The organism is Nonomuraea sp. NPDC049309 (genome assembly GCF_043196965.1).
GTDB classification, from domain to species: Bacteria; Actinomycetota; Actinomycetes; order Streptosporangiales; family Streptosporangiaceae; genus Nonomuraea; species Nonomuraea fastidiosa.
On sequence record NZ_JBICSH010000004.1, the window covers coordinates 638979 to 754321 of the forward strand.

A 115343-nucleotide genomic window follows, 5' to 3' on the forward strand; every position below is an offset into this window, starting at 1 on the left:
AACACCTTCGCCCGCTCACGGACCATCACGACGTGGTCGCTCATGCCCGGCACGTACGCGCCGCCCGCCGTCGAGTTGCCGAACACCAGCGCCACCGTCGGCACCCCCGCCGCCGACAGCCGCGTCAGGTCGCGGAAGACCTGGCCGCCGGGGATGAAGATGTCCTTCTGCGACGGCAGGTCCGCGCCGCCGCTCTCCACCAGGTTCACGTACGGCAGGCGGTTGCGCAGCGCGATGTCGGCGGCGCGCAGGGTCTTGCGCAGCGTCCACGGGTTCGACGCCCCGCCGCGCACGGTCGGGTCGTTCGCGGTGATCACGCACTCGACGCCCTCGATGACGCCGATGCCCGACACCAGGCTCGCGCCCACGGGGAACTCGGTGCCCCAGCCGGCGAGCGGCGACAGCTCGAGGAACGGCGAGTCGGGGTCGATCAGCAGCTCGACCCGTTCCCGTGCGGTCAGCTTGCCGCGGGCGCGGTGGCGCTCGACGTAGCGCTCGCCGCCGCCCGCCACCGCCTTGGCCTGCTCGGCCTCCAGCTCGGCCAGCTTGGCGAGCATCGCCTCCCTGCGGGCGCGGTAATCGGCCGAGCCGGTGTCGAGCCTGCTGACGATCACGGGCGCCCTCCTCGTACGGAGCCGACGATCATGCCCACGCTAACGCGAGGCCCGCGCTCCGTCACTCGCCGATCCGGCGGCCGCCGGGGCGCGGGGCGCCGGGGCCGGTCAGCCGCGGGCCGGCGGGGAGGTCAGTTGCAGTGGCTCCACTCCGACTTCCAGACGTACGAGTTCCAGGCGCCGCCCCAGATCACGCACTTCTTCTTGGCCGCCAGCTTCACCGGGCCCGCGTGCGAGGTGAACTTGCCGGGGTCGTTCGCGCTGGCGCCGCCCTTGACCTGGAGGATGGCGCTCATGTTCACTGTGCTCGGGTGGACCAGGCGGGAGATGGTGACCACGCAGTTCGTCCCGGAGCTCGCGTTGTAGAGCAGGTAGATCGTGGCGTGGTTGGCCAGCGCGTGCGAGTCGATGATCTGGAAGCCGCCGCCGCACAGCGCCCCGGGCGAGGCCGTGTTCTGCTTCAGCTCCTTGCTCGGGCCGACCTGCTTGTCGTCGCGGGACTTGGTGGGTTTCGGCGTGCTGGACGGCGAGACCGTCGCCCGGCGCGTCGACGTGGGCGGCGGCACGGTCATCGTCACCGTCGGGACCTGCGCGATCGGCTTTCTCGTCGGCTTCGGCGCCTTGGTCTTGTCCGGCTCGATGTCCAGCGTCGGCACCGGGCCGGGGGTGGTCGGCGGCGCCGGTGTCGGCGAGTCGTCCGAGGTGGGCGCCTCGCCCTGGCCGGAGCCTCCGTCCGGGCTGGTGGAGGACTGCCCCACGACCACCACGGGGACCTCTTTCGCGGAGTTCGCCTGGACGACGACCGCGCCCACGACGACCAGCAGCGCCGCCGCGGCGGCGCCGGACAGCGCGAGCGTGAGATTACGGCGCTGCCCGGACTGCGGCTTGCTCGCGCCAGGCCCTCCTTGACCGGGCGCACCGGGTCCCTGACCGAGCGCACCGGGTCCGCCGTGCGGGCCACCGGGACCGGCCGGGCCGCCATGGAAGGGGCCGCCGGCGCCGTGCGGCATGCCGCCGGGCCCTGCTTGGCCGGGAACGGCCTGACCGGGCCCTGCTTGACCGGGCCCTGCTTGCCCGGGGGCGATCTGACCAGGAACGCCCTGTCCCGGGCCGCCCTGGCCGGGCGCGCCCTGGTTGAAGGCGTGCGGACCCTGAGCGTGCGGGCCCGCGCCCATGGGGCCGGGACCGCTCTGCTGGGGAGCGCCCTGCTGCGGCCCGAACGGCATCGCGCCGGGCCCCTGGCCGGGCGCGCCCTGCGGTCCGGCCTGTCCGGGAACGCCCTGAGCGCCCGCGGCCTGCCCGGGGCCGCCGGTGGGATGGCCGGGCGGCAGGGGACCGGTGGTCTGCGGCATGCCCGCGTGCGGAGCGCCGGGCACGCCTCCCTGGCCCGGCACGCCGCCAGGACCGGCGACGACGGTCTGCCCCGCGCCACCCGGGCCGGCCCCGCCCGCAACGGCTGTCTGGTCCTCGCCGCCCGGCACGGGGGCACCGGTTTGGCCTGCGGCGCCGGGGACACCGCCGGGAACGGGGACGCCGGGCCCGGTGAGGCCGGTCGGGCCGGTCAGGCCGCTGGGGCCGGTGATGCCCGGGTTCTGCGCGCCGGGCAGGCCACCGGCGGCCGGGTGGCCGGAGCCGCCGGTCTGGGGCGGGGCCGCGCCCTGCGGGCCGCCCACGACGTACGGACCGGTCCAGGGGCCGGGGTACTGGTCCTGCTCTGAGCCGTCACCGCCCGCCTGAGCGTCGGAGGCGCCGCTCTCGGCGCCGGGCTGCGGACCGGGGAGGGCAGGCGGCGCGCCCCCGGCGAGGCCGGTGGCCGGGGTGGCGCCGGTGACCGGTTCGATGGCCGCCTTCGGCGCGGGCTGCCCGGTGAGGCGGACGATCAGCTCGTCCGCGGTGGGCCGCTGGGACGGGTCCTTGGACAGGCAGGCGGCCACCAGCTCGCCGAGCACTCCGTCCATCGCCCCCAGGTCCGGCTCCTCGTTGAGGATCCGGTGCATGACGACGGGGATGGAGTCGGCGCCGAAGGCGGGCTTGCCGGTGGCGGCGAACACCATGGTGACGCCCCAGGCGAACACGTCGGCCGCCTCCGACACGGGCGCACCGGTGAGCTGCTCGGGCGCCAGGTACGACGGCGTGCCCATCGCCATGCCGGTGGCGGTGGCGCCGGGAGAGTCGAGCGCGCGGGCGATGCCGAAGTCGATCACGACGGGGCCTTCGGGCCCCATGAGCACGTTCGCGGGCTTGAAGTCGCGGTGCAGGATCCCGGCCCTGTGGATGGCGGCCAGGGCGGTCGCGGTGCTGATGGCCAGGCGTTCGAGCGCCGCCCCCCGTCGCGGCCCCTCGTTGATGACCAGCTCGCGCAGCGACGGGCCCGGCACGTACTCGCTGACGATGTACGGTCGGCTGCCGTCGAGGTCGGCGTGCAGGACCGGCGCGGTGCAGAACCGCGCCACCCGCTGGGCGACGGCCACCTCGCGCAGGAACCTGGTCCTGGCGTCGGCGTCGGCTACGAGGGCGTTGTGCAGCAGCTTGACGGCGACCTGTTCCCCGGAGTCGCTCTTGCCGAGGTAGACAACCCCCTGGCCGCCCTCGCCGAGCCGGGCGACGATGTCAAACGCCCCCAGCCGCCGCGGATCGTCCGCCGCCAACGGCTGGAACTGATTCACGTCGGACCCCCATGACAACCCAATAGATGAGGCAAAACGCTACCAGCGCGACGCTTGGGGCGTCTGCCGTACGTATCAGTAGTTTCGCGTTTTGACCCGTTAAGTCAGCCTTCCTGCGCAGGTCGTGTGTGCCACGAACCCCAAGGTCACGGCTTGGTCAACCGAAGATCAGATCGCCTTGCCGGGGTTGAGGATGCCGAGCGGGTCGAAGAGGGCCTTGATCCCCCGCTGGAGCTCGGCCGCCACCGGCCCCGACTCCAGCTCCAGCCAGCGCCGCTTGAGCAGGCCCACGCCGTGCTCGCCGGTGAGCGTGCCGCCGAACTCCAGCGCGCGCCGGAACACCTCGTCCGCCGCCGCCCACACCTCCGGCGGCGGTTCGAGCATGCCGCGGTCGAAGATGAAGACCGGGTGCAGGTTGCCGTCGCCGGCGTGCGCGACGGTCGCGATCATCACGTCGTGACGCGCCGCCGCCTCCTCGATCGCGGTGATCATGTCGGGCAGCACGGAGCGCGGCACGCACACGTCCTCGACCAGGCAGGCGCCCAGCCGCTCCTTGGCCCCGTACGCCAGCCGCCGCAGCCCCACCAGCTCGTCGGCCTCGGCAGGGCTGGAGGAGACGGCCACGAACGTGGCGCCGTTCTCGGTGCAGATGCGCTGCATGCGCTCGACCACCGCCTGACCGTCGGGCGCGTCGGACTGCCCGATGAGCATGGCCTGCGTCGTGGGCTCCAGGCCGATGTTGCGCCAGTCGTCGATGGCCTTGAGCGTGGCCCGGTCGAGCAGCTCCATCAGCGACGGCTGGCAGCCCGCCGCCATGATCGCCGAGACCGCCGCGCCCGCGTCGCGCAGCGAGCCGAACTCGGCGGCGAACGTCGCGGGCGGCGCGGCCGGCGCGCGGCGCAGCCGCACCGTGGCGGCGGTGATCACACCGAGCGTGCCCTCCGAGCCGACGAACAGGCCGGTGAGGTCGTAGCCGGTGACGCCCTTCATCGTGCGCCGTCCGGTGTTCAGCACCCGCCCGTCGGCCAGCACCACCTCGAGGCCGAGCGCGGAGTCCCTGGTCACGCCGTACTTGACGCAGCGCAGGCCGCCCGCGTTGGTGGCCAGGTTCCCGCCGATGGTGGAGATCTCGTACGACGACGGGTCGGGCGCGTACATGAGGCCGTGCTCCCTGGCGGCCTTGTCGAGGTCGGCGGTGATGACGCCGGGCTCGACCACCGCGATCTCGTCGGCGGGCGACAGCTCCTTGATCGCGGTCATCTTGGCCAGCGACAGGATGATCGAGCCGTCGCCGGCGACGGACGCGCCCGCGAGACCCGTGCCGCCGCCGCGCGGCACCACCGGCACCCGGTGCTCGCTCGCCCACTTCAGGGTCGTCACGACGTCGTCGCGCGAGGTGGCCAGGACGACGCCGAGCGGCTTGCCGGGGGCGAGGAACGTGCGGTCACGGGCGTAGGAGTCGATCACGTCGGGGTCGGTCACGACACGCGCTTCGGGCAGGGCGCTCACCAAGGCATCAATCGGTCTCACACTTCGCAGCCTATGGTTTGCGCAGTGCGTTCCTTAACGCCAAACTGCCCGGGTGAACGTCGAGTGCCCGGTCTGCTCCAAAGACGACCAGGTCGTCGCGGTCCCCGGGGCGGTCGCCGCCGGGACCACGTACAAGATCGGCCGGGTGCGCCTGCCGGGGGCGCGCGAGGTCGCCGACCTGCCCACGGCGGCGGCGCTCGGCGCGTCCCGCCACATGATGAGCCGCACCCAGCTCGCGGTCTGGCTGTCGTTCCCCAGCCGCCACTACACGCCGTGGACCAGGAACCAGGGCTACGTGCTGCTCTTGCTCGCGGCCCTGCTGCACCTGGTCATGTCGCTGATCATCGCGATGGGGCAGGACCCGTCCTGGAGCGAGGTGCTGCTCGCGCCGTTCTGCCTGACCGGCCTGTTCTGGGGGTTCGGGCTGCTGAACGTGCTCGGCTCGTACGGCGCGCGCAGACGCGACCGCGCGGAGGCCCCGGCCAGGGAGAAGGCCCTGGCCGTGTGGGAGAGCCTCTACTACTGCGCCCGCGACAACGTCGCCTTCGAACCGGGTGTCGGCGTCCCGTTCCACCCGAGCGAGACGCGCGAGTACATCTTCGGCTTCAGGCCCGGCGCCCGCTGACGGGCGCCGGGAGGTGGGACGGGCTCAGCCGCGCTCCTCGGCCACCAGGCGGACGCACACGGCCAGGCCCTCGATGGCCTGCTCCAGCTCGTCCAGCTCGGGGTAGGTGGGCGCGATCCTGATCGTGCGGTCCTCGGGGTCCTTGCCGTACGGGTGCGTCGCGCCCGCCGGGGTGAGCGCGATGCCGGCCGCCTTGGCCTTGCCCACCACCTCGGCCGCGTGCGGCACCTCCAGGCTGATGAAGTAGCCCCCCTTGGGGCTGGTCCAGGTGGCCAGGCCGCTCAGCCGCTCGGTGAGGATCTTGTCGACCAGCTCGAACTTCGGCCCGATCAGCGCGGCGTGCTTGCGCATGTGGGCCTCGACCCCGGCCGGGTCGCGCAGGAACTCGACATGGCGGAGCTGGTTGATCTTGTCAGGGCCGATGGACTGCTTCGAGGTGTTGTACAGGAACCACTCGACGTTGGCCGGCGAGGAGCCGAAGAACGACACGCCGGAGCCCGCGAGCGTCACCTTCGAGGTGGAGGCGTAGACGAACACGCGGTCGGGGTTGCCGTGCTCGGCGGCCAGCGTGAGGATGTCGGCCAGCTCGTCGGGGGTGTCGGTGAGGTGGTGGACGGCGTAGGCGTTGTCCCAGAAGATGCGGAAGTCGGGCGCGGCGGCCGGCATGGCGGCGAGCCTGCGCACGGTCTCGTCGCTGTAGGTGATGCCGGACGGGTTGCTGTACTTCGGCACGCACCACATGCCCTTGACGCTCGCGTCGGTGGCGACCAGCCGCTCGACGACGTCCATGTCGGGGCCCTCGGCGTTCATCGGCACCGCGACCATGGTGATGCCGAGCCGCTCGCAGACCGTGAAGTGCCGGTCGTAGCCGGGCACCGGGCACAGGAACGTGACCTTCGGCTCCTCGATCCACCGGCGGGCCGCGCCGGGGACCTTGCTGAGCAGCGCGTGCACGACCGTGTCGTGCATCAGCGCGAGGCTCGCGTTGCCGCCGACGACGAGCTGCTCCGCCGGGACCTGCAGCAGCGGCGAGAACAGCTCGCGCAGCTCGGCCAGGCCCTGCAGGTTGCCGTAGTTGCGCCCGTCGGTGCCGTCGGCCGCCCGGTAGGAGGTGGGCAGTTTCAGCAGATCGTTGGAGAGGTCGAGCTGGCGCGGCGACGGCTTGCCCCTGGTGAGGTCGAGCGAGAGTCCTCGCTGGACGAGGTCGGCGTAGTCACGCTGGGCGGTCACGAGCATCTCCTCCGATTCTGGTTGGCCTACGCAGGATAGAAGATGCGGCCCGCTGAACCGGCGGGCTTCCGCCATGTGGACAGCGCGTCTGCCCCGCCGTGCACGGGCGTTCTCCCCGGCGGGCGCGCGGCGCAAAGGTTTCGGCGCGCAAAGCCAAAGAACGCCTTCACGAGCGGCGCTCGTTGGCGTGCAATGGGTAGATCGGGGCAGGCACGACTCCGCGCCGGAGGGAGCAGCCGTGACGACCGTCCGGGAGACCTCGATCGAGCAGGTACGGCGCCGTCGCACCGGGACGGTGATCGCCGCGTGGCTGTCGACGACCGACCACAAGGTCATCGGATACCTGTATCTGATCACCTCGTTCGGGTTCTTCCTGATCGGCGGCGTCATGGCCCTGATCATCAGGGCCGAGCTGGCCGCGCCCGGCATGCAGTTCGTCAACCAGCACCAGTACAACCAGCTCTTCACCATCCACGGCACGATCATGCTGCTGCTGTTCGCCACCCCGCTGTTCGCCGGGTTCGCGAACGTGGTCATGCCGCTGCAGATCGGCGCGCCCGACGTCGCCTTCCCCCGGCTGAACGCGGTGGCGTACTGGCTGTTCCTGTTCGGCGGGCTGATGGTGCTGGCCGGGTTCGTCACGCCCGGGGGCGCGGCCGACTTCGGGTGGTTCGCGTACACGCCGCTGGCGTCGGCGACGTTCTCGCCGCAGGTCGGCGGCGACCTGTGGATCATGGGGCTGGCGCTGTCCGGCCTGGGCACGATCCTCGGCGCGGTCAACTTCATCACCACGATCATCGGCATGCGCGCGCCCGGCATGACGATGTTCCGCATGCCGCTGTTCACCTGGAACGTGCTGCTGACCAGCATGCTCGTGCTGATGGCGTTCCCGGTGCTGGCCGCCGCGCTGCTGGTGCTCGAATCGGACCGCAAGCTCGGGACGCAGGTGTTCCTGGCCGGCAACGGCGGGCCGCTGCTGTGGCAGCACCTGTTCTGGTTCTTCGGCCATCCCGAGGTGTACATCATCGCGCTGCCGTTCTTCGGCATCATCACCGAGGTCATCCCGGTCTTCAGCCGCAAGCCGATCTTCGGCTACGGGGGGCTGGTCGGGGCCACCATCGCGATCGCCGGGCTGTCGATGACGGTGTGGGCGCACCACATGTTCCCGACCGGGCAGGTGCTGCTGCCGTTCTTCTCGTTCATGACGTTCCTCATCGCGGTGCCGACCGGGGTGAAGTTCTTCAACTGGATCGGCACGATGTGGCGGGGCCATCTGACGTTCGAGTCGCCGATGCTCTTCGCCGTGGGCTTCCTGGTGACGTTCCTGCTCGGCGGGCTGACCGGGATCATCCTGGCCTCGCCGCCGCTGGACTTCCACATCACCGACACCTACTTCGTGGTCGCCCACTTCCACTACGTGGTGTTCGGCACGGTGGTGTTCGCGATGTTCTCGGGCTTTTACTTCTGGTGGCCCAAGATGACCGGCAGGATGCTCGACGACCGGCTCGGCAAGGTGCACTTCTGGGCGCTGTTCATCGGTTTCCACACCACGTTCCTCGTCCAGCACCTGATCGGGCAGCTCGGCTTCCCGCGCCGCTACGCCGACTACAGCGCGGCCGACGGTTTCACGCTGCTCAACCAGATCTCGTCCGTCGGCGCGTTCCTGCTCGGCGCCTCGACGCTGCCGTTCCTCTACAACGTGTGGAAGACGGCGCGGCGCGCGCCCAGGGTCACCGTCGACGACCCGTGGGGCTACGGCAACTCGCTGGAGTGGGCCACGAGCTGCCCGCCGCCGCGCCACAACTTCACCCGCATCCCGCCCATCCGCTCCGAGCGGCCCGCCTTCGACCTGCACTACCCGCACGAGGTGGCGACCGGGTCCGCCTCCGGCGAAGTCACCGGCGACGAGACCCCCGGCGAGGTCACCGGAACCCCTGGCCGGACTCCCGGCGAGGTCCCCGGAGGGGCACGCGAGACGCCGCCGCGCACCGATGCGCCCGGCTGACGGGATCACGACGGAAATCACGACGCCCGTGGTGCGCATTGTGCGCCTGATGGTGTGATTGTCGTGTTTTGATCACGTTTCGACAACGCGCTTTACGCCGGTTGACGCAGGCTCTAGCGTCCGGCATTGCATACCCCATGGCCATGCGCCCGGCGAACCCGGGCAGAGAGGGTACCTGGTGCCAAGCACAAAGCGCCTGTTAGCAACAGTCCCGGCGGCCGCCCTCCTGTGCGCCGCCCTCGCCGTGCCCCCGGCTCAGGCGATCTCCGTCGCCACGTACGAGCCCACGGCCGCGGACTTCTACATCAACTACGCACCCCCGCAGGTCCCGAACGACGTCAAGGATCCGTCGCTCGGCAACCAGAAGGCCCGCTCGCTCACTCCGGCCGAGAAGTTCGACCGGAAGTTCAGCAGCGGCAACCCGATGGCCGGCCGCGTGCTCGCCGCCCGCGAACGCGAAGCCATCAGGACCGGTCTCAACCCGGCCGACTGGATCTTCAAGAAGTCGAAGCAGGCCCGCACGGCCAAGCTCCTGACCATCCTCGTCGAGTTCGACGATCAGGCCAACGACGACTTCTCCGGCTTCAACCGCCTGCGCACGGTGGACAGCGCCCCCGACGACTGTGTGGTCGAGCCGCCCGGCACCCTGCTGAACGGCCCGCTGCACAACAACATCCCCGACCCGGCGACGCTGCCGTACAAGGACAACAACACGTTCTGGGTCAAGGACTTCAGCCCCGAGCACTTCAACAAGATGCTCTACACCGACAAGGGCATCACCGAGCGCGTGCGCAAGGACCTGAAGGACCCCCGCGACGGCAAGCCCGGCATCGACATCTCCGGCTACACGCTGAAGAAGATGTACGAGGAGATGTCCAAGGGCGCCTACTCCGTCACCGGCGCCGCCGTCGGCTGGGTCAAGGTCCCGCACTCCGAGGCCTGGTACGGCGCCGCGGCCTGCGGCGGCGCTCCGCAGGACATGTCCGGCCACCCGGACAACCCGCTCGGCGCGCAGCAGCTGCCCATCGACGCGGTCAACGCCCTGGCCGCCGCGCAGCCCGACTTCCCGTGGGAGGACTACGACGTCGAGGACGTCTCCGACGCCGACGGCGACGGGAACTTTGCCGAGCCCGACGGCGTGATCGACCACCTGGTGCTGGTGCACGCCGGCAAGGACAAGAGCTCCGACGGCGGCGCCGAGGGCACGTACGCGATCTGGGCGCACTCCAGCGCGGTCGCCGGCGGCCACCAGATCCCGGGCAGCGACAAGAAGATCGCCAACTACATCGTGCAGCCCGAGGACGCCGGCGTCGGCGTCTTCGCCCACGAGTACGGCCACGACCTCGGCCTGCCCGACCTGTACGACACCACGGGCGCGGCCAGCTCCGCCGTGGACTTCTGGGATCTGATGTCCAGCGGCTCCCACTCAGGCCCCATCTACCAGTCGATGCCCAGCCACATGAGCCTGTGGGGCAAGTGGGTGCTCGGCTGGGCCAACCCGAAGGTGTTCGACCCGGGCGACAAGGCCAAGATCGTCACCGTCGGCCAGTCGTCGCGCACGCCCAAGCTCACCGAGGACGGCATCCGGGTCAACCTGACCTCCGCCCCGGTGAAGATGGTCGAGCCGCACAGCGGATCGAACGCCTGGTGGAGCGGCCCCGAGCAGGACTGGGCCAACCTCACGCTGAACCGCGACCTTGAGGTCCCCGCCGGCTCCGACGTCAAGCTGTGGATGTGGAACAACTACGAGATCGAGTCCGACTGGGACTTCGGTTTCGTCGAGGTCTCCGCCGACGACGGCCAGACGTGGACCCAGCTCAAAATGTTCGACGAGGCGGGCAACGAGGTCACCACGCCCGACGACTACGCCGACCCGCACGGGAACCTCGTCACGTTCGGCAACAAGAAGCACGGCATCACCGGCGGCACCGGCGGGGTCTGGCGGCACGACTACGTGGACCTGACGCCGTACGCGGGCCAGACGGTCAAGTTCCGCCTGACGTTCAACAGCGACGCCGCCTACCAGGAGCGCGGCTGGCACGTCGACGACTTCGAGCTCGTCAGCGACGGCGCCACCGTCTGGAGCGACGACGTCGAGAGCGACACCGGCTGGAAGCCCATCGGCGGCACCTGGACCAACACCAGCGGCGGCGGCTGGGTCCGCAACAACGGCGAGCGCGAGATCTCCCGCTTCTACCTCGCCGAGTGGCGGAACTTCGACGGCTTCGACAAGGGGCTCGCCTACACCTACGACACCGACTACCTCCGCGAAGGGGCGTGGAAGGTGCAGAAGGTGAAGTACAACGCCCCCGGCCTGGTCGTCTGGTACCGCGACTCGACGTACCCGAACAACAACCTCGCGAGCAGCCTGCAGCAGCCGCCGAGCATCGGCCCCAAGGGCAGCCTGCTGGTCGTGGACTCCCACTACGAGCCGCTGCGGCGCACCGGCAAGGCGGCCGAGCTGGACCCGTCGCTCAACAAGAACCTCCAGGGCCGCGTCCAGACCTCCAACGCCGCGTTCGGGTTCGTCAAGACCTACCCGTTCAAGGAGTGCGTGGAGGCGCCGGACGAGCCGGGCAGCGCGTACTGCACGGACTTCCCCGCGCAGAAGCCGGTGAAGAACTTCACCGACGCCAAGACCTGGTACCCGGGCATCGAGGTGATCGACGGCGACCTGTACTACCGGGACGTCGACGCCTCCGTGGTCGTGCCGTCGAAGGGCGACCAGCCCTACAGCACGCGCATCGTGCACCAGGACGGCACCCCGGCCACCGAGCTGTACGGCCAGGTGGTCGCCGGGTCCACCCTCGGCACCGGCAACCCCGGTGACGAGGGCAAGGCGCTCGGCGTGCAGTTCAACCTGGTGAGCCCGCTGCCGGGCAACCTCGGCGCGATCGTCCGCGTGGTCCCGCCGAAGAAGTGATCTGATCCATGGGGGCCGCCGGGTGTCCGGCGGCCCCCTACCATTGATGACCATGGCCGAATTGCGCAGCAAAGACGAGCACACCGCGGCGATCCGCAGGGATCGCCGGGTGGCGGTGGTGGTGAACACCCGCTCGCGCCGTGGCCGACGCCACTACTTCGAGGTGATCGAGCATATCCACAACCTCGGCTTCGAACCGCTGGCGGAGCTGTCGGTCTACAACCCCAAGCGGCTGCGCGAACTCCTCGACACCGCCCTCGCCACCGAGCCCGACCTGCTGATCGTCGGCGGCGGCGACGGCACCCTGTCATCCGCCGTGCGCCACGTCGCCCACCGCGACGTGGCGCTCGGCGTGCTGCCGCTCGGCACCACCAACAACTTCGCGCGCAGCCTCGGCCTGCCGCTCGACCTCGCCGGCGCGATCAAGGTGTTCGAGACCGGCAAGGTCGCCGACATCGACCTCGGCCTGGCCGACGACCGGCCGTTCGCCAACCTCGCAAGCTTCGGGGTGTCGGTCGAGGTGGCGGGCAGGGTCAAGCCGTGGCTCAAGCGCATACTCGGCCGTCCCGCCTACCCGCTCACCGCGCTGACCATCCTGCCGGGGCACAAGCCGTTCCGGGCGTACATCACGGTCGAGGGGCAGCGCCACGAGCTGCTGACCCACCAGCTCAACATCGCCAACGGCCGCTTCCACGGCGGCTGGCAGGTGGCCAAGGACATCAGCATCGACAACGGCATGCTGGTGGCCTACCAGCTCGGCTCGGGCAAGAAGCTGCGACTGCTGGGCGAGACCCTGATCAGGGCGACCACCGGCCGCTGGCGCAGCCTGGCGGGCGGCCCCTTCGTCACCGGCAGGGAGATGCTGCTGGAGACCGATCCGCCGATGGCCGCCGACGTCGACGGCGAGGTGCGGCTGCGCACTCCGATCAGGCTGCGCGTGGTCCCGAACGGAGTGCGCGTCATGGTGCCGGCAGAATTCGAGGACCGCTGAGTCAGCGGCTCACGCCCACGAGAAACCCATAGCCTCCGCCCTTTCCTCGTCACGGCCTGCTATACCCACGGTAAACGAGAGATCGCGTTCCGTCACGAGGGCGTGTCCGCTTCCCCGAGCCTCCGGTACGCCTCCATGAGCGGGCCCGCCACCTCGGCGGGCGGCGGGAAGATCCGCGGCAGCAGGTCGGTCGCGGCCGTCACCGGGCGGCGCTCCGGCCGGTGCGCCGTCGCGCCGGGGGCGTAGAAGTCGGCAAGCCGCTCGGCGAACGGCACGTCCGCCACCCCGGGCACCCCGCCCGCCGCCGGCTCGGCCGCCAGCGAGCCGAGCAGCTGCTCGCGCGTCCGGCCCCGCCAGGCCAGCACCAGGAACGGATCGTCGTCGAACGACTCGGCGAGCAGGTAGAGCACCGCCGACAGGTGCTTGCACGGGAACCCCCAGTCGGGACACGAGCACTCCATGTCGAGATCGCGCGGGAACAGATCGATGCCCATCGAGGCGAACAGCTCCTCGATCTCCGGCGGCATCTCGCCGGCCAGCAGCCGCGCCCGGTGCACGGCCTGCGCGGCGATGCCCTCCTCGATGGCGCTCCAGCGCTCCTCGTCGTACGCCTCGATCCTGATCGCGACCTCGTACGGACGCGGCCGCGAGCCCTGCACCGACGCCCGCACCTCGCCCGCCGCCAGGTCGATCGCGAGCACCTGGCCCTTGCGGGCGTAGGCCCGGCCGCGCGAGAGCCGGCCCTTGTCGCAGATGCGCTCCAGGATGTCGATGAACCGGCGCGACCACCAGGTGGAGCCGATGCTGCCGCGCTTGGAGCGGGCCTTGATGCCGCCCTCCACCTCGATCGGGCCCGTGCCGCCGGACCAGTCGTACCAGTCGCGCCGGTGACGGCGTCCGTTCCCGGGTCCGTTCCCGGGTTCGTTCCCGAGTCCGTCCATGCGTCCGGCCATGGCCTCAGCCCACCCCCTCGGCGCTCAGCCGGAACACCTCGCGCAGCTCCTCCGTGGACAGGTCGGTCAGCCAGTCCTCGCCGGTGCCGACCACCCGCTCGGCCAGCGCCTTCTTGCGCTCGATCAGCTCGTCCACGCGCTCCTCCAGGGTGCCCGCGCAGATGAGCTTGCGCACCTGGACGTTCTTGCGCTGGCCGATGCGGAACGCGCGGTCGGTCGCCTGGTCCTCGACCGCCGGGTTCCACCAGCGGTCCACGTGGATGACGTGGTTCGCGGCGGTCAGGTTGAGCCCGACGCCGGCGGCCTTGAGCGACAGCACGAACAGCGCGGGCTCCGGGTCGTTCTGGAACCTGTCCACCATGCGGTCGCGGGTCTTCTTCGGCAGGCCGCCGTGCAGGAACAGCACCGGGCGGCCGAGGCGCCGGGCGAGGTAGGGCTGGAGGAGGGTGCCGAACTCGGCGTACTGGGTGAACAGCAGCGCCTTTTCGCCCTCTTCCAGGATTTCTTCCGACAGCTGCTCCAATCGGGTGAGTTTTCCGGATCTGCCGGACAGGTGGGAGCCGTCCTTGAGCAGATGCGCCGGATGGTTGCAGACCTGCTTCAGCTTCGCCATCGCCGACAGCACCAGGCCGCGCCGCTCGATGCCCTCACTGTCGTCGATCTTGCCCAGCATGTCGTCCACGACCGCCTGGTAGAGCGTGGCCTGCTCGGTGGTGAGCGTGCACCACTCCTTGACCTCCAGCTTCTCCGGCAGGTCCGTGATGATCGACTTGTCGGTCTTGAGCCTGCGCAGGATGAACGGCCCCGTCGCCCTCCTGAGCGCCCGCGCCGCCTGCTCGTCCTGGCGGGCCTCGATCGGCTCCTGGAAGCGCGCCCTGAACCGGGCGCGCGGCCCCAGCAGGCCCGGGTTCGCGAACTCCATGATCGACCAGAGCTCCGCCAGGTGGTTCTCCACCGGCGTGCCGGTCAGCGCGATCCTGGACGCCGCCGGGATCGAACGCACGGCTCTGGCCTGCAGGGTGCCGCTGTTCTTGATCGCCTGTGCCTCGTCGCACACCACCCGCCGCCACCGATGCTCCTTGAGCGTCGCCAGGTCGCGGTAGGCGGTGCCGTACGTGGTGATCACCAGATCGGCCCGGTCGATCTCGGCGGCGTCGCGGCCGCTGCCGTGGTGCACGTACACGCGAAGATCCGGTGCGAACCTCGCCGCCTCCCGCTGCCAGTTGCCGATCAGGGACATCGGGCAGACGAGCAGCGTCGGCGCCACGCCCGCGCCCGCGGCGGCGGTCCGCTCGTGGACCAGGAGCGCCAGCGTGGTGATCGTCTTGCCCAGCCCCATGTCGTCGGCCAGCACCCCGCCGAGGCCCAGCTCCGACAGGAAGTTCAGCCAGGCCAGCCCGCGCTCCTGGTACGGCCGCAGCGTCGCGTCCAGCCCCGCCGGCGTGGCCAGCGGGGCCAGCCGCCGCTCCGCCTGCCCCGACAGCAGATCACCGAGCACCCCGTCGGCGTCCACCTCGAGCAGCGGCAGCTCCTCGCCGTCGCCCTGCACGATCCGGTGCAGCAGGTCGGCGGCGCTCGCCTCGCCCGTACGGCCGCGCTCCAGCGCGCGCAGCGCCGCCTTGAGCTGCCGGTCGTCCAGCTCCACCCACTGGCCGCGCACCCGCACCAGCGGCACCTTCAGCCGGGCCAGCTCGGCCAGCTCCTCCTCGCTGATCGTCTGGTCGCCTACCGCCAGGTCCACCCGGAAGTCCACCAGGTCCGCCATCCCGAAGCCCTGGCTCGTCGCCGCCGACTGCTTCTTCGTCCGGGTCGTCAGCTTCAGGCCCAGCCGCGTACGGCCCGCCCAGCGCGGCAGCCGCACCCCGAACCCGGCCGCCTGCAACAGCGGCGCCGCCTGCCGCAGGAACGCCAACGCGCCCGCCGTGTCCAGCGCCAGCTCGCTCGGCTTCGGCACCCGCAGCGCCCGCTCCAGCTCCGGATAGAGCCGCACCGCACGCCCGAGCCCGGCCAGCAGGTCGCGCTCAGGATGGCCGGGCAGCCCCGTCACGCCGCTCCAGACGGTGGCGGCCGGGACGTAGAGGCTGGGGTCGTCGGCCGCCTGCAGGGCCAGCTCCACCCGCCACCGGTCGTGCACCCCGGCCGTCGTTACCGCTGCGGGCCCGGTTGCGGGCTCAGGTGTGGGCCCGGTTGTTGGCTCAGGCGTGGGCCCGGTTGCGGGCTCAGGTGCGGGCGCGGTTGTTGGCTCGGGTGCGGGCTCGATGAGGCGGAAGCACACGCGGGTGGCCCCCTCGGCCGCCGTGACCGCCGCGTACCACCGCTCCAGCTCAGCCCGCAGCTCAGGGGCGTCAGGACAGGCCGGGTCGGGCCCGGTCAGCGCGGCCAGCCAGCGATCGGACGCGGTGTCCTTCCCGCTCGTGCGGAGAGGAGCGGCGAGCGTGCGCCGGACGATCGCATCGGTGACCGCCTCCAGCGCCTCCGCCTGCACCTGCGCCGACGGACGCTCGGCGCCGGAGGCGCGGCACGCGGGCGGCATCGCCAGAGCCAGCTCGCGGAAGTACGCGGCGTCGGCCCCGGTGAGCACCGGCCGCCACGGCGCCTGCGGGGACTCCGGGCCTTCCGGGGAAGTGGTGCGCACCAGCTGCGGGATGACGCGCCCCCTGCGTACGAGGTCGCGGGCGAACGCGGCGACGGCGGCCCAGTGGCGCAGGGTGGCGGTCTCCGTCCGCGCCTCCAGCACCCGCAGGGCGTCGGCGGGGGAGGGCACGACGGCGGGTACGCGCCAGGGCCGCAGCTTGGGGCGTGAGACCTCCACCAGCCGCCCGGTCTCCGGCGACGGCAGCGGCTCCCTCGCCGACCCCGGCAGCAACAGGATCAGCTCGCGGGCCTCGCCCGGCGCGCCGTCCTGGCCGGCCGCCTCGCGCGGTGCGCTGTTCTGGCCGGCCGCCTCGGCCAGGAACGCGGCGAGTGCGGAAGCCGGGACAGCGTGCGGATGGGGGCGAGGAGCGGCGGAGGTCCGCGACGGCGGCGCACCGGTCGTATCGGTGCTCTCCGCCCAGAACGCGAGCCCGTCACCTGCCCAGACCCCGTGTACCAGCACCCCGGCAGGCTACCTCCCCACCACCCCCACCCAAGCCCACTCGCGCCCGTAGGTGCCCCGCGCCCGTCTGCGCCCGCACACGACATCGCGGCCACCGACGCGACCCGCGCCCGCCCATCATCGGGACGGGCGTTGTGGCGGGAAGGATGTCGGGTCCGGTCGCCTCCCTCTCGCGGGCCGGGACGGCTCCCTCCCGCACGTGTCGGTGGTGGGAGAGTGGTGGGCCCGGTCGGTTTCCTTCCGTGTGTTCCGGTGGGGAGGGGGTCGGGTCCGGTCGGCTCCCTTCCGTGTGTTCCGATGGGGGAGGGGGTCGGGTCCGGTCGGTTTCCTCCGCGCGTTCCGGCGGTGCGGGCCTGGGGGCCGGCTGCCTTCCGTGCGTGTCGGCGGTGGGACCTGGTCGGCTCTCTGCCGCGTGTGTCGGTGGTGGGGCCGGTCGGCTTCCTCTGTGCGTTCCGGTGGTGGGGGCTGGGGTCGGCTGTCTTTCTTTCTTCTGTGCGTGCCGGTGGTGGGGAAGGGCTCGGGGGCGGCGGGTTCTGTGTTCGCGTGTGTCGGCGGTGGAGGGTGCCGGGGTGGTCGCCTTCCTCCCCCCCAGCGTCCCGGTGGGGGAGGGTTTCGGCGTTGACCGCCTTTCCTCCCGAAAGCCGGCGGAAGAGGCGGGCCGGGGTAGGGGCGGTTTATTCGGAGTCGGGGCATAGGAGGGGGTGTGGCGATGAGGACGAGGAGTGCGGGGATGGGGTTCGCGGGTGCAGAGAGCGCGTGGCGTAAGCGGCTGGGCTCGCTGCGGGACGTCGTACGCCAGGAGCTCGTGACCCGGCAGCTCGCCGCGCACCTGCCCGAACGGCCCCGCCGCGTGCTCGACGTGGGCGCGGGCCAGGGGACGCAGGCGCTGAGGCTGGCCGCGCGGGGCCATCTGGTGACGGCGCTCGACGCGTCGGGCGAGCTGCTCGGCGTGCTGGAGGCGGGGATCCAGCCGGGCATGCACGTCAGGACCGTGCACGACCGGGCGGAGCGGCTGGACGCGCTGTTCGAGCCGGGGAGCTTCGACGTGGTGCTCTGCCACGGCGTGCTCATGTACCTGGACGACCCGGACCCGCTGCTCGCCTCGCTGGCCCGCGTGGCCGCACCGGGCGGGCTGCTGTCGCTGCTCGTACGCAATGGCGATGCGCTCGCCATGCGGCCGGGCCTGCTGGGGGACTGGCCGGAGGCGCTGCGCGCGTTCGAGGAGACCGGCTACGTCAACCGGCTCGGCGTCCCCGCCAGGGCCGACCGGCGGGAGGAGCTGACGCGGCGGCTCGCCCGCGTGGGGCTGGAGGTGCGGCAGTGGTACGGCGTGCGCGTCTTCACCGACGTCGCCGCCGACACGGCTCCCGTGCCCGACGACCTCGACGACCTGCTCGCGGCCGAGGAGCGGGCGGGCAGGACGGACCCGTACCGGAGCGTCGCCCCGCTGATCCACTACATCTGCGGCCGAGGCGGCGGATTCTCCGGAACCGCGGCGAATGCGAGGGAGTAGGGTGAAGTCATGCACACTCCCGGATCGTGGTGTGAGCGGCCCAAGCCGCAGGCTCCCTCGTGCGAGCTGCCCTCCCCGTGGAGCAGGCCGAAGCAGCCCGGCAACTGGTGCGAGACCGACAAGGCCGGCGGGCCGGGTAAGGACCCGGTGGTGTCCGTCCTGGGCTTCCTGCTGAAGGCCGCCACCAAGCGATAGATCCGCCGCCCGAGCCATAGGGCCGCGATATAAGACGATTTGTCTGGGTAGTCGCCTTCCTCAGCGGAGGAGGCGAACGCCGTGAACGACACCCACAGACTGGTCACCGACCTCTCCGAGCAGGTCTCCAGGCTCGTGAGGGATGAGCTCCGCCTCGCCAAGATGGAGCTGACCGCCAAGGGCAAGCGCGCGGGCCTCGGCGCCGGAATGTTCGGCGCGGCGGGGATCACCGCGTTCTTCGGCGGTGGCGCCCTTGTGGCCGCCGTCATCATGCTGCTCGCTCTCGTGCTGCCCGGCTGGGCCGCCGCCGCCATCGTGGCGGTGGTGCTGTTCATCGTCGCGGCGGTGCTCGGGCTCGCGGGCAAGAAGGAGGTCAAGCGGGCTCAGCCGCCCGTCCCGAGGCAGACCATCGCCAGCGTCAAGGCCGACATCGACATGGTCAAGGAGAGTGCACGGCGATGAGCGAGACCGACCCCGGATTCAGCCGTCAGCACGCCGGTTACGTCGGCTCCCGCAGAGCGACCGTGGGCGAGCCGACCGACCCCGAGTCGATGAACGTCCCCCAGACGCGGCCCGGCGCGGCCGAGAACGCGCACATGGCCGAGCTGGCACGTGAGGGCCACGAGACGTTCATCCCGGAGACTCCCGTGCGGGACGAGCGCGAGGACGCCGCCGAACACTCGCGCACCGAGGAGAAGTCGCTGCGGGGATCCCGCGGCGGAAAGGAGCGGCGTACGTCCAGCCGGATGAGCACCCAGGGCGAGGCGGTCCCGGCACGCGGGGACGGCCACGGAACAGCGCACGCAGGCACATCCGAACGCGAGGCGTCCGGGCGGCGCTCGCCTCCGGCGACGGAGGACGACCTGCGCCGCGAGATCGAGGAGACCCGGCGCGAGCTGGGCGCCACGGTCGGGGCGCTGATGGCCAAGGCCAACGTCAAGAGCTGGGCCGGGCACGCGGCCGGCAGGGCCAGGGCCCGCGCCAGGGACCGGGCGGGGCATGCCAGAGAGGTGGCCAGGGAGCACGCCGGGCACGCCGCCGAGGTCGCCAGGGAGCGCGCCGCCGTCGTCAAGGGCCGGGCCTCGCACCTGGCCGACGTGGCGGGCAAGGCCCGCGACGGCGTGCCCGAGCACGTCAGGGACGCGGCGGCCGGGGCCGGGAGGCGGCCCGCGCTGCTGGTGGTGATGGTGGCGGCGGGCGCGGTCAGCGCGTTCGCGCTGCGCCGGATGATGCGCGAACGGTCGATGGCCTCGCACCGGACGACGCTGGGCCGGACGCTGGTCCACCTGTCCATGACCGGCCGCATGCCGCCGCGCCGGACCCTCATGGGGCGGACCCTGTCTGATCGGATGCTGTCAGGTCGGATGCTGTCAGGTCGGATGCTGTCAGGTCGGACGCTGTCGGGCCGGATGCCGTCGCGCCGGACCGGGTTGCGCTGGACCGGAGGGACCCGCGCCGCCTCGCGGATGACCCTGCCGGGCGGAGCGGAGCTGCGCCGGTCGGTGGAGCGCCGGATCGGGCAGTGCCGGACCGCGCTGCGCCAGGGGATGGCGGCGCGGTCGATGCCGGGCCGGACGCTGTCGCAGCGTACGGCGCTGAGCGAGGCGGTGGCGCGGCGGATGATGCCGGCCAGGACGACGCGCGGCCGGTCGATGGCGTTCCGGACGATGACGAGGACGACGGCGAGGCGGCCCATGGCCCTGCGCCGCCTGGTCGAGGTCGGACGGCACCGGGACCGGATCAGGATCGTCATCAGGCTCCCATGAAGCAGGGGCATACGGCGGGACGCGGGGGATCGGTGGGTAGCCTTCCAGGGTGATGCGTGGAACGGTGGCCGCCGTCCTCCTCGTCCCGCTGCTCGCCGTGTCCGGATGCGGCGGCACCGGGGACTGGGTGAGCGACTACGGGAAGGTCGCCAAGGGCGGCAAGGGCACGAGCGTCCAGGTGGAGGTGACGCCGGGGCAGCGCTTCTCGCTGGCCGTGCCGGAGAACCGCTCGGTGGGCGACGACTGGGACCTGGTGGCGCTGCCCGACACGAAGGTGGCCTCGTTCATCAGCGAGGAGCACGAGAGCGAGGGCGACGAGCCCGGATCGGGCGGCATCGCGTACTTCGTCTTCAACGGCAAGCAGCCCGGCACGACCGAGATCAGACTGCACGACTGCTGGCGCTGCGGGCAGGACAGGACGCCCGCCACCGAGGAGAGCAGGCGGCAGTCCGGTGAGGCGGTCTTCACGGTGACCGTGCGCGAGCGGCCGTCCACCGGCGTTCCCCGCTGAGCGGGCCGCCCGTAGGCTGCGCGGCATGGACTTCATCCGGGTCCGCGCGTCATCCGACGGCGCGGAGACGATCTCGTACTGGATTGGCGACGTCTACGGCTGGCAGGACGACGACGGCCCGCACCACCTGTTCGGCTTCGAGGGCGTGAACGTCGCCAGGGCCGTCGAGACCGGCGACGGGTGGCGGCTGCTCGCCCGCGAGGCGGCACTCTACCTCGATCCCCGCGACCGGCGCGTCCTCGACACCTGGCACAACCCGCTCACCGGCCGCGACGTCGAGGTCCAGCACGTCTTCAACGACCCGGTCAACCAGCGGCTCGGCGGCCATCCGGTGCCGCGGACGCGGCTCGGCGGGCAGGTCGTCTACAACGTGGACGTCCGGCTCGCCTACCCCTCGCCGCTCAAGGTGGCCGAATTCCCGCAGAACTCGGCGAGCGACACCTACCGGGCGCTGGAGCTGTTCCAGTTCTTCGTCTCGGCGGCCGACCTGGACTCGGGCGCGCCGGACGTGCCGTGCGCGTTCTCGTGGTGCCGGGTCTCGCCGTGGCTGCCGTGGATGGCGATGGGGCAGCGCGGGGGCGGGCTGGTCTACCACTGCAGGGGCGCGAAGGTGCCGGAGGTTCCCGTACGGCTGCGCGAACGCATCGGCGAGCACTACCTGCACGCGCCGGAGCGCTGGTCGGAGCCCAACATGACGAGCTGGACGGCCTTCGCGCGCCGCGCGCGGGAGGGCGGCGGCGCGGGGCAGCGGTAGGGTCGGCGCGTGAGCACTGACCTGTTCTGCGAGATCATCGCCGGTGAGCGGAGCGCCCACGTGGTGAGCTCCGACGACGTGGCGCTGGCCTTCCTCGACATCCGGCCGGTCTTCAAGGGACACGTGCTGGTCGTGCCGCGCGTGCACGTCGAGACGCTCACCGACCTCGGCGACGTCGGGCCGTTCTTCGAGCGGGTCAAGGCCGTGGCGCGGGCCGTCGAGGAGGGGCTGGAGGCCGGCGGCACGTTCGTGGCGATGAACAACCGGATCAGCCAGAGCGTCCCCCACCTGCACGTGCACGTGGTGCCGCGCCACAAGAAGGACGGGCTGCGCGGCTTCTTCTGGCCGCGCACCACGTACGAGTCCGCCGACGAGGCCGCCTCCTACGCCGCCCGCATCGCCAAGGCCCTCTGAGGGTCTCAGGGGGCTTGCGCGCACTCGGCTGGGCGGGCGCTGTGAGCTAGGCTCAGGCCGCGTGGAGTACCTCGTCGGCTCGGCCGTCGTCGCGGTGCTCGTCGGCGTGCCCGGCGTCGTGCTGTGGCGGGTCATGCGCGGGCGCAGGGAGCTGGGCACCAGCCCGGCCGAGCGGGCGACGTTCGAGACCCTGCACACCGCCTCCATGGCGGGGCCGCCGCTGCGGGCCGGGCTGACCGCCGACGGCGCCGAGCGCGCCTCCCGCCACCTGCGCAAGCTGCTCGGCTGCGCCGCCCTGGCCATCACCGACGGCGAACGCCTGCTCGTCTACGACGGCGAGGGCGACGACCACCACGCCGGCCAGGCGTTCGAGCACGCGGCGGCCACTCTCAAGGACGGCCGCACCCAGGTGCTCACCATCGACTGCGACCTGCTCGAATGCCCCATCAGGCACGCCGTGGTGGTGCCGCTGACCACCGACGACCGGGTGGTGGGCACGCTCGCCGCCTACGGGCAGAACGCCTCGGCCGGGCTCGTCAGGGCCGCCCAGGAGGTGGCCGGCTGGGTGGACTCGCAGCTCGAGCTGGCCGAGCTGGACCGCTCGCGCACGCTGCTCATGGAGGCCGAGGTGCGGGCGCTGCGCGCGCAGATCTCGCCCCACTTCATCTACAACTCGCTCACCACGATCGCCTCGTTCGTGCGCACCGACCCCGAGCGGGCCAGGGAGCTGCTGCTGGAGTTCGCCGACTTCACCCGCTACTCCTTCCGCAGGCACGGCGAGTTCACCACGCTGGCCGAGGAGCTGCGCTCGATCGACCGCTACCTGATCCTGGAGCGGGCCAGGTTCGGCGACCAGCTCCAGGTGACGCTGCGCATCGCCCCGGAGGTGCTGCCGGTCGCGGTGCCGTTCCTGTGCCTGCAGCCGCTGGTCGAGAACGCCGTCCGCCACGGCCTGGAGAGCAAGAACGGCGTCGGCCGCATCACGATCATCGCCGAGGACGCCGGGGCGGAGTGCCGCATCAGCGTCGAGGACGACGGGCTCGGCATGGACCCCGAGCGGCTGCGCCGCATCCTCGCAGGTGAGACCGTCCCCGCGGGCGGCGTCGGGCTGGCGAACGTGGACGAGCGGCTGCGCCAGGTCTACGGCGACGAGTACGGGCTCGTGGTCGAGACCGCCAAGGGCGCCGGGACCAAAGTCAACATCAGGTTGCCGAAATATCACCCAGGCGTCTCCGCCCGTTGACCTCGATCTTCGATGTCGGTTTCATCACTGTCTATGGCACAACTCCGGGTACTCGCGGTCGACGACGAGTTGCCCGCTCTGGAAGACCTGTCGTATCTGCTGCGCGCAGACCCCAGGATCGGGGAGGTGGTCACCGCGAGGGACGGCGCGGCCGCGCTGCGCCTGCTCGACCGTGCCATCGCCGAAGGACGGCCGATCGACGCCGTGTTCCTCGACATCAGGATGCGCGGGCTCGACGGCGTGGTGCTCGGACGGCTGCTGTCGCAGTTCGCGAACCCGCCCAGGGTGGTGTTCGTGACCGCGTACGAGGAGCACGCGGTGGACGCGTTCGAGATCAAAGCCGAGGATTACCTGCTCAAACCGGTGCGGCCCGAACGGCTGGCCGAGGCGATCAGACGGGTCGCGGTCTCGGCCGACGTGCCCGCCGAGGGCGGCGAGAGCGACACGATCCCGGTCGAGCTGGGCGGAGTCACCCGGTTCGTCTCCAGCGCCGACGTCATCTACGTGGAGGCGCACGGCGACTACGCCCGCCTGCACACCGCGTCCGGCAGCCACCTGGTGCGCATCCCGCTCGCCACGCTGGAGGAGCGCTGGTCGTCGGCCGGGTTCGTCCGGGTGCACCGCAGCCACCTGGTCGCCGTCAAGCACATCAAGGAGCTGCACATCGACTCGGGCAAGTGCACGGTGCGCGTCGGCGACACCGAGCTCCCGGTCAGCCGCCGGCACACGCGGGAGCTGCGCGACCTGCTCGTGCGGCGGGCGAGGAAAGGCAGGCACGAATGAGCCACGAGCCGCGCCAGGGCCGCCGCTCGCCGCTGCCCCGCACCGACGGGACGCGCCGCTCCGCGGACGGCTTCCGGCGCACGCCGGACGGCCGCAGGGGCGCCGACGTGCCGCGCCGCGTCGCCGTCACCAGCCCCCGTACGGCCGCCGCCCGCCGCCCCCGCTACCCCGCCACCCGCGAGATCGACGAGCAGACCCGGCTCGGCGAGGTCTACATGCACTCGCTGCTGCGCACCCAGTTCCGGCTGGCCATGTTCGTCTGCACGGTGCTGGCCTGTGTCGTCGGCGGGCTGCCGCTGCTGTTCCTGCTCATCCCCGAGCTGCGCGAGGTGCGCCTGCTGGGCGTGCCGCTTCCGTGGGCGGTGCTGGCCGGGCTGATCTATCCGGCCTTCGTCATCGGGGCCTGGCTCTACGTCCGCCAGGCCGAGCGCAACGAACGCCACTTCGCCGAACTGGTCGAACGCCGGTGACGGCGCGGGCGGGCGGGCGGATCGCATGAGCATGACAGCGGTGCTGGTCGTCATGGTGGCGGCCGTGCTCATCGGAGCCTTCGGCATCAGGTTCTCCCGTACGACGTCCGACTTCTACGTCGCCTCCCGCACGGTCAGCCCCCTGTGGAACGCCTCCGCCATCGGCGGCGAGTACCTGTCGGGGGCCTCCTTCCTGGGCGTCGCCGGGCTCATCCTGTCCTTCGGCGTGGACATGCTGTGGCTGCCGGTCGGCTGGACCGGCGGCTACCTCGTGCTGCTGGTGCTGGTGTCGGCGCCGCTGCGGCGGTCGGGTGCGTACACGCTGCCCGACTTCGCCGAGGCGCGCCTTGAGTCGATGACCGTGCGCCGCACGGCGAGCGTGCTCGTCGTGCTGATCGGCTGGTTCTACCTCATGCCGCAGTTCCAGAGCGCCGGGCTGGTGCTGCGCACGATCACCGGCACGCCGGTCTGGGTGGGCGGGCTGCTCGTCGCCGTGGTCGTCGCGGTCAACGTGCTGTCGGGCGGCATGCGGTCGATCACGTTCGTGCAGGCGTTCCAGTACTGGCTCAAGCTGACCGCGCTGGCCGTGCCGCTGGTGTTCCTGCTGATCGCCTGGCAGCGCGACGGCGCTCCCGGGCTCAGCCCCGCCGACCAGGCCACCTGGCAGGTGCCGCTGGTCGGCGGCAAGGAGTACGGGCTGTACTCGACGTACTCGCTGATCCTCGCGACCTTCCTGGGCACCATGGGACTGCCGCACGTGCTCGTGCGCTTCTACACCAACCCCGACGGCCGGGCCGCCCGCCGCACGACGCTGGTCGTGCTCTCCCTGCTCGGCACGTTCTACCTGCTGCCCGCCGTGTACGGCTGGCTCGGCCGCCTGTACGCGCCCGACCTCGTGCGCACCGACACGGTCGTGCTCACCCTGCCCAGCCGGATGATCGGCGGCACTCTGGGCGACCTGCTGACCGCGCTGGTCACCGCCGGGGCGTTCGCCGCGTTCCTGTCCACCTCGTCGGGGCTGACCGTGTCCGTTGCGGGCGTCATCGCCCAGGACCTGCTCAAGGGCGGCGTGCGCTCGTTCAGGTGGGCCACGCTGATGGCGGTCGCGGTGCCGCTGGCCCTGGCGCTGTGGGCGCGGGCGCTGCCGGTGGCGGACGTGGTGGGGCTCGCCTTCGCGGTGGCGGCATCCTCGTTCTGCCCGCTGCTCGTGCTCGGCATCTGGTGGCGGCGGCTGTCCACGGTCGGCGCGCTGGCGGGGCTGCTGGTGGGCGGCGGGCTGGCCTGCGGCGCGGTCCTGATCACGATCGTCGGCGGGCCGCAGAGCGGGCTTGCGGGTGCGCTGCTCGCCCAGCCGGCGGCCTGGACGGTGCCCATCGCGTTCACCGTGATGATCGCGGTGTCGTTCCTCACGCCGCACCGCGTGCCCGCCGGGGTGGCGCGGACGATGGTCCGGCTGCACACGCCGGAGGACCTCGACCTCCACCGCGGCGACTGGCGGCCCCGCTCGTCCTAGCCCTGCTCGTCGCGTGCGGCGCGGCCAGCCCGGCGGGTCTCGCCCGGCTCGTCCCGGCAGGGCCGCCGCTCGCCGTCCTGCGGGTCGGCGAGGGCGGCGGCCACGCGGAAGTCGATGCGCACGTCGCGGTACGTGACGCCGGGCTCGACCTCGTCGGGGAGGTTCGTCCGGTCGCTACCCGAAAAGCACTCGCCATCCGGCTCGATCCTCGCGCGGACCACCACCGTGGGCTTGCGGTGGTGGCGCATCTCCTTCACCTTCGCCTTCGCGCTGATCTCCACGTCGGGGTTCGTCGGGTGTTCCGGCTTCGGCATCCTGCCTCTCCTTCTCGTCGCGGGGGATCGCGGGCGGTGCGACCTCGCGTACGGCGCCCGTCGCATCGCGCACGGTGTCGCCGGCGCTCGCCCCCACCTCGCGTACGGCCCCGCCGGCTCCCGTGCCGACGTCGCGGACCGCGCCTCCTGCCCCGGTGCCGACGTCGTGTACGGCCTCGCCGGCTCCCGTGCCGACGTCGCGTACGGCGCCACCGGCTCCCGTGCCGACGTCGCGGACCGCGCCTCCTGCCCCGGTGCCCACCTCGCGTACGGCGCCCCCTGCGCCGGCGCCCACGTCGCGCACCGCGTGGCCCGCGCCCGCGCCCACGTCCCGTACGGCCCCGCCCGCGCCCGCGCCGAGATCCCGCACCGCCCCGCCCGCGCCCGCGCCGACGTCGCGCACTGCGCCGCCGGCCCCCGCGCCCACGTCGCGCACCGCGTGGCCCGCGCCCACGCCGAGGTCCTCCACCGCGCGGCCGACGCCTCTGGTGAGGTGTTCGAGCAGCTGCGGGTTGGTGTCGATGGTCTGCAGCACCCGGTCGATGATGCGGGCCACGTTGTCCAGCCGGACCTTCAGCAGCGCCTGCGCCTCCACCCCCTTGATGGTGAGGTTGACGCTGCCGAGGAAGACGTCCGCGCCGACGTTCAGCTTCAGCAGGTCGAGCACCTCGGCCTGGAGCGATACCCGGGCCCGCAGATCCTGCACGTCGAGCGTGATCTCGTCCACCTTGACCTCGGGCACGTCGAGGTAGACGTCCGGGTCGGTGTTCACCCGGGCCGCCTCGGCGCCTTCGGACGCGGGTCCGTTCCCTTGAGCCGTCATCCCGCTTGAGCTACCCGCTCAGGCGGGCGGCGCTCGCGGGCTTGCGGAGATGTGACCGGGTTTTGGGCTCAGCGGGGCGGCAGCTCGCCCGAGCCGCGTGCCACCAGCTCGACGGGCACCTTCACCCTGCGCGCCGCGCGCGACGGGTTCAGCAGCAGGTCCACGGCGGCCCTGGCCAGGCGCGCGGTGTCGTAGCGCACGACGGTGACGCCGGGGTTGAACACACCGGCCAGCGCGAAGTCGTCGAACCCCACGTACGCGGGCCGCTCGGGACGCTCGCGCAGCGCCTGGAGGATGCCGATCGCGGCGCGGTTGTTGGTGGCGAAGAACGCGGTGGGCGGGTCGTCGAGGTCGAGCAGCCTGGACACCTCGCACGCCACCCGGGCCGGGTCGTACACCGCGTGCACGACCAGCCGCTCGTCGGCGGGGACCCCGGCGGCGGACAGCGCCGCACGGTAGCCGGCCGCCCGGTCGCGCACGGAGCTGATGCCCTCGTCGTCGGAGATCAGCGCGATCCTGCGGTGGCCGTGGGCCAGCAAGTGCTCGGTGGCGACCCGGCCGCCCCGCACGTCATCGAGCAGCACCGCGTCGGCGGTGACCAGGCCGGGCGGCACCCGGTCGACGAACACCGTGGTGAGCCCCGCGTGCCGGGCCAGCCAGCCGTGGTCGGCGGGGGAGGGCACGACGATGAGCGAGTCGACGCCGCGGGCGTACATCGACTCGATGAGCATGCGCTCCTTGTCGGCGCTCTCCTCGTACGAGCCGAACACGACGAGCGCCTCGTGCTCGGCCGCCGCGGCCTCCACGGCGGCGGCCAGGCGGCCGTAGAACTCGTTGGAGATGTTCTCCATGACGAGCCCCAGCGTGAGCATGGACGCGCCCCTGGCGAGCCGGGCGGCGGCCTCGTTGCGGCGGTAGCCGAGCGCGTCGATCGCGGCCTGCACCCGCTGCTGCAGCGAGGCCCGCACGTGCGGCTCCTGGTTGACGACCCGGGAGACGGTCTTGAGGCTCACACCCGCGTGCCTGGCGACGTCGGCCATGGTGGGCTTGCGGGTGACCGCCGCGCGAGCCTCGCCGGACGGAGCCGCCAGGTCGTCCTGCTCGCGCGCTGTCATAGTGTGCCCCCATGGATGACGAATGGATCTGTGGCCGGTTGGGTGAGGACGAGCCTTGGGTGCTGGGCGCGGTCAACCCGCCGGTCTTCGAGAACTCGCTGTTCACGTTCGAGACGGCCGAAGAGCTCGGCGAGGCCGTCAGGAACGAGGACGAGCGCTACGTCTACTGGCGGGGGACCAACCCGACGGTGGACCTCGCCCAGCGTAAGCTGGCGGCGCTGGAACGGGGAGAGCGCGCGAAGTGCTTCGGCTCCGGCATGGGCGCGATCTCGGCGACCATCTCCTCGCTGGTGTCGGCGGGCGATCACGTGCTGGTGCTCGGCGCGGTCTATGGGCCCACCACCCAGTTTCTGCGCTACCTCGAGAAGTTCGGCGTGTCGCATACGCACGTCGACGACCTCGAGGCAGGTGATAGCGCTATCAGAGCCGGGAGCACCCGCCTACTTTACTTCGAGTCGCCGTCCTACATGGCCTACCGCGTCGTGGACATCGCGGAGGTGACGGCCTGGGCGCGCGAGCGCGGGCTGGTGACCGTGATGGACAACACCTGGTCCACCCCGCTGTTCCAGAAGCCGCTCACGATGGGCGTGGACCTCGTCGTGCACTCGCTGTCGAAGTACATCGGCGGGCACAGCGACCTCGTGGGCGGCGTCGTGGTCGGGCCGGCACGGCTGATCAGGCCGCTGGCGCTGCAGGAGTACCAGCTCTACGGCGCCGCCATGTCGCCGCACGACGCGGCCAAGGTGATCAAGGGGCTGCGCACGCTGCCGGTGCGGATGGCGGCACACCAGGAGCGCGGGCTCGCGGTGGCGTCGTTTCTGGAGGGCCACCCCGCGGTGCGCGAGGTGAACCATCCCGGCCTGCCGTCGCATCCCGGGCACGCGATCGCGCTGCGGCAGATGTCGGGTTTCTCCAGCGTGTTCAGCATCGTGCTCGACACGGAGTCGCGCGCGGAGGTCGGGGCGTTCCTCAACAAGCTGCGGCATTTCCGGATCGGGGTGTCGTGGGGTGGTTTCGAGAGCCTGGTGAACGCGCCCGCGCTGACCACCGAGGAGAGCGTCCGCCGGACCATGGGCATCCCCGTCGGCCTCGTCCGCCTCTCCGTCGGTCTCGAACCTGCCGACACCCTCATCAAGGATCTCGGTCTGGCGCTGGAGGGCATGTCCGCCTGACGTTCTGGACGGCATGTGATTGACAGCGCTGTCCGTGCCCCGCGGCGGTCAGGTGGGCGGCAAGGCGCACCTCATCCCGTACGGCTTCTCCCGGTGCACGCGCGCGACCGCGGCCTGACCCGCCCGCCACCTGGCAGGACCTGCTGTTCCCGGCGGGGATCATCATGCGCGGCTTCCACGAGCGGGTGCCGGTGGCGCCGGAGGAGGCCGCGCAGGTGGGCGGCGCCTCCCCGCCCGGCGGCGATGGTGCGGGTGGCGATCCCGGCTGCCGGCGCTCGTGCCGTTCGCCGCTCCCTCGCCGAGGGACTGACCGCCGGCGCGGTCAAGGGTGGCCCAGGGCGGGTGAGATAGCGCGATGAACGGTAAGACCGACCGCTCATCGCACGAGAAAGACCTTTCACCGCAAGCCATCCCCAACTAAGCGCGGTGAGGCGGCGGCTCGCCGAACAACCCACCGGCGGCCCTCCACGGCGGGTAGGTTGCGCTCTTACGTTGGGCGTGATCCGCATCACAGTGGAGGTCTCGTGACGACACAAGAACATGACGCATCGGTCTATGAACAAGTGCAGGAGAGCAGTGAGTTCCAGGACCTGAAGCGGCGTTTCCGCCGCTGGACGTTCCCCATGACCGTGGCGTTCCTCGTCTGGTACCTGCTCTATGTGGTGCTGTCGGGCTGGGCGCGCGGCTTCATGGGCATCAAGGTGCTCGGAGAGATCAACGTCGGGCTGATCTTCGGGTTGCTCCAGTTCGTCTCGACCTTCCTCATCGCCTGGGCCTACTCCAGGCACGCGGAGAAGAAGCTCGACCCGATCGCCGACAAGCTGCGTCACGAGGTGGAGGAGAAGGCCAAGTGAGCTCGACCACCCTGGGGATGATCCTCTTCCTCACCTTCGTGGCCATCACCCTGGCGATCACCGTCTGGGCGAGCCGCCAGACCAAGACGGCCGCCGACTACTACGCGGGCGGCCGGTCGTTCAGCGGCGTGCAGAACGGCCTGGCGATCGGCGGCGACTACATGTCGGCCGCCTCGTTCCTCGGCATCGCCGGCATCATCGCCCTGTCCGGCTACGACGGCTTCCTCTACTCGATCGGCTTCCTCGTCGCCTGGCTGGTGGCGCTGCTGCTGGTGGCCGAGCTGATGCGGAACTCCGGCAAGTTCACCATGGCCGACGTCCTGGCGTTCAGGATGAGCCCACGGCCGGTCCGCACGGCGGCGGGCGTCTCGACCATCGTCGTCAGCATCTTCTACCTGCTGGCCCAGATGGTCGGCGCGGGCGCGCTGGTCGGCCTGCTGCTCGGCATCACCGGCGAGGCCGGCAAGGCGTGGACGATCGTCGGCGTCGGCGCCCTGATGATCGTGTACGTCGTGTTCGGCGGCATGAAGGGCACCACCTGGGTGCAGATCGTCAAGGCCGTACTGCTCATGGGCGGCGCCGCGCTGGTGACGGTGCTGGTGCTCGGCAAGTTCGGCTTCAACCTCTCGGCACTGCTCGGCCAGGCCGCCGCCACCAGCGGGCCGGAGACCGACCCGGAGAGCTTCCTGATCCCCGGCCTGAAGTACGGCACCGAGGAGCAGGGCCTGGCCGGCAAGATCGACCTGATCAGCCTGGGTCTCGCGCTCGTGCTCGGCACGGCGGGCCTGCCGCACATCCTCATCCGCTTCTACACCGTGCCCACCGCCAGGGAGGCCCGCAAGTCGGTGCTCTGGGGCATCGCCATCATCGGCGTCTTCTACCTGCTCACCCTGGTCCTCGGCTTCGGCGCGGCGGCCCTGGTCGGCAAGGAGGACATCACAGCGGGCGACGCGGCGGGCAACACGGCGGCGCCCATGCTGGCGCAACGCATCGGCGAGGAGATCTTCGGCACCGTCGGCGGCACGATCCTGCTGGCGCTGATCGGCGCCGTCGCCTTCGCGACGATCCTCGCCGTGGTGGCCGGCCTGACGCTCGCCTCCTCCTCCAGCTTCTCCCACGACCTGTACGCGCACGTCTTCAAGCGCGGCCAGGTGACCGAGCGGCAGGAGGTCGTGGTGGCCCGCGTCTCCGCCCTGATCATCGGCGCGATCGCGATCGGCCTGGGCATCCTCGCCCAGGGCCAGAACGTGGCCTTCCTGGTGTCGCTGGCGTTCGCGGTGGCGGCGTCGGGCAACCTGCCCGCGATCCTCTACAGCCTGTTCTGGAAGAGGTTCAACACCGCGGGCGCGGTCTCGGCCATCTACGGCGGTCTCCTCTCCGCCCTGCTGCTGGTGATCTTCTCGCCGGTGGTCTCCGGCACCAAGACCGCGCTGCTGCCGGATGCGGACTTCGCCTGGTTCCCGCTGAGCAACCCCGGCATCATCTCGATCCCGCTGGGCTTCCTGTGCGGCTGGATCGGCACCGTGCTCAGCAAGGAGTACAACGCCGCCAAGTACGCCGAGATCGAGGTTCGCTCGCTGACCGGCGTCGGCGCGGAGAAGGCGACCCGGCACTGATGATCGGGGGCTGACAGCCACAACCGCCTCCTCCGAGGAAGGGCGCCCGGTTCCCTGCCCCAGGGCGCCTGCACCCGAGGGCCCGGCCGACGGTTCTCCGGCCGGGCCCTCTCGCGTGCCCGGGCACCCTCGCGCGGGGCGGAGGCGCCGGCGCGGGGCGGGGCTCTCGCGTGCCTGCACGCGACGGCCGCGCATGCGTGCGGGTCGGCCGGCTGCGCGACCGCCGTGCATTCGTGCGGGGCGGCGGGCGCGATGGGGCGGTCATGCGGTGCTGGAAGCCCGGCGCGGCCGGGGTTGTGGACGTTGTGCGCGGCGCGTTCCACATCCCTGGAGTAGTTAACGTCACCGAAACGCAGTGGAAGGAGTGGTTGACGGGATTTCAGCGGTATGGGTACGTTCTCAGATGTGTGAACGTTGCCACACTGGCCTGGCGCCACGTGGCCGTCATCAGCATGCCTGATGCCCCGCTTGATCAGTGTGGAGGCGAAACCCCCATGAGAACCCCACTCGTCCGCTGGTCCGTCCTGTCCGTGTCGCTGGCGCTCGCGCTGACGTCCTGCGCGAAGGGCACCGGCGGAGCGGCCGCGCCGGCGCCGTCGGCGGGCCAGTTCAACCCCACTGCCTCCTACCAGGGCACGATCTCGGTCATGGGCTTCGGTGCGACCGACGAGATCGGCAGCACCCGCGTCGATCTGGCCAAGAAGGCGCTCGGCGGCGCCGACGTGAAGCTGATCGAGGGTGACCTGGACATCCAGCAGTTCCTGTCGTCCGTCGCGGCCGGCGACCCGCCGGACATCATCTACGCCAACCGCGACCAGATCGGCACCTTCGCCTCACGTGGTGCGATCGTTCCCCTGACCGCCTGCATCCAGGGCGAGCAGATCGACACCTCGATGTACAACAAGGACGCCCTCGCCCAGGTGACGTTCGGCGGCGAGGTCTACGGCATCCCCGAGTTCAACCAGGTCCAGATCACGATGGCCAACGCCGACCTGCTCAAGCAGGCGGGCCTGACCATCGACGACGTCAACGGCTCCGACTGGGACAAGATCACCGCGGCGACGAAGAAGCTGACCAAGACCTCCGGCGGCAAGCTCAAGGTGATCGGCTTCGACAGCAAACTGCCCGAGTTCCTGCCGCTGTGGGCCAAGTCGCTCGGCGCCGACCTGCTCTCGGCAGACGGCAAGACCGCGCAGCTCAACAGCCCCGAGGTGGTCAAGGCCCTGGAGTTCGCCGTCTCCATCTACGACGCGCAGGGCGGCTTCGCCAAGGTCAAGGCCGTGCGCGACTCGGCCGACTTCTTCGGCAAGGGCAACCAGTACGCCACCAACGCCCTCGGTGCGATGCCGATGGAGCAGTGGTACGTCAACGTGCTCAACGACGTCTCGCCCAAGGCGCCGATGGCCTTCGACACCTTCCGCACCCCCGAGGGCAGGCCGCTCGCGTACTCGTCCGGCTCGGCGTGGGCCGTCCCCAAGGGCTCGAAGAACCCCGGCGCCGCCTGCCGCTTCGCCAAGACCATGACGCTGGTCGACACCTGGAAGGCCGCCGCCCAGGCCCGCGTCGACAAGCGCAAGGCCGAGGGCAAGCCGTTCACCGGCGTCCTCACCGGCAACGTCAAGGCCGACGCCGAGATCGAGAAGATGCTCACCTCCGGCGGCGAGGTGTGGGACGCCGGCGTCAAGGCGTTCTACGAGGCCAACAAGAACACCTTCAGCCTCCCGGCCAACCCGGCCGACAAGGAGTTCAAGGACGCCTGGCAGAACGCGGTGAACCGGGTGCTCAACGGCCAGGACGAGCCCAAGGCCGCCCTCGACAAGGCCCAGCAGGAGGCGCAGGAGGCGCTCGACAAGGCGTGGGCCGGCTGGACGAAGCGTACGAACTGAGATGTCCCCATCCCACACCCGAGCACCGCGACGGCGGACCATGCGGTTCATCGAGACCAGGGCGGCGCTGCTGTTCATCAGCCCCTGGATCATCGGGTTCCTGGTCTTCACCGCATGGCCCGTCATCAACAGCGCCTACCTGTCGCTGACCGACTACGACGTCATCAACGACCCGAACTACGTCGGCTTCGACAACTACGTGCAGCTCTTCGAGGACCCGAAGGTCGGCCTGGCGCTGTGGAACACGTTCGTGTTCGCCGTGCTGTCGGTGCCGACCCACCTCGTGGTCGCACTCGGGCTGGCGCTGCTGCTCAACAGCGCCAGCAAGGCCACGGGCTTCTTCCGCACGGCCTTCTTCCTGCCCAAGATGACCCCGCCGGTCGCGATCGGCATCCTCCTGCTGCTGCTGTTCAACGGCCAGAACGGCCTGATCAACGCCTTCCTCGGCCTCTTCGGCATCGACGGCCCCGCCTGGACCACCGACCCCGACTGGGTCAAGCCGGGCCTGGTGCTGATGAACCTGTGGACGGTCGGCTCCTCCGTGGTCATCATCCTCGCCGCCCTGCGCGGCGTCCCCCAGGAGCTGTACGACTCCGCCCTCGTGGACGGCGCCGGCTGGTGGAAGCGGCTGTTCCGCATCACCGTGCCGATGATCAGCCCCACGCTGTTCTTCCTGGTCGTCGTGGACACCATCAACGCCCTGCAATCGTTCACCGAGGCGTACACCGCCTTCTTCGGCGCGGGCAACACCACCTACAGCAACGACGCGGCGCTGTTCTACGCGATCTACCTGTTCCAGCAGGCCTTCGAGTTCCTGCACATGGGGTACGCCTCCGCGCTCGCCTGGCTGCTGTTCATCGTGATCATGGCGATCACCGCCGTGCAGATCGTGGTGACCAGGCGCTTCGTCCACTACGAAGGGGGTAACCCATGAGGCGCGCCGCGAAGATCGCGACCTGGGTCGCGCTCGGTGCGTTCACGATCGCGTTCATCTACCCGTTCATCTGGCTGCTCAGCGCCTCCTTCAAACCGCGCAGCGAGGTCTTCGACAACCGGATCATCCCCGAGACGTTCACGCTGGAGAACTACATCCGGGTCTGGCACGAGGCCCCGCTCGGCCTGTGGATGGCCAACACGCTGCTGGTGACGGTGCTCGCGGCGGTCGCGGTGACGATCACCAGCGCGATGGTGGCCTGGGGGTTCGCCTACTTCCGCTTCCCCGGCAGGAACGTCCTGTTCGGCATCGTGCTGGCGACGATGATGCTGCCCGGCGCGGTCACCATGATCCCGGTGTTCCTCATCTGGAACTCGCTCGGCATGGTCGGCACGCTCACCCCGCTGTGGGCGCAGAACCTGTTCGGCAGCGCCTTCTACATCTTCCTGCTGCGGCAGTTCTTCATGGGCCTGCCGCGCGAGCCGTTCGAGGCCGCCAAGATCGACGGCGCGAACAACTGGAAGATCTTCACCCGCATCGCCCTGCCCCTGTGCAGGCCCGCGGTCGTCGTGACCCTGCTCTTCGAGTTCCAGGCCGCCTGGACCGACCTCATGCGGCCGCTCATCTACCTGCGCGACTCCGAGACCTTCACGGTGCCGCGCGGGCTGAAGGCGCTGCTCGACCAGTTCGGGTTCGGCGGCGAGTGGCACTGGGAGATCGTGATGACGGCCAGCGTCATCACCACCATCCCGATGATCATCCTGTTCTTCCTCGGCCAGAAGCACTTCATCAGGGGCATCGCGACGACGGGAAGCAAGGGATGAGCCGGTCCATGCGGATCACCACCACCGACACCGCCTACCACCTCGACACCGGCCACTACCGGCTGACCGTCTCCCGCACCGACCCCAGCGCCGAGCTCGAAGGGTGGATGTCCATCAACCTGCTCGCCTCGGTCGATACCCGGGGCGGGCGCGACGAGACGTACGAGACGCTGCCGACCGTGCTCGCCGAGCGCGACGGCGCGGCCGTGTTCGACGTCCCCCAGCGCACCACCGAGTGGCAGAGCAAGACGGTCAGGCTCACCTGTACGCCCGAGACCATCGCGGTCGAGGTGCGGGTCGAGGGCGACGGCGTGCTCGACCAGGTGACGCTGCTCGGCGGCCGGGCCGTGCTCAACACCCGCGCGTCCGGCGTGTTCCGCTCCGGCGTGCACGCGCGCGGCGTGTTCAGCCCCACGCCGGCGCACCCGGTGAGCGTGGTGCGGCCGGTGTCCGCGCCGGTCGCGCTGACCGTCGTCGGCGACGCCTCGCCCGGCCGGCTGCACGCCGTGTTCTCCCCGCCGCCGCTGGTACTGGCCTTCTGCAAGGACGCGCCGTCCGGGGCGACGGCGGTGCCGGACGGGCCGTGGCTCGGCGCCTCCGTACGCGCCGGGATCGCCGATCTGACCTTCACCGAGGTGGCGTACGAGCCGGTCGACGGCGGCGCCCTGCTGCGCTTCGACTACGAGTGCCACACCGAGGTGCGCGGCTCCTGGACCTCGCCCGCCGTCGTGCTCCGCCCCGCCGCCTCGCCCTGGGAGGCGATCGGACATCACCGCGCCGACCTGGTCGCGCACGGCCTGGCCCCGCAGGGGCCGAAGGGGGAGCGGGCCGCGTGGTGGAGCGAGCCGATCTTCTGCGGCTGGGGCGCCCAGTGCGCCAGGGCCGACGGGGTCTCGCCGGTCACGCTGTCGCGCCGCGACCTGTACGACGAGTGGCTGGCCAGGCTGGAGGAGCACGGCCTGGTGCCGGGCACGATCGTCATCGACGACCGCTGGCAGCTCACCTACGGCAACCCGGAGCCCGACGAGGACAAGTGGCCCGGCCTGCGCGAGTGGATCGCCGCCAGGCACGCCCGCGGCCAGCGCGTGCTGCTGTGGTGGCGGGCCTGGTCGGCCGACGGCCTGCCGGCCGAGGAGTGCATCACGGACGCCGCAGGCAGGCCCGTGGCCGCCGACCCGACGAACCCCGCCTACCGGCGGCGGGTCCGCGCCATCATGCGGCGCCTCCTCGGCGACCTCGGCGCCGACGGCTTCAAGATCGACTTCACGCAGTGGTCGCCCAGCGGCTCCCACCTGAAGACGTACGGCTCCACCTGGGGCCTCGCCCTGCTCCACGAGCTGCTCGCCACCATGTACGACGCCGCCAAGCAGGTCAAACCCGACGCCCTCATGGTCACCCACACCCCGCACCCCGCCTTCGCCGACGTCAGCGACATGATCAGGCTCAACGACGTGCTGGAGCTGGACGCCGCCGACGACCCGGTCCCCGCCGCCGACCAGCTCCGCTACCGCCACGCCGTCGCCACGGCCGCCATGCCCGGCCACCTCATCGACACCGACCAGTGGCCGATGCCGACGAAAGCCGACTGGCTCGCGTACGCGCGGGCGCAGCCCGAGCTGGGCGTGCCCGCGCTCTACTACGTCGAGTCCATCGACAACAGCCGCGAGCCGATCACCGGCGACGACCTGCGCCGGATCGCGCAATGGTGGCGGCGGTGAGACAGGCCGAGGTCGTCGTCTACGGCGCGACGTCGGGCGGGGTGTGCGCCGCCGTGGCCGCCGCCCGGCGCGGCCTGGACACCGTGCTGCTCGAACCCGGCAGGCACGTCGGCGGCATGACCTCGGGCGGGCTCGGCTACACCGACATCGGCGACGTCCGCGTGCTCGGCGGCATGGCGGCCGAGTTCCGCCAGGCGGTCGCCGACGCGTACGGGGTCGCGCCCGGCCGCTACGCGGGCCCCGAGCCGCACGTCGCCGAGGAGATCTTCCTGTCCTGGCTGGAGCGGGCCGGGGTCGAGGTCGTCTTCGACGCGCCGCTGCGCACCGTCGTCACCTCCGGCGACCGCATCTTCTCCGCCGCCACCCGGCGGGGCGACTACGCGGGCGGCGTCTTCGTGGACGCGAGCTACGAGGGCGACCTGATGGCCGCCGCCGGGGTGAGCCACCGCATCGGCCGCGAGGACCGCTCCCTGCACGGCGAGCGCTTCGCCGGGCGGCGCGAGGTGATGCCCGGCATGCACAACTTCCCGCCGTACATCTCGCCGTTCAGGGACGACGGCACGCTGCTCCCGCAAGTCGCCGACGGCCCCATGGCCGAGGTGGGGGAGGGGGACGGCGGCGTCATGTCGTACGGCTACCGCGTCTGCATGACCACCGCGCCCGGCCGCATCCCGTTCGAGCGCCGGCCCGGCTACGACGACGACCACTGGGAGCTCGGCCGCAGGCTCTTCCGCCACTGGCGCGAGCAGGGCTACGAGCCCCGCGCGGGCCGCCTGGTCGGCCTGGAGCCGAACCTGCCGAACGGCAAGTGCGACGGCAACTCGCTCGGGCCCTTCTCGCTGAGCGTGCTGGACCGCTCCGCCTGGGCCTACCCCGCCGCCGGGCCTGAGGAGCGCGAGCGCATCCGCCTGCACCACCTCCACCACGCCCAGGACCTGCTGTACTTCCTCACCCACGACCCCGAGGTGCCCGCCTCCGTACGCGCGGAGCTGAGCCGGTGGGGGCTGCCGCCCGACGAGTTCGCCGACACCGGCCACCTGCCGCACCAGCTCTACGTCCGCGAGGCGCGGCGCATGCTGGGCGAGGTCCACCTCACCGAGCACGACCTCATCGAGGGGCGGCGGCACGCCGACGCGGTCGCCATGGGCTCCTACCATCTCGACATCCGCGAGGTGCAGCGGACCTGGCGCTGGGTGTACGAGCACCCCGACCCCATCCCCATGGTGGTGACCGAGGGCTACCTGTCGGTCGGCGTGGCGCCGTACCAGATCCCCTACCGGGCGCTGGTGCCGCGCAGGGAGGAGTGCGCGAACCTGCTCGTGCCCGTCTGCGTGTCGGCCTCGCACGTGGCGTTCTCCTCCATCCGGATGGAGGTCCAGTACCAGATGCTCGGCCACGCCGCCGGGCTCGCCGCCGCCCAGGCCGCGGGGAGCGGCACGGCGGTGCAGGACGTGGACGTGGCCGCGCTCCAGGAGGAACTGGTGGCGGCCGGGCAGGTCCTCTCGCTCTAGACCGCCTGCCGTGGCGCGCCCGCCCCGGGACCGGTCTGCCGGTGCGGGCTTGTCACCGGCCGTTTCCAGCGGGCGGCTCCACCGGGACGCCGGCGCGTTCGAGAACCTGGCGGACGAACGGCGGGATCACGCGGCGCAGCACGTTCGCCTCGTGCGCCTCGGCGCGCTCCAGCGCCCGCGCCACCTGCTCGGGCGTGCGCTCCCCGCGCAGCAGGTCGAGCGCGGCCAGCCCGGCCGCGGCCATGTCGCGGGCGGCCGCCACCCAGCGCTCCAGCTCCCGGGCGAGGGCCCCGGGCACGTCGGCCGGCAGGGCCGCGAGCCGGTCGAGCGCGGCCCGCAGCCGCTCGTCCGGCCCGCCCTCCAGCACGGACGCGCACAGGGCGGTCAGCTCGGGGCTCTGGTCCGCGCCGGGCGGCCAGGCCGAACACGCCTCCACCAGCGGCAGCAGCTCGGCCGCGCCCGGCACCAGCCGCACCGCGCGCTCGTGCGCCCTGCCCGGCTCGTACGCCGCCAGGTGCCAGGCGTAGTCGGCCACCGTCGTCAGCGCGATGCGCGAGGCCGCCGCCTGCACCATGGGGTTGGCCGTGACGCCCTCCAGCGGCGCACCGTCCAGGTCCGTCGCCCGGCCGGTCAGCGGCCCGAGGAAGACCCGGGAGAAGTCGAAGTCGTTGACCGGGAAGTTGTCCCAGAGCGCCACCCGGTGCCCGTAGGAGCCGGCCGCCGCCCGCGCCTCCTCGGCGGTGATCGCGCCCACCACGATGTCGGACCCGGTCCACCAGACCAGCACGTCGGCGGGCAGCTCGGCGGCCAGCCGGTCGCGGTAGGCCGAGCGGGCGGTGCCCGCGTAGTCGGTGGGCACCATGGTCAGCGGCCGGTCCGCGCCGCGCGGGGCGAGGAAGCGCTCGGTGAAGTCGCGGCAGACCGCCGCGTGGGCGCTCGCGCTCGCGCCCTCCGCCGTGCCGTACGCCGCCTGGTCGGGCTCGTGGCTCAGCTCGGGCGGGATGTCGTCGAACAGCAGCGCGTACTCCCGTACGCCGATCTCCCAGACCTGCCCGGCCTTGGCCCGCAGCGCCGCCCGCTCGGCCGGGTCGCTGTAGACCATCGACAGGCCGGGGCTGAGCGCGAAGACGAACCTCACGTGCTGCTGCCGCGCCTCCGCGACCAGCTCGGCCAGCCTGGCCAGCTCTTCCTCCGGGTACGGCTCGCGCCACCGCTCGCGGTGGTACGGGTCGTCCTTGGGCGCGTACACGTACGCGTTGAGCTTGTGCCTGGCCGAGAAGCGCAGGTGCTCCATGCGCTCGTCGTGGCTCCACGGCGTGCCGTAGAACCCCTCGATCGTGCCCCGGAGCGGCAGGTCGGGCCAGTCGCGCACGTCGATCCCGGGGACGCAGGCAGCGTGCCGCCCGCAGGGTGCGGCGAGCAGCGCGAGCAGGGTCTGCGCGCCGTAGAACGCCCCTGCGGGGTCGGCGCCGCTGATCAGCACACCGCCGGGCCCCGCGGTGAGCGTGTACCCTTCGGGCGGCAGGCCGGCGCCCACCCGCACCTCGACGGGCACGGCGTCGCCGGCGTCCAGAGCCTCGGTGAGCACGGCGACGGCGCGGCCCGCGGCGGGATCGCCCGTGATCCGGCATCCGGACAGAACGACATGTTCGGCGCGAATGGTGGCCTTCTTCGGACGGGGGACGATCCACTCCAGGGCATCCATTGTGGGAACGATACCGGATAGACTCCTGGGCCGTGGGAGAGCAAGTCACCGAAGTCGCGCCAGGGGTGCTCCGCGTCCAGGACACCTGCAACGTCTACGTCATCAAGGCCCCTGAGCGCCCCGGCGGGCAGCGCACCGGCATCGCCGTCGACTTCGGCTCCGGCCGGGTGCTCGACCTGCTCGGCGAGCTCGGCCTCGACCGCATCACCGACGTGCTGGTCACCCACCACCACCGCGACCAGGTGCAGGGGCTGCACCGCGCGGCGGACGCGGGCATCGCGATCCACGTGCCGCCGGTCGAGCGCGACCTGTTCGACAAGGTCGGCGAGATGTGGTCGGGCCGGCAGATCTTCAACGACTACGACCTGCGCGACGACCGCTTCTCGCTGCTGGAGCCGGTCGAGATCACCGGCGTGGTGCCCGAGTACCGCACGGCGCGCTACGGCGGCGTCGACGTGCGCGTGCTGCCCACCCCCGGCCACACGCCCGGCTCGGTCACCTACATCGTCGGCAAGGACAGGAGGATCGCCTTCACCGGTGACCTGATCTACGCGCCGGGCAAGGTGTGGTCGCTGGCCGCCACCCAGTGGTCGTACACCGAGAACGAGGGCCCCGCCGCGGTGGTCATCAGCGCCGAGCTGCTCCAGCGGGAAGAGCTCGACCTGCTGCTGCCCTCCCACGGCGACCCGATGACCGACCCCGCGGACGCTTTGTCCCGGCTCTCGACCGCCATGCAGCGCTACGTCGACTTCCGCCGCCCCCGCCCGTGGGACCTGCGCGGCCTGCTGGACGACCCGTTCATCGAGGTCACACCCCACCTGCTGATGAACAGGTCCAGCCAGTCCTACAGCTACGTGCTGCTGTCGGAGTCGGGCGCCGCCATGGTCTTCGACTTCGGCTACGACATGTGCACCGGCCTGGTCAAGAGCACCGCCCGCGAGGCCCGGCGGCCCTGGCTGGCCTCCCTGCCCGCGCTGCGCGAGCGCTACGGCGTCACCGCCGTCGAAGTGGCCGTGCCCACCCACTACCACGACGACCACGTGGCCGGCATGCCGCTGCTGCGCGACGTCGAAGGCACCGAGATCTGGACGCCGTCCCACATCGCGCCCATCCTGGCCACGCCGCTCCACCACGACCTGCCCTGCACGTGGTTCGACCCCATCCCGTCCGACCGGGTGCTCGGGCTGGGCGAGACCGTGCGCTGGCGGGAGTACGAGATCACCGTGTACGACCTGCCCGGCCACACCATGTACGCGGCGGCGTACGCGTTCGAGGTGGACGGCCACCGGGTGCTCGTCACCGGCGACCAGCAGGACGGCCTCGGCGTCCCCGGCGAGCGCCAGGAGATACTGAACTTCCAGTACAAGAACCGGTTCCAGATCGAGGACTACCGCAAGAGCGCCGCGCTCTACAACCGGCTCCGCCCCGACCTCATGGTCAGCGGCCATTGGCGGCCCCGCTGGGTGGACGACGACTACCTGCGCATGCTCACAGAACGCGGCGAGGAGCTGATCGCGCTCCACCGCGATCTGCTGCCCTCCGGCCGGTTCGATCTCGGAGCCGACGGAGTGCTGTGCCGGCTGACCCCGTACTATACGAGCGTCCCCGCGGGCGGCGAGATCACGTTGACCGCCACCGTGCGCAACCCGTGGCCGGACAAGGCCGTGGCCACCATCGAGCCGGTGGTGCCGTCCGGCTGGCGGCGCGAGCCGGGATCCGTGACGCTCAGACTGCCCGGAGGGGGTATGGAGCAGGTGCATCTGCGGCTCGGCGCGCCCGCGGAGCCGCGCCGCCGCGAACGCCTGGCAGTCGATCTGACCATCGGCGACCTGCGGCTCGGGCAGCACGCCGAGGCGCTGGCCGACGTGGTCGTGGAAGGGAACCGATGACCGTAGAACGGCGCCGCACCCCCGCAGGCCGTTCCCGCCGTCCCACGATCAAGGACGTCGCCGAGGCCGCCGGCGTCTCCCGCTCCACCGTCTCCCGGGCGCTCACCGGGCGCGGCTACGCGGCCAGCGACGTGCGCGAGCGCGTGCTGCGCGCCGCCGAGGAGCTCGGCTACGTGCCCGACGTCATGGCCCGCACGCTCAAGCAGCAGGTCAGCCGGTCCGTCGGCGTTCTGGTCAGCGACCTGCGCAATCCGTTCTACGCCGAGCTCGCCGCAGGGGCCAGCGCCGCGGCCCGCGAGCGCGGCTACACCATGGTGCTCGCCGACACCAGCCTGTCCGGCGAGACCGAGACCGAGGCCGCCGAGGCGCTGGTCGCGCTCCGGGTGGCCGGCGTGATCGTCACCCCCAACTCCTCCGCCGTCTCCACCTACCTGTCCTCACACGGCATCCCCGTGGTCGAGGTCGACCGCCAGTTCGCCGCCGGCTCCACCGACGGCGTCGTGGTCGGCAACCGCGTCGGCGCCCGCACCGCCACCGCCCACCTCGTCGGGCTCGGCCACCGCCGCATCGCCCTCTTCATCGACGAGACCGACTGGACCACCGGTTACGAGCGCTACCAGGGCTACCTCGAAGCGCTGACCGCCGCGGGCATCACCGTCGACCCCGATCTCGTCGTCTCCTCCGGCTGGGACGTCTCCGACTCCCGCCGCCGTGCCCTCGACATGCTGAGCGGCCCCGACCGGCCCACCGCCGTCTTCGCCGCCAACAACGTCCTCGCCGAGGGCGTCTGGCGGGCCATCCGCGAGCGCGGCCTGGCCGTGCCGCAGGACGTCAGCCTGGTCGCCTTCGACGACGCCCCCTGGATGAGCATGGTCTCGCCCCAGGTCACCGCCGTCTCCCAGGACACCTTCAACCTGGGCGCCACCGCCGTCCGCAGGCTGCACGAACGCATCGAGATGCCCGACGCCGACTCGGTCACGACCGTGCTCAACGTCCGCCTCATCGAACGCGAATCCACCGCACCCCCACCCACCGACTGACCGCGCGTTCCCACGGAGCCGTCTGCACGCCCGCGGAGCCGTCTGCACGCCCCCAGGGTCGTTCGCGTGCCCCAGGGCCGTTCGCGTGCCCCGGAGCCGCTCGCGCGCGCCCCAAGGTCGTCTGCGCGCCCCGGGGGGGAGGGGGCGCGCTTTGAGGGTGCCTCTGGGACCTCCGGGAGTGCTTTTCGCGTCTGCGGTGCTCTCCGCGCTTGGGGTGCTGCTCGCGCCCGGTGTGCTCTCCACGCCCGGGGCTTCCCGCGCTCAGGTGTGCTCCTCGCACCCCGCGCCGGGGGAGGGGTTCGGCGTGATCGTGCTGCCCGGCCGGTGAAAGGGACACTCGTGGCCGTGGTCTGACATTTCGCCGCTGCTGTGCGTTGACCGGCGGGGAAAACTCGCCCTAGGATCCGATGTGGGAACGATGTCATAGGCATGTGCGTCAGTCGTTCCCGTCGGAGGCCCAATGGAGCACGATCTTCCCCCCGTTCTGTCGCTGGACATCGGCGGCACCAAGCTCGCCGCGGGCGTGGTCACAGGCGATGGCCTGATCCACGGCTGGCAGCTCGCCCCCACCCACAGGGAGGAGGGGCCGGAGCGCGTCCTCGCCAGGCTGTTCGACCTGGGCAGGAAGGCGGTCGCGGAGGCCGGCGTGCCCGAGATCGCCGCCGTCGGCATCTCCTGCGGCGGACCGCTGAACGCGGCGACGGGCGTGCTCGAGTGCCCGCCGCACCTGCCGGGGTGGATCGACGTGCCGATCGGCGCGCTGGCCACGGAGGCGTACGGCGTCCCGTCGGCCCTTGAGAACGATGCCACGGCCGCGGCGCTGGGCGAATTCCGGTACGGCGCGGGGCGCGGCACCAGCACCATGCTCTACCTGACGATCTCCACGGGCGTGGGCGGCGGCTCGATCATCGGCGGCCGCCTGCACCGCGGCGCGGCCGGCAACGGCGGCGAGCTGGGGCACGTCATGGTGCGGCCGGGCGGGCGGCGCTGCTCGTGCGGGCGGCAGGGCTGCCTGGAGGCGTACGCGTCCGGCACCTCCATCGCCGAGCGTGCCAGGGAGGCGCTGGCCGCCGGCCGGACCTCGTCCCTGTCCGCCGTCGAGAACCCGACCGCCGAGGACGTCTCCCGCGCCGCCGCGGCCGGTGACCCGCTCGCCGCCGAGATCTGGGACGAGACCACAGGGGCGCTGGGCAGCGCGCTCACCGACCTGGTGAACGCGTTCGAGCCGGAGCTGGTCGTGCTGGGCGGCGGTGTCACCCGTGCGGGGGCCCGGCTGCTCGACCCCGTCGCGGCGGCGGTCGCCAGGGACGCCATGCCGCCGGCCGCCCGCAGCGCGCGGATCGAGCTGGCCAAGCTCGGCGCGGGCGTGTGCGTGGTCGGCGCCGGCGCCGTCGCGCACGACCTCGTCACGGGCGTCCCCCGCTGACCCGGGCGCATCGTGTCCCCGCACTCGGCGGCAAGGGCACCGTCCCCAGCGAAGCCCTCAGGGGGACGCGCCGAAGTCCTCAGGGGACTTCGGCGGAGGCCCTCGACCCGCGAAGCCCCGTCCGCAGCGGAGCCGACGACCCTCAGACCTCTCACCAGGAAAGACCCATGTCCGACGTAGACATCACGCCCGAGCTGCTGGCGCAGCACGTGGAAGGCCACCTCGCCGCCGCACGCGGCATGGCGGCGCTGCTGCCCGCCGTCGAGGCCGCCGCGGACCTGCTCATCGAGACCTTCTCCAGGGGCGGCACCCTCTACACGATGGGCAACGGCGGCAGCGCGGCCGACGCCCAGCACTTCACCGGCGAGCTGATCGGCCACTACCGGCGCGACCGCCGCCCGCTGCCCGCCGTGACGCTCACCACCGACGCCACCGTCATGACCTGCATCGCCAACGACTACGTCTACGAGGACGTCTTCGCCCGCCAGGTGCAGGCGCTCGCCAGGCCGGGCGATGTGGTCGCCGCCTTCACGACCAGCGGAAACTCCCCGAACGTGGTGGGCGCGCTGCAGGCCGCGCGGAGCAATGGAGCGGTGACGGTACTCTTCGGCGGCAACGACGGCGGCAAGGCCGCCGCGTACGCCGACCACCTCCTCCTAGCCCCCAGCACCGAGACCCCGCGCATCCAGGAGATCCACACACTGATGCTGCACATGATCAGCGACAAGATCGACGCTTGGGCGGCCGCATGACCAGGCGTCCCTCCGCGTCGCGGGCTCCCATGGCGAACGCTCCCTCCGGCAGCCAGCCCCCCGGGCTGTCCCGCGCGCAGCGCCCCGCGGCCGCACCCCAGCGCACCCTCCACATGATCGGCAACGCCCACCTCGACCCGGTGTGGCTGTGGCCGTGGCAGGAGGGCTACCAGGAGGCGCGGGCCACGTTCTGGTCGGCGATCCACCGCATGGACGAGTACCCGGACTTCGTCTTCACCTGCGACCAGGTCGTGCTGCTTTCGTGGGTGGAGGAGTCGGACCCGGAGCTGTTCGCCAGGATTCAGGAGAAGGTGGCCGAGGGCCGCTGGGTGATGACCGGCGGCTGGTGGGTGGAGCCCGACTGCAACATGCCGTCCGGCGAGTCGTTCGTCCGCCAGGGCCTGTACGGCCAGCGCTACCTCAAGGAGAAGTTCGGCGTCACGGCGACGGTCGGCATGAACGTCGACCCGTTCGGCCACAACGCGATGCTGCCCGCCATCCTGCGCGGCCAGGGCATGGACTCCTACACCTTCCTGCGCCCGGGGCCGCACGAGAGCGAGCTGCCCGGCACCATGTTCTGGTGGGAGGCCCCGGACGGCAGCCGCGTGCTGGCCTACCGGATCCCGTTCGAGTACTGCAGCCCGCCGGGCGACGTGGCCGGCCAGACGGAGAAGGCGCTCGCCCAGCTCGACCGCTCGCTCGGCGACCTGATGATCTTCTACGGGGTGGGCAACCACGGCGGCGGCCCCACCAAGGCCAACATCGAGTCGATCCACCGCTACGACCGGATGGGCTCGTTCGGCGAGATGATCCTGTCGTCGCCGCGCCGCTACTTCGACGAGATGGTCAAGCGGCTGGGCGAGGAGGGCCTGGCCGAGCTGCCGGTCTGGCGCGACGACCTGCAGCACCATGCGGCCGGCTGCTACTCGTCGCACTCCGGGATCAAGCTGTGGCAGCGCCGCGCCCAGGCGGCGGTGCTGTCGGCCGAGCGGTGGGCGGCCATCGCCGGTCACGACGCCCGCGCAGACCTGGAGCGGGCGTGGAAGCAGGTGCTGTTCAACCAGTTCCACGACGTGCTGCCCGGCTCGGCCATCGAGCCCGCCTACGACGACGCCCGCGACCAGCTCGGCGAGGCCGTCGCGATCGCCAAGCGCATCATCACCAGGGCGCACAACGTGATCGCCCGCGACGTGCACGTGCCCGAGGAGGCCGGCACCCAGCCGGTGATCGTGTTCAACCCGCACCCGTGGCCGGTCTCCACCCGCGTCGAGCTGCAGTACGGCGTCGCGCCCAACGGCGTGCACGTGGTGGACGCCGACGGCGCGGACGTGCCGTGCCAGCGCATCCAGTCGGTCGCCACGACCGACGACAAGGGCCGCGGCGCGACGGTGTTCAAGGCCGACCTGCCCCCGCTGGGCTACCGCCTCTACCGGCTGCGCCAGGGCCCCGGCATGACATCGGCGGGCACGCTGTCGGCGTCCCGGTACCACCTCGAGAACGACGTGCTGCGCCTGGAGCTCGACCCGGTCACCGGCTGGCTGTCCAGCCTGGTCGACAAACGCACCGGCGTGGACCTGGTGGCGGGTGCGTCCGGCGAGCACACCCAGGTGTGCGAGGACCCCACCGACACCTGGGGCCACCGCGTCGTCTCCTACGACTGGCCGGGCAGTTCCATGGCGGTCACCGGCATCGTGCTGCGCGAGAGCGGGCCGCTGCGCGCCCGCATCCGCGTCGAGCGCGAGTGGGGCCGCTCCACCATGGCCGAGGAGTTCATCCTCGGCGCGGGTGACGACGACGCCGTGGAGGTGCGGGTCACGCTCGACTGGCGCGAGCAGGCGCACCTGATGAAGCTGCGCTTCCCGGTCGGGCTCGAGAGCCCGGTGGCGACGTACGAGATCCCGTTCGCCCACCTCACCAGGCCCATCGACGGAGCCGAGGAACCGGCGCAGTCGTGGGTGGACCTGTCGGGCTCGATCGGCGGCACCCGCGCGGGCCTGGCCGTGGTCAACAACGCCAAGCACGGCTACGACGTCGCGCCTCCCGGGCCCGGCCGCAGCCACAGCATCGGCATCACCGCCGTGCGCAGCCCCGTCTACTCCTGGCACGACCCGAGGCTGCTCGACCCCGACGGCTTCTACTCCTACCAGGACCAGGGCGTGCAGCGCTTCTCGTACCTGCTGGTGCCGCACGCGGGCGACTGGCGCGCGGCCGGGCTCACCCGGCGCGCCGCGCTGCTCGGCTCCCCGGTACGGGCGATGCTGGAGAGCTTCCACGACGGGCCGCTGCCGAGCTCGCGCGGCTACCTCGACGACGGCGGCGGCCAGGTGATGGTGACCGCCGTGAAGCTGCACGAGGACGCGCCGCGCGACCTCGTGGTCAGGGCCGTCGAGACCACCGGCAGGCCCGGGACGGCGACGCTGAACATCCCGGTCGCCGGGGTCCGGCTCACCGCCGACTTCGGTCCCTGCCAGATCCGCACGTTCCGGATCCCGCTGGACGACCCGCTGTCGGCGGTGGAGACGGACCTGGTGGAGCTGGAGGTCCACAAGGGCGCGTTCACGGTGGAGCCGTGGTGAGGGACGGCGGTCCAAGCCCCGCGGAAGAACCCGGATCGCGCCTGCCCGGTGACGCCTGCGCCGCCGCGGCGATCGGCGGGCCCGCGGATGCCGCCTCGGGCACGGGCGTCGCGCCCGTGGCGATCGAGGTGCCCGGCGGTGGCGAGCTGCGGGTCGAGGTGCTGGGTGCCGGGCCGTTCGCGGTGGGCTGGAGCTGGGGCCAGCCGCTGCCGACCGGCCGCCGCGAGCTGCGGCTCGACGTGCGCTACGGCGGCGCGGAGCCGGCCGCCGCGACCGTGCGCGTGAGCAGGCCGGTGGCCTCGGCCGCCGCCCCGTGGTGGCTGATCCCCGGCCTGTTCTACGGCGAGAACCGCCCGGCCGGCTGCCACCGCGTCTTCCCCCGCTTCGAGCCCGGCGCCCGCCGCCCCGGCGAGATGGTCTCCGCCTCGTGGGGGTTCCGCGCCGACCGTGCCGCCACCCCCGCCGTCCTGGTGTGGGGCGACGACGGCGGTGCCGCGCTGATCGCCGACGAGGTCTCGCCCCTCGGCATCACCGGTCTCGAGCTCTCGTACGAGGAGGGGCGGGCGACGGCCGCGCTGCTGTTCCCGTACCGGGAGCATCCGATCACCTACTACGGCTCGGCGGACCCGCTGCCCGCGCAGGCCGCGACGTACGTCTGGCGGCCGGGCGAGTCGCGGACGCTGGTGCTCGCCACGGCGCCGCTGCCGGCCGACCGGCACGCGTACGCGCCGCTGCTGCGCGAGGATCGCGACCTGCGGCTGCCGGCGGCGCCCGTCGAGCCGTGGGAGGACGTGGCGACCGCCGCCGACATCGCCGCCGAGGGCCTGTACCGGTGGCACTACGACCCCGACCCGGGCGTGCTGCTGGAGACGGTCGGCTTCGACAGGGAGGTGAGCGGCGGCGACGGGCGGCCGGTGGACCGGCAGGCCATGCACGTCGGCTGGGTGAGCGGCATCCCGTGGGCGGCGGCGCTGCTGGAGCACGGCCTGCGCACCGGGCGGCCCGAGCACGTCGCCGCCGCGGAACGGGTCATCGGCTTCATCTGCGCGAACCTGTCGCCGTCCGGGACGTTCTGGGGCACCTGGTACCGCAAGAGCGGCTGGTCGCAGAGCTGGAGCCCGGTCAAGGGCGCCCTGCACGCGCGCACGCTCGGCGAGGCCACCCTGTTCCTGCTGCGCGCGCTGCGCCTGCGGCCGAACCCCGCCTGGGCCGCCGCCGCCCGCTCCAATCTGGACGTCATGGTCGCCCGCCAGCGCCCCGACGGCAACCTCGGCGCCCTGCACCACGCCGAGACCGGCGAGGTGCTGTCCTGGTCGGGCGCATCCGGCCTGACCTGGGTGGCCGCGCTGGCCGAGTCCGGCGAGCCCGAAGACCTGCGGGCTGCCGAGCGGGCGGGGGAGTACTACGCCAGGTTCGTCGAGGACGAGTTCATCTACGGCGCGCCCGAGGACGTGGACCTCGCGCCCACCTCCGAGGACGGGTACGCGGCGGTCATGGCGTACATGGCGCTGCACCGCCGCACCGGCGCTGCCCGCTGGCTCGACCTCGCGCGCCGGGCCGCCGACTGGATGCTCACCTTCCGCTACACCTACAACGTGCGCTTCGGCCCGCGCACCCCGCTCGGCGCGTACGGCTTCGCCACCCGGGGCGCGGACCAGGCGTCGCCGTCCAACCAGCACCTGCACGCGTACGGGCTCGTGTGCACGGCGGAGCTGGCCGAGTTGTCGCAGGCGCTGGGGGATCCGTACTACGCCGAGCGGGCGCAGGAGACGCTCGACTGCTTCCGCCAGCTCCTCCCGGCGGCCGACGGCGACGTCAACGCCTACCGTGGCATGATCACCGAACGGTACTACCAGACGGACTGCTTCCAGCCGAAGGGCATGTACCTGACGCTGTCGCACGCGTGGAGCGCGGGGGTGCTGCTGCTGGCCTGCGAGCAGGTGCTCGCCGCCAAACCGGGAGATGCCTACCGAGCACGGCCCACGTGACATTGCACCGGTTCGATCTTCCGTCGGCTCGCCGCTAGGATTGGACGCCGGTTGAACCATTGACCTCAGGTGTCCGTGCACAACCGCGCGTGCACCCTCAAATCCGGCGAGGTGCGTCGATGCCCGGTGGCCGACTGCGGCCGGTGGACCTGGCCCGCCCGCACGGCCTGTCCACCCAGGCGGTGCGCAACTACGAGCAGGCCGGCATCCTGCCCCCCGCCGCCCGCACCGAGAGCGGCTACCGCGCCTACACCCCTCGCCACGCCCAGGCGCTGCGGGCGTTCCTGGCGCTGATCCCCGCGCACGGCCACCGCACCGCCACCGCGATCATGCAGGCGATCAACCGCGGCGAGACGGACGCGGCGCTCAAGCTGATCGACGAGAGCCACGCCCAGCTCCTGGAGGACCGCCGCACCCTCCAGGCGGTGGAGGAGGCGCTGCGCGCGCTGGCGCCCGCCCGGCCCGTCGAGCCCGGCGTGACGTTCATCGGCCCGCTGGCCAGAAGGCTCGGCATCCGGCCCGCCACCCTGCGCAAGTGGGAGCGGGCGGGGCTGGTGCAGCCGCGCCGCGACCCGCGTACGGGCTACCGCGTCTACACCGGCGCCGACGTCCGCGACGCCCAGCTCGTCCACCAGCTCAGGCGCGGCGGCTACCTGCTGGAGCAGATCGCCCCGCTGCTCACCCAGGTGCGCGCGGCAGGCGGCCAGGAGCCGCTGCAGAGCGCCCTGCACGAGTGGCGGGCCCGCCTGTCGGCGCGCGGTCGGGCGATGATCAAGGGTGCGGCCGAGCTGGAGACGTACCTGAGCGAGCACGTCGAGCCCGCCTCCTGACCGGCCCCGCCGCTTGGCGGCGCTGCTTGGCGGCGCTTCTTAGCGGCGCTGCTTAGCAGGGCCGCTTGGCAGGGCCGCTTGGCAGGGCCGCTTGGCAGGGCCCGCCCCCGTATGGCGGACAGGCCGTGAAACGCAGGCAGGCCCGCCTGTGGCAGGCGGGCCTGATCGCGCGGCAGGGAGGGGTCAGCTGCCGACCGGTTCGGCGCGCAGCCGCGCCGAGTGCTTCACCAGCGTGATCAGCACCTCACGGCTGGAGTCGCGCTTGCGCGCGTCGCACATGACGATCGGGATGTCCGGCCCGAGCTGGAGCGCGAGGCGCACCTCGTCCAGCTCGAACGTCGGCGCGCCCTCGAAGCAGTTGACCGCCACCACGAACGGCGTGCCCCGCCGCTCGAAGTAGTCGACCGAGGGGAAGCAGTCGGCCAGCCGCCGGGTGTCGGCCAGGATGACCGCGCCCAGCGCCCCCTCCGCCAGCTCGTCCCACACGAACCAGAACCGCTCCTGGCCCGGCGTGCCGAACAGGTACAGGACGTAGTCGTTGTTGAGCGTGATGCGGCCGAAGTCCATCGCCACGGTGGTGGTGCGCTTGGCCTCCACCGAGGTGAGGTCGTCGACGCCGATGCTGCGGTCGGTCAGCACCTCCTCGGTACGCAGCGGCCTGGTCTCGGAGACCGCGCCCACCATCGTGGTCTTGCCCGCGCCGAAACCGCCCGCGATCAGGATCTTGATCGCCGTCGGAAGGCGCGGACGCTCAGAGCGAGCGAAGGCCATCGAGCACCGCCCTGTACATCTTTATGTCGTGCATGTCCACCTCGGATTGCGGTTCCTGGGCAGAGACGAGTTCGCGGTCGAACAGGTCACCGAGCAGTACCCGGATCGTGCCTGCCGGCAGATCCAGGTACGCGGCTATCTCGGCGACGGACTTGGGTTCGCGGCACAGCTGCAGGATGCGCAGGTGCTCGGGGTCCAGCCCGGCGTCGGGGCCCGGAGGCGGGCCGACCGCCAGGGCCATGGAGATCAGGTCGAACCTGCCGTGGGCAGGCTGCGTGCGGCCACGAGTCACCACGTACGGGCGGATGATCTCCGGATCCACCCAGTGCTCGTCCGTGGGCTCGTCGTCCGGCCCTCTCACCCGTCGCTCCTGGCGATCGCCTCGGCGTTGCGGGCGCCGGAGGTGAGGTACTGGCCGACCCTGGCGACCATCATCGCCATCTCGTACGCCACCAGGCCGATGTCGGCGTGCTGGTTGCACAGGACGGCGAGGCAGGCACGCTCGCCGGCGGTGGTCACGATGAGGAACTGGCTCTTCCACTCGACGACCGTCTGCCGGACCTTGCCGCCGGAGATGTGGTCGGACACGCCCTTGGCCAGGCTCTGAAGCCCGGATGCGACGGCGGACAGGTGCTCGCCGTCGGTCCGCTGCAACCCGGCCGAAGACGCCATGAGCAGACCGTCGGACGACAGCACGATGGCGTGCTCCGCGTCCTTGACGCGGCTGATCAGGTCGTCCATCAGCCAGTTGAGGTCGGTGCCCGACGTGGTGGGGCTCACTCCGCACCTCCCGACTGCTCATCCAGCATCTTGGCCGCGTCGGAGCGGCCGAGACGGGTGCCTGACTGCAGGGATCCCATCATCGCGCGGATCTCCTCCGGCGAGCGCTCGTCATCGTCCTCCTCGAAATCGGGCTGCGCGGGCGCTTCTTCGCGCAGCGCTGGTGCCAGGTTGGCCTGGGGCACCCGGAAGGGCAGCCCCGATGGTGTGAACTCGGTCACAGGTTTCTGCTCCGTGGCCGGCGTCTCTTTCTGTGGTTCTCGCTCGGAAGTCTCCTCCTGAGCGGGCGTGGTTTCGGTAGCCGGCCTGGTCACGGGCTCGGGCCTCGGCCGGGAGACCGGCTCGGGCCTGCTCGTCGGCTCGGGGGCCTGCCGGGTCTCCTGAGTCTCGCGTACGGGGGTCGGCGCCGCGAGCGGGGTGGCCGAGCGCGCCGAGCTGAGCGTGCGGACGTTCTCCGCCAGCGGCCTGGTCGCCGTGGCGACGCCCGCCTCCCTGCCGCCCTCCCTGCCGGGAACGCGGCGCGGCAGCCGCTCGCGCCCGTCGTCCGTGGTGTCGGGTGACGGGTCGAGCTGGACGAGCTCCTGCGGCAGCAGCACCACGACGGTCGTGCCGCCGTACGGGGACGCCTTGAGCACGACCTGGATGTCGTGCCGCTTGGCGAGCTGGCTGACCACGTAGAGGCCCAGCTGGGCGGTGCCGGAGATGCGGAACTCCGGCGGGTCGGCGATGCGCTTGTTGGCCGCCTCGAGGTCCTCGGGCTTCATGCCGAGACCGCGGTCCTCGATCTCGATCACGTAGCCGTTCGCCACGAGCTGCCCGCTGACCTGCACGTTGGTGTACGGCGGCGAGAACGACACGGCGTTCTCGATCAGCTCGGCGAGCAGGTGGATCACGTCACCGACGGCCCGGCCGGCGAGCACCACGTCGCCCATGGGCATGAGCGAGACGCGGGTGTAGTCCTCGACCTCGGCCAGGGCGCCGCGGACGACGTCCACCATGGGGACCGAGCGCCGCCACGTACGGGCGGGGGAGGAGCCGGACAGAACGATGAGGTTCTCGGCGTTGCGCCGCATCCGGATGGCCAGGTGGTCGAGCCGGAACAGCTCCTTGAGCTCCTCCGGGTCGGTCTCCCGGCGCTCCATGACGTCGAGCACGGTGAGCTGGCGGTGCACCAGGCCCTGCGTCCTGCGGGCCAGGCTGAGCAGGATGTCGCGGAAGCTGCGGCGCAGCGCGGCCTGCTCGGCGGCGACGGCGATGGCGGTGCGCTGCATCGCGTTGAACGCCTGGCCCACCTGGCCGATCTCGTCGTCACCGAAGTCGAGCGCGGGTGCCTCCTTGGCGACGTCGACCTTCTCGCCGTGACCGATGCGCTCGACGATGCTGGGCAGACGGTGGTCGGACAGCTCGTGTGCGGCGTCGCGCAGCTTCTGCAGCTGGGCGACGATGGCGCGTGCGGTGGTGATCGACAGAACGATGGACGCGATGACCGCGATCAGACCGAGACCACCGGCGAGTACCAGTCGGACGATGACGTTGACGGCGACGGGGATCGCCCGTTCGACGATGCGGTCACCCGCGGCGAGGACCATCGTGTTGAGGTCGTTGAGCGCGGTGTCGGTGGCCTGGCGCCAGGTCGAGGCGCTGAACGGCACGCCGCCGTTCTCCGGCCCCTGCTCGGCGACCAGGGTCTCCAGGTTGCGCAGCCGGTTGAACGACTGGCCGTTGATGACCTTCTCGTACTCGGACTGGTTGAAGTCGGACAGCTCGGAGCCCGCCTGGTCGGCGACGATCTTCCAGGCGCCGGTGGTCGCGACGAACTGCGCGTGCTCGGAGGCCGACAGGCGCCCGCTGACGAGCGCGCCGGACAGCAGCGCGTCCTCCTTGGTGATGATGTCGCGGGCCCGGCTCAGCGCCAGCAGGTTGCGGATGTCGCTGGCCAGCGCCTTGTCGTCGAGCGTGGCCAGGGCGCCGTACAGGTTGTAGATCGAGTCGATGATCTCGCTGTAGGCGTCGGTGGCCGACACGCGGTTGAGCCGGCCTGCGTCGATGGCCTGGCGCGTCTGCTTGATCGTGTCGAGGCGGCGGAAAACCTCGTTGAGCCGCTCCGAGCCCTCTTCGTCGGTGGCCCAGTCGACCAGCGTGCCGGAGGCGGCCTCCCTGAAGGCGGCCAGGGTGCCGTCGGAACGCTTGCGCTGGGCCTCCAGCTCCTTGCGGGAACGGGAGGTGGGGTCGCTCAGGTGAACGGCCGAGATCCGGCGCTCCTTCTGCAGCTCTACCAGCAGAGGCTCACTGGGGTCGACCACGCTGTCATTGACCTGGGTGACCCACAGGAGGTTGACGCCTTCGCGTAGAGTTACCCACGCCGCGAAGACCCACAGCGCCGCCAGGGAGAGTAGCAGAGCCGTGACTTTGGTCCGCAGTCTGGTGTTGCGGGAGCCCATTTTACCCACCCTGAGAAAGTGATACTGAGTGCTGGCCACCAGCACGTGATGCGGTGGCGACGGACGGTGTCGATCACGAAACCTTAGCGCAGGATAAAGTGCCCCTCAAGCAACACCAATCCCTTTGCGCACATATATCCGTTTTTTGACAGATTTAGTCAGAAATCGTGCAAAATGGATATCCTGCGCGGGTGCATGACGCCAGCTCCGCATACTTCGACATACGTAATGACCTAGCCGATCGCCTGCTCAAAGCCTCCCATCAGCTCGCCGGGGTCCCCGAGCAGGACCGCGCGGCCGTCCTCACCGCGGCGCTCGACGCCGTGCCCGAGGCTGACCAGTTGCTGCGCCCCCACACCACCTTGTTCGCCGACGGCGACAGCGTCTCCAGCAGGCTCGCCTTCAGCTGCCTGTCGGCCGCCGCCACGTTCCCCGCCGCGCGCCGCGACCAGATCGCCGACCTCGGCGCGCTGACCGCCGTCCTGTTCGGCATGGACGACATCGCCGACAGCATCGCCGGCGACTGGACCGACGCCGATGTGGACGCGTTCTTCGCCCGCATCCTCGGCGTGCTGTCCGGCGACGAGCCCGGCGGGCCCGAGGACTCCGGCCCCATGGGGGAGGCGCTGAGCGCGTGGCGGGCATGGTGCGAGCGCTTCAGCGCCCACCCGGGAGCGGAGGCGCACGTGCCGTCGCTGCTCGGCCAGCTCGACCTCGCCGGCCGCGCCATGGCGCTGGAGCGCCGCTGGGCCATGGGCGGCGAGCCCTGGCCCGACTACGACCGCTACCTCGCCAACGGCGGGCTGACCATCCTCTACCGCACCTGGTGGGCGGCGGCCCTGGGCGTCTGCGGCCCCGAGCCGGCCCGCACCGAGCACTGGGCCGCGGTCGAGCCGGCCACCGCGCTCGGCGCCGAGTGCATGCGCCTGGCCAACGACCTGCGCACGTTCGAGCGCGAGCGGCGCGAGGGCAAGCCGAACTCCGTGCTCATCCTCGAACGCGCGGGGACGAGCACGGAGGAGGCCGTCGAGCGGGTGCGCGCCCACATCGCCGAGCTCAACGCCGCCTTCGACGCCGAGCTGCGGCGGCTGCCCGCGGAGCTGGCCGGCGTCGTCGAAGGACAGCGCAGGAGCGTCGCCTTCAACGGCGCCTGGTACATGGCCAGGGACACGCACGCCTACACCGTGGCCGAGCTGGCCGCGGACGCCCGCTCCGAGTCGCAGTCCTGAGGACACGGGCGCCACTCACGACCTCACGGTCGCCCGCGCCGCCAGATACGACGAGGCGATGACGGCGGCGCGGGTGATGGCGAACGGCGCGTAGAGGTCCTTGTCGTGCCAGAGCGGCGGGTGCTCGCCGCCCGTCGAGCCCGCCAGGTAGGCGAGCCCCCGGCCGGCGGCCTCGATCCGCCGCGGATCGTCGCGCCCCTCGGTCAGCAGCAGCACCTGCATGGCGTACGCGGTCTCCTCGGCGGTGCCCTCCCAGCGCCCCCACGACCCGTCGGGCCGCTGGGTGGACAGCACCCACTCGGCCGCCGCCCGCACCGCCGCGGCCGCGCCGGGGCCGCCGAACTCGTCGAGCGACAGCGCGCAGCTCACCGTGGCGTAGTAGGGCGAGGCGTGCCAGCGGTCGGTCCAGCTCCCGTCGGGCTGCTGGCGCTCGCCGATCCACGCCGACAGGTCGGCGATCGTCTCGGCGTAGCGGGGAGCGGCGTCGGGGCGGCGGGCGGCGTACTGGCCGAAGGCGTCCAGCACGTGCGCGTTGACGCTCACAGAGGTGCCCTGCTCGCCGGGCCAGGTGGCGAAATGGGTGCCCGACCGGAAGCGCCACAGGCAGTCCGGCTCGTACGGCGCCCCGGCCAGCGACAGCGTGTACAGCGCCACGGAGGTGGTGTCGGCGTCGGCCGGCAGGCCGTACCCGGCGGGCGTGCCCTCGGGGCCGATGGCGGCCCTGATGTCGGCCAGCATCTCCGGCGGCACCTCGACCGGCACCCCGGCGCGTACCAGCCAGCTCAGCACCCAGCTCCGCTCGAAGACGGTGATGGGCAGGCCCACCGGCACCGGGCCGCCGTGCAGCCGGACCACCGCCTCCAGGTGCTGCCTGGCGGGCTCGCCGTCCGGGTCGCCCTCGGGGCGGCCGAGCCACGCGGCGGTGGCGGCGGGGGAGGCGCCGATCGTGCCGATCGGCGTCGGGCGGATGCCGGGCGCGCCCGCCGCCTCCGCGCCGGCGATCTCCAGCGCGTGCAGCAGCTTCTCCGGCACCTCGGCGCCCGACTTGATCCACTCGCGGACGAGCCTGAGGGTGTCGTACGTCATGCCCTCGGGCAGCGGCAGCGGCTCGTGTCCCGTGCCGAGCTCGGCGAGGTGCTGGTTGATGAGCGACACCAGCGACGGCACGATGTGCTCGATCGCCGGCATGTCGGGCAGGTCGAGCCGCTCCTTGAGCCAGCCGCCGAGCACCGACAGGCCGCGATCGGCCGTCTCGAGCAGACGGCCGCGCTCGATGCCGGGGTCGCTCCTCGTCAGCGCGGCCAGGATGCCCTCGGTCGCGCTGAGCGTCGGCACCAGGCCGTAGCCGTCCGGCGCGCCCCAGGAGCCGTCGGGCCGCTGGGTGCGGACGAGGTAGCCGATCCGCTCGCCGTGCCCGGTCAGCCAGGGGGCGAGCGAGACGAGGCGGCCGGTCTCGTACACCGAGGGCGACACCTGGCCCCAGGGCCGCAGCATGAGGCTGGAGAGCAGCTCGTTCGCGGTCGCGGTCAGGTCCGCCGGGTCGGTGGCCGTGGCGAGGGTCTTGCTCATGGTGCTCACGCCGCGCGCCGCCGCTCGTTGGGGTGCAGGCGCAGCCACAGCTTCTCCTTCGGCCGTACCGACGCGCCCGGCAGCGGGGTGAGCCGCTGCGGGTTGGTCAGCTCGGGCCGGTACCTGCTCAGCACGTTGGCGATCACCAGCGGGGCCTCGACGTAGAACAGGTGCTGGCCGAGGCACACGTGCGGGCCCGCGCCGAACGGGATGAAGGAGTGGCGGTGCTTGATCGCGGCCTTCTCGTCGACCCAGCGGTCGGGGTCGAACTCGTTCGGCCGCTCCCAGAACTCCTCGAGCCGGTGCGTCGTGTACGGGCTGACGAGGACCTGCGAGCCGGCCTTGATGTGCATGCCGCCGATCTCGATGTCGTTGACCGCCTGCCGCGGGATGATCCACGCCGACGGATAGACGCGCAGCAGCTCCTGGAGCACCATCCGCAGGTACGGCAGTCGGGAGACGTGCTCGGCCCGTACGGGACCGCCGTCCACCACGTCGTCGATCTCCTGGCGCAGCCGGGCGTTCACCTCGGGGTGGTCGTGCAGCACCGACCACAGCCAGGTGAGCGACATGGCGGTGGTCTCCGACGCGGCGCCGTAGATGCTGACGAGGTCGTCGCGCACCTGCTTGAGGTCGGCGTGGCCCTCCTTCTCCAGGCGGGCCGCCAGCAGCTTGGAGACGACCTCCTTGGCGGAGGTGTCACCCTCGCGCTTGGCCTCCTCGATGAGCGGGTAGACGATCTCGTCGATCTTCTGCGCCGAGCGCAGGAACGCGCGGTCGCCGGGCACCTTGACGGAGTACGGCACGAACGGGAACAGCAGCCGGAACCCGATCGAGGTCGCGCACGTGGCGAACTCCGGCGCCAGGCGCTCGGCGGTGTCGCGCGAGATGCGGCCGCCGAACAGCACCTTGATGACCGCCTGGTTGACGATGGTGGTCATCTGGTGCCCGCCGTCGATGAGACGCCCGGAGTCGGCGAACTTGTCCATCTCGAGCATGCACTCGGAGATGATGTCCGCCATGTCGTCGGCCAGCGAGGCGATGTAGCGCGAGGTGAACAGCGGCGCGAGGATCTTCCTGGTCGAAGCCCACGCCTCGCCCTCGCCGAGGATGCTCTGGCCGGTCACGCGGCGGAGCGGCCGCCAGAACATGCCTTCACGGACGAAATTGGTCCAGTGCGTCTTGAGTACCTGCTCCACGTGATCCGGATGGGAGACCAGGTACGGCCGGAATGGACCCAGATTGACGCGGACGATCCGGCCCGCGGCCTCTGTTCCCATGTTGGCCAGTTCCGTCACCGGGTCCTTCACCAGGCGCGGTAACGCCCGGTGGAAGGGGACGACGTGGGGAGTGGACACGGAGGTTTCCGTGGGGTGCGGCATGGCGGCGATCCCCGATCAGAGAGCGTTATGTAGCTAGAAGTCTTCTATGTGAGTAAATCTCACGCAATGAGTGATTATTGTACGAAAGTGCGTGTATGATCAAGCTTGGGCGGAAAAGAGAGTTGTTGCCCTTCTGTTGATTCGCGGAGGAATGATGGTGGTCGGTTCCATTCGTGGTACGGTTTCCGGCTCCATCTCCGCCGTCCTCGACCGGTCAGTTCTCCCGGGTGCGATCGTCGCGGAACCCGGGGGCTGCTCACCGGCGGTACTCGGGACGCGCGTCGGCCCTGCTGGCATCTGTCTCACATAACGGACATGTAATGACAGGTGGCAGAACCACAGTGGAGTATCACATGCTTCTGCATGGAGTTTCAAGATCAACCGGAGGTAGGGGCCCCCGATGAGCGTCAGCCGCCCGGACGTTCTGCCGCAGGGTGCCGACACCTTGGCACGCTACCGCCGTCTGCTCGAACCCGCCCTGCGCGAGGCCGTCGCGGTGCTGCATCCCTGGGGCGCCAAGATGGCCGCGTTCACGCTCGGCTGGTCCGACGTGGACGGCCGCCCGCTTGAAGGTGGCGTCGGCAAGGGCGTCAGGCCGGCTCTCGTCATGCTCAGCGCCGAAGCGGTCGGCGGCAGCGCCGAATCCGCGCTTCCCGGAGCCGTGGCGGTCGAGCTGGTGCACGCCTTCTCCCTGGCCCACGACGACATCATCGACCGCGACGAGCTGCGCAGGCACCGGGCCGCGCTGTGGAAGGCGTACGGCGTCGGGCCCGCGCTGCTGACCGGCGACGCGCTGCTCGCGCTGGCGGTCGGCCAGCTCGCCGGGCGCCCCGAGGCGATGCCCTACCTGTCGGCGGCCCTGATGGAGCTGGTGCAGGGGCAGACCGCCGACATGGCCTTCGAAGACCGCCCCTGGCGCGGGCCCGGCGAGGTCACCGTGGAGGAGTACGCCGCGATGGCGGCGGGCAAGACCGGCGGCCTGCTGGGCGCCGCCGCCGCGGCCGGCGTCGCGCTCGGCGGGGCACCCGAGCTGGCGGGGCGCATGTGGGAGATGGGGCGCGACCTCGGCGTCGCCTTCCAGATCGCCGACGACATCCTCGGCATCTGGGGCGATCCCCGCCTCACCGGCAAGCCCGTCCACAGCGACCTGCGGCGGGAGAAGAAGACCCTGCCCGTACTCGCCGCGCTGGCCGGCGACGGACCGGCCGCGCGCGAGCTGTCCGACCTGCTCGTGGAGGGCGTCGCGGGCGAGGAGTCGGTACGCCACGCCGCCCGCCTGGTGGAGGAGGCCGGCGGCCGCGCCGGAGCGGAAAGCCTGGCCGAGCGGTACGTGTCCTCGGCGCTCGGCGTACTCGACGAATGCCTGCCGCACGCCACCGACCTGCGCGCCCTGTGCGGCAGCCTGGTCCACCGCTCCGCCTGACCCGCCTCCCCGGAACACCGTCTCCCCGGAACACCGTCTCCCCGGAACACCGTCTCCCCGGAACACCGATCAGCCCGCCCTCGCCCCGCCGGCTGCCCTGGTCTCGCCGCCGTGCGCCCTCGGCCGCTGTGCCGGGCCGGGTCTAGGTCGAGCCGCTGCGTCGGGCCGGGCCTAGGCCGAGCCGCTGCGTCGGGCCGGGCCTAGGCCGAGCCGCTGTGCCGGGCCGGGCCTAGGCCGAGCGGCCCTCGCCTCGCCGGCTGCTTCGACCTCACACCGCCCGCCATCGCCCTCCCGTCAGGACGTATGCGGGGGCCGGCGAAGAGCGCTTGGGTCAGGGGCGGACGCGGAGGCCAGTGAAGGCACCGGTCGAGGGGAGGTCAGGCCGCCTGAGCGCCGGATCACCTGGGCCTTCGCAGGTGCGCTGGACCGCCGGGGGAGCGCTGGATTCCCCGGCTCCCGGTGCAGGGTCGCTGGATCTTCCGGGCTTGGTGGAGGGTCGCTGGGTCCCCCGAGTCCCGGTGCAGGGTCGCTGGATCGCTTGGGTCTTGGGCGCAGGTGCGCCGGATCGCCTGGGCACCGGGTACGTAGGTGCCGGTCGCGTAAGCGTCGGCGCAGGTCGCTGGGGTGGAGCGGGCGCCTGGGCCGCCTGGGTTTCCGGCGTGCATCCCGGTCTCCCTGCGTCCCTTCACAGCGGCGTCCCTTCACAGCGGCGCCGCGGCCCGCTGCCGTCACCTCTGCGGCGCGGCCGGTGCATGCACTCCCGCCGGGTGAGTGCGGGGTCCCAAAGACGGGGGTCAGCCGGGCCGGTGGAATCGGGGCTGCGGATAATGGCGGGATGAGAACAATTGGCAATTCGGACCTGTCCGTATTTCCGATTTCGCTCGGCACCAATGTCTTCGGGTGGACGGCGGACAAGGAGACCTCGTTCGCGATCCTGGACGCCTACGTCGAAGGCGGTGGCAATTTCCTGGACACCGCCGACGTGTACCCGTACTGGGCCACCCAAGAGCCCACGTCCGAGACCTTCATCGGTGAGTGGCTGGCCGCGCGCGGCAACCGCGAGTCCATCGTGCTGGCCACCAAGGTCGGCTCGCTGGAGGGACGCGCCGGGCTGAAGGCCGACAACATCAAGGCGGCCGCGGAGGACTCGCTGCGGCGGCTGCGTACGGACTACATCGACCTCTACTGGGCGCACTTCGACGACCCCGAGACGCCGCTGGCCGAGACGCTGGCCGGGTTCGACGAGCTGATCCGCGCGGGCAAGGTCCGCTACATCGGGGCGTCCAACTACACCGCGCCCCGGCTGGCCGAGGCGCTCGCGACCTCCGACAAGGAGGGCCTGGCCAGGTACGTGGCGCTGCAGCAGCCGTACAACCTGGTCGAGCGCGGCTACGAGGGCGAGCTGCGGGACGTGGTGGCGCGCGAGGGGCTGTCGAGCACCCCGTACTCCGGGCTCGCCAGCGGTTTCCTGAGCGGCAAGTACACGCCGGGCGCCACCGTGGACAGTCCCAGGGCGTCCAAGGCGAGCGAGTACCTGAACACCGAGCGCGGCCCCAAGGTGCTGGAGGCGCTGAACAAGGTTGCGCAGGAGCGCGGCGCGGTGCCCACGACGATCGCGCTGGCCTGGCTGGCCGCCCAGCCGACCGTGGCCGCGCCCATCGCGAGCGCCCGCAACGTCGAGCAGCTCGGGCCCCTGCTCGCGGCGGCCGACACGACGCTGACCGCCGAGGAGCTCGCCCTGCTGGACGAGGCCTCGCGCCCCTGACCCGCACGACGGCCCCCGGTCGCGGTCGCCCCGGACGGGGCGGACCACGTTCCGTCGCGGTTCGAGTCCGGTTCGAGCCCGGGCTATGGGGCGCGTCGCGGTTCGAGTCCGGTTCGAGCCCGGGCTATGGGGCGCGTCGCGGTTCGAGTCCGGTTCGAGTTCGAGCTATGGCGCGCGTCGCGGTTCGAGTCCGGTTCGAATCCGGGCTATGGCGCGCGTCGCGGCCGAGAAGCTCGCGCGGCCGGGCCGCGGTCGCTCCGGCCGGGCTGCGGCCGGAGCGGGCAAGCCGGGTCCGGGCTGAGATCAGACCCGCGGGTCAGACGGGGGCAGGCGGGGGTCAGACGGGGTCAGGACAGGCCGTGCTGCTTGCACCACTCCTCGGCGCTGCCGGCCGCCTCTTCGATGACCTGCTTCCAGTGGGGGTCGGCGGTGATCGCCTCGCTGACGGAGGAGTGGGAGGCGAAGACGGCGGTGAGCCCGGTGATGCGGAAGATCTTGGAGATCCGTTCGGTGGTCATCACCAGGGCCAGCGAGCCCTCCTGGGTGCGCAGCCGCTTGAGCCCGCCGACCAGGACGCCGAGACCGGTCGAGTCGAGGAACTCGACCGAGCTCAGGTCGGCGATGAGGTGGACGACGCCCTGGCCCGCAAGGCCGATCACCTGCTCGCGCAGCTTCGGAGCGGTGAACACGTCGACCTCGCCGGCGATCTTGAGTACGGCGCAGTCGCCGACCGGTCCGACCACCTCGATGCTGATGTCTTGCATGTCGCGCCTCACCATCGGCCGTATCCGCGGCCTGTCATCGGCAACATTGACGGGGAAATCTGTACATTGACGGTACTGCCACGATCGCCTGTCGTCAACGCTTGACTTTCGGTGTCATCGTGCACAATGACACTCCGAAGGGGTGATCGCATTGCGGGTCGAAGAGGCCATCGGCCGACAGATCGCACGCCTGCGGGCGGAGCGCGGGATGTCACTGACCGAGCTGGGCGAGGCGCTCGGCCGCTACCTCGACAGGCCCTGGAGCCGCCAGGCCGTCCACCAGGCCGAGCGCGGCCAGCGCGCCTTCACCGCAGCCGAGCTGACCGCGCTCGCGCTCGCCCTCGACACCTCGGTCCCGGTGCTGTTCCGCGCCGAGAACGACCGCATCGAGCTGCCCGGCGGTGCCGTCTCGCCCGAGGACTACCGGGGCATTCTGCTGAGCAGGGAGCCCGACATGCCGCTCGACGGCGTCGAAGAGCTGATCATCGCCCTGCACGACATCGGCGAGGTGCTCTCGCGCCCGGCGCTCGCCCGGCTGGCCCGCATCGGCCGCGTGGCCGACCAGGTCGCCGGCCCCGACCCCCAGCCCTGAGCCGGCTCTGGCCTCGAGCCGGTCCGGCCGCCGGGCCTTGAGCCGGCTTCGGCCGCCGGGCCGTGCAGCGGCCCAGGCGTGAGACGTCAGTGCCCGACTGCGGTCGCGTTGACGCCGACTCATCGGGCCGGGCGGCGCGCATGCGGCGGTCACCTGCGCCGCGCCGCCCGCCGCCGTCACTTTCCGCCGCCTTCGGGCCCGGCGCTCTCAAGAAACGTGGCCCGCACCGGATCGGGCAGGTTCGGGCCGGCCGCGTCGTCGTGGCGCAGGCTCTCGCGTACGGTCACCATCAGCCCGTACACGGTGTTGCTCACCCACCGGACGGGCAGGTCGGCGCGGAGCACTCCGGCGCGCCGGGCCGCGGCGTGGAACTCCGGCTCGCGCCACCAGCTCGTCCGCGCGGCGGCGCAGCTCCGGTTCGATCATGAACGTGTGCCCGGTCGGGCCGAAGCCGTGCTCGTCGGCGATCTCGATCATGCCGAGGATCAGCGCGTGCAGCGCCCGGGCGAGCGCTCCGGGGTCCCGCGAGGCGGTCGCGGCGGCCGGCCCGCACCGTTCGTGCAGAAGTTTTCACTGGTCGCGGGCGCGGCGCGCGAGCGCGAGCACTGCACGACGATCTCACGAGGGGCGTCCCGGGTGACGCGTGTGACACCGCTCTCGCGTCTACGGCATGGCGCGTCACTCGCGCCCCGCATTAATGTGCTGAGCTGTGGTGATCGGTGACGTCCGCACACGCATCCTGGACGCGGCGGAGGAGCTGTTCGCGGGCCGCGGGTACGAGGCCACCACGACCGCGGTCATAGCGAAATTCGCGAAAGTGCCCAAGCGGCTCATTGCTCAGTACTTTCCCCAGAAGATCGACATGCTGGTCGCTCTCGTGAACGAACGCGCCGTCATCGAGGAGGGCCGCGAGGTCGAGGCCGTGCCCGGCGACCTGGCCGGCACGCTCGCCCGGCTCGCCCGCGCCCTGCCGCTGCGCGCCTCGCCGTCGATGCGGCGCATCCTGTTCCGCGAGGCCGACACCCACGGCTCGGTCAAGGAGCGGCTCACCCGGCTCAACGGCGAGCTCGTCAGGCGGGCCAGGTTCGCGCTCGAGCTGGCCATGCCCGGCGCGCGCGGCGACGCGGCCAGGCTGGAGGTGGCGGCGGCCATGTTCGCCGCCGCCCTGCTGTACCAGGAGAACCTGTGCCAGCTAACCGGCCACCAGATCGACCCCGACGCCGTCGCGGAACTCATCGCCCACTCGATCGTCTGACAGCTCGTCGAGCGCCGCGCGCAGGTGGGCGAGCAGGCTCCACACGTCGTCCACGCGCTCGGGACAGGCCACGATGCCGAAGTCGAGCATGCCGTCGTACGAGAAGCAGGTGATGGTGAGTCCGCCGCTGGCGTCGGTCAGCACCGACAGCGGGTAGTACGACAGCACCCGCCCGCCGCACAGGTAGAGCGGGAACTGCGGGCCCGGCACGTTGCTGACGATCAGGTTGACCGGCGGGAAGGCCATGCCGGCCAGGCGGAACACCGCCGGCGTGGCCAGGCTCGTCACCGGGGCGGGCAGCAGCGAGCACAGCTCGCTCGGCCACGCCGACGGCGCCAGCGCGAACCTGCGCTTGGCCCGGCTCATCGCCGCGCCCATGACGTGCAGCCGCTCCAGCGGGTCCCGGACGTTCGTCGGCATGGGCGCGACCATGGCCGAGATCCGGTTGCCGATCAGCTCCTCGGCCCCCGCGCGGCGCACCGCCACGGGCACGGCCACGATCAGCGGCGCGGCGGGCAGCGCGTCCCGCTCCTCGAGCCAGGCGCGCAGCGCGGACGCGCACAGCGCCATCACCACGTCGTTGACGCTCATGCCGTGCGCCTTGGCGACCTGCTTGATGTCCTTGAGCGGCAGCGAGCCGAACGACAGGTGGCGGCGCGCGCTGATCGGGCCGCTGAACGGCGTGCGCGGCGCCGAAAGGCCCGGCAGCTCGGGACGCTGCTGCCGGTCGCCGCTCACCGCCCTGGCCGCCCTGGCGATCAGCTTCGCGCCCGGGAGCGCGCCGGCCAGCGGGATGACGTCCAGATCCGCCGCCGCCCTGATCACCGAACGCGCGGCGCGCAGCGGCTGGGCGGCGCCGTGCACCGCCGCCCCCACCAGCATCCCCGCGCGCCCCGCCCGCTGGGGCGCCGGTGGAGCGGCCGGCCGCGCCTCCGCCGGGGTCAGGCGGCCGTCCGGGCTCAGATCGAGCAGCGCCGCCAGGGTCTCCGCGCCGGAGACCCCGTCGATGGCCGCGTGATGCACCTTCGTGTAGACGGCGACCCGGCCACCGCGCAGGCCCTTGATCAGGTGCATCTCCCACAGCGGGCGCGTCCTGTCGAGCCTGCGGGCGTGGATCTCCGCGACCGCCGCCGCGAGCTGCCGGTCGTCGCCCGGCGCCGGCAGGGTCAGCTCGAAGAGGTGGCGGTCGACGTCGATGCCGGGATCGGCGACCCAGTACGGATGATCGAGCCCCAGCGGCACCTCCGCCAGGCGCATGCTGAGCGCGGGGGACAGGTGCAGGCGGGCGCGCAGCAGCTCCGCCAGCGCGTCCCTGCTGACCATGCCGTCCGCAGGGTCGAGCACCGCCAGTCCGGCCACGTGCGCGGCGGTGGTCGCCGACTCCAGGTGGAGGAATTGGGCGTCGAGTGCGGTCAGCTGACGCATCGGATCTCCTTTTCCCGGTGATGCGGGCAGCATCACATGACGGGATTTCCGGAAGGTTTCCCGGGGAGTCCGTCAGATGAATTCAGCCGCTATTTCCGATGAAAGATTGTTCAAAGCGGTGACGGATGACTTATTCGTCAGCCGAAGACGACGTGCACGGGGTGCCGCACGACGGCGTCGAAGTGGTATCCCATCGGGTGTTTCGGCCGCGTGAGCGGCTGCGTGGCGCCGGTCTCGTCGGTCGCGCGGGCCATCAGCAGCCTCGTACCGGTGTGCCGCGGCGTCCACTCCACGTGCCACGGCAGCCAGGCTTTCGCCAGGTGGTGGCCGTGGTGCTCGGCCTGGCGCCAGGTGAGCCCGCCGTCGTCGCTCACCTCCACCTTGACGATCCTGCCCCGACCCGACCACGACCGCCCGCGCAGGATGCGCACCTCCGACAGCGGCACCCGCGCATTCCACGGCAGTTCGAACGCGCTCTTGATCGGCTGCGTGGTGACGTCCGCGTAAAAGACGGTGTTCCACGGAGTGAAGATCTTCTCAGTGGCGACTTCGAGCTCTCCGAGCCATTTGATGGACGCGATTCCCACCCACCCCGGCACCACCAGCCGCGCCGGAAATCCATGGTCGGGAGGAAGCGGCACACCGTTCATTTCGTAGGCCACGAGCACGTCGTCCATCGCCTTGGCGATCGGCAGCGGGCGGCGCACGTGGCCGTACTCCTCGAACGGCTCGTCCAGCCCCGTCGCCAGCACGTCCACCGCCTCCGGCCGTACGCCCGCCTCCTTCAGCAGGTGCTTCAGCGGCACTCCGCGCCAGCGCGCCACCCCGATCCCGCCCAGACCCCACTGCGTGCCGGGGGCGCCGTCGTGCTGCTGCGTCCGGTAGAAGCGCCGCCCGTTGCCGGCGCACTCCAGCGCCACGTCGTACGTGCGGGACGGCATCGCGCGCAGCTCGTCGTAGGTGAACGCATGCGGGCGCCGTACGCCGGGGCCGTGGACGCGCAGCTGCCAGGTGGTGACGTCGATGAGGGGCGTCGAGGTGTGGTTCCTGACGAAGAACCGGTCGTTCGGCGTGTGGTAGCCCAGGCCCGCCATGGATTCCCACCTCATCTCGGCGCTGTTGCCGTGGACCCGGAACAGGTGGTCGGGCAGCGGCTTGACGATCGACGCCGTGGCTTGCCTCATGGAGCATCACCTCGTTGTGACTATTTCCTACCTGGAAACCATTCAATCTCCTGTGGCTGGCTCCGCGCGCCTTTCCTTGCCGAAATCTGCCCAGCCTGTAGTGGAACGTTCCCCGCCCCTCACCTACCCGCCCCCACCTACCCTCCACTCACCCCACCCCAACGACCCTCGCCGGTCGCCTCGTCCACACAACCCGCGCTCCTCGCCCGGCCTGGCGCCGGCGCCGAAGAGCACGCGAGGGCACACCGAGACGCAGGGTGCCGTGCGGCTCAGGCCGAGGTGCACGGCGCGGTGTGGGGCGGGGTGAGGCGCGCGCTGCTGCGTGGGGGCAGAGTGGGGGGCGGCGTGGGGGCAGCTGGGGGCAGCTGAGGGCAGCTGAGGGCAGGGCGGGGGCAGGGTGGGGCGCGCGGTGCGGTCCGCACAATTGCGCCACTCTCATCCGCCACCGGGCAACGCGACTCCGGCGAGTGGCGTCGCCCGGCCGTGGGCGGGTCAGGTGGTGATGTGCGTCGGAGCCATCCACCCGAGCGCGTCGTCCGGTCGCTCGGCCTGCGCCGGCGAGGGTTGCCATGTTCGCGTTCTGGCTGCACCGTGGTCGTGGTCTTGTCGGTGGTGGGAAGGTGACGAGCGGTCGTGACCGGTGAGTGGTGGTGGGATCTGCTGATCGGGGTCGCGGTCGCGGTCGTGGTCTGCTGGGTGGCGCTGGTGGTCGTGCTCGCCGCCGTCCGGCCGCGTGGCGGCCTGCTGCGGGAGTCGCTGCGGTTGCTGCCCGACATGATGCGGCTCGTTCGCCGCCTCGCCGCCGACCGGGACCTGCCCCGTGGCGTACGGGTGCGGATCTGGCTGCTGGTCGCGTACCTGGCGGTGCCGATCGACCTGATCCCGGACTTCGTCCCCGTCCTCGGGTACGCCGACGACGCCATCATCGTGGCGGCCGTCCTGCGCTCGGTGGTGCGGCGGGCCGGCCCCGACGCGGTACGCCGCCACTGGCCCGGCACCCCGGACGGCTTCACCGCCCTCGCCCGCCTCACCGGCCTGCGCACTCCCGACGCACCTGAGTCTTCACGCTGAGCGTCCGCCGCTGGGTCCGGTTCGGTGGCTGCTGCTCCGCCCGTCTTGGCGGGCTGCGGGCTCCCGACGCACTTGAGTCTTCACGCTGAGCGTCCGCCGCCCCGCCCGCCTCAGCGGCCGCTGCCCTGCGTGGCTCAGCGGCCCGCCATCTGGCGTGGCTTGGTGTTGTCGCCCGGCGCTGCGCAGTGGTCGTTGCCCGGTGGGGATGAGCGGTGGTCGGCAGTGGGCGTCGCCTTCCGCCGGTCGGCGGTGGCCGTCCGGGGTGTGTCGGCTGGGTGCCGGGCCCTGCCGACGAGCGGGGCGGGCGACCGCGGTCGAGAGCCCGGGACGCCTACCTGCCCAGGAAGGCCTGAAGGCGGTCGAGGGGCCAGGTGTTGATGACGTCGTCGGTCGTCAGCCAGGCCCGCTGCGCGATGCCCACGCCGAAGCGCTGATGTGCGAGGTGCGGGATCGCGTGGGAGTCGCTGTCGATCGAGAACTTCACCCCGTGGTGCCGGGCCAGCCGCACGAGGTCGGACGGCAGGTCGGAGCGGTCGGGGTAGGAGTCGATCTCCATGGCGGTGCCGGTGCGGGCGGCGGCGCGGAACACGGCGTCCCAGTCGGCGTCGACCGGCGGCCGCTTGCCGATCTTGCGGGTGGTGGGATGGCCGATGATGTCGACGTACGGGTTTTCGCAGGCCGCGATGAAGCGGCGGGTCATCTCGTCGCGCGACATCGTGAAGTGGGAGTGGACCGAGGCCACGCACACGTCGAACTCCCGCAGGATCTCCTCGGGCCAGTCGACCGAGCCGTCGGGCGCAATGTTGAGCTCGGTGCCGTGCAGCAGCCGCATCTGCGGATATTTCGCCTGCAGCTCGGCCACCCGCCCGCGCTGCTCCAGCGCCTTGTCCAGGGTCATGCGCTGCATCGCCAGGTCGGGGGCGTGGTCGGTGACCGCATAGTAGGAGTAGCCGCGGGCAGCGGCGGCGGCCACCATGTCGTCGAGCGTCGCGATGCCGTCGGTGAGATCGGTGTGGGTGTGCAGGTCGCCCTTGAGGTCGCTCAGCTCCACCAGGTCCGGCAGCTCGCCGGCCAGCGCCGCCTTGACCTCGCCGCCGTCCTCGCGCAGCGGCGGCGGTACGTACTGCATGCCCAGCGCGTGGTAGATGTCCTCCTCGGACTCGGCGGCGATCACCCGGTCGCCCTCGAACAGCCCGTACTCGGACAGCTTCCAGCCCTTCTTGACCGCCAGCTCCCTGACGGCGACGTTGTGCTCCTTGGAGCCGGTGAAGTACTGCATGGCCGCGCCCCACGACCCGGCGGGCACCACCCGCAGATCGACCTGGATGCCGGAGGTGGTGCGTACGGACGTCTTCTTGCCGCCCGCGGCGATGACCTCGGCGACGTAGGGCTGGGCGCGGAAGTCGCTCATGATGGACTCGGGCGCCACGGCGAGGATGTCGATGTCGCCGATGGTGTCCTTCATGCGCCGCAGCGACCCCGCGTACGCGATGCGCTCGGCCTTCAGCGACTCCATCACCTGCTCGGCCAGCGCCATCGCGATGCCGATGTGGACCCGGCGGCCCGACTGCTCGAGCTGCTGGACGCCCTTGAGGAGGTTGGCCAGGGTCTTGGGGCCGAGGCCCTTGACGCCGTCGAGCCGGCCCGAGGTGATGGCCTCGCGCAGCGCCTCGGTGGAGTCGATGCCGAAGTCCTCGTAGAGCATGATGGCGGTCTTGGGGCCGAGCGAGGGGACCCTGGTCAGCCGCCGCACGCCCTCGGGGACGCGCCCGCGCAGGTCGTCGAGCTGGCGGAAGCTCCCGCGCTGCAGGAACTCCTCCATCTTCTTCGCGATGGCCTCGCCGACCCCGGGGACCGAGCGCACGTCGACGACCGAGATGTCCTCGGGGAACCCCGCGATGGCCTTCGCCGCCTTCTGGTAGCTGCGCACCCTGAACGCGTCGCCGCCGGTGAGCGCGAACAGCTCGGCGTATTCCTGCAGCGCCGCCGCAGCCTCCTCGTTTGCCCGCATGCCCCCACCTTAGGACCTCGCTCCGACAATTCCGCGCAGCCCGGATGCCGGCGAAATCGTCAGCACCCTGGTGGGTCGGCGCCCTGTCACGTGCCTGCTCTCCGCCTCCGACCCGTGATCGGGAGAGAGGATCGTCAGCGATCGTTCGGCGGGATCTCCAGTAACCCGAGGGCAGCCGAAGGCGGAAGGGATGCGGCTCACCGGCGAGGCGCTCGCCACGATCGGCCTCGCCGGTGTGCACGACGCGCACCCCTGGCGGCTCTCCGGTGGCTAGAGCCGGAACTCGCGCGGCCGGTACGGCTCCTCCAGGAACCGCACCTCGTCGTCCGACAGCGTCACCGACGTGGCGGCGAGCGCGTCGTCCACGTGCTTGTCCTTCGTGGCGCCCACGATCGGTGCGGTGATCTCGGGGCGGCGCAGCACCCACGCCAGCGCGAGCTGCGCGGCGGGCAGGCCGCGGTCGGCCGCGAGCTGCGCGACCCGGTCGAGGATGAGCTTGTCGTTCTCGGGGTCGTACAGGTACGCGATGCGCGGGTCGGATCCCGCCCGCGCGGTCGAGCCGGACGAGCCGGCCCTGGCCAGCACGCCGCGCGCCAGCGGGCTCCACGGGATCACGCCCACGCCCTGGTCGGCGCAGAGCGGCAGCATCTCGCGCTCCTCCTCGCGGTAGAGGAGGTTGTAGTGGTTCTGCATCGAGACGAACTTCGTCCAGCCGTGCACCTCGGCCACGTGCTGGGCCTTGGCGAACTGCCAGGCGTACATGCTGGAAGCGCCGATGTAGCGGGCCTTGCCGGCCCTGACCACGTCGTTCAGCGCCTCCATCGTCTCCTCGATCGGCGTCTCGGAGTCCCAGCGGTGGATCTGGTACAGGTCCACGTAGTCCGTGCCGAGGCGGCGCAGTGAGGCGTCGATGCTGTCGAGGATGTGCTTGCGCGACAGACCGCGGTCGTTGGGGCCCTCACCCATCGGCAGGCACACCTTGGTCGCCAGCACGTAGTCCTCCCGCCTGGGGAAGATCGCGCGCAGCGCCTTGCCCGTCACGACCTCGCTCTCGCCGGTGCTGTAGACGTCGGCGGTGTCGAAGAACGTGACGCCTCCGTCCGCGGCCCTGCGGATGAGCGGCTCGGCCTGGTCGTACGGCAGCGACCACTTCAGCTTGGCGGGGTCGCCGTAGCTCATCATGCCGAGGCACACCCGGGAGACCTTCAGACCCGTATTACCAAGACGCACATAGTCCATGAACTTCACCCTATGTCCCGCGGGCCCGCTCTCCTGGGGGGAGGGGTGGCCGGGCGACCGGACCGGTCGGGCCGCTCCTTCTGGGGCCGGGCGGTCAGGGTGCGGAGCGGGGGGTGATCATGGTGACGCCCGGCACCGAGCCCATCGACGCCAGCGCCTTGCCCGCGTCGGCGAGCCCGATCGTGCGGGTGACGAGCTGGTCGGGGTGCAGGATCCCGGCCCTGATCATCTCCAGCATCGGCGGGTACGCGTGCGCCGCCATGCCGTGGCTGCCGAGCAGCCGCAGCTCGTGGGCGATCACACGGGCCATCGGCACCGGAACCGGCCCGCCGGGCAGCAGGCCGACCTGGACGTGGCGTCCCCTGCGGCGCAGGCTCTCGACCGAGGCCGCGCACGTCTGCGGGCTGCCCAGCGCGTCGAGTGAGACGTGCGCCCCGCCCCTCGTCAGCTCCCTGACCTGGGCGGCCGCGTCGCCGGCCGAGCCGTTGACGAAGTGGGTGGCGCCGGCCAGCTCGGCCAGGTGCAGCGCGTCGGTGCTGATGTCCACCGCGACGACCCGAGCCCCGGCCGCCGTGGCGATCATGATGGCGGACAGGCCGACGCCGCCGCAGCCGTGCACGGCCACCCACTCGCCCGGCCGCACCTCGCCGACCTGGACCACGGCGCGGAACGCGGTGGCGAACCTGCAGCCGAGCCCGGCCGCCGTGGCGAAGGCCATGTCCTCGGGAACGGCGATGAGGTTGACGTCGGCGTGGTCTATGGCGACGTACTCGGCGAAGGAGCCCCAGTGCGTGAAGCCGGGCTGCGTCTGCCGCTCGCAGACCTGCTGGTCGCCGGTCGCGCAGGAGGGGCAGGAGCCGCAGGCGCAGACGAACGGCACCGTGACCCGCGCCCCCGGCCGCCAGCCCCGCACGTCGGAGCCGACCGCCTCGACCACGCCCGCCAGCTCGTGGCCCGGCACGTGGGGCAGGACCTTGATGTCGGGGTCGTGTCCCTGCCAGCCGTGCCAGTCGGACCGGCACAACCCCGTCGCCTCGACTCTGATCACCGCGCCGTGCGGGGCGGGGGAGGGATCGGGCAGCTCGCGAACGTCGAGCTCACCACCGAAGATGTCAAAGGCAACCGCGCGCATCCCCCGAGCTTAGAGCGCGTCGCCGCAGGTCGCGCAATCCCCCGGGAGGCATGTGAGCTGAACCTCCGCGGATGACGTGTTAATGACGGTCTCCTGGACAGAAGGGGGTGATGGGCAAGGATCTCGAAAAGGAGCGATTCACCGAGGCGGAGTTCACCCGCTTCGGCGAACGCGTGCAGCAGCAGCTCGGCGTCCTGCGCGAGCTGCTCACCACCCCCGGCTTCGGCGAGGGTCCCGTGACGATCGGGGCCGAGCTGGAGCTCTTCCTCATCGACGGCGAAGGCCGGCCGCTGCAGCGCAACGACCAGGTGCGCGACGTCCTCGGCGACCCCCGCGTGGTGCTCGAGCTGGGCCGCTACAACATAGAGGTCAACCTCACCCCCATCCCGCTGGCGGGGCGGCCGTTCGAAACCCTGGGCGCGGAGGTCCAGGAGACCATCACCAAGGTCGACGGCGCGGTGGCGGGCGGTGGCGCGCTGCCCATCGGCATCCTGCCGACGCTCGACGCCGGGCACTTCACGCTGGGCGCGATGAGCGACCAGAACCGCTACCGCGCCATGAGCAGGGGCCTGCGGCGGCTGCGGCTCGAACCGTTCCTGGTGAAGATCGACGACCTGGAGCTCTCCGTCGAGGACGTCATCCTGGAGAGCGCCAACACCTCATGGCAGGTGCACATCCGCACTCCGCCGGAGAGGTTCGCCCGGCTGTTCAACGCCGCGCAGCTCGCGATCGGCCCGGTGCTGGCCGCGTGCGGCAACTCGCCGTTCTTCCTGGGGCGCGAGCTGTGGGAGGAGACGCGGATCGCGCTCATGGAGGAGGCGGCCGACGACCGCGACGTGCAGCGGCCCGAGCGCAGGGACGGCAGGGTGACGTTCGGCTCCGACTGGGTGCGCGAGGGCGCGCACGAGCTGTTCGAGCGGTACGTACGGGACTACGACCCCATCGTGCCCGACATCACCGAGGGCGCACCCGAGCGCGAGGTGCCGGAGCTGCGGCTGCACCAGGGCACGATCTGGCAGTGGAACCGCCCCGTCTACGACCCCGCCGACGGCGGTCACCTGCGGATCGAGCTGCGCGCACTGCCCGCGGGGCCGTCCTGCGCGGACATGGCCGCCAACACGGCGTTCCTGCTGGGGCTGACGCTGTCGCAGGCCGAGCGGGACCTGACCGGCTACCGCTTCGCGCAGGCGTACCAGAACTTCTACCGGGCGGCCATGGACGGCCTGGACGCCAAGCTGTCGTGGCCCGGCAGGGACGGCGAGTTCGAGGCCGCCGAGCTGGTGCTCTCGCTGCTGCCCGAGGCGCGAGACGGCCTGCTCAAGGCCGGCGTGACGCCCTCGGACGCGGACCGTGCGCTGGACGTCGTCGCGCAGCGGACCAGGCTGCGGCGCACCGGTTCGGTGTGGCAGCGCGAGGCGCTGGCGCGCTTCGGCGGCGACCGCGGGCGCATGGTGCGGCGCTACCGTGAACTCGCTCTTTCCGGGCTGCCTGTGCATCTGTGGGAGTAAGCGCAAACCATATTTCTCGCCCGTCCGTCAGAATGGTCAAGAGACGGAAAAGGTGAGGGCAATATGGCGGCAACGGGGATGGTATCCACTGATACGGCGCGTTTTGCGCTGAATCGGGCGACGGGCGATCTGGCGGAGGGAGCCGACAAACTCGCCGGGGAAGTCGGCGGCACCGCCGTCGAGGCGGTGCTCGCCAACGCCAACAGGAAGGGCACGAACAAGGGCGCGGCCGCCGCGATGGGTTCGATGAACCCGAGGCCGCCCATCTGGTACGCCTTCGACAGCGGTGACCAGAACACCCCCGACTGGTACCCGCAGGGCCTGACCGGCAGCGACGACTCCGGCGGCATCGGCGTCCCGGCGCTCATGGTCAGCTGGTATTTCAAGCCGACGGCGGGCGAGCGCGGCATCAGGGTGTCGTTCTTCAGCCCCCAGACGCTGAAGTACCAGCACGCGCTGCTCGTGCTGGCCAAGCCCGACGGCTCGTACGGCCCGATCAACATCCACGCCGGCGGCATCGCCTGCCACGGAGACCTGCTCTACGTCGCCGACACCGTGCGCGGCCTGCGCGTCTTCGACCTCAAGAACATCCTCGACCTGCGCACCGCGCAAAAGGACCTCGGCGACGCCGACCGGATCGGCCGGCACGGCGGCAAGCTGCACGCCTTCGGCTACCGCTACATCATCCCCCAGACCGACTTCTGGCGGGTCGCCCAGGAAGGGCCGCGCTTCTCGTACGTCGCCATCGACCGCAGCGGCGGCACGCCCAGGCTCATCACCGGCGAGTACCGCGAGGGCGACGGCCAGGGGTGGGTGGCGCGCTGGCCGCTCGACATGGAGGGCGGGGCGCCGGAGGACGCCTACATCACCGGGCAGGAGAAGATCCAGGGCGCGGTGTCGTACCGCGGGAAGTGGTACCTCAGCCAGGCCGCCAACGCCACCACCAACGGCAAGCTGCGCGTCTACGACGGCGACAAGCTCACCACGCGGCCGTTCCCCATCGGGCCCGAGGACCTGACCGTGCAGGACGGCAGGCTGTGGAGCGTCACCGAGTTCCGCAACAAGCGCACGATCTTCGCCGTGCCCCTCTGACCTGCCGTCAACCGCGCAGGTGTTCCTGCAGCACCTCGCGGTAGCGACGGTCGAAGTCGTCATAGCGCTTCCGCAGCCGGGCCCCCGGCCAGCCGTCCGGCAGCAGCTCATCGGGCAGCAGCGGGTCGGCGAGCAGGTGGCGCAGCACCGCGGCCGAGACGAGGAAGCCCTCGGCCAGCCCGCCCGTCTCGCGCGCCCCGCCGAGGCCGGTCTCCAGCACGCGCTCAAGCGCGCGTTCGAGCCGCACCGCCTCGGCGGCCCAGCCGTCCAGGTCCCACAGCAGAGGAGCGGGGTCGCCGTGCGGGCGGCCGTCGATGAGCGTGCACTGCGAGGTGACGATCTCCGGCCAGACCCGCACCAGGTTCGCCGGGCGCATCCAGGTGCCCTCGCGCAGCTCCGCCAGGCGCAGCGCGGTCATCGTGTGCCGGAACGCGGCCCGGTCCGCGGGCGCGCGCCGCTCGGCGGTCACCACGACCACCTCCCACGTGCCGTCCCACGGCTTGACGTGCGGGTCGCGGCTCTCGTCCTGTCTGGCCTGGCGCTCGACCAGGCGCTGCGACAGCGCGTACATGCCGCCCGACTGCACCAGATCGCCTGCCGCGACCATACGCGACAGCGCCACCCGCATCGTGCCCTCGGCGATGCCGAACAGCGCCCCGATGCGCACCAGATCACGGGCCGGCAGGCGGGGCGGGTGGCTGCCCAGCAGCGCGCTCAGCACCGCGGAACGGGCGCTCAGCGTTCGATTACGCTCTTCCATCGCGTGTCGAGTATATGTAACATCCGCGGATATGAGCCGGTATCTCGTCGAGCCGTACGACCGCAGCGACCGCTACGCCACCGAGCGCTACCAGGGCGCGCAAGGCCGCAACTGGTGGCGCTGCGACCCCACGCTCCGCCTGCTCATGCGCCGCCTGCTCGGCGACGGCCTCGCCTGGGCCGAGCCGCACCTCGACCGGCTCGGCGAGCTGATGGGCGGCCTCATCGCGCGCTGCGCCGAGGAGACCGACCGCAACCCGCCCCGGCTGGAGAAGTACGACAAGTGGGGCAGGGACGTCAGCGAGGTCGTCATGCCGCCCTCCTTCCACGCCGCCCGCGACGCGCTCATGGCCGACAACTTCACCTCACCGGCCTTCGCCGAACAGGCCCGCGCGAACGGGGCCGATCCGGCCGCGCTGGCCGCCGCCTGGATGTACCTGCTCGATCAGGCCGACATCGGCATGGGCTGCGCGCTCGGCACCGGCGGCGACATGGTGGTCTCGCTCGCCGAGAAGCACGCGCCTCCGGACGTACGCGATCGGGTCAGGGAGATCTTCGCCAACGGCTACTACTCCGGTGAGGCCGCTCAGATGTTCACCGAGCGGACCGGCGGCTCCGACCTCGCCGCGCTGGAGACCACCGCCACGCCCGCCGGCGACGCGTGGCTGCTGGACGGGCTCAAGTGGTTCGCCTCCAACGCGGGCGGCTCGGCTTTCGTCGTGCTCGCCCGGCTGCCCGAAGGGGCGGTCGCACCGTTCCTCGTGCTGTGGGAGCGGCGCGACGGCAGCCGCAACGGCGTGCGCATCCGGCGGCTCAAGGACAAGCTCGGCACCCGGTCGGTCGCCTCCGCCGAGGTCGAGTTCACCCGCGCCGAGGCCTTCCTGCTCGCCGACCCCGCGGGCGGCGGCTCCGGGCTCGGCACCATGATGAAGCTCACCAACACCTCCCGGCTCGGCGTCGCCATGATGGGCGTCGGCGTGGCCAGGCGCGCGCTCGTCGAATCCGTCTGCTACGCCTCCGCCCGCGAGGCGTTCGGCAGACCCCTCATCGAACAGCCGCTGATGCGCCGCAAGCTCGGCGAGCTGATCGTCGAGGTCGAGGCCGCCCAGGCCCTGGTCTTCGACGGGCACGTGGGGCCCCGGCTGCGCCTCGCCCCCGCCCTCATCAAGCTGCGCGCCTCCCGGCTCGGCGTCACCGCCGCCAGCGACGCGATCGAGGTGCACGGCGGCAACGGCTACATCGAACAGTGGCCCGTCGCCAGGCTCCTGCGCGACGCCCAGGTCAACCCCATCTGGGAGGGCGGCGACAACATCCTCTGCCTCGACGTACGGCGCGCCATGGAGAAGGAGCAGGCCCACCTGCCCTTCCTCGCCCACCTGCGCACGCTCGCCACCTCGGACCTCGTCCGGGGCCGTATCGAGGACCTCGCCAAGGCCATCGAGGTCTGGTCGGGGCTCGACCGCGCCACCGCCGAGGCCCGCCTCTACCCGCTGGCGCAGTTCATGGCCGACGTGTACGCCGCCGCGCTGCTGGAGGACCAGGCGACGTGGGGCATCGACGACGACCGCAAGGCCCTCGTCGCCCGCCTCTACGCCGAGGCCCACCTCACCGACCCCGGCCCGCTCCGCGGCCTCGACCGCCCCGCCGCCGACCCCTTCGACACCCTCCTAACCGGCTCGGTCACCCTCTGATGCCGCCGCTCCGCCGTCGTCATCGAACAGCGCTTCGACGGTGGGAGTGGTGTAGGAGCGGGCCGGCCAGGCTTCGAGCTTGGTCAGGTCGGTGCAGGAGGAGATGCGGGCGCGGGCATCCTCTGTGACCTCCAGTCCACGGAAGGCCAGAGTGGTGAGGATGCCTTTCGCCAGGCCCTCGGTCCTGCCCTCCGCTTTTCCGCGTCCGAAGTGTTCCTTCGCGAACGGACTGAAGACCGGCCAGTGAGTGGATGACATGGCTATCTCCTTCAGAAGTCGGCGGGTCTCGGGCGCGGACATGTTGTAGGCGTACTCATAGCACTTCGGCCTGTCCTGGTCTTCACTGTCGCGGATGGCAGCGGTGAATGTCTCCACGACCCTGCGGTTTCGGCCATGCATCATGACGGACAGGACCGCGAGTTCGAGGTGCTCGGCTGCCACTGTCGGGTCGATAATGGGCGGTATGTCGTCTGGTCCCAGAACCTGAGCCTGCAGGCGATAGCCGGTTAGGCCGGACTCAATCGGAGCCGGCGCTCATCATGGCACCGCGGAATGGCAAAGTTATGGCCTTTCGCGTTATCTCGCGCAGGTCATTTCTTAAACCAAACAGAACTCTGGGCGACATTTCCTGATATGAAGTGGCGAATCATTTCGAGGTGGGCGCTGGCCGGGGGAGGGGTGAGGGCGTACGCTCGGCACGTTCTCCGAGGCACGCTCTCCCGAGGAGGGGCGCATGACCGTACGCGTGGAGCGCCAGGGCCCGGTCACCACCGTGGTGATCAGCAGACCGGAGGCGCGCAACGCCGTCGATCGCAAGACCGCCGACGCGCTGGCCGGCGCGTTCCGCGAGTTCGAGGCGAGTGACGCCGCGGTGGCGGTGCTGTGGGGCGAAGGCGGCACGTTCTGCGCGGGAGCCGACCTCAAGGCGCTGGACAACCGCGTCGCCGAGGAGGGCGACGGGCCGATGGGGCCGACCAGGATGCGGTTCGGCAAGCCGGTCATCGCGGCCGTCGCCGGGCATGCCGTCGCGGGCGGGCTCGAGCTCGCGCTCTGGTGCGACCTGCGGGTCGCCGAGGAGGACGCGGTGTTCGGGGTGTTCTGCCGGCGGTGGGGCGTGCCGCTCATCGACGGCGGCACCGTACGGCTGCCGCGGCTCATCGGCACCTCCAGGGCCATGGACATGATCCTCACCGGGCGGCCGGTCGGCGGGCGGGAGGCGTACGAGATCGGGCTGGCGAACCGGCTCGTCCCCACCGGCACCGCGCGGCGGCACGCCGAGGAGCTGGCCGCGGAGATCGCCCGCTTCCCGCAGACGTGCCTGCGCGGCGACCGGATGTCGGTGCTGGAGCAGGACGGGCTGGCGGAGGAGGAGGCGATGCGGAACGAGCTGCGCCACGGTCTCGTCTCGCTGCCGGACGCCTCCCAGGGCGCGGCCCGCTTCGCGGCGGGCGCCGGCCGCCATGGCGCCTTCCCCTCCTGAGGGCCGGATGGCGGCGATGGCCGGTGTCCCCTTCTGAAAGTCTCCCGAGCGGTCACGGAGGCATCCGAGGGGCCGGATCGCGGCGGGTGCCGATTCCGCGACCGTGTCGCGGTTGACGGCGCCGTTACGGCCCCGCGCCGCGTTCCCCGGGGTTGTCGGTGTGCGCGCGTATGGTGACCGTATGCCTGACATCGAGGTCGCCGGGCGCACGGTCCGCATCACCAACCCCGACAAGGTGGTCTTTCCGCGGACCGGCCACACCAAGCTCGACCTGATCCGCTACTACCAGGCGGTGGGCGAGGCGGCGCTGCGGGGCGTCCACGGGCGGCCGATGGTGCTCAAGCGGTTCGTGCACGGCATCGAGCAGGAGGCGTTCTTCCAGAAGCGGGCCCCGGCCAAGCGGCCCGGCTGGATCGAGGTGGCGGAGCTGAAGTACCGCTCCGGGCTGAGCGCCGAGGAGGTGGTCTGCACCGACCTCGCGCAGCTGCTGTGGGTGGTCAACCTGGGGTGCGTCGATCTCAACCCCCATCCCGTACGCTCCGACGACCTGTCCAGGCCCGACGAGCTGCGCATCGACCTCGACCCGGTGCCGGGCGTCGGGTGGGCCGACGTGCTGGCCACGGCGCAGGTGGCACGGGAGGTGCTGGCCGACCACGGCCTGGTGGCCTGGCCCAAGACGTCGGGGTCGCGAGGCTTTCACGTCTACGCCCGCATCGCGCGGCGGTGGTCGTTCGCGCAGGTGCGCAAGGCGGCCGAGACGGTGGCCCGCGAGGTGGAGCGGCGCGCACCCGACCTGGCGACCAGCCGGTGGTGGAAGGAGGAGCGCCACGGGGTGTTCGTCGACTTCAACCAGAACGCCTACGACCGCACGGTGGCCTCCGCCTACTCGGTGCGGGCGGTCGAGGACGCCCGGGTCTCGACGCCGCTGACGTGGGACGAGGTGCCGGGCTGCCGCCCCGAGGCGTACACGATCGACACCGTGCCGGCGCGGCTGGCCGAGCACGGCGACCCCTGGGAGGACATGGACCTCCACCCCGGTTCACTCGACGGACTGCTCGCGCTGGCCGAGGAGCTGGGCCCGCCGCCCAAGCCGCCCAAGGGCACCGGGCGCAGGCGGCAGACCAAGCCGCTGATCGAGATCGCCAGGGCCGAGCACAAGGACGAGGCGATGGCCGGGTTCGAACGGTGGAAGGCCCGCCATCCGAAGGCCGCCGCCCACCTCGAGCCCGCCGACGTGCTGGTGGACGGCATGCGGGGGCGCAGCAGCGTGTGGTACCGCATCCGGGTCAACCTGGAGCACGTGCCCGAGGACGAGCGGCCCCCGCAGGAGCCGCTCGAGGTCGACTACGACCCCTGGCGGGGCGCCTCCGGCTGACCCGCGGCCGGCTCGACGGCCCCACCAGGCTCCGGCCGACAGGCTTCCGGGCGCTCAGCGGCCGGAGATGAACTTCGCCAGGTGGGCGTAGGGCGAGGTGCGGGTGCCGCGCTCGTTCTCGTGCCGGTCGGCGGCCCTGAACAGCGCGTAGATGAGCTGCACGCCGATCCAGCGCAGCGGCTCGGGCTCCCACTGGCGCACCTGGCGGCCCACCCACGGCAGCCGGGTGAGCGGCGTGTCGCGGCGCAGCACCAGGTCGCGCAGGGTGCGCCCGGCCAGGTTGGCGGTGGTGACGCCGCTGCCGACGTAGCCGCCGGCCCAGCCGAGCCCGCTGGCGTGGTCGAGGTGCACGGTCGAGCACCAGTCGCGGGGCACGCCGAGCACGCCGCACCAGGCGTGCGCCACCGGCACGTCCACGGCGGCGGGGAAGAGCTTGACCAGCATCCGCCACAGCAGCGCGACAGTCTGCGACTGGGTGACGCCGAGCCGGTCGGTACGCGAGCCGAACCGGTACGGCACGCCCCGCCCGCCGATCGCGATCCGGTCGTCGGCGGTGCGCTGGGCGTAGACGTAGGCGTGGGCCTCGTCCTCCAGCAGTTCGCTGCCCTGCCAGCCGATGTGCTTCCACACGTCGGGCGGCAGAGGGTCGGTGACGATCATGGAGCTGTTCATCGGCAGCCATTGGCGGTGCTGGCCGTGGAGGCTGGCGGTGAAGCCCTCGGTGGCGCGGATGACGTACTCGGCGGTGACGTCGCCCCTGGTGGTGAGCGCGGTCGCCTTGCCGCGGCCGTTCCTGGGGCGGATCTCGATGACGGTGGTGTTCTCGTAGATGTCCACGCCGAGGCCGGCCACGACGGCGGCGAGCCCGACGGCGAGCTTGGCGGGCTGGATGCGGGCGCAGTGCGGCGAGTACGCGGCCTCGATGGCTCCCGCCACCTGGACGCGCTCGCGCTGCTCGGTACGTTCCATGATGCGCATGTCGGCCTCGCCGTAGCCCCAGCGGCGCAGGTCGGCGACCTCGGCGCGCAGCCGGCGCCGCTGCGCCGGGTTGGTGGCGACGTGGATCAGCCCGCCCTTGTGCACGTCGGCGTCGATGCCTTCCGCGCGGGCGACGTCGATGACCTCGTCCACGGAGGCGAACATGGCCCGCTGCAGATCGATCATGGCCTGCCTGCCGCGTGCCTTGGCGTGGCGCTTGCGCGAGCCGGCGAACTCGGCCGACAGCCATCCGCCGTTGCGCCCGGATGCGCCGAAGCCGGCGAACTCCTTCTCCAGGATCGCGATGCGCAGGCCGGGGTCGGCCTTTTTGAGGTAGTACGCGGTCCACAGGCCGGTGTAGCCGCCGCCGACGATGGCGACGTCGTAGTCACGGGGGCCGGGCAGCGCGGGCCGCCGTGCGGGCAGGCCGATCTGCCGGTACCAGAAGGAGACGCCGCCGTTGGCGAAGTCTCTGGTCAGCGGGATGCCTCTCATCACCGGACACATTGTCCAGTACCACGCGCCAGACCAACAAGTCGGCGAAGTGTAACGAAACGGGACAAAACACTATCCCCGCGTCGGGCGCTCGTACCCCTCATCGCCGCCGTAAACACGCAGGTCAGGGTCCTGCTCGGGCTGGTTCGCCGGGCTCGTGGGCGAGGCGGTGTGCTCGGTGGCGAAGTCGTCGGACAGGATCGGCTCGGGCGGCAGCAGGTAGTCGCGCCAGCTGATCTCGCCCTTGGGCTCGGCGTCCGTGAGCAGCGCGCCGGCCCGCTGGGCGGCGTACAGGCGGCCCGGATACCGTACGGGAAGGCACGGGCGGCGCAGCCCCGAGGCCCGCAGCCACACCTTGACCAGCTCATCGGTTTGGATCACCTGCGGCCCGCCGAACTCGATCTCCCGCTCGGCCGGTGAGGCGCTGAGCAGCGCGGCGGCCCGCGTGGCGACCTCGCCGGTGTGCACCGGCTGCCAGGGCAGCGAGCGGTCCACGGGCAGGATGGGCAGCGACGACAGGTCGCTCAGCCTGCGGTGCAGCGACTGGTGGAACGCGGTGGTGCGGAGGATCGTCCAGCCCAGGCCGCTCTCCATGACCAGCCGCTCGGCCTCCAGCTTGTGCCGCAGATGCCCGTACGCGGCCCGGTCGGCCCCGACGATCGAGGTGAACAGCACATGGGGCACGCCCGCGGCGCGCGCCAGGATCAGCAGCGTCCTGGTGCCGGGCACGTCCACCGCGCCGCGCCCCTTGCGGCCGCTGGTGGCGAGGTGGGCGATCGCGTCCACCCCCTCGACGGCCTCCTCGACCCCGTTGCCGGAGATCAGATCACCCCAGACCCACTCGACGCTGCCGCGATCCTCCCGCTTGACCCGGCTCAGCGCGCGCACCTCGTGCCCCGCCTTGAGCAGGGCGGGTACCAGCGCGCCGCCGAGTGTGCCGGTGGCTCCCGTGACCAGAATGCGCATGACGCCCCTCTACCCGCCCGCATGGATAAATGTCCGTATATCGGCGTGTATGTCGCCCTTCGAGTGGGGTAGTGCGCGTCCCATGTCTCGTATCGCATCGGAATCGCTGGTCGAACGGCTCGTCGCGTGGGGGGTCGACACCGTCTTCGGGCTTCCGGGAGACGGCATCAACGGTGTCATGGAGGCCCTGCGCCGCCACCGTGACCGCATCCGTTTCGTCCTCGTTCACCACGAGGAGGCCGCCGCCTTCATGGCCACCGGTTACGCCAAGGCCACCGGCCGCATCGGCGTCTGCCTTGCCACCTCGGGACCGGGCGGCATCCACCTGCTCAACGGCCTGTACGACGCCAAGATGGACCACCACCCCGTGCTGGCCATCACCGGCATGCAGGAGACCGCCGTGCTCGGCACCGGCTACCAGCAGGAGGTCCACCTGGACAAGGTGTTCGCCGACGTCGCCGAGTACAACATGGTGATCACCAACCCGGCGCAGCTCCCGTCGCTGGTCGACATCGCCGTCAGGACCGCGTACGCGCGGCGCGGCGTCGCCCACCTGGCGCTGCCCATCGACATCCAGGTCGCCGAGGAGGGCTGGGACCCGTACCGGAACGTCACGCCCGCCCGCATGCCCGAGACCGCGCCCGTCTACATCCAGCCGTCCGGCCTGCCCGAACAGGAGGACCTGGAGTGGGTGGCCGAAGTGCTCAACCGGGCGGAACGCCCCGCCATGCTGGTCGGGCAGGGCGCGCTGCACGCCCGCCAGGAGGTGCTGGAGGTGGCCGAGGCACTCGGTGCCCCGATCGTCAAGACGCTGCCCGGCAAGGCGGTCGTGCCGGACGACTCGCCGTACACGACGGGCGGGCTCGGCCTGCTCGGCACCCGCCCGAGCGAGGAGCTGATGGACGACGCCGACGTGCTGTTCATGATCGGCACGAACTATCCGTACTCGAAGTTCCTGCCCGAGACGCGCGACGCCCGGGTGGTGCAGTTCGAGGCCGATCCGACCAGGGCGGGCGCGCGCGTCGCGACCGACGTGCCGGTCGTGTGCGACGCCAAGGAGGGGCTGCGGGCGCTGCTGCCGCTGCTGGCCCGCAAGGACCGCGGCCACCTGGCGAAATACCAGAAGATGATGGCGAAGTGGCGCGCCGACATGGAGTCGCTGGAGAACCCGGACCGCCACCCCATCGCCCCGCAGTACGTCATGTCCATCGTGGACCAGCTCGCCGCCGACGACGCCATCCTGACCTGCGACACCGGCACCGTCACCACCTGGGCGGCGCGCCACTGGACGATCCGCGGCGAGCGCGAGTTCTACCTGTCCGGCACGCTCGCCTCGATGGCGAACGGCCTGCCGTACGCCATCGCCGTGCAGCACGCCTTCCCCGGCAGGCAGGTCATCGCCTACGTCGGCGACGGCGGCTTCGCGATGCTGATGGCCGAGTTCCTCACCGCCGTGCGGCACGAGCTGCCGATCAAGGTGATCATCAACAACAACAACTCGCTCGGCCAGATCCTGTGGGAGCAGATGGTGCTCGGCTTCCCCGAGCACGGCGTGCGCTACGGCGAGCCCGAGGCGGACTTCTCGGCCTGGGCCAGGTCGTGCGGCGGCTTCGGCGCGAAGGTCTCGAAGGCGGAGGACGTCGCCCACGCCGTCGGCCAGGCGCTCGCGCACGACGGCCCGGCCCTGGTGGACGTGGACGTCAACCCGAACGAGCCGCCCATGCCGGGCAAGGTCTCCTACGACCAGGCCAAGAGCTTCGCGCAGGCGTTCCTGAAGGGGCAGCCGCATCGCGCGGCCATCGCGACCACCCTGTTCAGGGACCGCATCCAGAAGCTCTGAGCCGAATCACGACAGGGCACGGGCGATCTCCGCGGCGGCGGCCCGCAGCGGCTCCACCAGCCGGGGCAGCTCGCGGGCCCGCCGCGAGGACAGCACGATGCCGAGCGCCGCGACCGCCCGCCCCTCCACCAGCACCGGCGCCGCCGCCGAGCAGGAGCCGAGCGTCATCTCCTCGTACGTCAGCGCGTACCCCTGGGCCCGCACCGCCGTCAGCTCCCTGGCCAGCCGGCCGGGCTCGGTGATCGTGTGCGGGGTGGGGCGTTCGAGCTTGCGCGCCAGGTACGACTTGACGAACCAGTCGGGCTCGTACGCCAGCAGCGCCTTGCCCACGCCCGTCGGGTGCATCGGCAGCCTGGCCCCTATCCGCGACACGATGGGCACCGCCCGCCTGCCGTACACCTTGTCCACGTACAGCACCTCGAGGCCGTCCCTGACCGCGAGGTGCACGTTCTCGCCCGTCGAGGCGAACAGCTCCTGCAGCCACGGATGTGCCAGTTCCTGCAGCCGGTTCGGCGCGAGCTGGCCCAGCTCCCACAGCCGCTGCCCGACCCGCAGCCGCCCGTCCGGCCCGCGCCCCAGCGCCCGCCACGCCTCCAGCTCGCCGACCAGCCGGTGCGCGGTGCTCAGCGGCAGCCCGCTGCGCCGGGCCAGCTCGGTCAGCGTGAGCTGGGGATGCGCCGCGTCGAACGCGCCGAGTATGGCCAGGACCTTGGACGTCACCGAGCGCCCTGCCTCGCGGGAACCGCCTGACATGCCCACGATCCTGCACCGGCTTTCCGCTCAGTGGAAGGGGTCTCTCGGACGTATCAGCTCGAACCACCATGCTTTCCCTCATGCGAACTCAGGTCGGGATCATCGGTGCAGGTCCTGCTGGACTGCTGCTGTCTCATCTGCTTCACCTGCGCGGCATCTCCTCCGTGGTGCTGGAGAGGCGCAGCCGCGAGTACGTCGAGCGCCGCGTCCGGGCCGGCGTGCTCGAACAGGGCACGGTGGACACGCTCGTCGAGGCCGGCGTCGGCGAGCGGATGCTCCGCGAGGGCCTGCCGCACCACGGCATCGAGCTGCGGTACGGCGGCGCGGGCCACCGCATCGCCTTCGAGAAACTGGTGCCCGGCAGGTCCATCACCGTCTACGGGCAACAGGAGGTCGTCAAAGACCTCATCGCCGCCCGCCTCGCCGCCGGCGGCGACCTGCGCTTCGAGGTCGAGGACGTCGTGGTGCACGACGTGGATACCGAGCAGCCGTACCTCACCTTCGGGGACGAACGGCTCGACTGCGACATCATCGCCGGCTGCGACGGCTTCCACGGCGTGTCCAGGCCGTCCATCCCCGAAGGCGTGCTGACGATCTACGAGCGCGACTACCCCTTCGCCTGGCTCGGCATCCTCGCCCGCGTCGCGCCCTCATCCGAAGAGCTCATCTACGCCAGGAACGAGCGCGGCTTCGCCCTGCACAGCATGCGCACGCCCGCCATCAGCCGCTTCTACCTCCAGGTGCCGCCGGACGCGCGGCTCGACGACTGGCCGGACGAGCGCATCTGGAGCGAGCTGAAGGCCCGCCTGGAGACGGTGCCCGGCTTCGAGCTGGCCACCGGCGAGATCCTGGAGCGCGGCATCACGCCCATGCGCTCCTTCGTGGCCGAGCCCATGCAGTACGGCCGCCTCTACCTGGCCGGCGACGCCGCCCACATCGTCCCGCCCACCGGCGCCAAGGGACTCAACCTGGCCGTCGCCGACGTGCGGGTGCTCACCGAGGCGCTCGCGGCGTACTTCAAGGACGGCACGACCGAGCTGCTCGAGGCGTACTCGCAGACCTGCCTCAAGCGGGTGTGGCGGGCGCAGCACTTCTCGTACTGGATGACGACCCTGCTGCACACCTTCGACGAGGACGACGCGTACGCGCGGCGGCTGCAGCTGTCGTACCTGGACTACGTCACCTCATCGGAGGCCGCCGCGACAACGCTCGCCGAGAACTACGTCGGCCTGCCGTTCTAGAAGCCGGCCGCCCGCCGCCACGCTCCGTTCCATCCCTCGGAGACCGCCTCAGGGCACTTGGGGAGAGCAACGTCCCAAGGCGACAAGCTGGCCCGTTGCAGGCCTGACCTTGGAAAATGCTTTAAAGTGTGCGGGTGGTCTTCGAGGATGGATGGGCGGTTTCGCCCCTGCGCTGGCTGATGGACACCCTGGGCGACGCCCAGCTCGCCCGCATGGGCAGTGACCCCGGCCTGGTCGCCGCGATCGACCAGCACGCCGCGGCACTGCGCGACGCCATCCCGCTCGACCGGGAGACGCTGGGCGACTACCTGCTCGGCTTCCTCGACGAGCTGCGCCACCGCGGCTGGATCTACACCGGCGAGCCCGACGAGGTGTCCCTGCGGCTGACCGCGGTGTGCTGGCTGACCCGCGAGCTGGGCCTCCTGGAAGACGGTCACCCCGCCTGACCCGCGGCCACCCGGCCTGACCCGCCGCACGGCACGTGCCCCAAGCGGGTCGCCTGGGGCTCGTGCCGGTGGCGCGACCGGCGAAGCTGCGCCGGAAGCGCCGGAGACGCCGGCTTGCCGAGAGCGCCGGAGCCCCCGGGAAGCACCGGAGACGCCGGGAGCCCGGAGACGCCGGGAGCGCCGGCGTGCGCGGCCGATTCAGCCGGGCGGCATGTCGGAGCGGGTGGCGCCGCCGCCGCGCGGCGTGGTGCGCATCGTCTCCGTCTCCTCGCCGCTCATCGTGCGAGCGTCCTCCCGCCCGCGCTGATACGCCTCCGCGTGCGCCCTGGCCTGCGGCGCCTCCGCCTCGATGCGGCCCAGCCAGCGCTCCCAGCGCTGCTGCATCGGCCGTACGAGCCCGCCGCCGATGCCGATGGCCGCGATGGCGCCGATGGTGGCCAGCACTGTGATCAGCACCGGTGTGGTGACGGCCGTGGCGACGCCGATCTGGTTGAGCGCCGCGATGATGCCGAGCGCCCAGATGAACACCGCAGCCGCGGTCGCGATCCACCGTCCGTACGACAGGCCGCCGAGCGCGCCGGACAGGATGTCCCTGACGGCCTTGGCGATGGCGCCCGTCACCACGATGATCACGATGGCCACGATGGCCAGAGGCAGCCAGCTCACCACCGCCGCCAGCAACGACGAGACGGGGTTGGGCCCGAAGACGTTGAAGCCTATTTGCAGGGTGATCAGCAGGATCGCGTAGAAGACGATCCTCGCGATCAGGCTGCTCGGGTCGTACTTGCTGCGCTCAAACCAGCGCCGCATCCCGCCGCGCTCGACCACCCGGTCGAAACCGACCCGGTCGAGCACCTTGTCGACGACCTTCTCCAGAGCCTTGGCCACGATCCACCCGATGATGAGAATCACCAGGAACGCGACCAGCTTGGGAACGAACGTTGCTATTGACCGCCAGGCGTCCGATATGCCTTGGCCGAGGTTGATGTCCACGGTTTCCTCCTCCGAGGAGCCAATGCCTCGGCGCTACCCGGACAGAAACCGCCTATACACGGAGCGCCACCATTTAGTTCGCTTTAAGGTCAAAACTTCCCATACCACCCCAACACCACCCGCCAGTCTGAGCGATGACAGGCCCGCCGCTCCACCAGCCTCATCGGGGGCAGGCCCCCGGCCCAGCAGCCTTGGCGGGGTGTCGGACTTCCGGCAGCCCGGCTTCCCGGCGTTCTCACACCGGGAGCCGTCCGTCCCCCTCCTCGCACAGCACGGGAGACGGTCTTCCAGAGGACCGTGGCCGAGCGACGGTGGCTCGTGTCCGGACGCCCGGTCCGTGCACGGCGCGTTTCGGGCGTGCGGCGGACCGCTTCGGCGGGGACAGGGACCGCTCCTGGTGGCGGCAGGAGAAGACGGAAGGGCGGGCCGGCCGGAAGGACGGGAGGGCGGGTCAGTCCGAGGTGGCGGTCTTCAGGTGGGCGGCGGCGGACTGCTCCAGGTGGAGGAGGTCGGAGGCGACCGTCGCGAACGTGAAGCCCTCCGCCAGCCGCCTGGCCGCCTGCTCGCCGCTCGGGTTGTGGATGCCGGCCGCGATGCCGGCGTCGGCCGCCACCGTGCGGATGCGTTCGAGCGCGGCCTCGAAGACGTCGGCGACCTCGGGATCGTTCGGGAACCGGCCGCCCACGGCGAGGCACAGGTCGGACGGGCCGACGTACACGCCGTCCAGGCCCGGCGTGGCGCAGATCCGCTCGATGTTCGCCAGCCCGTCCGGCGTCTCGATCATCGCGAGGACCAGCACGCTCTCGTTCGCCTCCGCGGGGGCCGGCCCGATGCGCAGCATCGAGCGCATGGGGCCGTACGAGCGGCGGCCTGCGGCGGGGTAACGGGCGGCGGAGACCGCGCGGGCGGCGTCGTCGGCGGTGTCCACCAGCGGGACGATCACGCCGGCCGCCCCGAAGTCCAGCGCCCTGCCGATCACCGCGGGGTCGCCCGACTCCACGCGGACGAGCCCGGCGGACCGGCCGCCCGCGTCGATCGCCATGAGGCCCGCGAGCAGGCCGTCGGTGCCGATGAAGCCGTGCTGGCCGTCGAGCACCACGTAGTCGTAGCCGAGGCGGGCCAGCCGCTCGGTGGCGACGGGTGCGTCCAGGACCACCCAGTAGCCGACGCATCGTTCCCGGTTGCGGATCTTCCTGGCGAACTCGGCTGCGGTCACGGCATCTCCTGACTCGTCGCGTGCGGGCCACCTCCAAGCGTCTCAAAGCTCCGAGCCCTCAGGCAGCGAGATCAGGTCCTGCGGGCGCCGGGTCCCGAGACCGGGTCTTGCGGCGCCGGGTCCCGAGACCGGGTCCTGGGGGCGCCGGGTCCCGAGACCGGGTCTTGCGGCGCCGGGTCCCGAGATCAGGTTCTCCAGGTGCCAGGTCCCAAGAACCAGGTCCCAAGAACCAGGTCCTCCAGGCGCCGGGGCTCCGAAGGCGAAGGTCTTCCGGCCCGGACTTCGGGCTTCAGCGCTCACGCCTGAAACCCCGGGCGGCGAGGGTGGGTGTCCGGTTCGGCGGTGGGTGGCTCGGTGCGGGGACCTGGTGCGGGGAAGGGGAGGCCCGGCGGAACGGCTGAGGACAGCGAAAAGCCCCAGGAACACTGCCTGGGGCCTCGATGCGGGACGTGTGGACGATACTGGGATTGAACCAGTGACCTCTTCCGTGTCAGGGAAGCGCTCTCCCACTGAGCTAATCGTCCATATTGAGTTGTTACTCAGAGCGGAAGACGGGATTCGAACCCGCGACCCTCACCTTGGCAAGGTGATGCTCTACCCCTGAGCCACTTCCGCATGGCGTTGGCCTTTATTTTACCGGATCCCGAGGGCTCCTGAGACCGGGCCGAGGTGGAGACGGGATTTGAACCCGTGTAGGCGGCTTTGCAGGCCGCTGCCTCGCCTCTCGGCCACTCCACCAGGAGTCGTGCTCCGAGCGGAAGACGGGATTCGAACCCGCGACCCTCACCTTGGCAAGGTGATGCTCTACCCCTGAGCCACTTCCGCGTGTCTGCTCCGGCGGCGATGCGCCGGGCTCACGGGAAAACCATATCGCTTCCACGGAGTGCCCGTGCGCATCGCGGGCCGTCGGAAACCGATTCGGGCCGATCAATCGCCGGTTCGCGGCCGTCGATCGCCGGTCCGGGGGCGGTCGATCCCAAGGCCGGCGGGGTTGATCCGCGGGTCCGCGAGCGGTCGATCCCAGAGCCCGCGGGGTTGATCCGCGGGTCCGCGAGCGGTCGATCCCAGAGAGCGCGGGGTCTATCCGCAGGTCCACGGAGTCGATCCCAGGGCCGCGTGATCGATCCCGGGGTCTGCGGGGTCGATCCCGGTGTCTGGGAGGTCGGTCCCGGGCGTCGCGAACCGGGGGACCCCCGGTTCGCGACGGCGCGGCGCCGGCGTCAGGCCTTGGGATCCACCAGGCGTACGTCCGATGCCATCACGAACATCACCCGGTGCCCGAGCTGGATCTGGTGGTAGCGGGTCTTGCCGGTGGTGGTGACGTGCTTGGAGGGCCGGAAGGCGTTGGCGGAGTAGTGGGTGCCGGTGATCGTGGCGCCCACCGTGTACGTCTGCCCCGGCAAGATCTTGTACTTGAGCGGCGTCAGAGGCTGCGGCGACGCCTTGGTGTAAGCGGATCTTTCGGGATAGGCGCGGCCGTACACCTTGACCGCCCCCGAGATGGGCGTGACGAGCGGGCCTTTGGCGGGGATGGCGGTCGGGTTGGAGGCGGGGTTGTGGAACCACGCCTTCTGCCCCAGATACCAGATGGCCGTCCAGTCGCCCTTGCGCTCGGCGACGGCGTAGCGCTGGCCGGTGGAGGCGCGGGCGCTGTGGTCGTACACGCTGTACGTGCTGGGCTTGCCCGGATGCTTGCCGATGTCCTTCACCAGGGGCGCGCTGTGGCTGGGCGACTTGTGCAGCCAGACGGTGGAGGCCCCGTGCGGCGGGCACGCCTTGTCGGGCTTGGTGGTCTCGCAGCCGGTGAAGCGCGGCCGGTTGGTGTCGTAGTCGGGCCTGATGATGATCGAGTTGCCGTTCTTGGCGGCCTTGAACGGCTTCTTCATCAGCTCGAAGTAGTGCGCCCAGTCCCAGTACGGGCCGGGGTCCTCGTGCATGCCGGCCACGGTCGCGGGCGTCGTCCCCGGCACGTTGTCGTGGCCGAGGATGTGGGCGCGGTCGAGCGGAATGCGGTATTTGGCGGCGAGATAGCGCACCAGGCGGGCCGACGACCGGTACATCGCCTCGGTGTACCAGGTGCCGCCCTTGGCCAGGTAGCCCTCGTGCTCGATGCCGATGGAGCGGGTGTTGACGTCCCAGTTCCCGGCGTGCCAGGCGATGTCGTTGGTGGCGACGTGCTGGGCCACGTGCCCGTCGCGGGAGCGGATCGTGTAGTGCCAGCTCACGTACTTGGGGTTGCGGATGAGGGACGGGATGCCCTGGTAGCCGCCCTCGGTGTCGTGGATGACGATGTAGTCGACCGAGCGTTTGCGCAGCAGGCGGTCGTGGTTGCCGTAGTCGCGGTGGTTCTTCTTGCCGAAGCGCTTGTGCGCGGCGGGCATCCACTCGCAGTGCAGTGAGGAGGGGCATTCGACCTTGCTGCCCGCCGTGTGGCCCTTGGGCGTGCCGGGTTCGTCCCCCTCGTCGAACGCGGGGATGTCGTCGTCGGAGGCGAAATCGGCGGGATCGCCGAGCTCGGGGAAGGCGGCGGGGTCCCAGACGGTGTCGGGTTGCAGGTCGGGAATGGGGTCGAGCTCCACCAGGTGCCCGTCGTCGGTCCGCCGCCGCACGCCTTCCCGCATCACCGCGAACACCTCGTCGGCGAACGCCCTGGCCGACTTCGGATCGCCGGCCCCGGCGTACTTGGCGATCGCGGCGTGCCAGTCGGCCGGGTCGGAGCTGGGGCGGTCCTGGTACGAGGCGAGCAGGGCGGCGCCCGCGCGGATGTTGGCGACCGGGTCGCGGCGCAGCAGCTCCTCGGGCAGCCCCGCGAGCTTGGCCGCCTCGGGGAGGGTGGTGGGCTGCCGGGCGGCGGCGGTGCGCATCGCCGCGTGAGTGATGGCGTCGACCGTGGGGGACAACGGCCTGGTCTCGTCGCCGCGCGGGTCGGCGCGCCCGTCGCCGAGGTGCTCGTGGCCGATGGCGTCGGCGGGGAACGCGTCCACCAGGTGCATCGGTCCGTAACCGCCGGCGGTGCTGGGCCGCCCGCCGTTGGCGTCCCACCGCGACTCCAGGTACGACACCGCGAGCAGCACGCTCTCCGGCACCCCGAACTCGCGGGCCGCGGCGGCGAAGTCGGCCTGGCGGCCCGTCGCCGCAGCGGCGGGTGCGGAGGTGATGGCCGGCGAGGTCGTGAGGGGGAGGCCGGCCGGCACGGTGAGAACGCCGGCGACGAGGCCGGCGGCGAGCCAGAGCTGCATGTACATCTCCCCAAGAACGTCACGATACGACTACTCAGCGTAACCATTCCCAGAAAGGGATGTGTCAGACGGGTCGCCTGATACGCATGTGATCAGCCATGATCCTCAGCGAATGCGGCATCTTGATCATGCGGGGAGTGATCAGGCGACACCGCTCGGCGCATTTCCTGCCCGATATCGGGCAGGATGTTGGCGTGTCTCATTCCAGAGCCGTATGGTCCTCGTCTGTGTCCACGGCACGGCATCCGTACGAAGATCTCATCGCGCACCTGACGCGGACGAGCCCGCTCGGCCCCGGCGAGGCCGCCCGCGTGGTCGCCGACGTGCTGGCCTACTTCTCCGAGACCACGGAGGAGTTCGTCAGGCGCCGGCACGGCGAGCTGAAGACGCGCGGCCTGACCAACGACGAGATCTTCCCCCGGATCGCCTCGGAGTTACGGAGCCGCAGGGTCGCGGCTCCGGAGCTGTCCCTCAGGCAGCTCCGCAGGATCGTCTACGGATGAGAAGGAGACCTCGATGTGCGGAATCGTGGCCTATGTCGGCCCCAAGGACGCCGCGCCCATCTTGCTGGAGGGGCTGCAGCGGCTGGAATACCGGGGCTACGACTCGGCCGGAATCGTGGTGTCCAACAAGGGGCTGAAGGTACGCAAGGTCAAGGGCCGGGTCGCCGACCTGGCCAAGGTGGTGCCGGCGCGGTTCAAGGGCGGGCTCGGCATCGGGCACACGCGGTGGGCCACCCACGGCGTGCCGAGTGACGTCAACGCGCACCCCCACCTGTCGGCCGACGAGCGCATCGCGGTCGTGCACAACGGCATCATCGAGAACGCCGCCGAGCTGCGCGCCAAGCTGGAGGCCGACGGCGTGGTGTTCGCGTCCGAGACCGACACCGAGGTGCTCGCCCACCTGATCGCCCACGCCGTCGACGAGAACGACACGCTGGAGGAGGCCGTCAGGAAGACGCTCAAGAGCGTCGTCGGCACCTACGGCATCGCGGTGATCGACGCCGAGCGGCCCGGCGAGGTGGTCGTGGCCCGCAACGGCAGCCCGATCGTGCTGGGCATCGGCGAGAAGGAGATGTTCGCCGCCTCCGACGTGGCGGCGCTGGTCCGCTACACCCGCCAGGTCGTGCACCTGGAGGACGGCGAGCTGGCCGTGATCAAGGCCGACGGCTTCCACACCTTCTCCAGCGACGCCCGCGAGACGGCCAAGGAGCCGCTGACGGTCGACTGGGACGCGGGGCACTACGACACCGGCGGCTACGAGCACTACCTGCTCAAGGAGATCTCCGAGCAGCCCGAGACCATCACCAGGACGATGAGCGGGCGCCTGGACGAGCGCTTCCACGTGGCCCACCTGGGCGGGCTCAACATGGACGCCCGCGAGACCCGGAGCTTCCGCCGGGTGAAGATCATCGGGTGCGGTTCGGCGTACTACTCCGGGCAGATCGGGGCGCAGCTCATCGAGGAGCTGGCGCGCATCCCGTCCGACGCCGAGCCGGCCAGCGAGTTCCGCTACCGCAACCCCGTCGTGGACCCCGACACCCTCTACGTCGCGATCAGCCAGTCCGGCGAGACCTATGACACGCTGGCCGCCGTGCAGGAGCTCAAGCGCAAGGGCGGGCGGGTCATCGGCATCGTCAACGCCGTCGGCAGCGCCATCGCGCGCGAGGTGGATGGCGGCATCTACCTGCACGCGGGCCCCGAGGTCTCGGTGGCCTCGACCAAGGCGTTCACCTCGACCTGCCTGGCGTTCGCGCTGCTCGCGCTGCACCTCGGCCGGGTGCGCGACCTATCGCCCGCCGACGGCCGCCGCATCGTCGAGGGCCTGCGCCGGCTGCCCGGCCAGATCGAGCAGATACTCGGCCAGAGCGACCACATCGCCGAGCTGGCCAAGAAGTACGCCCCGCACTCGAGCATGATGTTCGTCGGGCGCGTGCGCGGCTACCCGGTGGCGCGCGAGGGCGCGCAGAAGCTCAAGGAGATCTCGTACGTGCACGCCGAGGCGTACCCGGCGAGCGAGCTCAAGCACGGCCCGCTCGCGCTCATCGGCCCGGACATGCCGACGGTCGCGATCGTCCCAGACGACGAGCTGCTCGACAAGAACCTCACCACGCTCGGCGAGATCCGCGCCCGCGGCGGCCAGGTGCTCATGGTGGGCCACCGCGAGCCCGACCCCAAGCTGGCCGACGACGTCATCGTCATCCCGAAGAACGAGATCGAGCTGGACCCGATCCTGCTGACGATCCCGCTGCAGCTCTTCGCCTACTACGCGGCGGTGGCGCTCGGCCGCGATGTGGACAAGCCACGTAATCTCGCCAAGAGCGTTACGGTGGAGTAGCTAATCCAAAATGGTCCAGCCTATCGTTAAATCGCCGCCGACGTCATAAATTCAAAGTGTGCGGCAGTTCGACCATCGCAGGCCCCATCCCGCACGCATGTATGACTACATGCTCGGCGGGAAGGACAACTTCGCGGTCGATCGCCAGGCCCTCGATCAGCTCGCCGAGCTGATCCCGGAGGCGGTCCCGCTGGCCCGCGCGAACCGGGCCTTCCTTCAGCGTGCCGTACGCTACGTCGCCCGCGCCGGGGTCGACCAGTTCCTCGACCTCGGCAGCGGGCTGCCCACGCAGGGCAGCGCGCACGAGGTGGCGCCGGAGGCCAAGGTCGTGTACGTCGACTGCGACCCCGTGGTGCGGGCGCACGCCGCGGTCCTGCTCAGGCGCTCGCCGGGCAGGGCCCGTTTCGTTCAGGCGAACCTTCTCGACCCCGGCGACGTGGTGGACAAGGCGGGGGAGTTCCTGGACTTCAGCCGTCCGATCGGCGTGCTGCTGGTGTCGATCCTGCACTTCATCCCCGACTCCGACGACCCCCAGGGGGCCGTGGCCGCGCTGCGCGAGCGGCTGGCGCCGGGCAGCTACCTGGTGATCTCCCACGCCACGACCGGCCGCACCGACGACGAGGGGTCCTACACCCGTCCCGGCGGCGGGACCGACCGCTCGCCCGCGCGGATCAGGGAGTTCTTCGGCGACTTCCCGCTGGACCCGCCCGGCCTCGTGCAGGCCACGGACTGGCGGCCGGACCGGCCCAAGCTGGTGGGCGACTGGTCGCTGCCGTCGTCCCTCATGGCCGGAGTCGCCCGTAAAGCCGAATAAGTCCAAAAATCAAGGAAAACTGCGAAATATAGCGATTTTGAATAACTACCGTGACCCCGGTGTATAGCCTGCCGTAATCGGTTAATAACCTGGAGTAATGGGGGTTTCGGGGGAGAAGCACATGCGCCGCCGGCGCTTTCTGGCCTGCGGCCTCGGCTTGGCGGCCGCCGTCGCCGGCTGCGGGACCGAGCGGGCCGGGGGATCCGTGCCGGTCACCGGGTTCACGCTCAGGCCGGACGGAAGGCGCTGCGAGCGGGTCGGGCAGGCGTTCGCGGGGGCCGCGCAGGCCGTCGGCTACCAACCGGGCGGCGGCTTCGACCTGGCGCTGAGCGGCCTGCCCGCGGCGGCGGCCGCCGAGCTCAACAACAGCCAGAGCATCGTCGGAACCGCCACCCCGCTCGCCAGGCTCAGCGGCGAGGCCCTGGTCGTGGTCGTCCCCGACGGCTCGCCGCTGAAGGACTTCGACGACTTCGGCGCGCGGATGCTGGCCGACCCCGGGCACACCCGGCTGGCCGGCGGCTCGCCGGGCGAGCCCGACCACCTGCTGTTCGGCCTCATCGCGCGGGCGCTCGGCGCCGACACCCGGCAGGTCGACTACACCGGCTACCCCAGCGAGGCCGAGGTCATGGCCGCGCTGCTGTCCGGCAGGGCCGTGGCCGCCGCGGGACCGCTGTCGGCCTGGCGGGCCGGGATCGAGCGCAGGCGGATCAGGCCGCTCGCGGTCTCGTCGGCCGCCCGCCTGCCCGAGCTGGACGCGCCGGCCCTGCTGGAGTGCGGCGTGCGGGTGGACTTCAAGGACTGGGTGGGCGCGTTCGGCCCCGAAGGCATGGCCGAGGAGAGCCGCGATGCGGCCGTGCGCATGTGCGACGAGATCCTCGGCTCATCCGCGTGGGAGGCCGCCTGCCGGGCCGCGGGCTGGCTGCCGATCCCGCTGGCCGGCGACGACTTCGCCCTCTGGCTGGACACCGAGCTGGCCCGAACCCGCGCCGTGCTGCGCGATCTCGGGATGGTCGACACGGCCAAAGCCACAACATGCTGGGGTAGTTGCGGGAACGGCCACTAGATGTAGGATCTCGCTCGTCGCTGGTTCGCCTCGTCCGAGGCGGAGCAAAAGGGAACCCGGTGAGATTCCGGGGCTGCCCCGCAGCGGTGAGCGGGAACGACCGCCGTCATCAGCACTGGAGAGATCCGGGAAGCGACGGCCATTAGGTGCTCCACGGAGCGTGCCCGCAAGCCCGAAGACCTGCCAGTGATGCGCCGGGCCGCGTGCCCGTGCGCGCAGTGTTCATGGCCTCGAGGGCGGGCCGGGCACACGCGGGATCGGCGCGCCGCGCCGCGCTCCGCCGTGCTCTCGCCTGCCTTTCGAGGGGAGGCTCGCGAGGGAGAGAGCACGTGACCCAGATCGTTGAGGTTGACCGCCGGCTGGCCATCGAGGAGGCCGCCGCCCGGGTGATCGCCGATCCGGCCAACTCCCGGGTCGCCGCCGCGCTGCTGGCCGAGGAGATCGCCGACGAGGCGGCCGGGCACGGCGTGCGGACGTTCTCCGAGTCCATCGCCGCCACGCACGCGGCCGGGCTGATCCAGGACCGCCTCGCCGGGTTCGTCGCCGCGCACGCGGCCGAGCTGGACGCGCTGGTCTCGGACGAGGCGGACGCCCGTTTCGAGTACTTCGGGCTCCGTACGGTCTACGACCGCTACCTGCTGCGCCACCCCGAGACGCGGGCGGTGCTCGAGCGGCCCCAGCACTTCTTCATGCGCGTGGCCTGCGGGCTCTCCGGCACCGTCGCGGAGGCGGCCGAGCTGTACGCGCTGATGTCCACGCTGTCCTACCTGCCGAGCTCGCCCACGCTGTTCAACTCCGGCGCGCGCCGCCCGCAGCTGTCGTCGTGCTTCCTGCTCGACTCGCCGCGCGACGAGCTGGAGGCCATCTACGAGCGGTACGGCCAGGTGGCCAGGCTGTCGAAGTACGCGGGCGGCATCGGCATCTCGTGGACCCGGGTGCGCTCGCGCGGCTCGCTGATCAGGGGCACCAACGGTCACTCCAACGGCATCGTGCCGTGGCTGCGCACGCTCGACGCCTCGGTGGCGGCGGTCAACCAGGGTGGCCGGCGCAAGGGCGCGGCCTGCGTCTATCTGGAGACCTGGCACGCCGACATCGAGGAGTTCCTGGAGCTGCGCGACAACACCGGCGAGGACGCCCGCCGCACCCACAACCTCAACCTCGCCAACTGGGTGCCCGACGAGTTCATGCGCCGGGTCGAGGCCGACGAGATGTGGTCGCTGTTCGACCCGAAGGAGGTGCCGGATCTCACCGACCTGTACGGGGAGGAGTTCGACGCGAGATATCGCGCTTACGAGGCCGCCGGGCGATATGTCCGGCAGATTCCCGCTCGCACCCTGTACGGCCGCATGATGCGCACCCTCGCCCAGACCGGCAACGGCTGGATGACGTTCAAGGACGCCGCCAACCGCACCTCCAACCAGACGGCCCGCCCGGAGAACGTCATCCACCTGTCCAACCTGTGCACCGAGATCCTGGAGGTCACCAGCGACGCCGAGACGGCGGTGTGCAACCTCGGCTCGGTCAACCTGGCCGCCCACCTGAACGGCGGTGACATGGACTGGCAGCGGCTGCGCCGCACCGTGCGCACCGCCGTACGCGTCCTCGACCGCACCATCGACCTCGGCTTCTACCCGACGCCGCAGGCCGAGGCGGCCAACAAGCGGTGGCGGCCGATCGGGCTCGGCGTGATGGGCCTCGCCGACGTGTTCTTCACGCTGCGCCTGCCGTTCGACTCGCCGCAGGCTCTCGAGCTGTCCACCAGGATCGCCGAGGAGATCGCGCTGGCCGCGTACGACACCTCGGCCGACCTCGCGGCCGAGCGCGGCCGGCACCCCTCGTACGACGAGACCAGGGCGGCCGGGGGAGTGCTGCACCCCGACCACTACGGCGCGGCCACCGGCCCGCGCTGGGACGCGCTGCGCGCGAAGATCGCCGAGACCGGCCTGCGCAACTCGCTGCTGGTCGCGATCGCCCCCACCGCCACCATCGCCTCGATCGCCGGCTGCTACGAGTGCATCGAGCCGCAGGTGTCCAACGTGTTCAAGCGCGAGACCCTGTCGGGCGAGTTCCTCCAGGTCAACCGCTACCTGGTGGCCGATCTGAAGGCGCGCGGGCTGTGGACCGACCAGGTGCGCGACGACATCAAGCGGGCCGACGGCTCGGTGCAGCAGGTGCCTGGCGTGCCCGGCGACCTCAAGAAGCTCTACCGCACGGCCTGGGAGCTGCCGCAGAAGGCGCTCATCGACCTGGCCGCCGCGCGGCAGCCGTACATCGACCAGTCGCAGTCGCTCAACCTGTTCATGGCGAGCCCGACCATCGGCAAGCTCTCGTCGATGTACGCCTACGCCTGGAAGAAGGGCCTGAAGACCACCTACTACCTGCGCTCGCGGCCCGCGACGCGCATCGCGCAGACCACGGTCGCCGCGCCCCCGGCGCAGGCGGTGGCCTGCTCTCTTGAGAACCCCGAGACCTGCGAAGCCTGCCAGTAAGGAGCCCCGACGATGCTGCTCGACCCCGGCATGGACCTCACCCTGCGGCCCATGCGCTACCCCGCCTTCTACGAGCGCTTCCGCGCCGCCATCCGCAACACCTGGACGGTCGAGGAGGTGGACCTGCACTCCGACCTCGCCGACCTGGCGAAGATGACGCCGCAGGAGCGGCACCTGATCAACCGGCTGGTCGCCTTCTTCGCCACCGGCGACTCGATCGTGGCCAACAACCTCGTGCTCAACCTCTACCAGCACGTCAACGCCCCCGAGGCGCGCCTGTACCTGAGCAGGCAGCTCTTCGAGGAGGCGGTGCACGTGCAGTTCTACCTGACGCTGCTCGACACGTACCTGCCGGACCCGGACGAGCGGGCCAAGGCGTTCGCCGCGATCGAGCACATCCCGTCGATCCGCGACAAGGCCGAGTTCTGCTTCAAGTGGATCGACTCCATCCAGGGGCTGGACCGGCTGGAGACGGCCGCGCAGCGCCGCCAGTTCCTGCTCAACCTCATCTGCTTCGCCGCCTGCATCGAGGGCCTGTTCTTCTACGGCGCCTTCGCCTACGTCTACTGGTTCCGCTCGCGCGGGCTGCTCGGCGGCCTGGCCACGGGGACGAACTGGGTGTTCAGGGACGAGTCCATGCACATGGAGTTCGCCTTCAGCGTCGTGGACACCGTACGGGCCGAGGAGCCCGAGCTGTTCGACGACGAGCTGGGCAAGCAGGTCACGGAGATGCTGGAGGAGGCCGTGGCCGCCGAGCTGGCCTTCGCCGAGGACCTGTGCGGCGAGGGCATGCCGGGCATGGGCGTCGAGCAGATGCGGCACTACCTCGAGTACGTGGCCGATCAGCGCCTGGTTCGTCTAGGTCTGCCCAAGAGGTACGGTTCTGCCAATCCGTTCGCCTTCATGGAATTGCAGGACGTCCAGGAACTCGCCAACTTCTTCGAACGGCGTGTCTCGGCGTACCAAGTGGCAGTAGAGGGCAATGTGAGCTTTGACGAGACCTTCTAAGACATAGGGCTAAGACATAGGGCCTAAGACATAGGGGGCAACAAAACGTGCAGTCTCCAGCGGACTGGCCGATCCTCGGAATCTCGGTGGGCGGCTCGATCCTCCTCGTGGAGGTGGCCAGGCGGGTGCTGCGCAGGGCCAGCCGTAAGTGGGACCCGGCCCGTCACCTCCTGGAGCACTGCACGTGGCCCGCCTTCCTGACCGCCGCCGTCGTCGCGTTCAACCTCGTGTTCGGGCCGGGCATGTTCGGCGACACGCCGGGCGAGCGGGCCACGGCGAGGACCGTCCAGCAGGTGCTCGGCCTGGTCACCATCGCCGCCGTCACCTGGCTCATCGTGCAGGCGACGTACGCGCTGACCGACGTCGTGCTCGAACGGCTCGTCCAGGTCGAGGGCGAGCGCAACCGGCGGGCCCGGCGCATCATGACGCAGATCGCGCTGGTCCGCCGCATCGCCGCCGCCGCGATCATCGTCATCGCGATCGGCGCGATGCTCTTCTCCTTCCCGCAGGTGCGGGCGCTCGGCGCCGGTCTGCTCGCCTCGGCGGGCATCGCCGGGGCCATCGTCGGCATCGCCGCCCAGCCCACGCTGGGCAACGTGGTGGCCGGGCTGCAGCTCGCCTTCAGCGACGCGATCAGGCTGGACGACGTGGTCGTGGTGGAGAAGGAATGGGGGCGCATCGAGGAGCTGACGCTCACGTACGTCGTGCTCAGGCTCTGGGACGAGCGCCGCCTGGTGCTGCCGGTGTCGTACTTCACGCAGAACCCGTTCGAGAACTGGACCCGGCACGGCAGCCGCGTGCTCGCCGTGGTGTACCTGCGGGTGGACTGGTCGGTGCCGGTGCCCGAGCTGCGCGACGCCCTCTACGCGTTCCTGCAGACGAACGCGCTGTGGGACCAGAAGGACTGGACGCTCCAGGTCACCGACGTGCAGGAGAACGGCCTGGTCGAGCTGCGGGCCCTGATGAGCGCCGCCGACTCGCCGTCGGCGTGGGACCTCAAGTGCGACGTGCGCGAGTTCCTCGTCAACTACATCAGGGAGAACTACCCGGATGCGCTGCCGCGCTTTCGCGTGGAAACGCCGGAGAGCCGCCTCGGCGTCGGCGGCGACTCGGGAAACGGCTCCGGGAACACCATCGTGAAGGGCGGCGGCGAATAATTCAGTGGCCCCGGCGTTGATCGCCTGCTTATCGTGGAACGCGTCCAGCGACGGGAGAAAGGCGGGAGAAATGCGCGGCACATGTCTCGGCAGGTCATCCGCCATCCGTCCTGAACTGCGGCGATGGCTTTTCTGAGCGTTCTCGCGAACGCACTTGGAAAAGCCGCCTCGCCCCTTCGAGGCGGCTTTGTTCGTCATGTACGCGCCGGGCGCGGGGCGGCCTGATCAGCTGCTCGCGTCCGCAATCGCGGCCCTGAAAGAAAAGGGCCGCCGGGCCACGGCCTGGCCGTCGGGAATGGCGCCCCCCGGCCGGACCACGCCCTCGCCCCGGGCCGGTTCACGCCGGCCGGGCCCGGGGCCCGAACCTCCACCCGCCCGCGTCGATCGCCGGCGCCCGAGCCTCCGCCCGCACGCGATCGCCGGCACCCGAGCGCCGAATCCTTCTGCCGTGCGCGTCGATCGCCGGTGCCGGGGCAGTGGACGGTCATGAGAGGCAAAGTCCTGCTGAAGACCGCGCTCGCGGTCACCGCCACCGCCGTCGCCGGCTCGCTCGGCACCGACCCCCGCTCCACCTGGTACCAGCGGCTGAAGAAGCCTCCCTGGCAGCCGCCGCCCCAGGCGTTCCCGCTGGTCTGGACCCCCTTGTACGGGCTCATCGCCTATGCGGGCGCACGCGCCGCCTCCCGCGCGGACGCGGCGGAGAGCCGGGCGTTCACCCGCGCGCTCGCCGCCAACCTGGCGCTCAACGCGGCCTGGCCCGCGTTGTTCTTCCGCACCCGGACCCCGAAGCTGGCGCTCGCCGAGATCCTGCTGCTCAACGCCTCCAACGTGGGGCTCATCCGCAGCGCCTGGGCGGCCGACAGGAAGGCGGCGCTGCTCCTGACGCCGTACGCGGGGTGGACGGTGTTCGCCACCGCGCTCAACACCGCCATCGCCCGCCGCAATTCCGGCGCCTGACCTGGGCTCACCAGCGCTGGCGGGCCTCCTCCGCCCAGCCGGTCAGGCCGTCGAGCTCGACCCACGTGCCGTCGTCGGCCCGCGCCCGCCCGCTGAAGTGCCCGAAGCACTGGTGCGTTTCCGAGCCCACGACGCCCAGCTCCGTACGGGCGACGCGCTCGTGGAACGGCGTGAAGACCGCCTGCACCCGCTCGCCGGTGATCCGCCACGGCTTCATCCAGTCGCGGCGGTCGTACTGCCAGGTCAGCTCCTCGCCGATCTTGTGCAGCCGGCCGTCGATGAACAGCGCGTTCTCCGTCATCCCGGTGCCGTCGGTCCACTTGCCGCCGAGCTGGATCGCCCGGCCTGGCGCGCTGCCCGCGGCCCAGTTCCACACCGCCCGGTACGGCCAGCGCCCCCGCCCGTGGTCCAGCACGGCGAACGCCTCGGGCCCGCCGATCTCGTACGAGGCCGTGCCGACCCTGAGCCGGCCGCGTACGGGGCGGCCGACGTCCTTGACCGTGTACTGGAAGCGCCGCGGCCCCCACGGCACCACCACCCCCAGCGACTCGTGCTCTTCGGGCAGCGGGACCTCCAGCGCGACCTCGGCCTGGGCGGTCACGGCACGGATGGAGGTGCCGTCGGGCCGCTGCACCAGATCGACGGCCAGCCCCGGGGCGCGCGCCGAGGCGGTGCCCTCGCCGCTGCGCTCCGGCAGCACGGTCCCGCGCGCCAGCGGCACCACCGCGTCTTTGACGTGCTCCTCGCCGGTCGCGCGGTCCAGCACGTACAGGCCGTGCACGCCGGCGTAGTCGAGGGAGGACACCACCAGGCCGATCACGTGGGACGGGGTGACCACGCCCCAGTACTCCCAGCGCTTGGTGCGGCCCCAGCCGCGCAGGTTGGCCCGGTGCAGCGGGCGGCGCGTCCAGCCGGCCGCCCGGGGGTTCAGCCGCCCGTCCGGCAGGCACAGGTCGACGGGCTCGGTGATCTCCCGCTCGTGGGTCGCCATGATCGCAGCGTAGCCGGGCGGGCGCGGAAGCCCCATACGGCCTCCGCGCCCGCCCGGCTACGCGCGTTCAGTGCTGTTCCGTGCTGCTGAGGTGCTGCTGAGGTGCTGTCGAAGCGCTATCGCGCGCGTTCAGTTCGGGTTCACGGACTGGAGCGCGGGAACGGCGCTCGGGTCCTCCTCGGGCTTGTAGCCGAGGCGGCCGCGGGTGAGCAGCAGGACCACCAGGGCGCCGCCGAGCCCGGCGAGCAGGGTGACCATGCCGGCGGTGTCGGGGTCTGTGATCGTCGGGAACATGTCCGAGAAGGCGATCGACATGAAGTTGTTGACGCTGACGTGCAGCACGATGATCAGCGGCAGGCTCTGGCCGGTGCGGTTGAACACCCACGTGATCACGAAGCTGAACGACCAGGCGAAGCCGATGAAGACCAGAACGTGCTGCGCGGTGACGTTGGGGTAGCCGCCCCACTCGGTGAGGAAGAGCGGCAGGTGCCAGACGCCCCACAGCGGGCCGAGGATCATGGTGGCGCCGAACGGGCCGTACTTGCGCTGCATGCGGGCCAGCGCGAAGTCACGCCAGCCGGGCTCCTCGGCGAGGCCCGTGGTCACCATCTGGATCAGCAGGCCGGGGATGTAGGCGGCCAGCACCGCCGCGGGCGGCGTCTGCACGGCGCCGTCGGAGAGGGCCAGCGAGGTGATGACGAGGGTGGCCGGCACGCCAACGGCGGTGATCACGTACCAGATCCAGCGCACCCGCCACTTCGTCATGCGCCCGACCCAGCGGCGGATCCCCTCCTTGCCCTCCGTGATCCTCGTCACGAGGTAGGCGGAGAAGATCGGGCCGAGGTAGGCGCCCGGCAGTACGCCGAGGAACTGGGTCGTGCCGAGCAGGGCGGGGAAGTCGAAGTCCCAGATTCCCAGGCCCTGGTTGGAGAGCGCGTACGGCGTCCATGCCACCCAGCTCAGCAGGTTGGCCAGGACGAAGAAGCTGATCAGCGGGCGGCGGCGGATGAAACCTGCGAGCCCGCTCTGGCTCGGCGAGGCCTGGGTGGCGGGGGTGCTGTCGACTGCCATGTCTAGGTATTCCTTGGAAGGTCTGCTTGACGGACAGGACAAGCACACCAGCCTGGACCCCCTCGCGTCGTTCCCGCGTACGCCCCAATGCAGGTATAGCCAGGGGTACCGTTTCCTGACACGCGCCGTGACCGAAACGCACTGATCCGTGTAGGCTGCTCCCGGTTCGACGATGATCTCGGGCATCCGGACGGGGAGGAGCACATGCCGGCCATGACCGGGGGACATCGGCGGCTGAAGCTGCGGCGCGCCGCGTTCGCCCGGGGCCGGCTCACCATCGACGCGCTCGAGCGGCTCGCCACCGGGTTCGGCACCGCCGTGCTGGCGCTGGTCACCGCGCTGCTGGTGCTCATCATGCTGCTCGGCTGCCTGGTCGGCCTCGGAGGCAAGCTGGCCCCCATGGCGCTGCGCGGCCTGCGCGCGGTGGCCGACCGCGAGCGCCGCCGCCTGTCCGAGTGGGGGCCCGACCTCGTCGAGCCAGGACCGCCGCCGGACGGGCTGCGGGCCGCGCTGAGCGATCCCACGGTGCGGCGCGAGGCGGCCTGGATGCTCGTGCACGGCACGTACGGGCTGCTCGTCGGCGTGCTCGGGCTCACGTTCCCCATCCACGCGGTGCAGGACGCGACCTTCTGGGCCTGGTGGTGGCTGGTGCCGCCCGACGACGCGGCGACCGCCGCGCTGGGGTTGTGGATCGTCGACGACCTGCCCAGCGCGCTCGCCGTGATGCTGTTCACGCCGGGCCACCTCGTGGTCACCATCGCGGTCTCGCCGTTCCTCGCCCACCTGCAGGCCTGGCCGGGCAGGCGGCTGCTGGCCCCCGACCCGGGCGCCGACCTCGCCCTGCGGGTGGCGCACCTCACCGCCACCCGCGCCGCCGCGCTCGACGCGCACGCCGCCGAGCTGCGCAGGATCGAGCGGGCCCTGCACGACGGCGCGCAGAACCGGCTCGTCACCGTCAACGTGCTGCTCGGTGCCGCGCTGAGAGCGCTCGAACGCGACCCCACGACCGCCAGGGAGCCGCTCGAACGCGCGCAGAGCGCGGCCGAGCAGGGTCTCGCCGAGCTGCGCCAGGTGGTACGGCAGATCCTGCCGCCCGTGCTGACCGACCGGAGCCTGCCCGACGCGCTCGCCGGTCTCGCCGCGAACTGCCCCGTCCCCTGCCGGGTGGACGCCGACGTGCCGGTCAGGGCCGCCGCGTCGGTCGAGGCCACCGCCTACTTCGTGGTCGCCGAGGCGCTGACCAACATCGCCAAGCACAGCGGCGCCGCCCGCGCCGCCGTCCAGGTGCGCCGCCGCGGCGACCGGCTCTACCTCCAGGTCGTGGACGACGGCCGGGGCGGCGCCGACGCACGCGCGGGCTCGGGCCTCGACGGCATGCGGGGCCGGGTCGAGGCCCACGACGGCACGTTCAAGGTCACCAGCCCGCCGGGAGGGCCGACCGTCGTACGGGTGGAGCTGCCCTGCGGCGTGTGAGCTCAGCCCTTGGCCCCGGTGAGCACGATCCTGCCGAACACCCCGCCCGCGTCCATCGCGCGGTGCGCCTCCACCGCCCGCTCCAGCGGCAGCACTCCGTGGACCACGGCGGCCAGCTCGCCCCGGCTCGCGGCGGCGAGCTGCGCGTCCGTCACCTCGCGCCGCTCGTTCTCCGGCGCCGTGGCCGCGCTGAAGGTGGCGAACGACAGCGACCGCTGGAACGCCGTGAGCAGCTCCATGCCGAAGTCCGCGGGTGGCGGGCCCGCCACGGTGCCGACCATCACCATGCGTCCGTTCGGGTTGAGCCGGGCGAGGAACGCGGGCAGCCCCGGACCGGCGACGACGTCGATGATCACGTCGTACGTCCCGGGGGCGTCCGGGTCGCCGCCGCCGTCCCGGTCGAGCACGTGCGTCGCGCCGAGCCCGCGCAGGCGTTCGCCGCGCTCCCGCGATGAGGTGGTGACCGCCACCGCGCTCGCGCCCTGCCGCGCGGCGAGCTGCACGGTCATGATGCCGAGGCTCCCTGCGGCCCCGCGCACCAGCACCGACTCGCCGGGCGCGAACCGGGCGTGCCGCAGGCCGAAGTGCGCCACCACGCCCGCGCCGCCGAGCGCCACGGCGTCCACGGCGTCCAGCCCGTCAGGCAGGTGGTGCAGCGCGGTGACCGGCACGGTCACCTGCTCGGCGTAGCCGCCGCCCGTCCCGGTGGCCGCCCACACGCGCCGTCCCACCCACGCCGGGTCCGCCCCCGGGCCGACCGCCGTGACCGTTCCGGCGATCTCGCCGCCGGGGATGTGGCCGGGCCTGAAGCCGTACGCGGCGAGCGCGCCGCTGCGGATCAGCACGTCGGCGCCCGCGACGCCGGTCGCCTCCACCGCGACGAGCGCCTGCCCCGCACCCGGGACGGGATCGGGCAGCTCGACGACCTCCATGCCCTCGGGCGGGCCGAACTCCTTGATGACCACTGCTTTCACGGGTCTCGCCTTTCTATGTCGCGCGCACGCGCGGGCTTAGCGGACGATGTCATTCCGCTTATTCAGCTTACCGGACGGCGGCCTTCCGCTTATCCGGGGCCTCCGCACTGCAGGGGAAGACGTTCATCGGGTACGTCGTCCTCGGCGACACCGACTTCGTGCGCGGCGAGGCCGTCCTGCAGAGCATCGCCATCGGCGACCCGCCTACCGGGGCGGCGGCCACGGCACCGACGCCGTCCGCGTGATCAGCCGCTACGCGTTCGAGGAGATGGGCCTGCACCGGTTGACGCTGTGGGTGGTGGCCGACAACGTGCGGGCGGTGCAGGCGTACAAGAAGGTGGGCTTCGTGGAGGAGGGGCGCCGCCGCGAGGCGTTCCGTGCCCGGGGCAAGCGCTACGACCACCTGATGATGGGCCTCCTGGAGCACGAGCTGACGTAGCCCGCCCCTGCCCGCTCACGGCACGATCAGCGCTTTGACCACCCGCTGCGCCGCCACGTCCTCCAGGGCGCGCTGCGCGTCGCGCAGGCCGTACTCGCCGCTGACCAGGCTCGACCACGGGAACAGCCGCTGGTAGCGGGCCAGCACCTGCACGCCGCGCCACAGGTGGCCGGCGTCGCTGCCCCAGCAGCCGCGCACCTCCAGGTGGCGGCGGTTGAGGTCGCGGTGCGGGTTGACCACGGCGTCGCCGGTGTCGGTGTACTGGCCGGCGACGACGTACCGGCCCGCGTCGCGGGTCAGGCGCATGCCCTGCGGCACCGCCGACGCCACCCCGGTCGCCTCGATGGTGACGTCCGCGCCCCGGCCGCCGGTCACGTCCATGACCGTCTCCAGACGCTCGACGTCGGTCATGGCGGCGATGTCGAGCACGAGGTCGGCGCCCAGCCCGGCGGCCGCCTCCAGCCGCACGCGCGAGCCGCCGATCGCGATCACCTGCCCGGCGCCCCGGAGCTGGGCCAGCGCCACCGCGCAGAGCCCGACGGGCCCGGTGCCCTGCACGATCACGGTGTCGCCGTAGGCGATCTCGCCGAGCGTGGCCGCGTGCAGCGCGGTCGGCAGGCCGCAGCCGCCCGCGAGGAACGACCGCCAGTCCAGGTCGGGCGGCAGGGCCACCACGTGCATGCCGGGCTTGAGATGGATGTACTCGGCCCAGCCGCCGAACAGCCCCTCGCCGGCGGGCATCGTCACCCCGTACACCCTGCGCCCGGGGCAGCGGGTGGTGGCGTGCGCGACCGTGCAGAACCAGCAGCGGCCGCAGGTGCCGTGCACGTCGTGAAAGGTGACGGTCTGGCCGATCTGCAGCTCCTCGCCCCAGACGTCGCGCGCCGGCGGCCCCGGGCCCAGCTCGGCCACCTTCCCCACGCTGACGTGCCCAGGGATGATCGGGTACGGCACGCCGGACAGCCGTCCCTCCCACAGGTGCACGTCGGTGCCGCACACCTCGCTGCCGAGCGTCCTGAGCAGCACCGCGCCCGGCTCCAGGTCGGGACGCTCGTACGAGCGCGGCTCCAGCGGCGCTCGTGGCCCCGGCATGACGACCGCGGAGATCATCCGCCCTCCTTCCGGCAGGTCCGTTACCGGCGACGGGCCGCGCCCGCGACGGCCTGGTCCGCGCACTCCAGCGGCTGGCCGTCGCCCACGGGGGCGGAGCCGTACAGGCTTCGGACCATCGCGAGCAGCGCGGCGTGGTACGGCGGCGGGTCGTCCTTCCACCAGGCCAGCAGCACCTCGACGCGCGGCGCGTCGGCGACGTGGCGGTAGGCGACCCCGGGGCGGGGGTGCTGGTTGGCGATGGCCTCCGTGGTGACGCCGACCGCCTGGCCGCAGGCGATGAGCGTGAGCCACTCGTCGACGCCGTCCACGGCCCTGATCCTCGGCCGCGCTTCCGGCGGCCACAGCTCGGGCGTGACGGTGCCGGTGCGCGGATCGAGCGCGACGGTGTAGCGGGTGAGCTGGTCGAGGCGTACGGAGCGGCGCCTGGCGAGCGTGTGGTCGGTGTCCATGGCGGCGTAGCGGGCCTCGCAGCCCACCAGCGCCGTCTCGAACCGGTCATCGACGAGCGGGCGGCGGAGGATCGAGACGTCCGCGATGCCCTCGGCCAGCCCCGCCGTTGCGGTGTTGGAGTGCACGAACACCAGGGGCAGCCACGGATAGGCGGCGGCCCACGCCTTGGTCAGGTGCCGGGTGTGCTTGCCCAGAGCGCCGAGGGCGTAGCCGAGCCGCAGCTCGGAGTGGGCTTGCTTGACGACCTGTTCGAGGCGGGAGATCTCGTCGAGCACCCGCCGCGCGCGGGCGACGAGCCTGTTGCCCGGCAGGGTGAGCTTGACGCTGTTGTTGGAGCGTTCGAGCAGCCGGGTGCCGAGTGCGTTCTCCAGAGCGGCGACGGAACGGGAGACGGTCGCCTGTGAGCAGCCGAGGAGGATCGCGGCGTCGGTGAAAGTGCCCGCGTCGACCACCGCCACGAAGGCGCGGAGGTGGCGAAGCTGCACGTCCATGCGCCCAGCGTATAAACCCGACAAATGGCGTATTGCATAGCAAACGTCATAATTTGGACACTAGGTTCATGACGAGGCCATGGAAGGGCTCCATCCGAGCCAGATACACGGTGATCGCAGCCGTGTTCTCCTTCGTCGTGTACGCCGCGCTAGGTGTCGCGCTGGACCTGGTGGTCCGCCACGAAGTGGAGACCGCCACATACGCGAAGATGGAGCGGGCGGCCAGCCAGTGGAGCACGGTCGCGCACCACGGCGCCCTGGAGCGCCCCGTCCCCTCGTACGAGCCGATCGAGCTCATCCAGATCGTCGGCGCGAACCACCGGGTCAAGGCCGCGGGCAAGCACGCCTCGCGGACCGTCCCGCTCAGCCTGCGGCGGCCGCCGCCCGGCGACCGGTTCCAGCGCTACGTCGAATGCAAGGAAGACGGGGGCTGCCTGGCCCTGATGGCCGTCCGGCTCAGCCCCGACGAGGACTCATGCGTCGTCTACGCGGCCGTGCACGAGCCGGGGCTGCTCGTCGGGCACCGCCTGGAGTGGCTCATCGGCGGCGTGATCCTGCTGTTCGTCGGCATCACGGCGTACCGCACCTGGATCGTGGTCGGGCGCACGCTGCGGCCGGTCGCGGCCATCAGGTCGCGCATCTCCGAGATCACCGTGAGCGACCTGAGCAAGCGCGTCCCCGTTCCGGACAACGACGACGAGATCGCCCAGCTCGCCACCACCGCCAACCAGACGCTCGCCCGCCTGGAGGACGCGGTGGAGCAGCAGCGCCGCTTCGCCTCCACCACCTCCCACGAGCTGCGCACGCCCATCGCCGGGCTGCGCGCGCAGCTTGAGGAGGCGGTCAGCTACCCCGATGACATCGACCCCCGCGAGACCATCCGCGACGCCCTCGCCTCCACCGACCGGCTCGCGGCCATCGTGGACGACCTGCTCGCGCTGGCCCGCCTGCAGGTCGGCGAGCCCGCGCCGCCCGAGCCCGTCGACCTCGGCGAGCTGGTCCGCGCCGAGATCGCCGCGCTGCCGCGCCGCGTGCCCGTCTCGGTGGAGGCGCCGGAAGGCGTCGTCGTACGCGGCTCGCGCGTGCAGCTCGCCAGGGTGCTGAACAACCTCCTCGCCAACGCCCAGCGCCACGCCGGCTCCGGCGTCGAGGTGACCTTGACCGCGCAGGACGGCGAGGCCGTGCTCGCCGTCACCGACGACGGCCCCGGCGTCGACCCCTCCCACCGCGAGCGCATCTTCGAACGCTTCGTCCGCCTGGAGGACGGGCGGCTGCGCGACCCCGGTGGGAGCGGGCTCGGCCTGGCGATCTCCCGCGAGATCGCCTGCGCGCACAACGGCTCGCTGCGCGTCGAGGACTCGCCCAAAGGCGCGCGATTCGTCTTCCGCCTTCCGCTGGCCGGCCCGGAGGACCGCCCCGACGCGGAGACCGCGGACGCGCAGTCCGCACCCGAGAACCCGGACGCGGTGTCGGCCCCTGAGGGCTCGGATGCGGGGGCTGGCCTGGAGGGCTCGGATGCGGGATCTGGCCTAGGGGACTCGGATGTGGGGTCTGGCCTGGACGAGTCGGATGCGGGGTCCGGTCTGGAGGACCCGGATGCGGGAGCCGATCCGGCGGACCCGGATGCGGAGCCCGGCCCGGAGGACCCGGACGAGCCGCCCGCGATGGCCCAGTCCGGCCGCTGAGCTCTTCCACGGTCCCGCGCCAGGCGCCCCGGCCTGCTGGCCTGGCTCGGCTCCTGCTACGTGTCGTCTCCTCGCCCTCGCCTGCCCGCCGCGCGGGCCTCCGTGGGGCGGCTCGGGAGGCTTGGTTTCACCTAGTTTCCCGATGATTTCGGCTTCTGTGGAGGTGTCCGTGCAGGTGAGCACCAACGGGGCCGCGGGTGGGGGGCCGGAACATTTCGGCTGATGATTGACGCCTTTCGGGGGTGTTCGCACACTGATCGCCGACACCCACCCGGAAGGGAGCCTCTCAGTGATCACCAGCTTGGCCCGCTCCAAGATCAGCTTAAGGATGGTCGCATCCGCGCTGGCGGCCGTGCTCGCGGCCGCGGGAGCGGTGGCGACGACCCCGGCCGAGGCGCGCGCGGCCGCCGGAGTCGAGGACGAGGGCGCCGACTGCCAGGTCACCGGCCTGCCCGACGCGGGCTCCCTGCCCACCGTCTCCCTGCTGCCCGACCCGTTCACCAGGCTGGACGGCACCCGCATCACCAGCAGGTCCGACTGGCGCTGCCGCCGGGAGGAGATCAAGAGGCTGGCGGAGAAGTTCGTCTACGGGGAGAAGCCCAAGCCGTCCAGCGTCACGGGCACGGTGTCGCCTACCGGTATCACCGTCAACGTCTCGCACAACGGCAGGAGCGCCTCCTTCTCGGCGGGCGTCGATCTGCCGGGCGGCAACGGCCCCTTCCCGGCCGTCGTCGTGCTCGGCGGGCTGGGCGCCGACACCGCCGCGATCAAGTCGGCGGGCGCGGCCGTCATCACCTACGACCCCCTCGCCGTCGGCAGGGAGGGCACGCCGCGCGACAACAAGCAGGGCGCCTTCTACACGATCTACGGCGCGAACAGCTCCACCGGCATTCTCGCCGCCTGGGCCTGGGGCGTCAGCCGGATCATCGACGTGCTCGAACAGTCCGGCGGCGGCATTCTGCGGGCCGACGCCACCGGTGTCACCGGCTGCTCGCGCTACGGCAAGGGCGCGTTCGTCGCCGGCGCGTTCGACCAGCGCATCGCGCTGACCATGCCGATCGAGTCGGGCAGCGGCGGCGTGGCCGCCTTCCGCGCCATTCCGGGTGAGAGCGGCGCCCAGCCGCTGAGCAGCGCCTACTCCGAGCAGCCCTGGCTCGGCGACGCGTTCGGCCCGTTCACCGGCAGTCCGGCCCGGCTGCCGGTGGACACCCACTCGGTGATCGGCATGATCGCGCCGCGGGGGCTGTTCATCATGGACAACCCGCACATCGACTGGCTCGCCGCCAGGTCCGCGAGCGTGGCCGCGCTGGGCGGCGCCGAGATCTACAAGGCGCTCGGGGCGGAAGGCGACATCACGTACTGGTCGGCCGTGCAGGACGGCACCCACTGCGCGAGCCGGTCGGAGTGGCGCACGCCGCTGCAGCAGAACATCCAGAAGTTCCTCCTGGGCACCGGCGACTACACCGGCTCGATGCGGATCGCCGCGAACAAGAGCGGCAACCTGGCCGAGTGGCGCGACTGGCAGACGCCCGCGCTCGGCGACGGCGGCGACGGTGACGGCGACGACACCACGCCGCCCACCGCGCCGACCGGCCTGACGGCGGCGAATACCACCGCCACCGGCACCACGCTCACCTGGACGGCCGCCACGGACGACACCGGCGTGGCCGGCTACGACATCCTGCGGGCACAGGGCGCGAGCGGCGGCACGTTCGCGCAGGTCGGCACGTCCGCCACGACCTCGTACACCGACACCGGCTTGACCCCCGCGACCACCTACCGCTACCAGGTCAGGGCCCGCGACGCCGCGGGCAACATCTCGCAGGTCTCCGACACCGTGCGGGTCACCACCGAGGAGGGTGCGGCGGAAGGCGGATGCACGGCGGTGCCGACCGTGCAGACGCAGTGGAGCACCGGGTATGTCATCCAGCCGCTCACCATCACCAACACCGGCACCACGACCATGAACGGCTGGACCGTCGCCGTGACCCTGCCCGCCGGTCACCGGCTCGCCGGCTCCTGGAACGGCACCGCGACCGTCAGCGGCCAGACGGTGACCATCAGGAACGTCGCGCACAACGGCACCCTGGCGCCCGGCGCCTCCATCGGCGGCGTCGGATTCCAGGCCGACCGCCCGAGCGGCGACACGAGCCTGCCGTCCGGCCACACCTGCGCATAAGCCCTGGTCCCCCTAGGCCCCGCCTGGGAGAAAACGGGCCGAGGGGGACATGACACGATCGCCGGGGTCTGTTGACGGGCCGTCCCCGTCGTGACATAGTGAAAGCGGCACGGAGGGTTGACTTCCCCTTAGTGGTGGACATTCGTTTCTCATCTGCGTTAATCTACTGCCCTCACGCTGCCGTGACGTCCCGCTTTCGCTCCAGTGATCGACGGGTCGTTTGGCATGCGTGGAGCTCTGCCCCATCCGTGCCATCCGGAAGGACCTCTGTTGGCAGTCTCGCGCACCGCCTCCGCCGCGTTCACCGGGCCCCGTCGCGTCTCGTTCGCCCGTATTCACGAGCCTCTCGAAGTCCCGCACCTTCTCGCGCTGCAGACCGAGTCGTTCGACTGGCTGGTCGGCAACGACCGATGGCGCGCCCGTGTCGAGGCGGCACGCCAGGCCGGGCGGTCGGACGTGCCGCTCCAGTCGGGCCTGCAGGAGATCTTCGACGAGATCAGTCCCATCGAGGACTTCTCGGGGACCATGTCCCTGTCGTTCCGCGACCACCGGTTCGAGCCGCCCAAGCACTCCGTCGACGAGTGCAAGGAAAAGGACATGACCTACTCCGCCCCGATGTTCGTGACGGCGGAGTTCATCAACAACACCACCGGTGAGATCAAGAGCCAGACGGTGTTCATGGGCGACTTCCCGCTCATGACGCCCAAGGGCACCTTCATCATCAACGGCACCGAGCGCGTGGTGTCGTCGCAGCTCGTCCGCTCGCCCGGTGTCTACTTCGAGCGCACCGTCGACAAGACCTCCGATAAGGACCTGTTCGGCTGCCGGGTCATCCCGTCGCGGGGCGCCTGGCTGGAGTTCGAGATCGACAAGCGCGACAGTGTGAGCGTCCGCGTCGACCGCAAGCGCAAGCAGCCCGTCACCGTGCTGCTGAAGGCGCTCGGCTGGACGAGCGAGCAGATCCTCGAGCGCTTCGGCCGGTTCGAGGCCATGCGGGCCACGCTGGAGAAGGACCACACGATCGGCCAGGACGACGCGCTGCTCGACATCTACCGCAAGCTGCGCCCCGGCGAGCCGCCCACCAAGGAGTCGGCCCAGGCCCTGCTCGAAAACCTTTACTTCAACCCCAAGCGCTACGACCTGGCCAAGGTCGGCCGCTACAAGGTCAACCGCAAGCTGGGCGTCGACGCCGAGATCACGGTCGGCACGCTGACCGAGGACGACATCGCCGCGATGATCGACTACCTGCTCCACCTGCACGCGGGTGAGGAGTCGATGCCGGGTGCCCGCGGTGACGTGGTGGTCGAGGTGGACGACATCGACCACTTCGGCAACCGCCGCCTGCGCAGCGTCGGCGAGCTGATCCAGAACCAGGTGCGCCTGGGCCTCGCCCGCATGGAGCGGGTCGTGCGCGAGCGCATGACCACGCAGGACATCGAGGCGATCACGCCGCAGACGCTGATCAACATCCGGCCGCTGGTGGCGGCGCTGAAGGAGTTCTTCGGCACCTCGCAGCTGTCGGGCTTCATGGACCAGATCAACCCGCTGTCCGGGCTGACCCACCGCCGCCGCCTGTCGGCGCTCGGCCCCGGCGGTCTGTCGCGTGAGCGTGCGGGCTTCGAGGTCCGTGACGTGCACCCGTCCCACTACGGCCGGATGTGCCCGATCGAGACCCCCGAAGGCCCGAACATCGGTCTCATCGGCTACCTCGCCTGCTACGCGAGGATCAACCCGTTCGGCTTCATCGAGACGCCGTACCGCAAGGTCGTCGACGGCAA

The 115343-nt window shown here is 71.5% G+C and carries 93 protein-coding genes, 4 tRNA genes, 1 pseudogene and 1 riboswitch (2 of these 99 cut by a window edge); of the genes and pseudogenes, 58 read left to right on the forward strand and 40 right to left on the reverse strand.

Going from position 1 to position 115343, the window contains the following annotated elements:
* The 3 genes from ACGFIM_RS27950 to ACGFIM_RS27960 all read right to left on the reverse strand — a co-directional run.
* Positions 1–557 carry the start of an acyl-CoA carboxylase subunit beta gene (locus ACGFIM_RS27950; protein WP_393205930.1) on the reverse strand. It extends 979 nt beyond the left edge of the window, so 557 of the gene's 1536 nt are visible here — the first part of the coding sequence; its start codon is at positions 555–557; its stop codon lies off the left edge, out of view.
* A 188-nt stretch (positions 558–745) separates the two neighbouring features.
* A complete protein-coding gene (locus ACGFIM_RS27955; protein WP_393205611.1) occupies positions 746–3280 on the reverse strand; it encodes a serine/threonine protein kinase in 2535 nt (844 codons plus the stop codon).
* 168 nt (positions 3281–3448) lie between these two features.
* Positions 3449–4810 carry an FAD-binding oxidoreductase gene (locus ACGFIM_RS27960; RefSeq protein ID WP_393205614.1) on the reverse strand — a complete coding sequence of 454 codons (1362 nt, stop codon included), beginning with the start codon at positions 4808–4810 and terminating at the stop codon, positions 3449–3451.
* Between the two features lie 52 nt (positions 4811–4862).
* Here ACGFIM_RS27960 and ACGFIM_RS27965 point away from each other — a divergent pair, with 52 nt between their 5' ends.
* On the forward strand, positions 4863–5435 hold the full coding sequence (locus ACGFIM_RS27965) for a hypothetical protein (protein ID WP_393205617.1): 573 nt from the start codon (positions 4863–4865) through the stop codon (positions 5433–5435).
* Positions 5436–5459: 24 nt separating this feature from the next.
* Here ACGFIM_RS27965 and ACGFIM_RS27970 read toward each other — a convergent pair whose 3' ends face one another.
* A complete protein-coding gene (locus tag ACGFIM_RS27970) occupies positions 5460–6671 on the reverse strand; it encodes an aminotransferase class I/II-fold pyridoxal phosphate-dependent enzyme (RefSeq protein ID WP_393205620.1) in 1212 nt (403 codons plus the stop codon).
* 232 nt (positions 6672–6903) lie between these two features.
* Here ACGFIM_RS27970 and ctaD point away from each other — a divergent pair, with 232 nt between their 5' ends.
* From ctaD to ACGFIM_RS27985, 3 genes are all read left to right on the forward strand, one after another.
* On the forward strand, positions 6904–8670 hold the full coding sequence (gene ctaD / locus ACGFIM_RS27975) for a cytochrome c oxidase subunit I (protein ID WP_393205623.1): 1767 nt from the start codon (positions 6904–6906) through the stop codon (positions 8668–8670).
* 178 nt (positions 8671–8848) lie between these two features.
* Complete coding sequence (locus ACGFIM_RS27980; protein WP_393205626.1) at positions 8849–11593, forward strand: immune inhibitor A domain-containing protein; 2745 nt, start codon at positions 8849–8851, stop codon at positions 11591–11593.
* 52 nt (positions 11594–11645) lie between these two features.
* Positions 11646–12584: a diacylglycerol/lipid kinase family protein gene (locus tag ACGFIM_RS27985; RefSeq protein WP_393205629.1), complete on the forward strand. Its 939-nt coding sequence runs from the start codon at positions 11646–11648 to the stop codon at positions 12582–12584.
* A 92-nt stretch (positions 12585–12676) separates the two neighbouring features.
* On the opposite strand, the gene ACGFIM_RS27990 is transcribed toward ACGFIM_RS27985, so the two are convergent.
* A complete protein-coding gene (locus tag ACGFIM_RS27990; RefSeq protein ID WP_393205632.1) occupies positions 12677–13525 on the reverse strand; it encodes an SWIM zinc finger family protein in 849 nt (282 codons plus the stop codon).
* A gap of 16 nt (positions 13526–13541) precedes the next feature.
* A complete protein-coding gene (locus ACGFIM_RS27995) occupies positions 13542–16634 on the reverse strand; it encodes an SNF2-related protein (RefSeq protein WP_393205635.1) in 3093 nt (1030 codons plus the stop codon).
* 730 nt (positions 16635–17364) lie between these two features.
* Between ACGFIM_RS27995 and ACGFIM_RS28000 the strand changes: the two genes are divergently transcribed.
* The 11 genes from ACGFIM_RS28000 to ACGFIM_RS28050 all read left to right on the forward strand — a co-directional run bounded on the left by ACGFIM_RS28000 (position 17365) and on the right by ACGFIM_RS28050 (position 25796).
* A complete protein-coding gene (locus ACGFIM_RS28000; protein WP_393205638.1) occupies positions 17365–18147 on the forward strand; it encodes a methyltransferase domain-containing protein in 783 nt (260 codons plus the stop codon).
* A 9-nt stretch (positions 18148–18156) separates the two neighbouring features.
* A complete protein-coding gene (locus tag ACGFIM_RS28005; protein WP_393205641.1) occupies positions 18157–18342 on the forward strand; it encodes a hypothetical protein in 186 nt (61 codons plus the stop codon).
* A gap of 81 nt (positions 18343–18423) precedes the next feature.
* Complete coding sequence (locus ACGFIM_RS28010) at positions 18424–18804, forward strand: phage holin family protein (protein WP_393205643.1); 381 nt, start codon at positions 18424–18426, stop codon at positions 18802–18804.
* Positions 18801–20108, forward strand: coding sequence for a DUF3618 domain-containing protein (locus tag ACGFIM_RS28015; protein ID WP_393205646.1), 1308 nt, complete (start codon positions 18801–18803; stop codon positions 20106–20108). The genes ACGFIM_RS28010 and ACGFIM_RS28015 overlap by 4 nt, the downstream gene beginning before the upstream one ends.
* 52 nt (positions 20109–20160) lie before the next feature.
* On the forward strand, positions 20161–20619 hold the full coding sequence (locus tag ACGFIM_RS28020) for a protease inhibitor I42 family protein (protein ID WP_393205933.1): 459 nt from the start codon (positions 20161–20163) through the stop codon (positions 20617–20619).
* Between the two features lie 25 nt (positions 20620–20644).
* Complete coding sequence (locus ACGFIM_RS28025) at positions 20645–21373, forward strand: DUF1838 family protein (protein ID WP_393205649.1); 729 nt, start codon at positions 20645–20647, stop codon at positions 21371–21373.
* Positions 21374–21382: 9 nt separating this feature from the next.
* Positions 21383–21787, forward strand: a complete 405-nt coding sequence (locus ACGFIM_RS28030; protein ID WP_393205652.1) for an HIT family protein — start codon at positions 21383–21385, stop codon at positions 21785–21787.
* A gap of 61 nt (positions 21788–21848) precedes the next feature.
* Positions 21849–23030, forward strand: coding sequence for a histidine kinase (locus tag ACGFIM_RS28035; RefSeq protein ID WP_393205655.1), 1182 nt, complete (start codon positions 21849–21851; stop codon positions 23028–23030).
* 33 nt (positions 23031–23063) lie between these two features.
* On the forward strand, positions 23064–23813 hold the full coding sequence (locus tag ACGFIM_RS28040) for a LytR/AlgR family response regulator transcription factor (protein WP_393205658.1): 750 nt from the start codon (positions 23064–23066) through the stop codon (positions 23811–23813).
* On the forward strand, positions 23810–24283 hold the full coding sequence (locus ACGFIM_RS28045) for a hypothetical protein (protein WP_393205661.1): 474 nt from the start codon (positions 23810–23812) through the stop codon (positions 24281–24283). The genes ACGFIM_RS28040 and ACGFIM_RS28045 overlap by 4 nt, the downstream gene beginning before the upstream one ends.
* A gap of 25 nt (positions 24284–24308) precedes the next feature.
* Positions 24309–25796: a cation acetate symporter gene (locus ACGFIM_RS28050; protein ID WP_393205664.1), complete on the forward strand. Its 1488-nt coding sequence runs from the start codon at positions 24309–24311 to the stop codon at positions 25794–25796.
* Here ACGFIM_RS28050 and ACGFIM_RS28055 read toward each other — a convergent pair.
* From ACGFIM_RS28055 to ACGFIM_RS28065, 3 genes are all read right to left on the reverse strand, one after another.
* A complete protein-coding gene (locus tag ACGFIM_RS28055) occupies positions 25793–26044 on the reverse strand; it encodes a hypothetical protein (RefSeq protein WP_393205667.1) in 252 nt (83 codons plus the stop codon). The genes ACGFIM_RS28050 and ACGFIM_RS28055 overlap by 4 nt on opposite strands.
* A complete protein-coding gene (locus tag ACGFIM_RS28060; protein ID WP_393205670.1) occupies positions 25971–26933 on the reverse strand; it encodes a hypothetical protein in 963 nt (320 codons plus the stop codon). Before ACGFIM_RS28060 ends, ACGFIM_RS28055 begins: the two co-directional genes overlap by 74 nt.
* A gap of 68 nt (positions 26934–27001) precedes the next feature.
* Positions 27002–28048 (reverse strand): LacI family DNA-binding transcriptional regulator, encoded by a 1047-nt coding sequence (locus tag ACGFIM_RS28065; RefSeq protein ID WP_393205673.1) that lies wholly within the window; start codon positions 28046–28048, stop codon positions 27002–27004.
* An 11-nt stretch (positions 28049–28059) separates the two neighbouring features.
* Between ACGFIM_RS28065 and ACGFIM_RS28070 the strand changes: the two genes are divergently transcribed.
* From ACGFIM_RS28070 to ACGFIM_RS28105, 8 genes are all read left to right on the forward strand, one after another.
* Positions 28060–29220 carry a trans-sulfuration enzyme family protein gene (locus ACGFIM_RS28070; RefSeq protein WP_393205676.1) on the forward strand — a complete coding sequence of 387 codons (1161 nt, stop codon included), beginning with the start codon at positions 28060–28062 and terminating at the stop codon, positions 29218–29220.
* A 524-nt stretch (positions 29221–29744) separates the two neighbouring features.
* Complete coding sequence (locus tag ACGFIM_RS28075) at positions 29745–30074, forward strand: DUF485 domain-containing protein (RefSeq protein WP_393205679.1); 330 nt, start codon at positions 29745–29747, stop codon at positions 30072–30074.
* A gap of 17 nt (positions 30075–30091) precedes the next feature.
* Positions 30092–31690, forward strand: a complete 1599-nt coding sequence (locus ACGFIM_RS28080; protein WP_393205936.1) for a cation acetate symporter — start codon at positions 30092–30094, stop codon at positions 31688–31690.
* Between the two features lie 494 nt (positions 31691–32184).
* Complete coding sequence (locus ACGFIM_RS28085) at positions 32185–33576, forward strand: ABC transporter substrate-binding protein (RefSeq protein ID WP_393205682.1); 1392 nt, start codon at positions 32185–32187, stop codon at positions 33574–33576.
* A gap of 40 nt (positions 33577–33616) precedes the next feature.
* Positions 33617–34510, forward strand: a complete 894-nt coding sequence (locus ACGFIM_RS28090) for a carbohydrate ABC transporter permease (protein ID WP_393205685.1) — start codon at positions 33617–33619, stop codon at positions 34508–34510.
* Positions 34507–35334, forward strand: a complete 828-nt coding sequence (locus tag ACGFIM_RS28095) for a carbohydrate ABC transporter permease (protein WP_393205688.1) — start codon at positions 34507–34509, stop codon at positions 35332–35334. Before ACGFIM_RS28090 ends, ACGFIM_RS28095 begins: the two co-directional genes overlap by 4 nt.
* Positions 35335–35342: 8 nt before the next feature.
* The gene (locus ACGFIM_RS28100) at positions 35343–37052 is read left to right on the forward strand and encodes a hypothetical protein (RefSeq protein WP_393205691.1); all 1710 of its coding nucleotides are present in this window, start codon (positions 35343–35345) and stop codon (positions 37050–37052) included.
* Positions 37049–38563 (forward strand): FAD-dependent oxidoreductase, encoded by a 1515-nt coding sequence (locus tag ACGFIM_RS28105; protein WP_393205694.1) that lies wholly within the window; start codon positions 37049–37051, stop codon positions 38561–38563. The genes ACGFIM_RS28100 and ACGFIM_RS28105 overlap by 4 nt, the downstream gene beginning before the upstream one ends.
* A 52-nt stretch (positions 38564–38615) precedes the next feature.
* Here the strand turns inward: ACGFIM_RS28105 and ACGFIM_RS28110 are convergent, their stop codons facing one another.
* Positions 38616–40268 (reverse strand): beta-N-acetylglucosaminidase domain-containing protein, encoded by a 1653-nt coding sequence (locus ACGFIM_RS28110; RefSeq protein WP_393205697.1) that lies wholly within the window; start codon positions 40266–40268, stop codon positions 38616–38618.
* Positions 40269–40300: 32 nt separating this feature from the next.
* On the opposite strand from ACGFIM_RS28110, the gene ACGFIM_RS28115 reads away from it, so the two are divergent.
* The 8 genes from ACGFIM_RS28115 to ACGFIM_RS28150 all read left to right on the forward strand — a co-directional run bounded on the left by ACGFIM_RS28115 (position 40301) and on the right by ACGFIM_RS28150 (position 50769).
* The gene (locus tag ACGFIM_RS28115; protein ID WP_393205700.1) at positions 40301–42157 is read left to right on the forward strand and encodes an MBL fold metallo-hydrolase; all 1857 of its coding nucleotides are present in this window, start codon (positions 40301–40303) and stop codon (positions 42155–42157) included.
* Positions 42154–43197: a LacI family DNA-binding transcriptional regulator gene (locus ACGFIM_RS28120; protein WP_393205703.1), complete on the forward strand. Its 1044-nt coding sequence runs from the start codon at positions 42154–42156 to the stop codon at positions 43195–43197. Before ACGFIM_RS28115 ends, ACGFIM_RS28120 begins: the two co-directional genes overlap by 4 nt.
* A gap of 196 nt (positions 43198–43393) precedes the next feature.
* Positions 43394–43525: a hypothetical protein gene (locus ACGFIM_RS28125; protein WP_393205706.1), complete on the forward strand. Its 132-nt coding sequence runs from the start codon at positions 43394–43396 to the stop codon at positions 43523–43525.
* Between the two features lie 132 nt (positions 43526–43657).
* Positions 43658–44623: an ROK family protein gene (locus ACGFIM_RS28130; protein ID WP_393205709.1), complete on the forward strand. Its 966-nt coding sequence runs from the start codon at positions 43658–43660 to the stop codon at positions 44621–44623.
* A 167-nt stretch (positions 44624–44790) separates the two neighbouring features.
* Positions 44791–45375 carry an SIS domain-containing protein gene (locus ACGFIM_RS28135; RefSeq protein WP_393205712.1) on the forward strand — a complete coding sequence of 195 codons (585 nt, stop codon included), beginning with the start codon at positions 44791–44793 and terminating at the stop codon, positions 45373–45375.
* Positions 45376–45404: 29 nt separating this feature from the next.
* Positions 45405–47951: an alpha-mannosidase gene (locus ACGFIM_RS28140; RefSeq protein WP_393205715.1), complete on the forward strand. Its 2547-nt coding sequence runs from the start codon at positions 45405–45407 to the stop codon at positions 47949–47951.
* Positions 47948–49939 (forward strand): hypothetical protein, encoded by a 1992-nt coding sequence (locus ACGFIM_RS28145; RefSeq protein ID WP_393205718.1) that lies wholly within the window; start codon positions 47948–47950, stop codon positions 49937–49939. The genes ACGFIM_RS28140 and ACGFIM_RS28145 overlap by 4 nt, the downstream gene beginning before the upstream one ends.
* Before the next feature lie 119 nt (positions 49940–50058).
* The gene (locus ACGFIM_RS28150; RefSeq protein WP_393205721.1) at positions 50059–50769 is read left to right on the forward strand and encodes a TioE family transcriptional regulator; all 711 of its coding nucleotides are present in this window, start codon (positions 50059–50061) and stop codon (positions 50767–50769) included.
* 183 nt (positions 50770–50952) lie between these two features.
* On the opposite strand, the gene ACGFIM_RS28155 is transcribed toward ACGFIM_RS28150, so the two are convergent.
* The 4 genes from ACGFIM_RS28155 to ACGFIM_RS28170 are packed head-to-tail and all read right to left on the reverse strand — an operon-like array spanning position 50953 to position 54761.
* The gene (locus ACGFIM_RS28155; RefSeq protein ID WP_364066591.1) at positions 50953–51540 is read right to left on the reverse strand and encodes an ATP/GTP-binding protein; all 588 of its coding nucleotides are present in this window, start codon (positions 51538–51540) and stop codon (positions 50953–50955) included.
* Positions 51521–51862 (reverse strand): DUF742 domain-containing protein, encoded by a 342-nt coding sequence (locus ACGFIM_RS28160; protein ID WP_364066588.1) that lies wholly within the window; start codon positions 51860–51862, stop codon positions 51521–51523. The genes ACGFIM_RS28155 and ACGFIM_RS28160 overlap by 20 nt, the downstream gene beginning before the upstream one ends.
* Positions 51863–51897: 35 nt before the next feature.
* Positions 51898–52281 carry a roadblock/LC7 domain-containing protein gene (locus ACGFIM_RS28165; protein ID WP_393205939.1) on the reverse strand — a complete coding sequence of 128 codons (384 nt, stop codon included), beginning with the start codon at positions 52279–52281 and terminating at the stop codon, positions 51898–51900.
* A gap of 35 nt (positions 52282–52316) precedes the next feature.
* Positions 52317–54761, reverse strand: coding sequence for a nitrate- and nitrite sensing domain-containing protein (locus ACGFIM_RS28170; protein WP_393205725.1), 2445 nt, complete (start codon positions 54759–54761; stop codon positions 52317–52319).
* Between the two features lie 191 nt (positions 54762–54952).
* Here ACGFIM_RS28170 and ACGFIM_RS28175 point away from each other — a divergent pair, with 191 nt between their 5' ends.
* Positions 54953–55990, forward strand: coding sequence for a terpene synthase family protein (locus ACGFIM_RS28175; RefSeq protein WP_393205728.1), 1038 nt, complete (start codon positions 54953–54955; stop codon positions 55988–55990).
* 15 nt (positions 55991–56005) lie between these two features.
* Here ACGFIM_RS28175 and ACGFIM_RS28180 read toward each other — a convergent pair whose 3' ends face one another.
* Both ACGFIM_RS28180 and ACGFIM_RS28185 read right to left on the reverse strand, forming a co-directional pair.
* The gene (locus ACGFIM_RS28180; protein WP_393205731.1) at positions 56006–57559 is read right to left on the reverse strand and encodes a prenyltransferase/squalene oxidase repeat-containing protein; all 1554 of its coding nucleotides are present in this window, start codon (positions 57557–57559) and stop codon (positions 56006–56008) included.
* A gap of 5 nt (positions 57560–57564) precedes the next feature.
* Positions 57565–58917, reverse strand: a complete 1353-nt coding sequence (locus ACGFIM_RS28185; RefSeq protein ID WP_393205734.1) for a cytochrome P450 — start codon at positions 58915–58917, stop codon at positions 57565–57567.
* A 424-nt stretch (positions 58918–59341) separates the two neighbouring features.
* Between ACGFIM_RS28185 and ACGFIM_RS28190 the strand changes: the two genes are divergently transcribed.
* Both ACGFIM_RS28190 and ACGFIM_RS28195 read left to right on the forward strand, forming a co-directional pair.
* A complete protein-coding gene (locus ACGFIM_RS28190; protein WP_393205737.1) occupies positions 59342–60364 on the forward strand; it encodes a polyprenyl synthetase family protein in 1023 nt (340 codons plus the stop codon).
* Between the two features lie 835 nt (positions 60365–61199).
* Positions 61200–62129, forward strand: coding sequence for an aldo/keto reductase (locus tag ACGFIM_RS28195; protein ID WP_393205740.1), 930 nt, complete (start codon positions 61200–61202; stop codon positions 62127–62129).
* A gap of 425 nt (positions 62130–62554) precedes the next feature.
* Here ACGFIM_RS28195 and ACGFIM_RS28200 read toward each other — a convergent pair.
* Positions 62555–62893, reverse strand: a pseudogene (locus tag ACGFIM_RS28200) (STAS domain-containing protein); the annotation flags it as partial.
* A 142-nt stretch (positions 62894–63035) separates the two neighbouring features.
* Between ACGFIM_RS28200 and ACGFIM_RS28205 the strand changes: the two are divergent.
* Complete coding sequence (locus ACGFIM_RS28205; RefSeq protein ID WP_393205742.1) at positions 63036–63485, forward strand: helix-turn-helix domain-containing protein; 450 nt, start codon at positions 63036–63038, stop codon at positions 63483–63485.
* A gap of 176 nt (positions 63486–63661) precedes the next feature.
* Here the strand turns inward: ACGFIM_RS28205 and ACGFIM_RS28210 are convergent, their stop codons facing one another.
* On the reverse strand, positions 63662–63799 hold the full coding sequence (locus tag ACGFIM_RS28210) for a hypothetical protein (protein WP_393205745.1): 138 nt from the start codon (positions 63797–63799) through the stop codon (positions 63662–63664).
* 395 nt (positions 63800–64194) lie between these two features.
* On the opposite strand from ACGFIM_RS28210, the gene ACGFIM_RS28215 reads away from it, so the two are divergent.
* Positions 64195–64740, forward strand: coding sequence for a TetR/AcrR family transcriptional regulator (locus ACGFIM_RS28215; protein ID WP_393205747.1), 546 nt, complete (start codon positions 64195–64197; stop codon positions 64738–64740).
* Here the strand turns inward: ACGFIM_RS28215 and ACGFIM_RS28220 are convergent.
* Both ACGFIM_RS28220 and ACGFIM_RS28225 read right to left on the reverse strand, forming a co-directional pair.
* On the reverse strand, positions 64678–66165 hold the full coding sequence (locus tag ACGFIM_RS28220; RefSeq protein ID WP_393205750.1) for a wax ester/triacylglycerol synthase family O-acyltransferase: 1488 nt from the start codon (positions 66163–66165) through the stop codon (positions 64678–64680). The two genes, ACGFIM_RS28215 and ACGFIM_RS28220, sit on opposite strands and share 63 nt — an antisense overlap.
* Before the next feature lie 137 nt (positions 66166–66302).
* Positions 66303–67349, reverse strand: a complete 1047-nt coding sequence (locus ACGFIM_RS28225; protein ID WP_393205753.1) for a sulfite oxidase — start codon at positions 67347–67349, stop codon at positions 66303–66305.
* A 633-nt stretch (positions 67350–67982) separates the two neighbouring features.
* On the opposite strand from ACGFIM_RS28225, the gene ACGFIM_RS28230 reads away from it, so the two are divergent.
* Positions 67983–68420, forward strand: a complete 438-nt coding sequence (locus ACGFIM_RS28230; protein WP_393205756.1) for a YkvA family protein — start codon at positions 67983–67985, stop codon at positions 68418–68420.
* A 331-nt stretch (positions 68421–68751) separates the two neighbouring features.
* Here the strand turns inward: ACGFIM_RS28230 and polX are convergent, their stop codons facing one another.
* The 3 genes from polX to ACGFIM_RS28245 form a co-directional block, all read right to left on the reverse strand.
* Entirely contained in the window at positions 68752–70431 is a 1680-nt protein-coding gene (gene polX, locus ACGFIM_RS28235; RefSeq protein WP_393205759.1) for a DNA polymerase/3'-5' exonuclease PolX, read from the reverse strand.
* Positions 70432–70701: 270 nt separating this feature from the next.
* Positions 70702–71670: an aldo/keto reductase gene (locus ACGFIM_RS28240; protein ID WP_393205761.1), complete on the reverse strand. Its 969-nt coding sequence runs from the start codon at positions 71668–71670 to the stop codon at positions 70702–70704.
* Positions 71671–71764: 94 nt separating this feature from the next.
* Positions 71765–72802 carry a zinc-dependent alcohol dehydrogenase family protein gene (locus tag ACGFIM_RS28245; RefSeq protein WP_393205764.1) on the reverse strand — a complete coding sequence of 346 codons (1038 nt, stop codon included), beginning with the start codon at positions 72800–72802 and terminating at the stop codon, positions 71765–71767.
* A 110-nt stretch (positions 72803–72912) separates the two neighbouring features.
* On the opposite strand from ACGFIM_RS28245, the gene ACGFIM_RS28250 reads away from it, so the two are divergent.
* Together ACGFIM_RS28250 and ACGFIM_RS28255 are read left to right on the forward strand one after the other, a co-directional pair.
* On the forward strand, positions 72913–74310 hold the full coding sequence (locus ACGFIM_RS28250; RefSeq protein ID WP_393205767.1) for a glutamate--cysteine ligase: 1398 nt from the start codon (positions 72913–72915) through the stop codon (positions 74308–74310).
* Between the two features lie 78 nt (positions 74311–74388).
* Positions 74389–75402, forward strand: coding sequence for a hypothetical protein (locus tag ACGFIM_RS28255; protein ID WP_393205770.1), 1014 nt, complete (start codon positions 74389–74391; stop codon positions 75400–75402).
* Between the two features lie 7 nt (positions 75403–75409).
* On the opposite strand, the gene ACGFIM_RS28260 is transcribed toward ACGFIM_RS28255, so the two are convergent.
* Positions 75410–76162 carry a PaaX family transcriptional regulator C-terminal domain-containing protein gene (locus ACGFIM_RS28260; RefSeq protein WP_393205773.1) on the reverse strand — a complete coding sequence of 251 codons (753 nt, stop codon included), beginning with the start codon at positions 76160–76162 and terminating at the stop codon, positions 75410–75412.
* A 31-nt stretch (positions 76163–76193) separates the two neighbouring features.
* Between ACGFIM_RS28260 and ACGFIM_RS28265 the strand changes: the two genes are divergently transcribed.
* On the forward strand, positions 76194–77852 hold the full coding sequence (locus ACGFIM_RS28265; RefSeq protein ID WP_393205776.1) for an acyl-CoA dehydrogenase family protein: 1659 nt from the start codon (positions 76194–76196) through the stop codon (positions 77850–77852).
* Here ACGFIM_RS28265 and ACGFIM_RS28270 read toward each other — a convergent pair.
* On the reverse strand, positions 77829–78293 hold the full coding sequence (locus ACGFIM_RS28270) for a hypothetical protein (RefSeq protein WP_393205779.1): 465 nt from the start codon (positions 78291–78293) through the stop codon (positions 77829–77831). The genes ACGFIM_RS28265 and ACGFIM_RS28270 overlap by 24 nt on opposite strands.
* A 292-nt stretch (positions 78294–78585) precedes the next feature.
* On the opposite strand from ACGFIM_RS28270, the gene ACGFIM_RS28275 reads away from it, so the two are divergent.
* Complete coding sequence (locus tag ACGFIM_RS28275; RefSeq protein ID WP_393205782.1) at positions 78586–79332, forward strand: crotonase/enoyl-CoA hydratase family protein; 747 nt, start codon at positions 78586–78588, stop codon at positions 79330–79332.
* Between the two features lie 181 nt (positions 79333–79513).
* A complete protein-coding gene (gene ligD / locus ACGFIM_RS28280) occupies positions 79514–80707 on the forward strand; it encodes a non-homologous end-joining DNA ligase (protein ID WP_393205785.1) in 1194 nt (397 codons plus the stop codon).
* A 54-nt stretch (positions 80708–80761) separates the two neighbouring features.
* On the opposite strand, the gene ACGFIM_RS28285 is transcribed toward ligD, so the two are convergent.
* Together ACGFIM_RS28285 and ACGFIM_RS28290 are read right to left on the reverse strand one after the other, a co-directional pair.
* Positions 80762–82180 (reverse strand): NAD(P)/FAD-dependent oxidoreductase, encoded by a 1419-nt coding sequence (locus ACGFIM_RS28285; RefSeq protein ID WP_393205788.1) that lies wholly within the window; start codon positions 82178–82180, stop codon positions 80762–80764.
* Positions 82181–82252: 72 nt separating this feature from the next.
* The gene (locus tag ACGFIM_RS28290; protein ID WP_393205791.1) at positions 82253–83146 is read right to left on the reverse strand and encodes an SDR family oxidoreductase; all 894 of its coding nucleotides are present in this window, start codon (positions 83144–83146) and stop codon (positions 82253–82255) included.
* Between the two features lie 82 nt (positions 83147–83228).
* Between ACGFIM_RS28290 and ACGFIM_RS28295 the strand changes: the two genes are divergently transcribed.
* On the forward strand, positions 83229–84986 hold the full coding sequence (locus ACGFIM_RS28295) for a thiamine pyrophosphate-dependent enzyme (protein ID WP_393205794.1): 1758 nt from the start codon (positions 83229–83231) through the stop codon (positions 84984–84986).
* 6 nt (positions 84987–84992) lie between these two features.
* On the opposite strand, the gene ACGFIM_RS28300 is transcribed toward ACGFIM_RS28295, so the two are convergent.
* Positions 84993–85739 carry an IclR family transcriptional regulator gene (locus tag ACGFIM_RS28300; RefSeq protein WP_393205797.1) on the reverse strand — a complete coding sequence of 249 codons (747 nt, stop codon included), beginning with the start codon at positions 85737–85739 and terminating at the stop codon, positions 84993–84995.
* Between the two features lie 80 nt (positions 85740–85819).
* Between ACGFIM_RS28300 and pobA the strand changes: the two genes are divergently transcribed.
* Positions 85820–86980, forward strand: a complete 1161-nt coding sequence (pobA, locus tag ACGFIM_RS28305; protein ID WP_393205800.1) for a 4-hydroxybenzoate 3-monooxygenase — start codon at positions 85820–85822, stop codon at positions 86978–86980.
* 134 nt (positions 86981–87114) lie between these two features.
* On the forward strand, positions 87115–87426 hold the full coding sequence (locus ACGFIM_RS28310) for a DUF6401 family natural product biosynthesis protein (protein WP_393205803.1): 312 nt from the start codon (positions 87115–87117) through the stop codon (positions 87424–87426).
* Between the two features lie 198 nt (positions 87427–87624).
* On the opposite strand, the gene ACGFIM_RS28315 is transcribed toward ACGFIM_RS28310, so the two are convergent.
* From ACGFIM_RS28315 to ACGFIM_RS28345, 7 genes are all read right to left on the reverse strand, one after another.
* The gene (locus ACGFIM_RS28315) at positions 87625–88413 is read right to left on the reverse strand and encodes a hypothetical protein (RefSeq protein ID WP_393205942.1); all 789 of its coding nucleotides are present in this window, start codon (positions 88411–88413) and stop codon (positions 87625–87627) included.
* A 457-nt stretch (positions 88414–88870) separates the two neighbouring features.
* Complete coding sequence (locus ACGFIM_RS28320; RefSeq protein ID WP_393205806.1) at positions 88871–89635, reverse strand: HpcH/HpaI aldolase/citrate lyase family protein; 765 nt, start codon at positions 89633–89635, stop codon at positions 88871–88873.
* Between the two features lie 452 nt (positions 89636–90087).
* Positions 90088–90159, reverse strand: a tRNA-Val gene (locus tag ACGFIM_RS28325).
* Positions 90160–90178: 19 nt separating this feature from the next.
* Positions 90179–90250, reverse strand: a tRNA-Gly gene (locus tag ACGFIM_RS28330).
* A 52-nt stretch (positions 90251–90302) separates the two neighbouring features.
* Positions 90303–90373: transfer RNA gene (locus tag ACGFIM_RS28335), tRNA-Cys, on the reverse strand.
* 15 nt (positions 90374–90388) lie between these two features.
* Positions 90389–90460 (reverse strand) — tRNA-Gly (locus ACGFIM_RS28340).
* A gap of 395 nt (positions 90461–90855) precedes the next feature.
* The gene (locus tag ACGFIM_RS28345; RefSeq protein ID WP_393205809.1) at positions 90856–92874 is read right to left on the reverse strand and encodes an N-acetylmuramoyl-L-alanine amidase; all 2019 of its coding nucleotides are present in this window, start codon (positions 92872–92874) and stop codon (positions 90856–90858) included.
* A gap of 227 nt (positions 92875–93101) precedes the next feature.
* On the opposite strand from ACGFIM_RS28345, the gene ACGFIM_RS28350 reads away from it, so the two are divergent.
* The 8 genes from ACGFIM_RS28350 (at position 93102) to ACGFIM_RS28385 (ending at position 102699) form a co-directional block, all read left to right on the forward strand.
* Positions 93102–93377 (forward strand): hypothetical protein, encoded by a 276-nt coding sequence (locus tag ACGFIM_RS28350; RefSeq protein ID WP_393205812.1) that lies wholly within the window; start codon positions 93102–93104, stop codon positions 93375–93377.
* A 13-nt stretch (positions 93378–93390) separates the two neighbouring features.
* Entirely contained in the window at positions 93391–95211 is a 1821-nt protein-coding gene (glmS, locus tag ACGFIM_RS28355) for a glutamine--fructose-6-phosphate transaminase (isomerizing) (protein WP_393205815.1), read from the forward strand.
* 58 nt (positions 95212–95269) lie between these two features.
* A complete protein-coding gene (locus ACGFIM_RS28360; RefSeq protein ID WP_393205818.1) occupies positions 95270–96025 on the forward strand; it encodes an SAM-dependent methyltransferase in 756 nt (251 codons plus the stop codon).
* Between the two features lie 97 nt (positions 96026–96122).
* Positions 96123–97088: a tripartite tricarboxylate transporter substrate-binding protein gene (locus tag ACGFIM_RS28365; protein WP_393205821.1), complete on the forward strand. Its 966-nt coding sequence runs from the start codon at positions 96123–96125 to the stop codon at positions 97086–97088.
* Positions 97089–97092: 4 nt separating this feature from the next.
* Positions 97093–97291, forward strand: a riboswitch (cobalamin riboswitch).
* A 126-nt stretch (positions 97292–97417) separates the two neighbouring features.
* Positions 97418–99577, forward strand: a complete 2160-nt coding sequence (locus tag ACGFIM_RS28370; RefSeq protein WP_393205824.1) for a ribonucleoside-diphosphate reductase subunit alpha — start codon at positions 97418–97420, stop codon at positions 99575–99577.
* A 12-nt stretch (positions 99578–99589) separates the two neighbouring features.
* Positions 99590–100585 carry a ribonucleotide-diphosphate reductase subunit beta gene (locus tag ACGFIM_RS28375; RefSeq protein ID WP_393205827.1) on the forward strand — a complete coding sequence of 332 codons (996 nt, stop codon included), beginning with the start codon at positions 99590–99592 and terminating at the stop codon, positions 100583–100585.
* A 47-nt stretch (positions 100586–100632) separates the two neighbouring features.
* Entirely contained in the window at positions 100633–101742 is a 1110-nt protein-coding gene (locus tag ACGFIM_RS28380) for a mechanosensitive ion channel family protein (protein WP_393205830.1), read from the forward strand.
* Positions 101743–102228: 486 nt separating this feature from the next.
* Entirely contained in the window at positions 102229–102699 is a 471-nt protein-coding gene (locus ACGFIM_RS28385; protein ID WP_393205833.1) for a TspO/MBR family protein, read from the forward strand.
* Positions 102700–102706: 7 nt separating this feature from the next.
* Here the strand turns inward: ACGFIM_RS28385 and ACGFIM_RS28390 are convergent, their stop codons facing one another.
* Entirely contained in the window at positions 102707–103690 is a 984-nt protein-coding gene (locus ACGFIM_RS28390) for a DUF2804 domain-containing protein (protein WP_393205835.1), read from the reverse strand.
* 129 nt (positions 103691–103819) lie between these two features.
* Complete coding sequence (locus tag ACGFIM_RS28395; protein ID WP_393205838.1) at positions 103820–104761, reverse strand: CPBP family intramembrane glutamic endopeptidase; 942 nt, start codon at positions 104759–104761, stop codon at positions 103820–103822.
* A gap of 213 nt (positions 104762–104974) precedes the next feature.
* Here ACGFIM_RS28395 and ACGFIM_RS28400 point away from each other — a divergent pair, with 213 nt between their 5' ends.
* Positions 104975–106234 carry a sensor histidine kinase gene (locus tag ACGFIM_RS28400; protein ID WP_393205840.1) on the forward strand — a complete coding sequence of 420 codons (1260 nt, stop codon included), beginning with the start codon at positions 104975–104977 and terminating at the stop codon, positions 106232–106234.
* Positions 106235–106236: 2 nt separating this feature from the next.
* Here the strand turns inward: ACGFIM_RS28400 and ACGFIM_RS28405 are convergent, their stop codons facing one another.
* Positions 106237–107208 (reverse strand): zinc-binding dehydrogenase, encoded by a 972-nt coding sequence (locus ACGFIM_RS28405; RefSeq protein ID WP_393205842.1) that lies wholly within the window; start codon positions 107206–107208, stop codon positions 106237–106239.
* A gap of 241 nt (positions 107209–107449) precedes the next feature.
* Here ACGFIM_RS28405 and ACGFIM_RS28410 point away from each other — a divergent pair, with 241 nt between their 5' ends.
* Positions 107450–107647 carry a GNAT family N-acetyltransferase gene (locus tag ACGFIM_RS28410; RefSeq protein WP_393205845.1) on the forward strand — a complete coding sequence of 66 codons (198 nt, stop codon included), beginning with the start codon at positions 107450–107452 and terminating at the stop codon, positions 107645–107647.
* A 15-nt stretch (positions 107648–107662) separates the two neighbouring features.
* Here ACGFIM_RS28410 and ACGFIM_RS28415 read toward each other — a convergent pair whose 3' ends face one another.
* Both ACGFIM_RS28415 and ACGFIM_RS28420 read right to left on the reverse strand, forming a co-directional pair.
* Positions 107663–108757, reverse strand: coding sequence for a zinc-binding dehydrogenase (locus ACGFIM_RS28415; RefSeq protein WP_393205847.1), 1095 nt, complete (start codon positions 108755–108757; stop codon positions 107663–107665).
* A 23-nt stretch (positions 108758–108780) separates the two neighbouring features.
* Positions 108781–109701, reverse strand: coding sequence for a LysR family transcriptional regulator (locus ACGFIM_RS28420; protein ID WP_393205850.1), 921 nt, complete (start codon positions 109699–109701; stop codon positions 108781–108783).
* Between the two features lie 68 nt (positions 109702–109769).
* Here ACGFIM_RS28420 and ACGFIM_RS28425 point away from each other — a divergent pair, with 68 nt between their 5' ends.
* From ACGFIM_RS28425 to rpoB, 3 genes are all read left to right on the forward strand, one after another.
* Positions 109770–111386: a sensor histidine kinase gene (locus ACGFIM_RS28425; protein WP_393205853.1), complete on the forward strand. Its 1617-nt coding sequence runs from the start codon at positions 109770–109772 to the stop codon at positions 111384–111386.
* A gap of 289 nt (positions 111387–111675) precedes the next feature.
* Complete coding sequence (locus ACGFIM_RS28430) at positions 111676–113565, forward strand: cellulose binding domain-containing protein (protein WP_393205856.1); 1890 nt, start codon at positions 111676–111678, stop codon at positions 113563–113565.
* A gap of 270 nt (positions 113566–113835) precedes the next feature.
* Positions 113836–115343, forward strand: part of the annotated coding region (rpoB, locus tag ACGFIM_RS28435; protein WP_393205859.1) for a DNA-directed RNA polymerase subunit beta (this coding region is incomplete at its 3' end). Its footprint extends 1551 nt past the window's final position; 1508 of its 3059 annotated nt are in view.

What these genes read in the sequence shown, in the direction of transcription:
- ACGFIM_RS28065 (WP_393205673.1), bottom strand. Translation starts at nt 28,048, where the DNA reads ATGACAGCGCGCGAGCAGGACGACCTGGCGGCTCCGTCCGGCGAGGCT.
- ACGFIM_RS28245 (WP_393205764.1), bottom strand. Translation starts at nt 72,802, where the DNA reads ATGCGCGCGGTTGCCTTTGACATCTTCGGTGGTGAGCTCGACGTTCGC.
- ACGFIM_RS28265 (WP_393205776.1), top strand. Translation starts at nt 76,194, where the DNA reads ATGAGCCGGTATCTCGTCGAGCCGTACGACCGCAGCGACCGCTACGCC.
- ACGFIM_RS28420 (WP_393205850.1), bottom strand. Translation starts at nt 109,701, where the DNA reads ATGGACGTGCAGCTTCGCCACCTCCGCGCCTTCGTGGCGGTGGTCGAC.
- ligD (WP_393205785.1), top strand. Translation starts at nt 79,514, where the DNA reads ATGCCTGACATCGAGGTCGCCGGGCGCACGGTCCGCATCACCAACCCC.
- ACGFIM_RS28275 (WP_393205782.1), top strand. Translation starts at nt 78,586, where the DNA reads ATGACCGTACGCGTGGAGCGCCAGGGCCCGGTCACCACCGTGGTGATC.
- ACGFIM_RS28165 (WP_393205939.1), bottom strand. Translation starts at nt 52,281, where the DNA reads ATGGACGACCTGATCAGCCGCGTCAAGGACGCGGAGCACGCCATCGTG.
- ACGFIM_RS28135 (WP_393205712.1), top strand. Translation starts at nt 44,791, where the DNA reads ATGTCCGACGTAGACATCACGCCCGAGCTGCTGGCGCAGCACGTGGAA.
- ACGFIM_RS28345 (WP_393205809.1), bottom strand. Translation starts at nt 92,874, where the DNA reads ATGCAGCTCTGGCTCGCCGCCGGCCTCGTCGCCGGCGTTCTCACCGTG.
- ACGFIM_RS28365 (WP_393205821.1), top strand. Translation starts at nt 96,123, where the DNA reads ATGGGGGTTTCGGGGGAGAAGCACATGCGCCGCCGGCGCTTTCTGGCC.
- ACGFIM_RS28110 (WP_393205697.1), bottom strand. Translation starts at nt 40,268, where the DNA reads ATGGATGCCCTGGAGTGGATCGTCCCCCGTCCGAAGAAGGCCACCATT.
- ACGFIM_RS28385 (WP_393205833.1), top strand. Translation starts at nt 102,229, where the DNA reads ATGAGAGGCAAAGTCCTGCTGAAGACCGCGCTCGCGGTCACCGCCACC.
- ACGFIM_RS28015 (WP_393205646.1), top strand. Translation starts at nt 18,801, where the DNA reads ATGAGCGAGACCGACCCCGGATTCAGCCGTCAGCACGCCGGTTACGTC.
- ACGFIM_RS28390 (WP_393205835.1), bottom strand. Translation starts at nt 103,690, where the DNA reads ATGGCGACCCACGAGCGGGAGATCACCGAGCCCGTCGACCTGTGCCTG.
- ACGFIM_RS27990 (WP_393205632.1), bottom strand. Translation starts at nt 13,525, where the DNA reads ATGGACGGACTCGGGAACGAACCCGGGAACGGACCCGGGAACGGACGC.
- ACGFIM_RS28080 (WP_393205936.1), top strand. Translation starts at nt 30,092, where the DNA reads ATGATCCTCTTCCTCACCTTCGTGGCCATCACCCTGGCGATCACCGTC.
- ACGFIM_RS28415 (WP_393205847.1), bottom strand. Translation starts at nt 108,757, where the DNA reads ATGATCTCCGCGGTCGTCATGCCGGGGCCACGAGCGCCGCTGGAGCCG.
- ACGFIM_RS28240 (WP_393205761.1), bottom strand. Translation starts at nt 71,670, where the DNA reads ATGGACTATGTGCGTCTTGGTAATACGGGTCTGAAGGTCTCCCGGGTG.
- ACGFIM_RS28090 (WP_393205685.1), top strand. Translation starts at nt 33,617, where the DNA reads ATGCGGTTCATCGAGACCAGGGCGGCGCTGCTGTTCATCAGCCCCTGG.
- ACGFIM_RS28220 (WP_393205750.1), bottom strand. Translation starts at nt 66,165, where the DNA reads ATGCGTCAGCTGACCGCACTCGACGCCCAATTCCTCCACCTGGAGTCG.
- ACGFIM_RS28025 (WP_393205649.1), top strand. Translation starts at nt 20,645, where the DNA reads ATGGACTTCATCCGGGTCCGCGCGTCATCCGACGGCGCGGAGACGATC.
- ACGFIM_RS28040 (WP_393205658.1), top strand. Translation starts at nt 23,064, where the DNA reads ATGGCACAACTCCGGGTACTCGCGGTCGACGACGAGTTGCCCGCTCTG.
- ACGFIM_RS28170 (WP_393205725.1), bottom strand. Translation starts at nt 54,761, where the DNA reads ATGGGCTCCCGCAACACCAGACTGCGGACCAAAGTCACGGCTCTGCTA.
- ACGFIM_RS28060 (WP_393205670.1), bottom strand. Translation starts at nt 26,933, where the DNA reads ATGACGGCTCAAGGGAACGGACCCGCGTCCGAAGGCGCCGAGGCGGCC.
- ACGFIM_RS28130 (WP_393205709.1), top strand. Translation starts at nt 43,658, where the DNA reads ATGGAGCACGATCTTCCCCCCGTTCTGTCGCTGGACATCGGCGGCACC.
- ACGFIM_RS28120 (WP_393205703.1), top strand. Translation starts at nt 42,154, where the DNA reads ATGACCGTAGAACGGCGCCGCACCCCCGCAGGCCGTTCCCGCCGTCCC.
- polX (WP_393205759.1), bottom strand. Translation starts at nt 70,431, where the DNA reads ATGCGGGCAAACGAGGAGGCTGCGGCGGCGCTGCAGGAATACGCCGAG.
- ACGFIM_RS28085 (WP_393205682.1), top strand. Translation starts at nt 32,185, where the DNA reads ATGAGAACCCCACTCGTCCGCTGGTCCGTCCTGTCCGTGTCGCTGGCG.
- ACGFIM_RS28285 (WP_393205788.1), bottom strand. Translation starts at nt 82,180, where the DNA reads ATGAGAGGCATCCCGCTGACCAGAGACTTCGCCAACGGCGGCGTCTCC.
- ACGFIM_RS28225 (WP_393205753.1), bottom strand. Translation starts at nt 67,349, where the DNA reads ATGAGGCAAGCCACGGCGTCGATCGTCAAGCCGCTGCCCGACCACCTG.
- ACGFIM_RS28400 (WP_393205840.1), top strand. Translation starts at nt 104,975, where the DNA reads ATGACCGGGGGACATCGGCGGCTGAAGCTGCGGCGCGCCGCGTTCGCC.
- ACGFIM_RS28375 (WP_393205827.1), top strand. Translation starts at nt 99,590, where the DNA reads ATGCTGCTCGACCCCGGCATGGACCTCACCCTGCGGCCCATGCGCTAC.
- ACGFIM_RS28150 (WP_393205721.1), top strand. Translation starts at nt 50,059, where the DNA reads ATGCCCGGTGGCCGACTGCGGCCGGTGGACCTGGCCCGCCCGCACGGC.
- pobA (WP_393205800.1), top strand. Translation starts at nt 85,820, where the DNA reads ATGCGAACTCAGGTCGGGATCATCGGTGCAGGTCCTGCTGGACTGCTG.
- ACGFIM_RS28045 (WP_393205661.1), top strand. Translation starts at nt 23,810, where the DNA reads ATGAGCCACGAGCCGCGCCAGGGCCGCCGCTCGCCGCTGCCCCGCACC.
- ACGFIM_RS28155 (WP_364066591.1), bottom strand. Translation starts at nt 51,540, where the DNA reads ATGGCCTTCGCTCGCTCTGAGCGTCCGCGCCTTCCGACGGCGATCAAG.
- ACGFIM_RS28250 (WP_393205767.1), top strand. Translation starts at nt 72,913, where the DNA reads ATGGGCAAGGATCTCGAAAAGGAGCGATTCACCGAGGCGGAGTTCACC.
- ACGFIM_RS28070 (WP_393205676.1), top strand. Translation starts at nt 28,060, where the DNA reads ATGGATGACGAATGGATCTGTGGCCGGTTGGGTGAGGACGAGCCTTGG.
- ACGFIM_RS28260 (WP_393205773.1), bottom strand. Translation starts at nt 76,162, where the DNA reads ATGGAAGAGCGTAATCGAACGCTGAGCGCCCGTTCCGCGGTGCTGAGC.
- ACGFIM_RS28290 (WP_393205791.1), bottom strand. Translation starts at nt 83,146, where the DNA reads ATGCGCATTCTGGTCACGGGAGCCACCGGCACACTCGGCGGCGCGCTG.
- ACGFIM_RS28095 (WP_393205688.1), top strand. Translation starts at nt 34,507, where the DNA reads ATGAGGCGCGCCGCGAAGATCGCGACCTGGGTCGCGCTCGGTGCGTTC.
- ACGFIM_RS28020 (WP_393205933.1), top strand. Translation starts at nt 20,161, where the DNA reads ATGCGTGGAACGGTGGCCGCCGTCCTCCTCGTCCCGCTGCTCGCCGTG.
- ACGFIM_RS28395 (WP_393205838.1), bottom strand. Translation starts at nt 104,761, where the DNA reads ATGGCAGTCGACAGCACCCCCGCCACCCAGGCCTCGCCGAGCCAGAGC.
- ACGFIM_RS28295 (WP_393205794.1), top strand. Translation starts at nt 83,229, where the DNA reads ATGTCTCGTATCGCATCGGAATCGCTGGTCGAACGGCTCGTCGCGTGG.
- ACGFIM_RS28255 (WP_393205770.1), top strand. Translation starts at nt 74,389, where the DNA reads ATGGTATCCACTGATACGGCGCGTTTTGCGCTGAATCGGGCGACGGGC.
- glmS (WP_393205815.1), top strand. Translation starts at nt 93,391, where the DNA reads ATGTGCGGAATCGTGGCCTATGTCGGCCCCAAGGACGCCGCGCCCATC.
- ACGFIM_RS28190 (WP_393205737.1), top strand. Translation starts at nt 59,342, where the DNA reads ATGAGCGTCAGCCGCCCGGACGTTCTGCCGCAGGGTGCCGACACCTTG.
- ACGFIM_RS28000 (WP_393205638.1), top strand. Translation starts at nt 17,365, where the DNA reads ATGGGGTTCGCGGGTGCAGAGAGCGCGTGGCGTAAGCGGCTGGGCTCG.
- ACGFIM_RS27985 (WP_393205629.1), top strand. Translation starts at nt 11,646, where the DNA reads ATGGCCGAATTGCGCAGCAAAGACGAGCACACCGCGGCGATCCGCAGG.
- ACGFIM_RS28005 (WP_393205641.1), top strand. Translation starts at nt 18,157, where the DNA reads ATGCACACTCCCGGATCGTGGTGTGAGCGGCCCAAGCCGCAGGCTCCC.
- ACGFIM_RS28140 (WP_393205715.1), top strand. Translation starts at nt 45,405, where the DNA reads ATGGCGAACGCTCCCTCCGGCAGCCAGCCCCCCGGGCTGTCCCGCGCG.
- ACGFIM_RS28425 (WP_393205853.1), top strand. Translation starts at nt 109,770, where the DNA reads ATGACGAGGCCATGGAAGGGCTCCATCCGAGCCAGATACACGGTGATC.
- ACGFIM_RS28100 (WP_393205691.1), top strand. Translation starts at nt 35,343, where the DNA reads ATGCGGATCACCACCACCGACACCGCCTACCACCTCGACACCGGCCAC.
- ACGFIM_RS28180 (WP_393205731.1), bottom strand. Translation starts at nt 57,559, where the DNA reads ATGAGCAAGACCCTCGCCACGGCCACCGACCCGGCGGACCTGACCGCG.
- ACGFIM_RS28300 (WP_393205797.1), bottom strand. Translation starts at nt 85,739, where the DNA reads ATGTCAGGCGGTTCCCGCGAGGCAGGGCGCTCGGTGACGTCCAAGGTC.
- ACGFIM_RS28195 (WP_393205740.1), top strand. Translation starts at nt 61,200, where the DNA reads ATGAGAACAATTGGCAATTCGGACCTGTCCGTATTTCCGATTTCGCTC.
- ACGFIM_RS28055 (WP_393205667.1), bottom strand. Translation starts at nt 26,044, where the DNA reads ATGCGCCACCACCGCAAGCCCACGGTGGTGGTCCGCGCGAGGATCGAG.
- ACGFIM_RS28050 (WP_393205664.1), top strand. Translation starts at nt 24,309, where the DNA reads ATGAGCATGACAGCGGTGCTGGTCGTCATGGTGGCGGCCGTGCTCATC.
- ACGFIM_RS27970 (WP_393205620.1), bottom strand. Translation starts at nt 6,671, where the DNA reads ATGCTCGTGACCGCCCAGCGTGACTACGCCGACCTCGTCCAGCGAGGA.